This window comes from Lysinibacillus sp. CTST325, from assembly GCF_054665055.1.
Genome location: NZ_BAAFHO010000014.1, coordinates 1 through 115,343, shown reverse-complemented (window position 1 = coordinate 115,343; position 115,343 = coordinate 1). Strand labels below are relative to the sequence as shown.

Below are 115,343 nucleotides of genomic sequence, written 5' to 3'. Positions count from 1 at the left end.
ACTTTTGTATGAAAAGCATTGAAGTCTTTACACATACTGTAGAAAGGGTCAGCCTTCACCAAACGGTTCCGGACGCAATTATGCCAAGGCATAATTGATCGTTTAGATGATTGGTCTTTCATACAGAAAAAAATACCTCTAGCTTGTAAAAAGAATCCGCTAGATTCCTACGGCTTACCCGCAGAAAGCAAGCAGATTCTTTAAAATAATTCCCTCTTAAATTAAAACCTGTTCAAGACAGCTCTTTAATCCTACTTCATATCAACCGCTTCTAAACGGTCAGAACCTGTTGGATGTGCAATATAGTTTGTAACTTTAGTGTTAGCAGCTAAAATTGGAGTAGAGTGAGCAATTGGAACCCATGGTGCATCTTTAGAGATAATCTCTTGTGCTTGCTTGTAAAGGGCATTACGCTTGTCCTCATTCATTTCAGTTTGCGCTGCAACTAATAGTTTGTGCACTTCTTGGTTGTCATAGAATGTATAGTTGTTAGAATGAATATTATCTCCGTCTAATAAAGTGTAAAGGAAGTTATCCGCATCTCCGTTATCACCTGTCCAACCAAGTAAGAACGCATCCGCTTCTCCCTTTTCCGCCTTATCTAAATACGTAGCCCATTCAAACGTTACAATCTTAGATTTCATACCAACATCTGCTAAATTTTTCTGAATGGCTTCCGCAATTTTTTGACCATCAGGCATGTACGGACGTGGCACAGGCATTGCCCATAGCTCGATTTCTTTACCATCATAGCCAGCTTCAGCTAATAATGCTTTTGCTTTTTCTGGATCATATTCATAGCCTTTAATGTCATCGTTGTAGCCTGCAACTAATGAAGGCATTGGATTTTTTGCTGGCTCGCCTAAGCCTTCATAAAATGCATCTACTAATGCTTGCTTATCGATTGCATAATTTACTGCTTGACGAACTTTTTCGTTATCGAACGGTGGACGTGTTACAGTTAATCCAAGGTAGCCAACATTCATAGATGGTCGTTCGATTAATTGTAAATCTGCATTTGATTCGATGGAAGCTTTATCAGATGGACTTAAGCCATCAACTACATCAACTTCTTTGTTAGTTAATGCATTGAATCGCGCGGAGTTATCTGGAATAGAACGGAAAATAACTTTATCTAATTTCGGCAAATCTGCAATACGGTAATCTGGGTTTTTCTCTATTGTGATGGAATCATTTCGTTTCCACTCTACAAATTTAAATGGACCAGTACCTACTGGATGATCTTTAAGTGCCTCATCATCTTTTTCAAATGCTGCTGGTGAAGCAATAGCAAATGGAGACATCGCTAAATTTTTCAAGAATGGTGCTTGTAGTTGAGAGAGTTTAAATATAACTTTATAATCACCATCAGCAGTAATTGACTCAATTACTTGCTTTCCACCTACCGTAAATTGAGAGGCATAGTACGGGAATTTTTCAGCACCACCAGCTTTCCAGCGCTCAAAATTTTTCACGACCGCTTCAGCATTAAAATCAGTACCGTCATGGAACTTAACCCCTTCTTCAAGTTGCATCGTGTACGTTAATCCATCTGCTGAAGGTTCCCAAGATTTTGCTAGCCCTGGCTGCAATGTTACATCTTGCTCTCCAAAGTTAATTAGAGTCTCATAGATGTTAACCGTAACTTTAAACGATTCACCTTCTGTTACTGTCGCTGGATCGAGAGCAGTGGAATCTGTTCCACGACCATACACTAATGTTTTTGGTCCACCGCTAGCTTTATCGCCACCACTTGAAGTATCTTTACTACCCGCATCCTTAGTATCTGAGCCACCACAAGCGGCTAAGATTGTCGAAAGAACAAGGATAAGCATTACACCCAAAGTCCAAAGCTTCTTTTTCTTCATTGAATTTCCCCCTAAGTTTTTTTATATCATTGAATGTTGGATTGCATCATATAGATGGCAAGCAACATAATGACCCGGTTTCACTTCTTGCATTTTTGGAACTACTTGAGAGCATTCTTCTTTTTTAAATGGACATCTTGTATGGAAAGTGCACCCGCTTGGCGGATTCGAAGCACTTGGAATATCTCCAGAAATAATGAGCTGTTCACGTTCAAACGTAGGATCTGGGACAGGTACCGAGGATAGCAGTGCCTGAGTATATGGGTGAAGTGGCTCAGCATATAAATCCTCACTTGCTGTCAGCTCCACTAATTTCCCCAAATACATTACGCCTACACGATTGCTAATATGGCGTACAACCCCTAAATCGTGGGAAATAAAAATATAGGTTAGCTTTAAGTCCTTTTGTAAGTTTTGCAATAAATTCAATACTTGCGCCTGTATGGACACATCAAGTGCAGAGACAGGCTCGTCCGCAATAATTAAACGTGGATTCGTCATCAGAGCACGGGCAATACCAATCCGCTGTCTTTGGCCACCACTAAATTGATGTGGATACCGTTTCACATGATATTCATTTAACCCAACAATTTCGAGAAGCTCTAATACCTTCTGTTTCCGTTCCTTTGAATTACCCATTCCATGAACAATAAGAGGCTCCTCCAATATTTTCCCAATATTATGCCTAGGATTAAGAGAAGCATAAGGATCCTGGAAAATCATTTGAATGTCTCTACGGGCTTTGCGCATTTCATTGTTCGATAATTCAGAAATCATTTTACCTGCGAATTCAATCTCGCCCTCTGTTGGCTCAAGCAATCGCATTAAAAGTCGACCAGTCGTTGATTTACCGCACCCAGACTCACCTACAATGCCTAATGTTTCTCCTTCAAAAACTTCAAAGGAAACATCATCCACTGCCTTTACGTCTCCAACCTGTGTATTCAAGGCACCCTTCCGAATGGGAAAATACTTTTTCAAACCATCAACTTTCAACAACACTTTCGACATGTTGCTCCACCTCCTGTTTCTCTAGTAAAAAACATCTCGATTTATGCTGCTCTGTTGCTTCATATAAAGGTGGTGTTTCTTGTATACAGCGGTCCATCGCAAATTCGCAACGCGCTGCAAAACGACAGCCTTCCTGAATACTTCCAGGCTTAGGTACACTACCTGGTATAGAGTAAAGATTGTCCTTTTTATAACGCATATCCGGTACTGATTTAATAAGCCCTTGTGTATAAGGATGCTTTGGATTAACGAATATCTCCTGAATAGGTGCCTCCTCTACAATTTGACCTGCATACATCACAATAACTCGCTCGCATGTTTCTGCTACAACGCCTAAATCATGTGTAATTAATAATACAGCTGTATTTAAACGTTTATTTAAATCTTTCATAAGCTGCAAGATTTGAGCTTGAATCGTAACATCTAATGCAGTAGTCGGCTCATCAGCAATCAATACCTTCGGATCACAGACAAGTGCCATCGCAATCATGACCCGTTGTCGCATCCCCCCCGATAGCTGATGTGGATAATCTTTTAATAATTCCTCAGCTCGTGGTAAACCTACTAGTTTCATAATTTCAATTGCCCTTGCATAGGCTTCTTTTTTCGACCATTTTGGATTATGAATTAAAATCGCTTCTTTTAGCTGATCCCCAATTGTAAACAAAGGATTTAAGGATGTCATAGGCTCCTGAAAAATCATCGCCACATCTTTCCCACGAATTTTCTGCATTTGTTTATCAGATAATGTTACGAGGTTTTTGCCATCTAATAGTATTTCTCCACCCGTTATTTTTCCTGGGGGCGATGGTATTAACCCCATAATGGACAGTGATGTGACACTTTTCCCACTTCCCGATTCCCCTACAATCCCTAATATTTCTCCCTCATGAACAAAAAAATCGATATCATCTACGGCAGGAATTTGTCCATCATCTGTAAAAAAGGTTGTCTTCAAACCTTTTATTTCCAGCATCTTTTTTTTCATGATCAATCGCCCCATCCTACCCATATTTTTACTTAATTACATTCGCTATCACTCAATTCCCTATTTTCAGATAATTCTAACCAAAAACTACTGCTCTTTCAATCATTATTATTCTGCAATTAACATAGATTTTCTACATCGTTCGAGTTCTATATTAACAATGTCTTATTAGTCGATAACATTTTGAAAATATAACAAAAAAATAGCCTTCCATTTATGTTAAATGGAAGGCTATTTTTAGAATATTCATCATCAAAAGTTGGGGATGACATGACTCTTTCACTTTCGCACAGAAAACATTGGTTTCCTCGTCACCCTAGAAAAGCGACAGTCAGGACGAAAAACAACATCAAGTTATTGTGAAGGTTGAATTTCCAATAATTTTTTTGGTCAATCATTAAATTTTGGGATGACATTTTGTTACAAACGTATGTCATGTGGATAAGTTGATTGGAGTGGAGACTGGGCGACTCCTTGGGGATCAGCAATAGTGGAACGAAGGCTAAAAGCATCACATCCTGTGATAACGCCTTCGTGACCAACATCGTGTTGGCCCGAGACCCTGCAGCGAAGCGGCTCATCGGACGCCCCCAGGAAGCTCTGCTCTGCGCGAAAGCGAAGCGTCAGCAACAAATGTTTTCTGTAGCGAAAGCAAAGCGACAGCTACAAAGCGCCCAGTCGGAACGGAAATCAGCCCTACACTATGATGGCGAGTCAGATTTTTTCTATTTAGGGTGTATCAATCTAAATGTTGCACCTGGAATAAATTAAAGTAAGTCCCCTCTTTTTGCATTAATTGCTCGTGCGTACCATTTTCAATTAATTGTCCATGATCTATAACAAAAATTTTATCTGCATGTGTAATTGTAGAAAGTCGGTGAGCAATTATAATGGTCGTGCGTTCATGTGCAAGTACATCCAATGATTCTTGAATAAGTGCCTCACTTTCTAAATCCAACGCAGAGGTTGCTTCATCCAGTATTAAAATAGGGGGATTTTTTAAAAATACACGAGCGATTGCTACTCGCTGCTTTTGTCCACCTGATAACTTCACACCGCGTTCCCCGACTTTTGTGTCATAGCCATTTGGCAAGCTCATAATAAAATCATGTGCATTTGCCGCTTTTGCTGCAGCAATAACCTCTTCATCAGAAGCATCTGGCTTGCCCATTAAAATATTTTCTTTTACCGAATCACTGAACAGAATATTATCCTGTAACACTATTCCAATTTGTGAGCGTAAAGAATGTAATGATACGTCACGTACATCATATCCATCAATAGTCACTGCGCCACTCGTTGTATCATAAAAGCGAGGAATTAAACTAATGATCGTTGATTTTCCTCCACCGCTCATTCCTACAAATGCAACTGTCTCTCCAGGGTTAATCGTGAAATTGATGTTGTTTAAAATTTGTGAGCCATCTTCTTCATATTGAAAGTTCACATTGTCAAAGCGAACTTCACCCTTTACTCGAGGTAGCTCTACCGCATTTGCCTTGTTTTTTATTTCATAAGGTTCGTCCATTAATTCAAACATGCGATCCATCGATGCAAATGATTGTGTTAACATCGTCGATGAACTTACAAGACGACGGAGTGGACCATATAGTCGTTCGATATAGGCGATAAAGGCTACCATTGTCCCAACTGAAAGTGGACCATTAATAACCTGATAACCTGCATAAGCAATGACTAGGAGAGGTGCTACATCCGTGATTGTATTCACCACCGCAAAGGATTTAGCATTCCATTTCGTATGGTCTAGTGCCTTTTCTAAAAATTCACCATTTGCTTCATCGAATAATTTTTGCTCATGCTTTTCTAGCGTGAAGCTTTTAATAATACTCATTCCAGCTACACGTTCATGCAAATAACTTTGCACACCCGCAAGTGCTTGTGATCGTTTACGTGTTAAAGATCGAAGTTTACCAAAGAAGTACTTCACACTAAATGCATAGAATGGGAACGCAACTAATGCTACTAGCGTAAGCTTAACATCCATAGCAAGCATAATACCGATAGCAATAACAATTGTCGCAAGGTCAAGCCAAACGTTCATCAAGCCTGTCATGATAAAGTTTTTTGTTTGTTCCACATCATTAATCACTCTTGATATAACATCGCCAGCTCTTGTATTCGCATAGTATCTTAAACTTAGTCGCTGTAAATGTGCATATATTTGTTTTCGAATATCGAAAAGCACTTTGTTGCTGACATGCTGAGCATAATATTGACGGTAATACTCGATCGGTGGTCGAATAATAAAGAATACAATGATCGTACCACCTAACCAATAAAACAGTTCTTTTGTCTTCTCTGCATCCGTTAGATGATCTGCAGCGATAATATCATCTAACACAATTTTTATGAGCAATGGGATAAATAACGGAATCGCAAACTTCACTATACCAATTAAAATCGTTAAAATAATTTCCCATGTATATGGTTTTACAAATCTCATATAACGCTTTATACTACCCAATTCATTATCACATCCTTATTTTAAAAGCCTCGCTCTTATGTAATACATAAAAAGAAACAGACATCCACAAACTGAATGCCCAAACGTATTATAGCAATATTTTGTTTTAAGTACATTTAATTTAGCTTTATCACTAACTATTTTACAATCCGATTGTTGAAGACATAAAAAAACACCCATTAGTAAAACTAATAGGTGTAACTAACAATCATCTGCTTGCATATCGAGCTGAAACTTATAACGGCTTGTCCAGGCATCGATGAAATCAGGTGCAAAGGGTCCTCTTTTTTGTTGAATCCAGCTAATTAATTTATCGACATTGCGCTTTAAAATTTTATCTATGACATCTGGATAAGACATTTCCTTACGATGTAGCTCATATTCATCCTCATCTAAGAGTGAATAAGACATATCAGGGAAAACTTTAATGTCTAAATCATAGTCAATATATTTAATGGCATTATTATCGAAAACAAATGGTGAGCTTAGATTGCAATAATAATACACACCGTCCTCACGTAGCATGCAAATGATATTAAACCAGTGCTCCGCATGGAAATAACAAATAGAAGGCTCTCTCGTTAGCCAAGTACGACCATCGGATTCTGTCACAAGTGTCCGTTCATTCGCACCGATAATGATATTTTTCGTTCCTTTTAAAACCGTTGTTTCTTGCCAAACACGGTGGATACGGCCATTGTGCTTATAACTATGTATTTGTATCGTTTCTCCTTCTACCGGTATTGCCATCTTTGAAGCCCACCTTTTCGTCTATGCTACCTAAATCTAGCAGTCTCTAGTATATTATAGCAATGTGTACGCGAAAGGTGTAGTTAGAAAACCACAAATTTCCCTGCGCTCTTTTAAATTTGTACAAAATTTCGTTAATTTGAAGCGAATTGTATCATAACAACAACCCAATTGGAATTTTTTCGCTTATATTTATCATCAGATTGGGTTTTTTCTTCTGAATCTGAGCAGTTTCCTCGGCTACCCGATCAATTTTCTCATCTTGCTATATAAAAATTAAAAAGGAGCTGCCTTTTTAATCTTTTCGATTTTAGACAGCTCCTTAGAGGTAAATGCAATTATGCAATTACAAAGTGTTATTCACCAAGATCTTGGTTAGTTTTATTGAAGTTACCTGAAGCTTGAGTTTTGTTTTGCTCTGCTTTAGCATTTTGCTTTTGCACTTCATTAACGTCTGTTTCATAACCAAATTCTTGACTTTGACGTTGCATGTTTTTATTCGGTTGTAAATTTTGGTTGTTGTTTTGCTTTTTCATTATTCATTCACCTCCACGCTCATTATTGTGTACCGAGGTGAATGCTTTTATGCTCATAAATTTTTATAAATTTTATTTTCTTGTTAATTCTTAATTTTTCGCCAAATTTTCAGCATCGGAACGGGCATTGGTAATAATTCTATTTGTTCGCGAGTCAGCCATTCGCCCTTTACTGCTGAATTGCATTTCATAACATAGCTATTTATATGCCATGTTAAATGTGAAAAAACATGTTTAAACGTTAACAATTCCTGTTGCGGTTGAACATTCATAGCGTACTCATTAATAAAAGTATCTATAGAATCTTTGCCGTGTTCAAGCATTGGAAACTGCCATAGATTAGCTAGTAAACCTTCTGCTGGTCGCTGTTCCAATAAAAACCGACCTTCGTCATCTTGGCATACAAGCACATCGTACGTGATATGCTTCATTTTTACTTTTTTAGATTTGATAGGTAATTTTTCTGGCTCACCTTCATTATAAGCGGTACAGTATTCGCGAACTGGACACAATAAACACTTTGGTGAAGTTGGCGTACAAATAAGTGCACCAAGCTCCATTAAGCCTTGATTGAAGGACGATGCATTTTTAGGATCTATCAATTCTTCAACTGCCGCTTCAAAAATCTTTTTAGTTTTTGGAACTGCTATATCATCATGAATATTAAGGACACGACTTAAAACGCGCATAACATTGCCATCCACTGCATGTTCGGGCTTATTATAGGCAATACTTAAAATAGCTCCAGCAGTATATGGGCCTACGCCTTTTAATGTTGAGATCTCGTGGCGATTATCGGGTACTATTCCACCATAGTTTTCTAATACCTCACGAACACCCGCTTGTAAGTTACGTGCGCGGGAATAATAGCCGAGGCCTTCCCAATGCTTCAATAAGTAATCTTGTGGAGCTTCCGCGAGTAATTCTAATGTTGGAAAACTTTCCATGAAGCGATTGTAATAAGGAATAACTGTGTCGACACGTGTTTGCTGTAGCATCACTTCCGATACCCAGATTTTATAAGGGTCCGTAGTATGCCTCCAAGGTAAATCACGTTTCTCAACATCAAACCATTCGACTAAAGATTGTCGAAATTCTGTTACATATGGATAATTCACAGTGACCTCCTGCGTCTTTACGATTTTATTTATGGTAAAAAGAGTATACAATTAAGAAAAGATCATTGTCAGAAACGACAAAAAACGTCATAATTTTTCCAGCTTTAAAACGACTGTCTTAATTGAGTAAATATCAGGTTTAAGGATTATTGAAATATACATGTATGCACATTGTACTCTTTTTTGATGCATACAAGGAGTGGATATTTTTGGATTCAGGCACACATTTCGTTATGGGTATAGCCCTCGGTGGTCTTGCATTAGCTGATCCCGTTGTTGCAAGTCATTCTATGACCTTTACCGCAGTAATGGCAGGTGCAATTATTGGCTCACAGGCACCTGATGTCGATACAGTTTTAAAATTGCGCAATAACGCCATTTACATTCGACATCATCGGGGAATTACACATTCACTACCAGCAGTAGCTATTTGGCCCATCTTAATTACAGCGGTTTTAGCACTTATTATTCAAGACGCAAATGTGTTTCATTTATGGCTTTGGACATTTTTAGCTGTAGCACTTCACGTCTTTGTTGATATTTTCAATGCTTATGGTACACAAGCACTTCGACCATTTTCTAGAAGATGGGTTGCGCTTGGTGTCATTAATACATTTGATCCTATTATTTTTACACTACATTGCCTTGGCATTTTACTTTGGGCATTTGGTGCAAATCCAGTTTGGACATTTAGTATTATGTATCTCATTATTATCGTTTACTATATTTTACGTTTTGCAGTCCAAAAGGCTGTAAAGAACGCTGTGCATAAAACCATACAGGATGAAGAGTATGTCATTGTAGCCCCTACAATGCGATTCTTCCACTGGCGAATTGCAGCAAAATCCAAAACGCATTATTACGTTGGGCGCGCTTATGGGCGAACTGTTAATATTTATGATAAATTTGAAATAAAACCTTTACCGAAAACGCCTCTTATCGAAATAGCTTTGAAAGATCGCAATCTCGCCGCTTTCGTGTCATTCTCACCATTGTATCGTTGGGAAATTTCAGAACTCGATAATGGCTTAACTGAAGTAAGATTAATTGATCTGCGTTACCGCAGTGATAATCGCTATCCGTTCGTTGCTGTCGCTCATTTAAACGATGACAATGAGATTATCACTTCATACACAGGCTGGATTTTTACCGAAGATAAACTCCAGAAAAAATTACAGGTTGGCGCAAGTAATTAAACATCAGCAAACCCTGACCAAATATTGGCCAGGGTTTTGTTATTGCACCATATCATCACTAGCATCAAGTAAATGTGCGTATTTGGGATTGCGTCCTGCAAATGCATGCAGTTTATCACCGTAGCTGGTGATTAATTGACGCACTAAATTTTCAGTGTAATCAGCACCACGATAGGAGTAGCCAGCTTTTGCAGAAGTCGATTCAAAATCACTCCATAAAAGCTCAATCCATACTCGTGCACGTCCTACTGACATTTGCGGGTTTTTTGCAAGTAATTCAGCAGTTAGTTTTTCAATCTTTTCATCCATTTATTTGCCCACCTTTACAGGAGATAGCATGGAAACAGGTAAAGCCTCTTGGTATTTTTCGCCCCCTAAGCGATGCCCCCAAGCAAAGCGTCCTTTTAAATAATCCACTTGGAAAAATTCATTTTCAGAGCCGTCAATACGATACATTTCTCCAGGAATTATTGTATCTAAATCAACCAAATAAGCAGCCGCCATTAAAGCCTTACGCTCATATACTGCGAATTCATTGATGATACCTAGCTGCTCCGCCTTACGTGCCTTTTCCTTTATCATAGCTATTTCCTCACGTAATTCGTGCTCTGACATTGCAGCATAATTTTTTTCGTTCATTCCTCATTCTCCTTCTCTTCTATAAAACGATCTATAACCTCTATAGGAAACCCCTTTTGATAGAGCGCCTGCTTTATTTTCATTTTCAATTCATAACCAGTATACTTCGATGAATACTTTTTCCAAACTTTTTCGCCTTGTCCATCAAGTAGCTGTTGCCATTCATCGTCATCTTGCTCAATCTCTACTTGACTGAGCACATCATCTACAACACTAAAAGAATAACCTTTTCGCATTAAAAAATCTTGAATTTTAGCTTTTATTTGTGTTGGTGTTTTCTTTTTTTCCGATCGAATGACCTTCTCAGCCAATTGTGTTGCAAGCTTTACCTGTTCCGCATGACTGTACGTAGCAAGTACCTCATCCTGTAAGCTTTTATCAATTCCTTTTTTCATAAGGTCTTGTCTAATTGCCTTAGGTCCCTTTTTCATCGTAGCTTTTTTCGTATTAAGTAATGCTTTGGAGTAAGTTTCATCATTTAAAAAGCCGTATGATTTAAGCTTTTGTATAGCCTCTAAAATAACGGCTTCCCCAAATTCTAACGTGAGAAGCTTTTTCTTTACTTCATGCTCACTGCGCATTTGATAAGATAAAAAATTTAACCCTTTATTAAAAGCTTTTCGAATCTCATCCTCATAGGCAATTTCTTGAATATCAAATTCCTCAAGCACTTTTCCCTTCGTTAATCCAAATTGAATAAGAATTGCCTCATCTACAGGAAAAGCGTATTCTTCGTTCAAATATATATTATAACGTTCTGGATTGTTTTTTTGACGTGCAATTTTCGTAATAATACGCATTCGTAACACCTCACTATTTACCATTATAACATTTTTCGCGGGCATTGCTTTTTTCCCGCGGGTATACCATGTTCGCGGGTGTTTGCACGTTTTGCGCGGGTATTCGTTTCCCTTCCGCGCGGGTATACGCTTCTCTTCCGCGGGTATTCTCCTCCCTTTCGCGGGTATTCGCTTCCCTTCCGCGGGTATTTCCCTCTCTTCCGCGGGTATTCGTTTCCCTTCCGCGCGGGTATACGCTTCTCTTCCGCGGGTATTCTCCTCTCTTCCGCGCGGGGATTCGCTTCTCTTCCGCGGGTATTCTCCTCTCTTCCGCGGGTATTCGCTTCCCTTCCGCGGGTATTCGCTTCTCTTCCGCGGGTATTCTCCTCTCTTCCGCGGGGATTCGCTCCCCTTCCGCGGGTATTTTCCTCTCTTCCGCGGGTATTCACTTCTCTTCCGCGGGTATTCTCCTCTCTTCCGCGGGTATTCGCTTCCCTTCCGCGGGTATTCTCCGCTCTTCCGCGCGGGGATTCTCCTCTCTTCCGCGCGGGGATTCGCTTCTCTTCCGCGGGTATTCTCCTCTCTTCCGCGGATATTCTCCGCTCTTCCGCGGGTATTAGCTTCCCTTCCGCGGGGATTCTCCTCTCTTCCGCGCGGGTATTCGCTTCTCTTCCGCGGGTATTCTCCTCTCTTCCGCGGGTATTCGCTTCCCTTCCGTGGGTATTCTCCTCTCTTCCGCGGGTATTCTCCTCTCTTCCGCGGGTATTCTCCTCCCTCCCGCGGGTATTCTCCTCCCTTTCGCGCGGGTATTCTCTTCTCTTCCGCGGGGATTCGCTTCCCTCCCGCGGGTATTCTCCTCCCTTTCGCGGGGATTCGCTTCCCTTCCGCGGGTATTTTCCTCTCTTCCGCGGGTATTCTCCGCTCTTTTGCGGGTATTCTCCTCTCTTCCGCGGGTATTCTCCTCTCTTCCGCGGGTATTCTCCTCTCTTCCGCGGGTATTCTCCTCTCTTCCGCGGGTATTCGCTTCCCTTCCGCGGGTATTCTCCTCCCTTTCGCGGGGATTCGCCGCTCTTCCGCGCGAGTATTCGCTTCCCTTTCGCGCGGGGATTCGCTTCCCTTCCGCGGGTATTCTCTTCTCTTCCGCGGGTATTCTCCTCCCTTTCGCGGGTATTCGCTTCCCTTCCGCGGGTATTTCCCTCTCTTCCGCGGGTATTCGTTTCCCTTCCGCGCGGGGATTCGCTTCTCTTCCGCGGGTATTCTCCTCTCTTCCGCGGGTATTCGCTTCCCTTCCGCGGGTATTCGCTTCTCTTCCGCGGGTATTCGTTTCCCTTCCGCGGGGATTCGTTTCCCTTCCGCGCGGGTATTCGCTTCTCTTCCGCGGGTATTCTCCTCTCTTCCGCGGGTATTCGCTTCTCTTCCGCGGGTATTCTCCTCTCTTCCTCGCGAGTATTCGCTACCCTTTCGCGGGTATTCTCCGCTCTTTCGCGGGTATTCTCCGCTCTTCCGCGGGTATTCTCCTCTCTTCCGCGGGTATTCGCTTCCCTTCCGCGGGTATTCTCTTCTCTTCCGCGGATATTCTCCGCTCTTCCGCGGGTATTCTCCTCTCTTCCGCGGGGATTCGCTTCTCTTCCGCGGGTACTACTTTCTGGAGACTAACATTTGTAAATAAATCGGTGGTAAACTTGCTCATATAGAATCGTTTAAAGGAGGGCTCTTATGAAAGTCGTTATTGCAGGTGGTACTGGTTTTGTAGGGAAAGCTCTAACAAAGCTTTTGCTAGAAATGGGACATGAAGTCATCATTTTAACACGGAACAAAACATGTCAAAAAAATGATATTCAATATGTACAATGGCTACAGCAAGGAGCAAGACCTGAACAGTTGTTAAATGAAGTCGATGCAATTGTTAATTTAGCTGGTATTTCTTTAAATAATGGACGTTGGACAAAAAAACAGAAAAAAGCCATTTATTCAAGTCGCATGGAAGCAACACTTGAGATAGTACACATTATGGAACACCTTAGCTCAAAGCCAAAAGTGCTTGTCAATGCGAGTGCAGTTGGGATTTATCCTACCTCTACAACGTCTATCTATACCGAAAATTCTATAGACTATGCAACTGATTTTTTAGGCACGACAGTTCATGATTGGGAACGCCATGCAATACGTGCAGAAAAATTAGGAGTTCGAGTTACTCTTGCTCGTTTTGGTGTTATTTTAGGACGTGAAAATGGAGCTCTTCCCTCCATGTTACTACCATATAAATTGCATATCGGGGGCACAATAGGTTCAGGTAAACAATGGCTTTCATGGGTCCATGTAGAGGACGTAGCAAGAGCTATATATTTCACAATTATGAACGATGATATCAAAGGCCCTTTTAATGTCACTGCTCCTAATGCGACACGTATGAAGAATTTAGGAAAAACAATTGCAAATATAATGGAAAGACGTCATTGGATGCCTGTACCAAGCGTTGTCATGCGTTTAGCGCTAGGTGAACAAAGCATGCTTGTATTAGAAGGTCAGCATGTATTACCTACTGTTTTAGAAAAACATCATTTTACATTTAAATTCCCTCATTTAAAAGAAGCACTTCAAGATTTAATGTATTGAATCGAATAGGATAATTTTTTTAAAAATACGCATTCTAATGAAAAAGAAAGGATGCGTTTTTATGTGGAAACAGCATATAGTAGGAGCGGTCATCGCTACTTTTATTATTGCCGCGGCAATTAGCTTTAATCCATTTTCGGCTTCTGGATCTGAAGAATACAACTGGGGCTTTAAACGAGCGAAAAATGGTGAACAAGCGGAAGCTGGGGCACAGCTTGATCAAGTCGTTGAGAAATATGGTGCAATTTATAAAGGAAAGCCAGATAAAAAAGTTGCTTATTTAACCTTTGATAACGGATATGAAAATGGGTTTACAGAAAGTATTTTAGATACTTTGAAGAAGGAAAATGCACCAGCTACCTTCTTTTTAACTGGTCATTATTTAGAAAGTGCCCCTGATTTAGTAAAACGTATGGTTAAAGATGGACATACTATTGGCAACCATTCATGGGGGCACCCAAATATGGCGAGGCTTACGCCAGATGGTATGCGTAGTGAATGGAAGAAACTCGATGAAAAGTTACGTGAATTGACCGGCATTGAACGTACAACATACGCTCGTCCACCTGAAGGTACATTTAACGCAAAATTATTAGAGGTAGGAAATGCTGAAGGCTATCGTCATATTTTCTGGTCTGTTGCCTTTAAGGATTGGGAAAGGGATGTACGTCGTGGCGCAGATTATGCGTATAATGCATTAATGGAACAGCTTCACCCTGGCGCTGTTATTTTAATGCATACTGTTGCGCAGGATAACGCTGAAGCTCTTCCAAGGTTTATTGCGGAAGCGAAAAAACAAGGCTATACATTTTTATCCCTTGACGATTTAGTTTTAGAACATGAAGATCTTCCTGTCGCTTTGCAATCGTCTACTCCTTAGTTATAATGGGGAGATGATATTAAAAGAACAGGGACGTGGAACGCTTGACGCAACAAACAACAATGGAAGTTGGACAAAAATTTCCTCTAACAATAAAAAGACTTGGTATTAATGGCGAAGGAGTAGGCTTTTATAAGCGTAATGTTGTATTCGTAAAAGGCGCTATTCCCGGTGAAGAAATTACAGCACAAGTGACTAAAACACAGCGAAACTTTGCCGAAGCAGAAATATTAGCTATTCGCAAAGCTTCAAAATATCGTCAGGAAGCACCATGCCCAGTTTACAATGAATGTGGCGGCTGTCAGCTTCAACATATGACATATGACAAACAGCTAATCGAAAAGCGCGATATCGTAATTCAAGCATTAGAACGTTATGCTAAGCCTTTAGCTAATACAGTTGAAGTTCGCAAAACTCTAGGGATGGATAATCCATGGAATTATCGTAACAAAAGTCAATATCAAGTACGTAAAGAAGGTAAGCGTGTCTATGCAGGGCTATTTGCAGAAGGTAGTAACAAGTTACTAAACATCAATGATTGCCTTGTTCAACATCCGGTTACATCAAAAATCACAGTGGCAACACGTAAAATTTTACAAAAACTGAATATTACTATTTACGATGGTCGTACACTTGATGGCTTAGTGCGTACAATTGTTGTACGTACAGGGATTCGTACTGGTGAAACACAAGTAGTGCTCGTTACAACACGTAAGGAAATTCCACATTTAGCGGAACTCATTGCACGTATAAAGAAAATCGACCCAAGTATCGTATCGATCGCACAAAATATTAATCGCGAGAAAACATCGTTAATCTTTGGCGATGAAACGATTGTCCTTGATGGTAAGGAAACGATTCATGAGGAGCTTGGAGAATTAGCCTTTGATTTATCAGCTCGCGCCTTTTTCCAACTGAATCCAACACAAACGGTTCATCTTTATGATGAAATAAAAAAAGCAGCAGCATTAACAGGCAAAGAAACAGTTGTTGATGCTTACTGCGGTGTTGGAACAATCGGCTTATGGCTAGCTGACAAAGCTAAAGAAGTCCGTGGAATGGACGTTATTCCAGAAAGTATTCAGGATGCACGTAAAAATGCCCGAAACCATGGCTTCAAACATACAAAATACGCAGTCGGCACAGCCGAAAGTGTTTTAGCAAAATGGCGCAAGGAAGGATTTACACCTGATGTTATTACAGTTGACCCACCACGCACAGGTCTAGCACCAGAATTCATCCGCACGGTGTTGAAGCTAAAACCGAAGCGCTTTGTCTATACGTCTTGTAATCCTTCAACTTTAGCGAAGGATTTAAACGAATTATCGAAGTTTTATGATGTAGAGTATATTCAGCCGGTGGATATGTTTGCACAAACAGCGCAGGTGGAGTGTATTTGCTCCATGGTTTTAAAACCTGAATTCCAAAAGTAATAAGTAGTTTGGCGACGTTGAAGATGTAGTCTCTGTTTTAGAGGCTACATCTTTTTTATGCCTTATGTTTTATTGAACAACTGCCAATACGTTTAGCATTTTTTACGAAGCAGAACATTTGTATCGCCAACCAATTTAATAAGCTGTTTTTCACCTCTCCTCCTTAAAATATGAACGATTGTTTTTGACAAGTAATAAAACAAATATATGTATACTCCCCAACTTTTTACTATTAAAATATAGGTAAAGATGTTAATGTGTAGAAAAAAAGAAGGGGTAATTGCAAAATGGTAGATTTAAAGACTAAGAAAATTGACGATGCAGTAGTATGGTACCAAGAGGAAAGAAAAAAGTATAAAAGATTTTCATTAAAAATGGAATTATTACTTAAAGAAATACTTGATGAACAGGGTATTACTTATTATGAAGTATCCTCTAGATGTAAAGATGTGAAAAGTTTTAAAGAAAAAGTTGAGAAGAAAGGTTATGAAAATCCTAAAGATGAGATATTTGATTTCTCAGGGATAAGAGTAATCACATATGTTGAATCAGAAGTGAATAAAGTAAGTGAGGTTATAGACAATGAGTTTTATATCATAGAAGAACATTCTGTTGATAAGACAAAAGAACTTAACGACGATCAATTTGGATATCGATCAGTGCACTATGTTGCAAAATTAAATGATGAAAGGTCAGAGTTACCCGAATACAATAAATATCAAAACATCCCATTTGAAATTCAAGTGAGAACTTTACTACAACATGCATGGGCAGAAATTGAACATGATAGAAGCTATAAATTAAAAGAAAAACTACCAGAAAATTTAGAACTAAAACGCAGATTTCATTTATTAGCTGCTAATCTAGAGTTAGCAGATAGAGAGTTCGATAAAATTGTAAATGACATCGAGAATTATACACAGCAAATACATATTACAACTGGTAGTAAGACAGAAATAAATCCTGTTACATTAGAAAAGTATTTTTATTCTAAAATTAAAGGTAAATTAGATTTAATCAATGATGAGAAAAAAATAGACGAGATAATATTTGTTCTGCAGTTATTTAACATATCCAGTATCGAAGATTTTGACTTACTAATAACTCCAGAATTTATTTCAAAATATAAAGAGTATTATGAAGGTACTCCTACTTTTACTTTTTCACTGTTTGTACAAGATGTTTTAATGTTCACAAATATTGATAAATATTTATCTACAATATTTCCTTACTTAGCTCATTGGACTGCAATGGATGAAAAAGATTATAATTTTTATAAAAGTATTGGGATAGATATAGATAAAGCAATCGAAAATGGATACTTTGAAATATATAAAAGGTTCGAAAATACATCTGAAAAAGATGAATAATTTGAATAACTGCTCATCGTTGTAAGAGCCATTTCTAGCAAGAGTAAGAATCTTAAAATCAAGGTTTGTCTTTATCATCTACACAGGTTGAGTGTGTGGCGAAGCTTGTGTTGAAGAATAAGTAATGAAAATGGGCGTTCTCAAAAATGAGAGACGCCCTTTAAAATTCTAAAAGAGAATTAAACAGAAAAAAGCATCTCCTAAAATTAAGAGACACCTTCATTATTTTGTATATATTTTTATATGTACTGCACAGCTCTAGCTGCCTGGTGGATGACGAACGGTCCAGAAAAATCAACACCTTAACCAGTAGCCCAGGATTTAAAAGATTTTTAAGCTTTAAGTTTTTAGCTTTAATACGAAAGAACTTTGAAACGTAAACTTTGGACTTTTAACTTTAATCTTTGAGCTTTTATCTCCGATTATTTAAACTATCCATTGTAGTAAGACATGTTTCTGGTTTTAACTCGCACACATGTCTTGAAGCGCGAGCGACTTTTCGTTTTCTGTTTTCGCTAGGCCATGCATATTTAGTTAGGCTTGCACTTCAATAAATGTTGTTGCGTTCGATTCCGATAAAACAGCATCGACCTCTGACTCGAATTCTTCAATTCGATTATTTAACGCCTCCATTTTCTTTTTAACATTCATCGGATCAATTAACTCGTACTCGTTTCTTTTCATAAATGTATCCGTATGTAATTTTACTTCTTCTGGAGATTGTTTATCTTTATTTCCTAAAATATTAACTAAATACGTTTCTAACTTTGCTGGCAACGCATCATTTTCTTTTGCAACTGTATTTATCGCTGAACGATATTGCTGTTGCATGACTTCTAACAGGTCCTTTTCATATTGAATGGACTGTTTGCGTTCAATCGCTTCCGCTACAGTCATTTCTTCTTTTCCCACTATTACTTTTGTTTGAGCATTAGACTGTACAACTAGCGCCTTAATTCGGTTGCGATAGTCAATTAAGCTCACTACTTTATCATATGAGGCTTGCATTTGCTTTTCATATTCTTGTATCTCTGCACCATTAATTTTGCTATTGCTTTTACGATTTGCCAACACTGAACTAACTTCATTCGTTGCTGCTTCGATGCGGTGATTTAGCATCTTTAATTCTGTTAATGCACGGTGAATCGATATTTTTTTATATTTAGTCATGATTTAATCTCCTCATACTAATTAGTCATCTAAGCAAGTGTTCTTCTATTATAATAGATAGAAATTCAAAGTCCAAATATTACCTATCCTAATATTAATTGATTTTATGAATGCTTGTCTGTATAATATGATTCTAGGTGCCAAACCTATGTGACTTGGACGGAACATCCTTGTCACGCAAAGAACGCCATAACAGCACGGATTTGCTGGGCGTTTTTTGTTTTATGAGCGGGAAGATGAGCCCCGCTCTTTTATTTTGTCCAAAATTTTACGTTGCGCAAAAGTCTCCGAGCTGAGCGATTCTTTTGTTTCCCCGAACGTTTGACTCTCTTTTTTCCGCTTCAAGGATCATTCCAAAAGACAATACCCCTTACATCGACACTGGTCGCTTATTTTTATTTCGCCCAAATACTAGTAGAACAATGGCTATAGCTAACAAAAGCATCGCCACTAATAAAAGAAAGCTGTAATTTACATATTCTAAATAAACGCCTCCTAAAAATGGCCCTGTTAAGCTACCGATACTAAGAGCAATACCGCAAAGCAGATTTCCTGTTGGCATTAGTTCCTTCGGTGTTAAGTCAGCCATATAGGTAATACCTAATGAAAACATCGAGCCGACTAATGTACCTGTAAAGAAAAATGCTACGGCTACTGCCATTTGTGAATGCTCTACAAAACTAGCAATACTAAAAATAATCGCCCCACCAAATGAGCCTATCATCAAGATATTGCGTCGTCCCACTTTATCCCCTATTGCTCCGAGCGGCACTTGCGTTAATATCCCGCCAAATGTAAAGACTGATAACATAATAGGAATCAGATTCACGTCGAAGCCTTTACGTATAGCATAAACTGGGAACAAAGCATTTAAAGAAGATTCTAAAAACCCATAAACAAATGGCCCTAAAAATGCAATCCAGCCAAATGCAATAGCCATTTTATAACGATGCCAACCTCGTGCCTTTAAGTCTCCGGTTAATCGCTCTGGTTTTTCATTTTGTAAAAGGAAGACAAAAGCCCATGCAAATAAGCACATAATCGAGGACACAATAAACGGTAATGCTTCTGAAATTTGTATAAGTTTCACCATCAAAGGCCCGACTGCAAAGCCTGTACTAAAGGACAAGCCGTAAATGGCCATACCTTTTCCTAAGCTTTTATGATCTGAGGTGCTTGTAATCCACGTCTGCGTTGCAAAGTGTAATGCATGATCCCCAATTCCAATGAGTAGGCGAAGAATAAACCAAAAGGTCACACTCTTCCATAAAGGAAATGCAAGAAGTGAAGCGAAGACAAGTGCACCGCCAATTAAAATAATGGGTTTGTAGCCCCATTTTCGTAATGGCTGCTCGATAAACGGTGAGATTAATAAAGTTCCTATGTATAGACCTGTTGCGTTCAATCCATTCAACGCAGAGGATACTCCATCACGTTCGAAAATAATTGAAATTAGCGGTAAAAGCATCCCTTGCGAAAAGCCTGAAATAGATACAATTAACACTAGAATGGTAAATCTTTTTTTGCTGTAATCTGAGAAGTATGTCATCTTTTCCTCCAACATCAAGTCAATCTTCCAAATAACAGCATAACAAAAAGCCTTAGCGCTCACCACATGTGATTTTACGCTAAGGCCTAACTAACACTTATCTCCATTTAATTGTATAAACACGAATTTCGGCTTTTACATCGGCCGAGTACTTGTTTAAACTCCCTCCTTTTCGAGTTAGAGTTCTTTTGTTTTTTTAAATCAACTCCTTTACTTTTTCTTAATATTAATTTAACACACACCCTCAATGTTGTAAATATTCTGTCTATTGATTTTCGCAAAATAATCTCTAAGTCCTAGGTGTTTACCTAAACATTGAAATTTAGTCCCAAATCAGCTAAGATGAAGGGGATGAAATGAGGTGCATGTATGTCCAATCCAATCACTGATAAAAAACAGCAAATGAATTACTTAAAAGAGCGTCTTGAAATGTTTTTAGAAGTTTTAGATGCCATTGATCCAGAAACAACTGAATTAGAGGATATCGATCGTTTAATTCAAATGATGGATGATTTAGAAGATAAAATGGAGCAATTTAATGCTCGTGAACAATAATTACTAATCAATCGCCTTGGCGTAATTGCCGCTGACGCTTCGCTTTTGCGCAGATAAACAATGCGTCCGGATTTTGAATGGTGCTTGCACAATTTATTCCTATCAAAATCCGTGACATCCGCCGGAGGCTTTATCTTCATTCATCTCATCACCTTCAGAGGTAGAAGTCTTTTGTAACTGACGCTTCGCTTTCGCAAAGAAAAGATTTGCTGAATGAAGATAAAAGCAAGCGGATGCTCTATATCCACTTGCTTTTTTCTGTTCCATTTTCAGTTAATAGCAATCCCAATTATATAGAACTTTACTAAAATCCTTACGTTTCAGCTCATCTTCAGTGATGAAGAAATTACCAACCCCGTCATCCCCCCACACAATATGTTCGCCTACACTATCAATTTGAAGCAACAAAATTGTTGAATCTGTATAGTTACCAAATGCTCTTGGATCTTCCTGAGTAAAGAATGGATATCCTCCAATTTTATGACCTGCACTATTTAAGGTTTCATAAAATAAGTCTACTAAATTATCATTGTCTTCTATATTAGCAAGGATCTTCGCATATAGTTTTTCACTTCTAAAGTCATTTGCTGATAAAGGTTCGTAGCTTGTCCCAAAAGACAATGCCATTTCTTTTTCCACTGGAAAGAATAATTCTTCTTCCACTTCAACAAATGAGAAGTCTTGTACTAATTGCGACTCATCACTAACAATATGTTCGTGGAAAATGACGCGGAAGCCCTCCTGATTTTGACCATTATCAAAATCAATTCCTAATACATCATCATAACCATCAATATAAAACTGTAAAATTCCCTCTTCAGGGAATTTTGGTAAATGATTAGGTACATCTGCAAAATTAATTTGTGCTAGTAATTTTAAAGGTTGCCCTTCAGGACTTTTCGGATATTCCATTGACAACGGAAAATATGGATCACCCGCAAACTTACTTTCAAATAAAGATGTTTTTCGTTCTTCCGTTTCAATAAATACAGTAGGCTGTATCGTTTCCTCTATTACTGTCCGATATTGTTCAAACACTTCAGGTAAATTAAGTAACTTCACAATACTACCTCCTAAAGGAAATTTTAAATTCATTTTAGAACAAACGTTCCTTATCGGCAATCTTTATCGTGATTTAATCAGCTCATCTTCAAAAGTGATCTGCTTCTCGAAAAAAACGCTCCAGTAAATCCTAAAATCAATCAGGAAAACCTTAAGATATTGTTTATTACCACGCTTCCATTATCTCTCAACACCTTAACGATAGATAACATAATTTCACATTTAAATTACCTCTTTTTGAGAATAGCCCTTTAATTCCGACTACAATGAGTTGAACTCTTTTTTTCATTAGTTGAAAAGAGTATAATGTATCGTGGAAATAATCAAATTTTCTATGGGGGGCAATACTAAATGAATATCCAAACTTTGGAGAAAAGTCTTTACAATTTAATTACTGAAACATCTACTAATCTACCAAAAGACGTACGTCGTGCAATTAAGAAAGCTAAAGAAGCTGAGAATGCTGGTACTCGTGCTGCAATGAGTTTAGACACAATCTCAAATAATATTATTATGGCAGAAGATAATGTATCACCAATCTGTCAAGATACCGGTCTACCAACATTCAAAATTTATACTCCTGTTGGTGTAAACCAATTAGAAATTAAAGAAGCTATTAAAAAAGCTATTAACGATACTACTGCAGATGCAAAATTACGTCCAAATGCGGTTGATTCATTAACAGGCGCAAACAGTGGTAATAACATTGGTGACGGTCTTCCTGTTATGAAATTCGAACAATGGGAAAAAGACTATATTACAATTAAATTAATCCTTAAAGGTGGCGGCTGTGAAAACAAAAACATTCAATACAGCCTACCATGTGAGCTTGAAGGTCTTGGCCGCGCTGGTCGTGATTTAGATGGTATCCGTAAATGTATTATTCACTCAGTATACCAAGCACAAGGACAAGGCTGTTCAGCTGGCTTCATCGGTGTAGGTATCGGTGGAGATCGCTCTTCTGGTTACGACTTAGCAAAAGAACAGTTATTCCGTCATGTGGAAGATACAAATCCAAATCCTGATCTTGCTAAATTAGAAGAATATGTAGTGAAAACTGCTAACACATTTGGTATCGGTACAATGGGCTTCGGTGGTGAAGCAACATTACTTGGCTGTAAAATTGGTGTTATGCACCGTATCCCTGCATCATTCTACGTATCAGTAGCTTATAATTGCTGGGCATACCGTCGTATGGCTGTGGACATCAATCCTCAAACTGGCGAAATTATTAACTGGCATTACCAAGAAGGCGAAAAAATTACATTTAAAGAAGATGAAGTTGCAGCAACAACAGAAGATACTACTACAGATGTAGTAGAACTTACTGCACCAATTACTGAAGAACAAATTCGCTCTCTAAAAGTTGGTGACGTTGTTTCAATTACTGGTCGTATGTATACTGGCCGTGACGCAATTCACCATCACTTAATGAGCCACGATGCTCCAGTTGATCTTAATGGACAAGTTATTTATCACTGTGGCCCTGTAATGGCAAAAGACGAAGAAGGCAACTGGACAGTAAAAGCAGCTGGTCCAACTACTTCTATTCGTGAGGAGCCATATCAAGGTGACATCATGAAAAAATTCGGTATCCGCGCTGTAATCGGTAAAGGCGGTATGGGACCAAAAACACTTGCTGCATTAGAAGAGCACGGTGGCGTTTACTTAAATGCAATCGGTGGTGCTGCACAATACTACGCAGACTGCATTAAAGGTGTTGAAGGCGTTGACCTAATGGAATTCGGTATTCCAGAAGCAATGTGGCATTTAAACGTTGAGAAGTTCACAGCTGTTGTAACAATGGACTCTCACGGTAACTCACTACACGCAGATGTAGACAAATCATCCCTAGAAAAACTTGCACTTCACGCAGAACGTGTATTCTAATAAAAGCGTTACGTTGAATACAAAAAATTAGTTTTTAAGCTATGGAGTACGCATAGCGTCAGCCATACTGCAAAAACGAATTTATAACTTAATAATTTATGGCTCATCACCAAAAAATTAGGTATGACATTTATTAAAACGTATGTCAGTTGATTGAAGTGAAGACTGGACGCCATCAGGAAAGCGCCCAGCTGGAACGGAAATCTACCCCACTTTATAGTGAGAAGCCTGCACAAGTTTGAGAAGCACAGAATATTCCTATGAATAGCTGTGCTTTTCTTATGTTCAAAATTATTTCAAAAATCCTTAAATCGCCTCTATCTCAATCCAGGACTGCTTTTATCCCCACTCTTTAAAAATCCCTTCAAATTTCTTACTTTCTTTTTCCAAATACCTTTGTTATAATAATTCTAAATTAGAAAGGAGCTAATCGAAAGCGATTTTCAATTAGATATTGTTTATATACATTGATTTATATAGGTTTTGATATTGATTTTCATTATCAGGGGGGATAAGAGTGGAATACTCTAAACGAGAAAATTTTAATTTAATTGAGAAAACAAAAGAGCATGCCGAATTAATTGCTGCCCTTATAGCAGGTTTGTTTATTTTGCTTGCATGGCGTTTAGATACTAGCGGGCAAACAACGGCCTCTATTATTTTATATATCGTTGCATTTTGTGTCGGTGGATTCGCTAAAGCAAAAGAGGGTATTGAAGAAACCATTGAAAACAAAGAGCTCAATGTTGAACTATTGATGGTATTGGCTGCAATTGGTTCAGCTGCAATTGGTTATTGGACAGAAGGCGCTATTCTAATTTTCATTTTCGCTGTAAGTGGTGCTCTTGAAACATACGCAATGAATAAAAGTCATCGTGAAATTTCTGCACTCATGAACTTACAACCCGAAGAAGCTTGGCTTGTTCGGGGTAACTTTGAACCAATGAAAGTTTCTGTCTCTACATTACAAATCGGAGATCACCTGCTCGTAAAACCTGGTGAACGTGTACCAGCAGACGGTGTAATCTTTAAAGGGCAGTCTTCTATCGATGAATCCGCAATAAGCGGTGAACCGCTTCCAGTGGCAAAACGCGAAGGCGACGAAGTATTTGCTGGTACTGTGAACTTAAATGGTGCCATTACAATGGAAATGACAAAACCAAATTCTGAAACACTATTCCAAAAAATTATCCAGCTTGTACAAAGTGCTCAGAGTGAAAAATCTCCATCTCAGCAGTTTATTGAAAAATTCGAAGGTACTTATGTGAAAATTGCGCTACTTACCGTTGCTATTATGATGTTTCTACCTCACTTCGTACTCGGTTGGGACTGGACAACAACTTTCTATCGAGCAATGGTACTCCTAGTAGTTGCTTCTCCATGCGCACTTGTTGCATCCATTATGCCGGCAACACTTGCAGCTATTTCAAATGGTGCAAAACACGGTGTCCTATTCAAAGGAGGCTTACATTTAGAGCATCTAGGTGCATTACGTGCATTAGCAGTAGATAAAACTGGTACTTTAACACAAGGTAAACCAACCGTTACTGATTTTATTGTTCGAGAAGGATTAGACCGTGAAAATACAATGGCAATCCTTGCAGGTATCGAAGCACAATCGAACCATCCACTTGCTCAAGCAATTACTTTATTCGCAAGAAAAGAAGGTATCACACAGTTTGCTCAAGCCACTATAGAAGATATTCCAGGTTGGGGTATCAAAGGTTACGTTAATGAAGTGGAGTATCTTGTTGGTAAACCAGACTTTGTTGGTCTAGATGAGGCAAATGAGTTTGCAAATGGTGCAGCAGAAAACCTTGCCTCAGAAGGAAAAAGCGTTATTTTTATTCGTGACAAAGATGGCATTGCCGCATTGGCAGCCTTAAAAGATACTGTTCGTAGTGAAGCGAAAAAAGCAGTATCCTTACTAAAAGAGCTAGGTATTGATGTTATCATGCTAACAGGCGATAACGAGAAGACCGCAAAGGTAATTGCCAAGGAAGCAGGCGTGACAGAATACGTTGCAGAATGTCTCCCTGAAACAAAAGTGACTGAGATGAAACGACTTCTTTCTGAACATAAATTTGTAGGGATGGTCGGCGACGGTATTAACGATGCACCCGCATTAGCCACTGCAACTACCGGAATTGCTATGGGAGAAGGAACAGATGTTGCTTTAGAAACAGCAGATGTCGTTTTAATGAAAAATGACTTATCAAAAATTGCCTACGCAGTACGTTTATCACGTAAAATGCAACGCATCGTCAAACAAAATATCTTCTTCTCTATCGGCGTTATCGTTTTATTAATTGCCTCTAACTTCTTACAAGTCGTCGATTTACCCCTAGGTGTAATTGGACATGAAGGAAGCACTATTTTAGTTATTTTAAATGGCTTACGTATGCTTAATAAAAACGCCTAAAAAACAAACAGCCTCGTATCACAAAACGTGATAGCGAGGCTGTTCTTTTCAATTTTTCTAATGGTTTGTTAGTGTTTTCTGCTTCATAAGTTCTTTTTGCAATACTTTTTTCTGCATCGTCGCATTTAAAATGCCACCAAAAATTAAAATAATCCCCGTTAAATACAGCCAAAGCATTAAAATAATAACGCCTCCAATACTGCCATATGTAGCGGAATAATTCGCGAAATTATTAATATAAAAAGAGAAAGCATATGTTACTGCCAACCAGGCAAGAGTTGAAAATAATGCCCCTGGCCAAACCCCCATTAACTTTAAACGAGGATTTGTATTTGGAACAAATCTATATATTCCCATTAAAACTATAAAAATAAGTAGAGGCGGTATTGACCAACGCATTCTATGCCAGATTATTTCAAATTGCTCCTCAATGCCAACAATCGAAAATAAGAAATGCCCTACTTGTTGCCCAAAAACCGGTAAAAGTAGAACGACAGCAATAACAACGACGAATGCTAAGGTGAAAACAAGGGATAACCCTCGATCTAATAGATTCCCTCTAGTTTCGGTATCATAAGCCTTATTTAAGGCTCTAATCAATGCATTAATTCCTTTGGAAGCGGACCAAATTGTCCCAAGTACCCCGACGGATAATAAACTACTATTACGACTTGTTAAAATTTCATCTAAGGTATTTTCAATAAGCCTGTATACCTCGTCCGGCATTATATTCACTAGAAATGAATACACTTGCGTCGACTGTATATTCAAATACGGTAGTAATGTAACTAGAAAAATTAGTAGTGGGAAAAAAGACAGTAAAAAGAAATAAGCCAATTCCGCTGCAAGAGCTGATATTTCCACTCGCTGTATGCGTAGCATTAAATCTTGCATGAAGCCCCTTGATGTCATCACATCTACAGTGTCTTCGTCTGGTGAGACAAATGATTTCACCACACCGACAGCTGAATGTATCGATGCTTTTTTCTTCTCCATACAAATTTCCTCCTGTACGACAACTATTCTTTATCAGGCAAAGAAAAGGCTGATTTCGTGTCATTAATCATACCTTCGATTGTGGAAGGTAATTCTTTAAATTCATCAACTTTATCAATGATTGAGTTGACATTTTCTGAAACACTTTCACATAGCACTTTAGTAGCCAATACTTTTTCCTCAACCAGTACTTGTAATTCCTCTCGGTTGGTTGCATAATACGATATTGCTTCTTTCATCTTTTTCGTTGAAGCTATTGTTTTTTCACGCGTTGTACGGTCAAACATACTTAATGCAGCTCCAACTGTGGCACCAACTACGATAGATGCTAATAATTTACTTCGTCCCATAATATTAAATACCCCCTGCTTTAGTAAATGTATCTTAGAATAATTAAACTACTTACGCCCTTATTCTACCCAATAACGGTCTATTTTTAAAGCAATGCCCAAATACAGTGTTGACATTTTTTTTATTCAATGAAATGATATTTTCGAGGATTACGAAAGGTAGGTTTAAATAATGGATTTATCAGTACCGTCAAAAGAAAACGTTATTTATATGGTTGATCAAATGAAAGACAAGCTTCGTATGGTTAATGTCGATGCGATGAAATCGGAAAATTTTGATGAAGCTAATTACGAAGACCTGGTCTATTTATACGAAATGGTCATGAAGCGCAACACATTTAGTCCTAGTGAAATGCAAGCTATCGTTGCTGAATTAGGAGCTTTACGCAAATAAATAGAAGTTTGTAAACAAAAAGCTATTAGCAATAAAGGCATCAAAGCCGTTTGCTAATAGCTTTTTTCTATTTTGTACTTTTTACAGCAGAACCATCCTCAGTTACAAGTGGTTGTATTAACACTTCTACACGACGGTTTTTCGCACGCCCTTCTTTAGTATCATTTGGTGCAACGGCACGGTTCTCACCGAAACCTTGTGTACTAAAGTTCCGACCATCTAACTTCGAGTTACTATTTAATAAAATTTCTGCGAAGTTCACCGCACGTAACGCTGAGAGCTGTAAGTTAGAAGAGAAGTTTGGTCCAGCTGGAACATTATCCGTATGACCAGTAATAACAATACTACGTGGTGGATTAGATACCAATACATCTGCTAGCTCTTTTGCTATTGCCATATACTCCGGTTTAATGTCTGCTTTCCCCGAATCAAACAGGATACTATCACGAATTGTAACAAGTAACCCCTCATCAGTCATCGCTGTCGCGAATTGACCTTCCATCTCATGAACAGCAATGAAATTATCAACACTATCTTTAATTTGAGCTAACTCCTGCTGATCCTTCAAGTAAGCTGAATTTTGCTGCGTTTGTGGTGTTTGGTCACTTTCCGGATTCGGACTTTGTATCGGTGAAGGCTGCTCTAAAAAGCTTGATCCTCCATCAAATACTTGATTAAACACCGCTGACATTCTCTCTAGCTTTTCTTGGTCTACTGAACTGGATGCAAATAATATGATAAATACAGCCAATAGCAGTGTTAAAATATCTGCATATGGAACTAGCCAAGACTCATCGATATGTTCATCATGCTTTTTTTTCTTAGCTTTCTTTGCCAAGGCCGCCCGCCCCGCTTTCATCAGAAATTTGACGACGTTCTTCCATTGTTAAGTAAGAAGATAATTTTTGTTCAATAACACGTGGCGCCTCCCCTTCTAAGACAGAAAGGATGCCTTCAATCATCATTCTTTTTTGCTTAACTTCGATAGCTGATTTACGTTTTAATTTATTCGCAAACGGATGCCATAAAACATAACCTGTAAAAATACCTAGCAATGTAGCCATAAAAGCAGCTGAAATAGCATGTCCTAGCTTTTCTATGTCATTCATATCTGCTAAGGCGGCGATTAACCCTACTACCGCACCGAGTACCCCTAAAGTCGGGGCGTATGTACCAGCTTGTGTAAAGATTGCAGAACCACTAGCATGACGTTCTTCCATTGCTTCGACTTCTTCTGTTAAGACGTCACGAATATAATCCGCATTTTGACCATCAATCGCTAACGTAAGTCCATTTTTCAAAAATGGGTCTTCTATCTCTGAAGCTTTACTCTCAAGCGCTAATAGACCTTCACGGCGAGCTAAATCAGCCCATTGTGAAAACATCTTAATAATCTCAATATCATCTGCTAATTTCGTTTCTTTAAAAAGAATTTTAAATAGCTTTGGTACACGCTTTAACTCCTTCATGGGGAAGGCAATTGTTACCGCGGAAATTGTACCGAAGATGATAATTAGAATGGCAGCTGGGTTATAAAACGCACTTAAACTTACACCCTTTAGCACCATTCCTGTTAATAGCGCTACTAGCGCAAGTATTAACCCTACAATCGACGATATATCCATTCTAGAACCTCCAAATCTCCTATTAAGCTTTATTTCGTCTTTTTTTCCATAATTTTAATATAGTATAAATGTATTTCACATTTTTTTCGATGTAATAAATACTTTTTATTCACTTTTCGACCATATTTGATTATATTGAATTAAGAATAATACACTAAATTGTCTTTATTTGAAAAAAGTTAAGAATTTATTATTATTATTCGACACAAAATTACTAAAATACGCTTGATTAGTCATAAAATCAGGATTAAATATCCAAAAAGATCCACGCATTCATATAAGTACTTCGACTGATAATTAAAAACCAACTCAGATAATTACTAAAATACCGCACGAAAATGGTGTAAAACAGTTTAATGTCGATTTATCAGACAAAATACTTTTTTCGCATTCGCTATGAAAACACTCCGAAAGACTCATTTTATTTCTTCCCATATTTAATCAATTATGCCTCGGCATAATTACATCTAGATTTGGCTTTGTGCTTGCTCAAAGAACTTCTTTTACCAACTAAAGACTGAGACTTCTGTACTTGTCGCTACGCTTTCGGTATAAAAAACGTCGTAGCTATGCAAGGACAAGAAAATTTAACAACAGAAAAATGCACATGCACATTATTAATAGCGTTAGTACCACACATCACCTATGCACGGTCTGATTTAAATGTCTCTAAATATTTTGAGAGGGAGATTGCCTATAACTTTTTGTTTTGAGGACGGGAAAGAGTTGTTCATTTAAGAACTTTGGACTACGTCAAAGCTCAGTACATTACTTTATGAATATTTCTAGCCAATTGAATATAGAAAGCACCACTGCGATTAGGTAAAAATAATTAAGTCTCCGTATTATTAACTGGACAATTCAAGTAATTTATCCCTACTAATATTAGTCTGAACTAGGTATGTTGTGGATGTCATAAATTCTCCTTAGATTTTCCTAGTAACCTATTGTATAATTACTTTAGATAATATTGTAGATTATTTTAGTAGAGAGGGGCTTTTATTATGTTCATTACGACTGTACTAGGCTTTAGTGTCGTTTTATTAATCTCTTTGGCATTCTTCATCCACTACCTACAAGTTGGTTTAGATTCTAAGTCTTCAGTAACTGTAGATCCAAAACCAAACGAAAAATTTTAATTTTGTTGAAAACAGCTACTTTAAGTAGCTGTTTTTTATTTATCTTCCGGCGGATTTTACGGATATTTAATTATTTCGATTCGCTAAATAAATTACTAAACTTCTCTTTTTTTCGTAAAAAATTGCGTGAATATTGTCATTATTGTTTGCATATTTATAGTTTTGCTCTAAAATAATTCCTGTAAGGAAGGGAGCAATCTTTCATGACAATGTTACAAGATATTCTTAAGTTCAATGAAGATTTCGTTCAAGAAAAAAAATATGAGCCTTTTATTACAACAAAGTATCCCGATAAGCGCATCGTCGTGTTATCTTGTATGGATACTCGACTTGTAGAGCTGTTACCTAAAGCTATGAATTTGCGTAATGGCGACGTAAAGATCGTTAAAAGTGCTGGGGCATTAGTTAGTCACCCTTTTGGTGCAATTATGCGTAGTTTACTTGTAGCTGTTTATGAACTACAAGCAGATGAGGTGTATGTTGTTGGACATTACGACTGCGGTATGAGTGCAGTTGACCCAGAAGCAATGCTAAAGAAAATGGTTGCTAGAGGGATTACCCCTGAAACTATCGACACGATAGAATATTCAGGTTTTGATTTAAAAGAGTTTTTACGTGGCTTTGGTGACGTAGCAACAAGTGTAAAGAAAAGCGTCGATACAATTCGCAATCACCCGTTAATGGTTAAAGACGTGCCTGTTCATGGATTAGTGATTGATCCAAATACAGGTCGCCTTGATTTAATCATAGACGGTAGCAAACAATAATTAAAAAAGAAGCGTCTTTTCCTTCAAACACTGAAAGATAGACGCTTCTTTTTATTGACCCTCTAAACGTGCATACATATAATGATCCACCCATTTACCATTAATGTACAGCAGCTTTCTCAAAAGACCCTCACGCTGGAATCCAGCCTTTTCTAAGACTCGGATAGAAGGATCATTTTGTGTTGAAACATAAGCCTCTACTCGATGTAAGCCTACTTGCTCGAACGCAAATTGCACGACCATATTAACTGCTTCTGTGACGATCCCTTTTCCAATATAAATTTCATCCATCGCATAACCAACAAACGCACTAGAATACGGTAATCGTTTTACTGCATAAAGAGCAATATGTCCTATTAGATTATTTGTACCCGGCTCAAAAATACCAAAAGTAAATTCCCTCTTTGAGTCCATTAAGTATAAGCTTTCTTGAATTTTTTTATATTGAGCATTAATTGTATAATATTCAGGTCGTTGTAACGGTTCATGTGTAGACCAAAAGTATTTATTGCGACTTACGAGATCGGTTAAACTTTGTGCATCTTTTTCATAAAATGTGCGAATGTAGCATTTCCCCCCTTGAATTGATACCACATTTTCACCCTTTTTCCTTAATAATCTCCAAATTTTTAGCACCATTTTTCCACACTAACCTTCCGATAATTGTCAATACGTTTTTAACTTCTTTCAGCAAATGTTTTCGTAGCGAAAGCGAAGCGTCAGCCACAGAAGTCTTCCACCTCTATAGGTGGTGAGATGAATGCGGGCTTATGTTACTTTTTAGCGGGTGTACAAAAATCCGCTGAAATAAAGGACCTCAGTCTAAGAACGCCACGTCCTGTGGCAACGATTGAGTGACCAACATCGTGTTGGCCTAAAGCTTCCGGCGAATGTCACGGAAATCGGAAAGGAGTTCATATAGATGTTAGCCTAAAATCATCGCATCCATGCGATAACTGCTAACTGACCTGCATCACGCTGGCCTAAGCACGAAGCCGATTCTGGACGCATTGTTTATCTGCGCGAAAGCAAAGCGTCAGCTACAAATGTTTTCTGTAGCGAAAGCAAAGCGTCAGCTACAATTATGCCGAGGCATAATTGATTGCCTGGGTTCTTTTTATCAATGGATGAAACACCCACTAATTGAAGTTTTACTTTATCCCGCTTTAACAGTCAGAAAAAATGCCCATCAAGCTGAAAAATGAGAAGAGCCGATCAACTAAACTAAGCTAACAATTTGTGGGAAAACTCCCACTGAATTGCAGTTTTACTTTATTGTATGTAAAAAAAGATGCTGCTACAACTAAAACATCTCGTCTTGTTGTTACAGCATCTACAACATTATTTTACTTTTTGTTTTTGTTTTTTAGGCTTCTCCTCTAGCAATTCAATGCTAGATGATTCAGCATCTTCTAAATGCGCTGTGTCTAAAACATTCGTTAAATGTAGGCCACGTTTTTTTGCCTCACTTTCGATATGTGCTAGTGTTTCTTGCAACACCTGTACACGAGCATATTTTTTATCATCTCCCGGTATTAGAACCCACGGAGCACTTTTCTTATCGGTCTTCTCAAACATTTCATTTGCAGCTTCTATATACTGAGGTGTTTTTTCACGATTTCGCCAGTCTTCATCTGTTAGCTTCCAAGACTTATATGGATCCTCTTCTCGTTCTTTAAAACGGTTAAGCTGCTCCTCATCAGATACTTGAAGCCAAAACTTAATAACAATATAATCTCCTGCTGTCAAAATCTTTTCAAAATTATTAATTTCTTCATATGCACGAGACCACTCTTCATTTGTTGCAAATCCTTCAATACGCTCAACTAATACACGACCATACCATGAGCGATCAAAAATAGCGATTTGTCCATGCTGTGGTAGCTTTCGCCAAAAACGTTGTAAATAATTATAGCGTAGTTCATGAGGCTGAGGTGCTGCAATTGGGTGTACGACATAGCCACGTGGATCAGCACGTTCAATTAGACGCTTAATAGCGCCACCCTTGCCAGCAGCATCCATACCTTCAAATACTAGAATTAACCCAATTTTATTTTTTAATAAAAACTGTTGAGCATTTAACATTTCATATTGGAGTACTTTTAATTTCTTTTTATACATTTTCTTATCCAGTTTAACTGATAAATCTAGATCATTTAAAATTTGAGTCATTAAAACTTCACTCCTTACATTCGAATATTTTCATTGTACTAAAGAAATATATGAATAACTATCCAAATGGTAAATTGTAGATATTTTTAACGAAACAACACGATACATTGTTGGAAATTTCCGTTATAATGAAAATATAATGTACAGTCCTATACTTATTTGTCTTTTCCTTATACAATTTAACACGAAGGGAGAGAAAACATGCCTCGATTTTTTTTGATGACAATAACTTTTATTGTCTCACTCATCCTAACCTTTTCATCCTATTTCATGAAAATAAACGATCATTCTTTTTTAGAGATCTTAAATCGTTTTCCAGTAATATTTGCACCGTTTAATGTTAGTTATATGATTTGGATTGTGGTTTACATATTACTTGGTTATTGGTTAGTCATGAACCTAAAAAAGACATCTATTAAACAGACTGTTCTCTTTAGTAGCATATGTATCATGCAGGCGTTAGCAATTGTTGTTTGGCATCACGAACTATTTATCATGTCAATTATCAGTACGTTTGCTTTAGTACTGTATTTATTTAAGTTGTACAAAACGTACCCTCTCAGCAATCATTCACTCACAGGTCGTATACCCTTCTCGGTTTATCTAGCATGGGTTACATTTAGCCTAATGACAAATGTAAGCTTTACGCTAACATCTTATCAATGGAATGGTCTTGGCCTTAGTGATCCACTTTGGGCTGTTATTTTACTAACAATTGGAGCAGCAATAGCGCTCCATATTCGATTCCATTATTTTGATATTATCTATCCAAGTGTATTTATCTGGTCCTATATTGGGGTCGCATTACATAATGGTTTTGATGAGCTACTTGTGTCAACTGCAGCCTTGTTTTTATGCGGAGTGCTACTTGTCGGTATATTATTTATTAAAAAAAATCCTGCCCACCAAAAATAAATTGGTTAGCAGGATTTTTAGCTTTTTTATTGTTCATCTAGAGAAGTTAAAATAATTGGTTTGTCTTTAGTAACGATAATTGAATGCTCGATTTGAGCAACTAATGATTTGTCTGGCGTAACGAATGTCCAACCATCACCAGACTCTACAATATGCTCCGCTTTCGCTGAGATAAATGGCTCGACTGCAAGCACCATGCCTTCTTTCATAATTGTAGAATCCCAAGCATCATAGTAGTTTAAAATATGATTTGGCTCATCGTGTAAAGAACGACCTAAACCATGACCTGTTAGGTTCATAATCACTGTTAAATCATTGGCATATGCCTCACGCTCAACAGCTTTACCGATTTGGTTTAATTTTGATCCAGCTTTTACTTTTGTCATCGCACGGTCGAAAGCACTTTTAGCTACGCTACATAGCTTTTCTTTATCCTCATAGCCTTCACCAACTACAAATGAAATGCCCGTATCAGCAAAGTAGCCATTTAGTGACCCAGATACGTCTATATTTACGATATCTCCCTCGTTAATCACACGTTTACCTGGAATACCATGTGCGACTTCCTCATTCACACTAATACATGTGTATCCTGGGAAATCATACTCCCCTTTAGGTCCAGAAATTGCTCCTGCTTCAGCAAACATACGACCTGCAATTTCATCTAATTCAAGTGTTGTTACACCTGGTTTTGTAGCAGCCTTCATTGCCTCACGAATTTCAGCACAAATACGGCCGATTTTTTTAAATGCTTCAATCTCTTCTTGCGTTTTTACAATCATTTTTAACGTCCCTTTCATCTAATGTCTACTACTTAATATAACATAACTTTCTATGCTTAAAACGCTAAACGCTTTAAATATTATATGCCATCATAAATTGTAAAGTGCTGAAAAACAGGCTCCTCATCAAAAGGTTGGGAATAACATTCCTTAAAACGTATGTATATAAGTTGATTGGAGTGGAGGCTGGGCGACACCTTGGGGATTAGCGTCACAGATGAGACCCTGGAGCGAGCAAATAGGGGAACGAAGGCTAAGAGCATCACATCCTGTGATAACGCCTTCGTGACCAACATCGTGTTGGCCCAAGCGGCTCATCGGACGCCCCCAGGAAGCTTTGCTCTGTGCGAAAGCGAAGCGTCAGCAACAATTGTTTTATCTGCGCGAAAGCGAAGCGGCAGCGGCAATTGTTTTATCTGCGCGAAAGCGAAGCGGCAGCGGCAATTGTTTTATCTGCGCGAAAGCGAAGCGGCAGCGGCAAAGCGCCCAGCCGGAACGGAAATCAACCTCACGTTATGGTGAGGATTTAAGAAACAAAAACCCTCCACTCATGTGAAGGGCATAATCGTTATGATTTTCGTTGCATTAATTGAGGTGCTGCCGTAAATAGCAGAACACCGACAATTGCTGTTAAAATCGTTGCTGGTAGCATATATGTTCCATTATAGATGATTGAATAAATCCACGCATTTTGATCGCCAGCATACTCTGAGAAAAATACAGCGCCCGCAATGGTATGTGCTGCATAACGTAAAAAGCCTGCTAAAACCGTTCCTACAATAATATAAAGCGCCATTTTCTTTTTGTTTAAATCTTTGGCAGCATCGAGCACTGGTCGGCGAACAACGGCCGCCAAGCCTACTACTGTAAAGGCAACGCCATAATCAAGTAATCCTTGTAGCCAATGTATAATATAGGCACCAAACATTGTTTGCATAACACCAATAAGTAATCCCGTTGTCAGACCAGGAATAAGGCCCCAGCGGAATGCTATTAAAATTATTGGCACCATCACTAGACTAACAGAGCCACCTTGTGCCCATACTTTAAAGGAAACCTGATCTAACACAAGGCCAATCGCTGCGAATATCGCAATTTCCACAAGCATTAAAAGTTTTTTATTGTCCATAAATATTCTCTCCTTTGTTCCGATGTAGGATACAAGAGCAGGAATAGAAATCAGTTGGCAAATATGTCCCTATCTGGCATCAATAAAGATAAAAAACGATGCCAGGACAGAGCCTCACATCGTAAAAGTGTCGGTTTCTATCCACAATCCCTACGCAAGTGTTAACTTACAGGTTCGAAGAGTCAAGGCATTACGTGCCCAGTCTCAGCTGACATCATCAGCTCCCCTTGTGGTCGTTACATCTTAATTTAATTGAACAACCTCATTGTACGCAAACACTGTTACGATTACAACCTCTTCCACATTATTTTTTTTGAAACTTTACTGCTTTTCATGCGTAAATATTAAAAAAGGAGGTACAACTATGGAGAACCAAAAAATTTTATCTGCCTTTAGTTATCTCAGTGTTTTTTTCGCACCCTTTATTGTGCCATTAGTCGTTTACTTCGTTTCTAAAGATAGTGCGGTAAAGAGTCACTCTATTCGAGCACTTATTTCACATTTAATTCCAGTCGTATTCGGAATAGTATTATTTGCAGTCTTTATTTTCTCAACTTTATCATTCAACACCAATTTTGATCCAAATTCAGATAGTAATAATTTTCTTATCATTTGGTTTGTTTCATTCGCAATTTACATTCTCGCTTCATTAGGAGTCGTTATTTGGAATATTATTCAAGCTGTTCGCGTCATCCGATAAGTTTCATTTCAACCTTGAACAGACAGTACTTAAGGAGCTGTTATTTTGTGAAAGTATCTAAAGTTGTTAAAACCGCTGTAAAATTAGCACCTATCGTTATCCCGATTGTCAAAAAAGTAATCGCTGCAAAAAAAGGAACAAATCCTAACGTAACTAAAAAATAACAAAAGGCGTATTTCCATATAACGGAGATACGCCTCTTTGTTATTTCACTTCAAAATATGTTTGACTATGACCGTTCATTGCTTTTTCGACATGCAACACAGCAGGCATTGTAGCTTTTAACTCTGCAACGTGTGAAATGACTCCAATCATGCGTCCGGAATCTTGTAAATCAATAAGCGTATCAATCGCCTTATTTAATGCTTCTTCATCGAGAGAACCGAAGCCCTCATCAATAAACATCGTTTCAATGCGGATATTACCTTGAAAGCTTTGAATGACATCTGCCATCCCAAGGGCAAGACTTAAAGACGCATTAAACTTTTCTCCCCCTGATAATGTTTTCACATCTCGTAATTGATCTGTATAAGCATCATACACATCTAGTCCAAGCCCACTTTGCTTGGCATGCTTTTCTAAACGATCTGAACGTCGTAGCTCAAATTGACCGTTGGATAAATGATAAAGCCGGATATTCGCTGCCTCTGTAATTTTATCTAAATAATTGATTTGAATATAACGCTCAAAAGACAGCTTTTTCACATTCTGTCCATTTAACATTGCATAGAGCTCTTTCACTCGTCCCGCCTCTTTTTCAAGTAAACGAATCTCCTGTTCGGTCTCCTCAACTTTTTTGATAAAATCTGCACAAGCCTTCGCAAATCCTTCCATCTGTTGCAATACTTTGAAGGCTTTCTCATATGTGACACGAAGCATTTCTAACTTTTCTTCCATTACCGTTAAATCTTGCTTCTCTTGTCCTTGAAGATGCTTCGCTCCCTCAGTAATTTGTACCTGTAATGTGTGGATTTGCAATGCATAATCATTGCAAGCCTTCCGTAAAGCTTCTATTTGCAACACACTACGCTTCCCAGTAGCAAATTCATCATAGCTTTCAAAGCCTGCTTCCGTCATACTTACTGAAAATTGCTCACGCTTTTCATCCATTTTCAGCTTTAATTCCTCAAAAGCCTGTTTCGCTATTTCTACGTTCATTCTAGCATTATTTGCTGCTTCCTTGGCGAACTGCAGGTTTTGTTGACTAAGATTCCATGCAGTTTGTAATGCAACCTTTTGTGAACTTTTATCAGCAATCGCCTGCTTCAACGCTTGTAGTGTCGTAAGATTTTCTGGAATATGCTTTTGCTGCTCTTCCACAATTGCTTGTTGTTTAGTTAATTCCTTCGTCTTTTCAACTAAATATTGTTCTAGTTTTATTTGCTTTTCTTGTAGCTGCTCCAGTCGTGCACGATGATCCTTTTGTTGCATGCGTACATCAGATAATTGATTGCTCACTACTTTTAAGATTGTTATTTGTTGCTCTACGTTTTGCAAGGAAGCTACAATTTGTGCTTGATTCGATGGATCAATCTCATTTGTCTCTAACTGTTCTAGCGCCTCTTGTAGAAGATGCTTTGTAGAGTTCAATAAAGCTTCTTTCTCTAAAAACTTGCGCTCATCAGTACTAGCCTTTCCTCGTAAGGCCTCCACCTCTGCTAATTCGATCATCTCAAATTGCTCACGATGTGTTTCGAGATGTGTTGTACTACCGCACACTGGACAAGGCTCTCCGTCCTTAAGTTGCTGTGCTAAAATACTTGCCTGACTCGCAATCCATTGTTGCTCTAGCTTTTGAAGAGCCTGCTTACTTTCTTGATAATGGACATTAGTAGTGGCTACATCCTGCTCAGCAGTTGCAACTGCTCTCGTGTATTTTTCAACTTGCGCTAGTAATGATACTTGCTCTTTTAGCTTCGGTAGCTGTTCTAAATAACTTTCATATGGCTCAAGTTGTTTTTCATATTGTTCAATTGTTTTTGCTAATTGCTGAACTTGCATTTGTCCTGTTTCTACGATTTTACTATTATCGTCTACTGCTAGCTTTGCTGTTGCAACATATTGTTCAGTTATTTGCATTTGCTGCAGATTATTCTCATACGTCTCGAATGTCGGTAATAATGCTTGCAGCTGTAATTCCTGTTGTAGAACGAGTTGACGCTCAGGTTCTTTCGCCTCTTCAACGTTAAACTTTTCCTGCGCTATTTTTAACTGAGCTTCTGTGTTTTTCTGCTCTGTCATTGCTTGCCGAGAGGATTGTTCTTTACGATTTTGCTCAGCACGTAAATCGATACATTGTTGCTCAAGTATAACAAGACGCTCTGCTTTCTCTGCTAATGCAATTTCGCGTTCTTTTGCGCTATATATATCTTCTTCTTTTAGCAATGCTTGTAGGCGATTCTGACGATTAGTTTGCTCATCAAATTGTTCATTCAGTGTTTTTGCTCTACTATAAAAATCTTGCTCTTTTTGATGATGCGCATAAGCCTCTTTATAGCGTCGCTGTTCCAATTGTATACATTCCATATAATAGGTTTGCTCCTCTTCCAGAGCATTCTTCAGCTGATGCATATTTTCAGTATTATTAGTAATGCAAGTAAATAAAGATGACGAACGCTGTGGTAAAGCGCCTGCAATTTGGCCAAGAAGATGTTCCTTTAATTGTTGAGCACGCAGTAAATCACTTTCCGCTTCTTTTCGTTTCGCATCAAGTCTTTTTGTCATCGCTCCGAAGCGATCTGTTTTAAAAATTTTGCGTAAAATAACTTCTTTATTCGTAGAATCTGAGGTTAACAGCTTGCGAAATTCACCTTGTGGCAGCATAACAATTTGACTAAACTGATCCTTTGTGAGGCCGATTATATCCTGTAGCTTTTTATCTACCTCAAGCGTTTGCTGCTTTTCTACAATACTATAATCAAGCGTGTCTCCTTTGATTTCAGCCAGTTCAATTTTCTTACCCGTAACACTTTTGTTTGTTGCTTTAATATGACCTGGTTGACGTAAAATTTGATAGACTCTATCATGCATTTCAAAAACGAGCTCCACAGCAGTATACACATCATCATCTGCAAACCCACTTCGAAGCATAGCAGTATCCTGACGATCTTCACCGCTACCCGATCCGTAAAGTGCATAGCAAATCGCATCAAAAATGGTCGTTTTCCCTGCACCTGTTTTTCCGGAAATCGCAAATAGGCGATGTTCGCCAAGCTGTTGAAAATCAATAACCTCTGTATTTTTATATGGACCAAATGCAGTAATCGTTAACTTTAAAGGCTTCATTTTACTGTCTCTCGCTCCTCATCTAATAATTCTTGTAGCATCTCTGTAAATAGACGTTCTGTATCTTGATCTGGCTGTATGCCAATTATATCTGTAAAAAATGATCGGAATAAATCGATGTCTTCTATTTTCTCTGTCTCAACCGTCTGAATTTCATGTGATACCTCCTGGCGTACTACTTTTCGCTCAACATGCATCGCATGAGGAAACACCGTACGAATACGTTCCATCGGCGAAGTTACTGACGTAGCATCTGTTAAACGTACAAATACATAATCATCACTAGGTGGTAATTGCAATAAATCATCCATTAAGCTCTCTACTACACGTAAATCCCGTCTCGCTATCAGCTTACGTTTTGTGACATTGATTTCTCCTTGTGCATCTAGTTCCACTATTAAAAAGCCCTTCTCATGTAAGTGCTCAGATAATGAATACTTCAAAGGAGAACCGGCATATCGAATCGTTTCATTCAACACAAAATGTGCTTTATGCAAATGTCCAAGTGCTGTGTAATGAAAAGGCTTAAACAACGCTGCATTTATACAATCCGAGCCTCCTATTGATAAAGGTCGCTCAGAATCACTCGTGTTCGCTTCCTCTTCCCCATACTTCGTCACAAAGGCATGTCCTACAAAAACATTACGTTTTGTTGGATCTAAACTATGCCCAATATGATCGATAATTTTTTCCATCGCCTCTTGATGAGATCGAATAGAATCATCCTCTAAAATAGTCCGTACTGAAGCTGGCTCTGCATAAGGTACAAGATGAAAATGTACCTCACCATACTCGTCATGGAGAACTATCGGCGCATGATCTTTCGTAAATTGGCCTTTAATATGTAATCCACTATCACTCATTAAACTACTGCCAAAATTCAATCGACCTGCGCTATCGTGGTTCCCCGCAACTGCTAACACAGGTATTTTTTTATCTAGCACAATTTCCGCCAAAATATCATTTAGTAAATTCACTGCCTCAATAGGGGGCATCGAACGGTCATATAAATCACCTGCTATAACGATAACATCCGGTTTTTCCTCATCAATGGCTTGCATAAATTGCTGTAAAATATTATGTTGATCCTCCGTCATATAGACGCCTTGTACAAGCTTCCCTAAATGCCAATCTGCTGTATGAAATATTTTCATTCTTTGCGCCTCCTGTCTATTTTTATTTTATCACGGCTGATGGATTGATTGATTTTCCTTTTATTAGTTTGATAAAGGTTCCTCATCATAACGTTGGAACTGAGGGGGCGGGGTATCCGTCGTTCTGGGGGGTTCTTTCCGTCACTCTGAGGATTCCTTCCGTCGCTTCGGGGGTTCTTTCCGTCACTTCGGCGATTCTATCCGTCGCTCCGGGGGTTCTTTCCGTCGCTTCAGTTCTTTCCGTCGCTCTGAGGGTTCCTTCCGTCACTTCGGCGATTCTTTCCGTCGCTCCGGGGTTCTTTCTGCCGCTCCGACAATTCTATCCGTCGCTTCAGTTCTTTCCGTCGCTTCGGCAATTCTATCCGTCGTTCCGGAGGTTCTTTCCGTCACTCCGACAATTCCTTCCGTCGCTTCAGTTCTTTCCGTCGCTCCGAGGGTTCTTTCCGTCGCTTCGGCAATTCTATCCGTCGCTCCGGGGGGTCTTTCCGTCGCTCCGATAATTCTTTCCGTCGCTCTGAGGGTTCCTTCCGTCACTTCGGCGATTCTATCCGTCGCTCCGGGGGTTCTTTCTGCCGCTCCGACAATTCTATCCGTCGCTTCAGTTCTTTCCGTCGCTTCGGGGGTTCTTTCCGTCGCTTCGGGGGTTCTTTCCGTCACTTCGGCGATTCTATCCGTCGTTCCGGGGATTCTTTCCGTCACTCCGACAATTCCTTCCGTCGCTTCAGTTCTTTCCGTCGCTTCGGCAATTCTATCCGTCGTTCCGGGGATTCTTTCCGTCGTTCCGGGGATTCTTTCCGTCGCTTCGACGATTCTATCCGTCGCTTCAGTTCTTTCCGTCGCTCTGAGGATTCCTTCCGTCGCTTCGGCGATTCTATCCGTCGCTCCGGGGGGTTCTTTCCGTCACTCCGACAATTCCTTCCGTCGCTTCAGTTCTTCCCGTCGCTCTGAGGGTTCTTTCTGTCACTTCGGCGATTCTATCCGTCGCTCCGGGGACCATTTCCGTCACTCCGACAATTCCTTCCGTCGCTTCAGTTCTTTCCGTCGCTCCGAGGGTTCTTTCCGTCGCTTCGGCAATTCTATCCGTCGCTCCGGGGGGTCTTTCCGTCGCTCCGACAATTCTTTCCGTCGCTTCGACGATTCTATCCGTCACTCCGACAATTCCTTCCGTCGCTTCAGTTCTTTCCGTCGCTCTGAGGATTCCTTCCGTCGCTTCGGCGATTCTATCCGTCGCTCCGGGGGTTCTTTCCGTCACTCCGACAATTCCTTCCGTCGCTTCAGTTCTTTCCGTCACTCCAGGGACCCTTTCCGTCACTCCGACAATTCTATCCGTCGTTTCAGTTCTTTCCGTCGCTCTGAGGATTCCTTCCGTCGCTTCGGCGATTCTATCCGTCGCTCCGGGGGTTCTTTCCGTCACTCCGACAATTCCTTCCGTCGCTTCAGTTCTTTCCGTCGCTTCGGCAATTCTATCCGTCGCTCCAGGGGTTCTTTCCGTCGCTTCAGCGATTCTATCCGTCGCTCCGGGGACCCTTTCCGTCACTCCGACGATTCTATCCGTCGCTCTGAGGATTCCTTCCGTCGCTTCGGCAATTCTATCCGTCGCTCCGGGGGTTCTTTCCGTCACTCCGACAATTCCTTCCGTCGCTCAGAGGATTCCATCCTTCGCCCCGACGATTTCATTCGTCGCTTATATTATGATAGATATTCAACATAAAAAAGAGCATCTTTGTCGATGCCCTGTTACAAATAGTTATGATTAAAACGTATTGCTCTTACCTTCTCCATAAAAGCAGCGTATCCTGTAAAACCTTGAATGGCACGCGCAGTTGGTTTTGGCTTTTCTTTTTCTTCTTGTTTCTGCTCTGCCTTCGCTAGTTGTTCTAACATTTGCTCAAATGGAATAGGGTTGGGCTTTGGCAGTTCGTTTGTAGAAATGGCTAGTGCTTTACTTCCGCTATATTCATGCAAAAATGCATTTGCCATTTGGCGATAGCCTTCAAAATTTGGGTGTACATCTGAGATATTGGGTAAAAGGTTTGTAGCGTTTAACCCAAAAGCATCATATACGTCTACATAAATTGCTCCGGCTTGCTCTGCCTGTTGCTGTATAATCGTATTTAACTTTACAAGCTGTGCATTTGTGCCTTCTTTTTGCGTAGCGTGAGCGTCTGGATAAGCAAAATAATAGCCCATTACATAGATCTTAGCTTTAGGTGCTCGCACTTTCAACTCATCCAAAATCTCCGCCATATTTTTTCTGGCAATGTTTAATGCATAATCTGTTTGTAGCTGCGCAAAGGCTAATGTACCGGCATTTGGATTAACCTGCACGAGACGCAGTAAATCGTTGGCACCTGCCGAAACAGTAATAAGTGTTGCATTCGCTAATAAGACACTTGCTTCCTCTGATTTTACTCGTTTCAAGACATCAGCTGTTGTATAGCCTGGGAAAGCGAGCTCCTTTGTATAGAAACTCAATTGCCCAGTCATTCCTAATTTCATGGCGATTAAATCACTGTAGCCAGTATCAATCTGTTGATAAGGTGTTTGACCAGCCGCCAAGGAATCTCCAACTGAAAGGTAGTTTTCAGTCTGAGCAAAAGCAGATGAAACACCATATGCCATCATGAGTATAGCTGCACCAATTAAACTTAGTAATCGTTTCATCTGCCCAACCCCTTTCTCGTGACATCCGCTGGAGGCTTTGGCCAAAGTGATGTTGGTCACCCAGTCGTGTGTTGTTGCTGTCGCTTCGCTTTCGCACAGATAAAACCGTGTTGCTGTCGCTTCGCTTTCACACAGATAAATTGCCACAGGACGTGGCGTTCTTAGACTGAGTTCCTCTATTCAGCGGGTGATTGGAAACCCGCTGAAACAAGTTATATCAAGAGCTTAAAATGCCCAGCTACCTTTGCGGAAAATTGGCTCTACAGTTCCATCTGGTAAAATACCGTCAATGTCCATCTCACCGCTGCCTATCATAAAGTCCTCATGTGTTACTGAAATATTTGCACCTAACGCTTCAAGCTGTCCGTTTTCTAAATCTCTTCCACCTTCTAAGCAAGTTGGATAAGCTTCGCCAATCGCTAAATGGTTCGATGCATTTTCGTCAAACAATGTATTAAAATATAAAATCTCCGATGCTGAAATTGGTGATTCGTGCGGTACAAGTGCGACCTCACCTAAATAGCAAGAGCCTTCATCTACATTAATAAGCTCCTGTAATAAATCATGGCCTACCTGTGCGTCAGCCTTAACAATTTTTCCTTCTTCAAACGTTAGTTTAAAGCCATCGATAATATTTCCTTGATAAACTAATGGTTTTGTATTGCTTACATAGCCATTTACACCTTGTTTCATCGGTAACGTATAAACTTCTTCTGTCGGCATATTAGCAATAAAGGTAGTGTCATCTGGTGTTTTACTACCTCCAGTAAGCCATTTATGCTGTGGCGCTAAGGCAATTGTTAAGTCAGTACCTGGTGCTGTATAGTGAAGCTTCGCATATTTTTTATTGTTTAGCAGGTCCGCGCGAGATTCTAAATTTACTACGTGCTCATGCCAGTTTTCAACAGCATTGCCTTCACCGATACGAACGGTTTTAAAAATGGCTTCCCATAAAGCTGGTACTTGTTCCTCAGCTGCTAAGTTTGGGAATACCTTCAATGCCCACTTTGGTGAAGGGACAGCAACGATCGACCAAGCTATTAAATCCTTCATTACGGCGTTACGATAGTTTTTCAGAGCAGCTCCCGATACTTTTTGATGAGTAGCTAGACGATCTGCTGAAATACCTGCTAATTTATCAGGGTCTGCAGCATCAATCCATAATAGTGCTCCTTTACGCTCGATCACTTCATCACGCATTTTAACTACCCATTCTGGGAAACGATTAAATTCTTCATCTGAAGCATGCTCAAAGTAAGCACGATCCATTTCATCATCTGAAAAATTAACATGAACACGCCCTGCACCAGCCTTATAAGCCTCTTTCACGACTAAACGGGCGAAATCTAATGCTTCCACTGAAGTATTAACTAATAAGTATTGCCCTGGTTGAATATTAACACCGACTTTTACCGCAAGTTCTGCATATGCTTGTAATTTTTCATCAAACGTCATATTATTTACCTCGCTTTTGTCCAATTGTTTTTGAATTACCCTCCACTAACTTGCCATCATGCCATACTTTCTGTACAGGTTTCGCAGAAATTTCTCGTGTCCATTTTTTATACGTTTTCTCATCACGATAAGATAATAACGTTAATACTTCACCATCTGCTCCAGCACGACCTGTACGACCAGAACGATGCAAATACTGCTCAATTGTTCTTGGTACATCGACATGAATAACATGTGTTAAACCTTCAATATCTAAACCACGTGCTGCAATATCTGTAGCGATTAAAATACGCGCATCCCCTTTACGGAATGCATCTAACGCCTTTTTACGTTCTTCCTTCTTCATGTCAGAATGTAATGTCACAATCGGTGCCGTACGATATTGCAATTTCGTTTCCTTCATCAGCAATTGATCGATATTGTTGACGAAAGCCAATCCACGTAATCCTTCTGTATGTGATAGTCGGCGTAGGAAATCAGTTTTATCTCGCTCCTCAACTTTCACGAAAGAATGTACAACTTTCCCCACCTTTAACATATCCTCAGGTTTAATTTTGAAGCGTACTGGCTCGAACATCATACGACTAGCCACTAATTCAATTTCCTCCGTAATTGTTGCTGATACAACAACTACTTGTCGCCCATATGCTGAACCTTCGATAAAGGATTTTACGACAACACGATATTCACGACTAAGTAACTGATCACACTCGTCTAAAATAACTGTTTCAATTTCTTTTAGTTTTAATTTTCCAGCACGCGCTAATTCATTTAATCGGCCAGGTGTACCTACAACTATCGTCGGTTTTTTCTTTAACTTTTCAATTTGACGTGCAGAGTTCGCGCCACCAATTAGTTGTTGAACCGTAATATCAGAACCTGCTGTCCATTCACGGATAACCTCTACAATTTGCATTGCTAGCTCCTGTGATGGGGCTACGATAAGTCCTTGTGTTTGTTTTTTTGAACCGTTTACTTTTTTTAACAAAGGAAGTACATACGCTAAAGTCTTCCCCGACCCTGTCGGCGATTCGGCTACAATATCTTTGCCCTCAAGCATTGCTGGAATCATTTCTTCTTGAATTTTCATCGGCTCTTCAAATTTCCATTTTGCTTGTAAATCTTCATTTAATAAATTTATTACTGACATGTAATTTCCCACCTTCTATCTGCTTGACACTAGTTTAACACACTAATCATTTTCCTACTTCATATGTACGTAAACCTTTGTATAATCGTTTCAAAAATGGGGCTTTCTTAATCTCCCCAAATGAATTTTGAGTATACAGATAAAAAATCTGCACGACTCATCACGGGATTTGTCAGCCTTCAAGCCCTTATAGATACTTGAGATTCTTTGAAGGTTTACAACTTACCTGCGAAAAGCGAGCAGATTTTATTTGGTTAATACGATTGTTAATCTACAATTTCATAGCCGCATGCTAATATAGCACGTTCTGCTAACACGATTAATGAGTCGATATATTTGTCACTTAGTTTTAAATCTCGATTGACGATTGATAATTCTGTGCATCCTAATACGATACGATCACAATTAAGTGCAAGCATTGCTTCTTCTATCGGCTGCCAATCCTCCTGAGAGACATCTTTTCCAGCCTTTACATAATCGTAAATAATAGACATGACTTTCTCTTTCATCACATCGTCTGGAACAACAGGTGTTATACCAAATTCCTCTAACGCATCTTGATACATGTGTGAGGTTAATGTACCCGTTGTCGCTAAAATCCCTACACGCTCTGCCCCTAAGTCAGAAGCGCGCTTTGCTGTTTCCCTTATCATATGTAAGACAGGAACTGGAGAACCTTCAACAATCTCATCATAAAAGGTATGTGCCGTATTACATGGAATAGCAATCATATTTGCTCCAACAGAAGCAAGCTTTTTAGCATCTGCGACTATCACTGGTACAGGATTTTCCTTTGTGCTATCTAAAATAAAGGCAGTACGATCAGGGATATTCGTATCATTATCAATGATTGTATGTAAATGCTCCTGATCCTTCGTTGCCTTCGTACGTCTTACAATCATTTCTCCGATAAACATCGTTGCCAGTGGACCAACGCCACCAATTATACCTAAAGTTTGTTTTTTCATTAGTTTGACAGACCTTTGTTGTTAAAATATTTCTTATATTGGCGATAAAAGCTTAAATTATCTAGCGTTATATTTAACCACCGCTTCGCATTCATATCCTTATAATTAAAGATGGAATCCGTAGCCATTCCTTGGCGAATAAGACTTTTCGCTTCAATCACAAGCTGTTCATTTTGTACATATTTAAAGAGGACACCATTTGGCACAATTGTCCAGAGATGCTTGTTCTGAACATATGTTAGCTGTTTCTTACTTCCGCGGATAAAATCATCCGCAACATATTGCATTAAATTATAGCCACTTGCTGTCACATAATAATTTGAAAGTTCATTATGTAATTCAATACTTAATAACTTATATTGACCGTCACGTTCATCGTACTTCATATCAAACGTGGCAAAGCCTTGGAATCTTATTTCCTCTAGAAATAATTTCACGCGGTCCATTAAGTCTTTATCGTATGCTGTCATGATGGCTACATAGCGACCAATCCCCTCTGGAGAATGCTCCTCTAAAATTGGGTTACCTACAGATAATAGTTTTACCTTACTATCTTGCCCAACATAAGCATTTACGACGTACATATGAGCATCTTCGCCAGGAATATATTGCTGTACCATTAAGTCATCTCGGTATGCTGATTCCTTATAAATAGCATGGAAAATAGCATCCTTTTCATCTTTATCTTTTGCAATATACACTTTTTTCTTACCTGGAAAAATACATGTAGCATACTTTGTCATATTCAAAGGTTTAATGACAACTGGGTATTCAAAAGGAATGTCAAATTCCTCGTAATCATTGACGGTGCAAACATGCATTGCCGGATAGTGAAAGCCGAACTTCGCACAAAGTTCATACATGCTCTCACGCGTTAATAGCTCGTTAGCAAGTTTTGCATCCACATAAGGAATTACAAAATACTCTACTAGCTCTTCTTTATGTTGCACAATTTTTTTCACGTAAAATTCATCGCAGGCTAATAACAGCAATTTTTTATCTGCAAATTCCTCTGCAATTGCCTTTAACGCAACGACAAAACGTTCTTCAATATGGAGTCGTGGAAGTTCACGAAATATTAATAAATCACTCTGTTGTATTTTCTCCATATTCGTATGATTTAATGCAAGTGGTTTAACGCCATAGGACTCGTAAAATGCTCTTGCCATGCCGTAAGCATTCATTTCATCTCCTAATAAAATCGGTAAAAAAGCGTGCTCAATGGCCATTCTACTCAACTCACTTTAGCTTTTATTAGGCTCTCACATAACGTGAGGTTCATCCCCAGTGACGAGCCTTTTTTACAAGTGTAACATACTTTCCTTGTACTCCTTATAACTCTTCTTTGAATCATTTATGAACGGCTACAGCTTGTTCACCTAATTCTCTATAGCTTTGAAAAAACTGATCCACATTATAAGTGACAAAGCCTTTTAATGGGTCCATGACAACTACTTTATCGCCTAAATGCCCGGTTAAAACAACAGCATGCAAGTTCATATACGCGGCATGCGGCTCTTTTTCACCTTCATAGATCCAACCCCTAGCTGATTTTGTTTTTGGCTCTGATAAATCTAATGTAACCCATGTCACAACAGGAACTCCCTCTCGAACGAGCTGTAAAATTTCGTCCTGCGTGGCACCACTCTTATTTGTCACTTGTAAGTTTGCCTGTTTATCTGCTATTACTGCCTCTGCTGCTTTGACAATTGGAGCCGCAAAGACATACATACCACTTGATTTCTCACGAGGATTACCTGCAAAAGCCTGTGCTGGATTTGGACCAAATCGTTGTCCGTCAACAGTACTAATCTTTTGCTTTGGTAAATAGTTATCAGCCATTTCCAGCTTCGTAACGTCTAGCCCATAATAATTTAATACAGCCGTTAATGATGTTATTTCACAGCCATGTGGTAGTTCAGGTTTTTGCATAACAACTGGTACATCCAGCTCTTGCTCGTCCCTTGAAAAATGTGTTTCCAATCGATAATACGGCTTTGTCGCATCATATGTAAAATTTTCGATTGTCGTATAACCATCGTTTTTCGTACTATTTTCAAGCGTAGTTGCCGCCATAGCATATTTCTGTCCCGCTATAAGCTTCGAAAATATTGCTTCGCCCTCTTCAGAGCCAACCGCATCCTCCACTACCTCACCCGTCTCTACATCTGTAGCAGTTATATAAAGGTTAGGTATGGGTGCACCACTATTAAACTCTACTGTTAACACAGTTAATCCTTTGTTCTTCGTTTCCTGCTGCGAAAACGGATTGCAACTCGAAAGTAGCATGATTATCATAATACCTATTAGTAAAAGGCGTTTATCCCCCGTCCACAAGACAAATTCCGCTCCTATCTTGTTTGAAGACAATAACTTCAATTCTATTATATTATTTCAATTTGTCGCAGACTCTATTATACGCTAATTTCATAGACGTTCCTATTTTTTAACTTCTGTCAGCGGTTGTCCAAACACCCGCTAACAGAAGTTAAAGCCTCCGGCGGATGTCACGGAATCGGAAAGGAGTTCTTTGTGCAAGCACAAAGCCGATTCCGGACGCAATTATGCCGAGGCATAATTGATTTTCTGTCAGCGGTTGTCCAAACATCCGGTGAAATAGAGAAACTCAGTCTAAGAACGCCATGACCTGTGGCAATTTATCTGTGCGAAAGCGGAGCGTCAGTAACAACACACAACTGAGTGACCAACTTCATGTTGCTGACGCTGCGTTAGCACTACGCTTTCACGCAATAAACATCTGTTGGCCTAAAGCCTCGGACGCAATTGCGCAGAGGCCTAGTGTGCGCCCGATTAAAGTATTACTATGTTTGCTATTTTCGAGTTTCATCAAACCGTTTTACACGTTAGGCGCGCTTACTCTCGGTCGTAATGTATGCTTCAAAACTTTCCCAGAAGCATTACGTGGCAATTCAGTTAAAAATTCAATTTCATATGGCACTTTATATTTTGCTAGCTGAGTCCGACAATAAGCCAAAATCGCCTCATCATCGGAAGACTTCCCTTCCTTCAATACGACAAATGCTTTCGGGACTTCGCCATATACTTCATGTGGTAAACCTACAACGGCAGCCTCTAAAATTTCTGGCAGTTGATATAAAACCTCTTCGATCTCGATAGGATAAATATTTTCGCCACCTCGAATGATCATATCCTTTTTACGATCTACAATATAAAGATAACCTTCTTCATCAAAGCGCCCTAAATCTCCTGAATAGAGCCAGCCATCTTTAATTGCTCTAGCTGTTTCTTCAGGGTTACGTAAATAACCTTTCATGACTTGTGGTCCTTTGATACAAATTTCTCCTACCTCACCCGCTGGCACCGTTTCACCAAAGCTATCAACAACACGGACGTCAGTTTGAGCCAATGGTTTTCCTACTGATCCAACCTTTGTCAATGCATCTGCATCTAAAAGAGAAGTGGTGGCAGGAGAATTTTCAGTCTGTCCATACAGGTTCTGTACTTTCACTTTAGGAAATGCCTCCTTCACTTGCTTTACAAGCTCATAAGGCATCGGTGCTGCTCCGTAACATAATAAACGTAAATTTTTAAATGTATGTTCCTTAAAGTTAGGTGTATTTAAAATAATTGTATACATTGACGGAACACCAAAGAAAATTGTTGAATCTGTAGCGACAAACTGTTCTAATGTGTTTGTCGAAGAAAAAGCCTCTTCTATAACCATCGTACCGCCTTTATAAAACATCGGCATCGCAAATACATGAAGACCTGCACAATGAAATAAAGGCGTACAAATAAACATTCTATCTTCATTGGTCATATCCATTGAGGACGACCATATATCCGCAGTTGATACAATATTTTGGTGAGTTAGCATTACGCCTTTCGGTTTACCCGTCGTCCCAGAAGTATACATAACAACAGCAGTATCATGAGGCTCCAATTTGACAGCTTTTCTTTGACCTGGATAGTTTTTAATAACTTCTTTCATTTCTTTGAGCCCTATAATAGGTGGAAATGGATAGGCAATAGTTGCGAGTACATCCTCTAACCTTTCATCATAAATAAGTCCTTTAGCTTCTGAATGGTTAAAAATAAATTCGACCTCTGGAGCTGCTAATTTTGTGTTAATGGGCATGACAACATAGCCTGCTAACTGAACACCGATATAAGCAATTAAAAATAAATCTGAATTGAGCGTATATAATGCAATTACATCATCTTTTTCAAAGCCTTGCTCTTGTAAGTATGCTGCGAATGTTTCTGCACTTTTATAAAATTCACTATAGGATAGCTGAGTCCCATCGTACACCGTTGCAATCCCATTTGGTTGCTGCATAGCATAGTTTTGTAGAATATCTGTCATTAACATCGTCATCATTAGCCCCCCAAACCCTTCATATTCATTACCCTCACATCATAAAAATTCAGAAAATTACAATTATATTTTATCAATCTATGAAAAGGTTGGCAATTTTTCTACACATTAAAATATAAGACTCATTATCGAAAGTTAGAGATGACATTTTATTAAAGCATACGTCAAGCGGAAAATTTGATTGGAGGGAGACTGGTGACTCTTTGGGGATTAACAATAGAGGAACGAAGGCTGAATACATCACGTCCTATGATAACAGCTTCGTGACCAACATCCTGTCGCTGCCACTACGTTAACACTACGCTTTCGCATGTTAAAACAACTGTTAGCCCGACGCCCTCAGGAAAGCCCAGTCGGAACGGAAATCAACTCGAAGTTATGGTGATGAACCAACATATAATCTATATGTAACTAAATATATTTATACATTTTACTTTTCTATCAATTTCTGTTAGGTGTATGATATTTGTAAAATGATTAACTTCTTTGAGCAAATACTTTCTGTAGCGAAAGTGAGGCGACAAGTACAGGTGTTTGGACACTTGCTGAAAGAAGTTAAAGCCTCTGGCGGATGTCACGGAATTATGCCGAGGCATAATTGATGAAAGGCCTGATTAAAATGTTGTACGCACTTTTAGGAGATTTACATTCTAATATAGAAGATACTAAGGCAGTTCTAGCCCATATTCAGCAATCTGCGAAAGATGCAAAGGTATTGGGATTAGGTGATTTATACGAATGTACTGTAAGTAAGAAAAAGGCTCAAACAATGTCGGGTATACCGCTACAAAAAGCTGCGATAGTAGAAAATGATTTTGAAAATTTACTAACATTCCCCTCTATTCGTGGCAATCAGGAAGAGCGTATTACACGTGTAACTGGCATCGAACGTTTTACAGAGCTACCTGAAACAATGGAGATTGATGGTGCAACACTTATGCATGGACATCAATTTAAATGGAGTGTGTCGTGGCAACCTACATTTCCGCCATTTAAAAAATCACTTCTTTTCTTCGGACATAGTCATGAGTCAGGTCTTTATCATCGGAATAAAAAGTTACCAATTCGTATTCGCTATGGCCAACCAATCGCATTACAAGAAAAACAATACGGTATCAATGTTGGATCGGTTGTTGATCACCGTGAGTGGTGTCTTTACGATAGTAATAAACGAACAATAACATTTATGTGCGCTCCTTCTGTTGAGAATGCTTGATTATTTTTCATCAAGAGTTGAGTTTCGCTTATATACATCGTAGTCACAAAAAAACGCTAAAATCGACTTCGACTCTAGCGTTTTTTCACTTTATAAATATTCCGTTCAAACTAGCAATTCTCGCAATCCTTTAAAGCATCTAGTAATTTTTCCATTTCGCAAATACGATCGCACATAGTTTGAATCATATTTCGAAGGATTGGTATTAATTCTTGGCAAATACAGAACCTTAAAACGTTTTGCGCTAGTCGAACGCCTGCCTGATGATGAACAATCATTGTTCGAAGAAAGTTTATATTAATATTATTGGAAACTGGCGGTAAGCTCATTGCTTGGAACATAGCCCCGGTAATTTCTTTATACGCACACATATATTCGTACAACTCACATTCCGAATTTTGTACGATACAGCATCTATTTTGTATCGCTTCGAGGCATTCAACAGTCTCCGTACTTGTTGTTATTATTTCTAATGCGAGATTTTGTACAAATATATTAGTGGTGTATCGCAAAACATTTTCCGACAATTTAATAGCAGCTACTTGATGCGGTAATATTTGCTTAATAAAATTATCTGAAATACTACATGTAATTGTCACATAGGTCATGCCCTGCATCATTTTATCGAGGATCCTTTGGTTTTCCTCTAAATAAGCCTTTGTTACATTACTGAGTACAACTGTTTTAGTCATTAGACACACTCCTTTCAGAGTAATATATGTCCGATAGGTTGTTGTGCGGTAGACAATTGTACCAACTAATCTCTATTCTTTCGTAATAGCAATTGAAGTATTTTCAACTTCTTTCAGCGAGTGTTTTCTGTAGCGAAAGCGAAGCGTCAGCTCCTATTATATCGAGGCATAATTGATTGCAAAACGTCTAATCTTTTTTGTATGTATCCAAGCACTTTTGACAAATACATTGCTCTTTAGGTATTGCTTCAAGAATTTTTTCAGGGAAACTTTTTGTCATACACCAGCAATCTTTTTGCCCATTTACTACCCCACAATGATTTTCTTGTCCACATAACGGACAACGTTTTTCCTCCATTCGTACACCTCCTTACATTTACTTTTCATTGTAAAATAAAGTGAGTTCACAAGCGCACTTTTACAAAATTAAAATAGAGGAGTACTTAATTTCATACTCCTCCACAATTAGCTTATTGCTTTTTCCCATGAATCTGTTGCTTTACTTCTTCGACATCTATATCACTATATATTTCTGTTCCAGCTCCACCTCTTTGGGCTAGCAGCTTTTTTACTTCATTGTAAGATAAACCACCATCTGCATTTTTTCTTTTTATTTCATTAATATTTGTTCCAGCAGAAGTAAATTGAGTTTCATTAAGGTCAGTCATACAAATCCCTACCTTCTATAATTCATCAGGCTGCAATTCGATCAATTCATCGCCTTCTCGTTCTACTTTTTTATTGAGTTCCTTAATCGGTATAGCATCAACTGTTTGCATATCTTCGTGTAAGTCGAAAAGACTTATTGTATCTGATTCAACCATGTCTGGCTTGTTCTTACTTGCTAAGTTCATAAATATTTTTTTCTCATGCGGTATGTTTTCTATGTCCATCATTGCTCACTCCTTTACCTATAACTTGTGCAATGTTGGACAAATCATGTACCTTTCGTTTTCGCACTTTTATCGATGCGATGATATTCAGATATTTGAATGACCCGAACATTTCTTGTATGCAGCTCATGATACATCCCTCTACTATCTGTAAAAGATATATATTGATCTCGTTCACTACGAACTAATGCCTCTGCTTTTTCCTGTGATTCGATATGGATAAATCTCCGTACATAATGCATTTCATCAAAAAAATAAGTAATTTTAAATTCTTTCATAAATAACTCCTCGATTACTGGATATGGTTTGTCACTGCTTATCATATCCAACTAACTGCAGTTGCTATCCTCATGAAAAATCAATTATGCCTCGGCATAATAGCACCTATAGAGGTGGGAGACATCTGTAGCTGACGCTTCGCTTTCGCTACAAAAGTAATTGCTGAATGAAGTTACAGGTATTTTCTATATCTACAGCATAACCTGTATTAATGTAATTATTTTAGGCACATCACCATAGCGTGGATTGATTTTCGTTCTGACTTGACGCTTTCGACACGACATTCGTTTTAACAAATATCATCCCCAACTTTTGGAGATGAGCCTTAATTTATTGGAGGTGATAAATTTGATTCATACAGTTAAAGCAGGCGAAACTTTGGCTCAAATAGCTAGAAATTATCGCACACCGATATCGTCCATAATGGCTGCTAATCCTGGGTTAGATCCGAATGTACTTTATTTAGGACAACAAATTGTTATACCTGGATTTCCTAATCCAAATACTATTCCTTATAGAATAGATATTTCTACTGAAAATCGATGGCTACGGTTATATAAAGATAATATTCTTCAAAAGCAATACCCAATTGCGGTTGGAAGGATGCTACATGGTACACCTACTGGCGATTTTATAATCATTAATAAGGCGCCAAATCCTGGTGGTCCGTTTGGGACAATGTGGATGAGTTTATCGAAAGAGCACTATGGTATTCATGGAACGAATGATCCTAGCTCTATCGGTCATGCCGTTTCAAGGGGCTGTATTCGTATGCATAATAAGGATGTTGAAGAGCTTGCAAGCATTGTCCCAATCGGTACTGGCGTTTTTATTCATCCTTAAAAAACTTTCATTTAAGTTAGGCGCTTGCAATCATCATTATAATTCAGACTAAAAACATTCCTAAGATTTTATCGGAATGTTTTTTAGTTTTATCGGAACATTATGTGGATTTATCGGAATGTTTTCCAATTTTATCAGTACATTATGCTGATTTATCGGAATAAAAAAGGCAACCTGAAAACCTCAGATTGCCCTCACTTATGCCTAGGGTGACGTGCCAGAACTATGTGAAGTGGTTGATTGGAGTGAAGGCTGGGCGACTCCTTGGAGATCAGCAATATAAGGCTAAAACCATCACGTCCTGTGATAACGCCTTCGTGAACAAAAAACTCTCACTTTGCTAAAGAGACCTCTTTAGTGAAATTAACCTTCACCTCTAGATTGTGCAAGCTTCGATAAATAGTATTGCTCCTCCCTTAGCATATGATCCGCCATTAGAGCTGTAAATGTTCCTAATACTTCTGCACTTAACTCCATCTCCTCTAACTCCCGTAAAAAAGTTTTGAATAATTCCATTTCTATATCCACATCATGATTAAAGCGAGTTAATGCGGGGAATGAGTCTATATTTGAACGCAAATATCCTGTAAGCTCTACTGCTTTTAAATAAAATTCTTCAAAATGTTGAGCAAAGGTAGTACTTTTTTGCCTCAATCTTCTTTCTACACCATCCAAATCGTCATGAATGATACCTGCATGTCCTGACGCATCTAAAAGCCAAACTAAGTGATGATGTAGCTCATGAAAGATTGGTGGAGCTTCCCCCTTCTTTAGATAGCTAAGTACATTTTGATATTCCTCTAGTTCATTCACCATGTGATTAAAAAAGGTAGGTGGTAGATGAATATTAATATTTCCCGTTAATTGCTTTCTAAGCAAATAAAATTTGAATTGCTTTAATTGTTCTACAGCTTCATCGACTGTAAGTGAGAAAGAAACCGCATTATTGGCATCTACCGAATTAACATAGGCTAGCAGCTGAGAAAATTGAAGAATAAATGAACTCGCTCTTTTTATATCCTCTGTTTCCGATGGATACAAGGAATCATGAATAAATTGAGAATGATCTTTCAGTATCCTTAACCAAAACTTATGTTCAAACATCGCATGCTGTAAGTAATTCGACAACCAGTCACATCCCCTTTATTCTATACGTTCCTCTATTCTATTCTTCATGAAAATCTAATATTAATGCTTAATCTCAAATTGTCTTTTCGTATAGGATGAAACGCTTAAAGCTATACTACTAATGCTGAATTTTCATTAAAGGAACATAAAGAAAAATTAGGAGGGGATATGCTTGTCCACAAAAGACAATACATTATCGATTTTCGCCTTAGGTGGCATTAATGAGATTGGCAAAAATATGTATGTAGTACAGTATGGGAATGATATTTTAATTATCGACTGCGGCGCTAAATTTCCAGACGAAAGCCTACTAGGTATTGATTTAATAATTCCTGATATTACGTACCTACTGGAAAATAAAGAGAAAATAAAAGCATTAATTGTGACACATGGACATGAGGATCATATCGGCGGTATCCCTTATCTGTTAAAAAAAATAAATGTCCCTATTTATGCAACACGTTTTACTCTTGGTTTAATCGAGCTAAAGCTGAAAGAACATAAGCTTTTAAGAGAGACAGAATTAATAGAAATTCGTTCCGATTCATCATTAAATTTCGGACAAGTTGATGTTAGTTTCTTTAGAACAAACCATAGTATACCTGATTGCTTAGGAATCGTTATGAATACACCTGAAGGAAATGTAGTACACACAGGCGACTTTAAATTTGATTTAACGCCTGTCAATAATCAATTTGCAGATATTCATAAAATGTCTGAGATAGGATCAGAAGGTGTACTAGTACTTATCTCTGAAAGTACGAATGCAGAACGACCTGGTTTAACTCCTTCAGAGAAGCTTGTCGGTGGTCATATTGAAGATGCATTTTTACATGCCGAGCGTAAAATTGTTATCTCTACTTTCGCTTCTAATGTTAATCGCATACAGCAAATTGTAGATGCAACGATTACTACAAATAGAAAGCTTGCATTACTTGGGCGGAGTATGGTGAATGTTGTAGATGTTGCGCTTGAGCGAGGCTATTTAACCATTCCAGAGGATATGTTAATAGATGCACGTGAGGTGAAATACCTCCCACCCGAAGAAGTTGTTGTATTATGTACGGGTAGTCAGGGTGAGCCATTAGCTGCACTCTCTCGCTTAGCAAATGGAAATCATCGTGAAGTGAAAATTTTACCTGATGACACAGTTATTTTAGCTTCATCCCCTATTCCAGGGAATGAAAAGGGTGTTTCACGGATCGTCGATAATTTGTTCCAGCTAGGTGCGAAAGTTATTTATGGTTCGTCTAGTCATACAGGTATGCACGTTTCAGGTCATGGCTACCAGGAAGATTTAAAACTAATGCTGACGCTAATGAAGCCCAAATTTTTCATTCCGATTCATGGTGAATTCCGCATGTTACATCAGCACCGTTTGTTAGCTGAGTCCGTTGGTGTCAAAAGAGGGCATACGTTTATTATGAAAAATGGGGATGTTGTTGATATTGAAAATGCAATGGCTAGGCAAACACGTAAAATCCCTTCAGGTGATACGTATGTCGACGGCATCGGTATCGGCGAAGTCGAAGGAATTGTTTTACGAGATCGCAAACAGCTGTCAGAAGACGGTATGCTTGTTATCGTTATAACACTTAATAAAATAGATGGTGGCTTTATTTCAGAACCAGATACAATTTCGCGAGGCTTTGTTTATGCCAAAGACTTTGAGGAGCTTTTAACGAAAGTAAATATTCTCGTTAAAGAAACGGTAAATGAGCTTCAAGAAGAAAATAAGCAGCCAATCCATGTCATAAAAAGAGAAATCAAAAGAGCTGTCGGTCAATATCTATTTACACAAACAAAAAGAAAACCAATGATTTTACCTATAATTATCGAAATTTAACTCAGAAAATGTCTTTTGTAGCGAAAGCGTAGTGACAGGTTCAGATGTCTTTTGTAGCAAAAGCAAAGCGGCAGCTACAGATGTCTTTTGTACCGAAAGCGTAGCGACAGGTACAATTATGCAGAGGCATAATTGATAAAAGTCGGTGTGAAAGTTTTTTGCCTTTACACCGACTAATTTCATTTTATCCCATAAAGACAGTAATCTTAGTTAATCACCCTTGAAAATTTTATGTAGCATATCATCGTATAGATACTGCGCTTGATTAAACCCTTGATGTAGACTTTTCGAGTGATTTTCTATTTGCGTCGAATAATTATGCTGGTGTAGCCCATCTACTGCTGTCATTAAAGACTCTTTATTCTTTAACAAAAGCTGAATCTTATTTAAAATTTGCACCATTTTCTGTTGGATAGCTAACATTGGGATATCTATAGATATATGGTACAAATGATGCCATTCTTTATTAATTTGATACCATCTGAGAAAGTGTAATAAATAATCACTTAAAATAATTGTTTCATTTGGAATAATAGCGACGAGATCATTTGCAATACATATTTCAGTTTCGCATTGATAAATATATTTATTTGTTTCCTTCAAATTAGCTTTAGTAAGAATGATGGTTTTAGCTGGTACTGGTGCACACTTAAAATGTTTTTTAAATGTAATATTAACTTTTGGTAATCGTTCAATATCACCATGTAGCATTAACTTTTTTAAATTTTCTGCTGTAATTAGGGGTACTCCGACGTTTGAAAAAAACTTTTTCTTCGGTACTATTTTCCCCTCTTCTATTTTAGCAACTTCATCTAATCGATAACGCTTTACCATGCCTAAATCCTCCAATCCTTAACTTAATTAGTTATATCCTAAAACAAGCTACTGAAGAATCATCAACACCGTTTTACATAAGGCTTTTCTCTCAATAAAAACTTACTATCAACCATTGTACCATTTTAATGTAACATTATCTCTATTATACCACTATAATGGTATAGGCATTTTTAATGTTTTTCACTAGCTTTTTACATAGAGGTGAATCATATGTCAGACTTTTTAAAGCTAGTAGGCGAACAACTCCGTATTATTAGGGTATCAAAGGGGCTTAGTCAGGAAGAAGTAGCAGAAAAAACGGGGAAACTCGGTTTTAGTAAAGGACGAATCTCAAACATTGAACACGGACAGTCTAATATCACATTAAGTACTTTAGAAACGTTGATGAAAGCATTAGATATTGCCCCTGAGGAGCTTTTTAATTTTCAAAAATTATCTGGTGTTACTGATATTGAAGAAAAGAACCTTGTGCTTGACATACATCGATCAGTATTAAGGGAGCGCAATTTAGACGAAGTGAAATACGTAGTACGCATTACGAAGGATTTTTTAGATACTATTGATTCACAATCAAAGAAAAACAGCTCCAATAGTCAATGACGTTGGAGCTGTTTGACGGCTAGCCGCAAATTATTTTTAACTTTGGTGAGAAGCCTGTTCTATCATGATGGCATGCCATTAACCATATAAAAAATCCATTTAGTCTACAACCAAATGGATCTTTCTATTACATTCCAAACTTTTGACGATAGCCACATTTTCTGCATAGCTCTTCTACTGCTTCTCTACGTGAAAATCCGTCGACAATATTATTTGCACGTTCCCCTTGAACGATGTCTGTGAAGGATTTCTCATTCACATTCCCCAAATTAATAACGCCCTCACCATCAAGACAGCAAGGCACTACTGTACCATCCACTAAAATAGCGGCTTGGCTTCGCAGTGCATGGCAAAAACCTTTACCTTCATCCTCCGGCTCTAGTAAGCTTGGCCACTTGAATTCATGATCCTGATTTAAATAAATATTATTAGCAATCTTTACACCTTTACCAGGCTGCACTTTTTCTTCGATGCGATAATCAAGATTATATTCATTTTCTAGAATTTCGAGCGTTTCACGATTTCTCCGTGCCGCTATATCTGTTACACTATCTTTTTGTAAATTCCATAAACGATATGAAATAATCGTCTTATAGTCTCTCGAAGCACGCACAAAATCTAATATATCCCCTAAATATTTCTCACGATTTTCCGATCCCTCATGACCGTCGAAACTATGCAAAGAAAAATTGATTTGGCGTAAGGCTGGTTTCCCTAGTATCTTTTCCCAATTCTTTTTAATCAGTGTACCGTTCGTTGTAATGTTAACTTTAAAACCTTTCTCATGTGCTGCGTCAAGTAGCTGATCAATACGTGGGTGTAATAGCGGCTCCCCTTTTACATGCAAATAAATATATTTCGTATGAGGACGTATTTCATCCAATATTTTATTAAATTGCTCTACTTTAATAAGTCCCTTTGCACGAGCAGTTGGAGGACAAAAGCTACATGCTAAATTACAGACACTCGTTATTTCTATATAAACTTTTTTAAATGTTCTCAACGTTGATTCACCGTTCCAGTTCTTCTTATATTCAAATCCTATTCATTTTATCAAATTTTACGGTAAGGAACAGTTTTTCAGTCTCCATCCCCTCACATTATTTATACATATTAGGGCTACATGAACAAGTAAGATAGAGAAAAATTAATATCTTAATAGTAATGCTAAAATGAAGGAGGTGAAAATTATGCCTGATAATGAACATTCAAAGGATCCATCCAAAAAACATATTACTATCCATCTTACTATTAATATTGGCAATAAAGAAATCCATTTTGAACAAAGGGCTGAAGGTGGAGGACAAATCAATAAGGATGTAGGTACTAATGCCAACCAAGGCGGTCAAAATGCCATAAACGGTAGTACTAGAAATATAAACTCCCAATTCGCTGATGGAAACGGCAGAAGCGGTATTGCTGGTGACGATAATGATGAAGCTGGCGGACAACAAGGAATAAAAGTAAGAGATAGCAGAGTTATCGACAGCGATATCCATTCATCTTCGAATCATAGTGAAAGTAGTGAAGATGAAAATGAGTCCTCTCCATCGTTAGATGAAAATAACAACGACTAAAGTTTATTGGGATTATTGAACATCCCCAGGAAGCTTTGCTCTGTGCAAAAGCGAAGCGTCAGCAAATGTTTTCTGTAGCGACAGCAACAACAAAGCGCCCAGTTGGAACGGAAATCAACCCAAAATTATGGCGATGCACCGTCATTCCGAACTGTAAAAAACTTCTATCTATAGGAATATTTCATACCGACAGATAGAAGTTTTTTGTTTTATTATCCACAAAGGATTTTCGCCTCACACATTGCGTTTATAATTTTTTGTACCATCATATGAATAAAGCATTGGCTTTCCATCCACATATGTTTCTAGATGAACAGGACGACCCCATAGCTGATAAATATAAGGCAAAACGTTTTCTAAGTAGCGTGGATCAAGCTCCATTCCCTCATAGCCATGCACTAAATAGAGCTCTCCATTACGAAGGTAATCTCCATTTTTAACGACGATATATGGGAATCCTCCGTTTACACGCATCGATACGAGCTGATCTCGTACCATTTCATGCTCCTTATCAGTAATACGGTATTCATTGCCCTTTTTCTGGAACAAATAAAGATCTTCTCGTTTTGCTAAATCCTTTGTCAAATAGTTACGGATAAAGGATATATCCGATTCTATCTCTCTAACCTCAAACATTTTCTCTCGACCTGAGTTTGGCTGAACACCTAGCTTTCTCATCTCTTCCGTTGGATGATTATAGCGCTCTTCAATATCCTCAAATATTTTCACACCAAGGTAATAAGGATTAATGGTTGTTTTTGAAGGCTGCACAACACCTGCATTTAATTTCGCATACTCAATCGTTTCCGCTGTCGTTAGCTTAAGCTCACGCATGATGCGTTGATGCCAAAAGGAAGCCCAGCCCTCATTCATTATTTTCGTCTCTAATTGTGGCCAAAAATAAAGCATTTCCTCACGCATCATCGTTAATATATCTCGCTGCCAGTCCTCGAGCTCTCGACTATGCTCCTCTAAAAATAGCAATAAATCTTTTTCTGGCTTTGGCGGGAAGTGCTTTATTTTTCGCCTTACCGATTTATACTCTTTTTCCTTATCGTCTATACGCCATAGATCATCATACGGTGATTTTGCTTGAGACATTTCCTCTTCAAATTCATCCTCCGTATTCCAAGACAATTTTGGTCGTAACAGGGAAGGATCGATATGCTCCTGAATCGCTAAAACTGCATCTAAAAATTGCTCGACCTCTTCCTTTCCATATTCTCTTTCATAGCCAGCTATCCGTTCGGCTGTTGCAGTCATACTCTCCACCATATCTCTTCTAGTATTGGAGAAGCGTACATTATTTTTAAAGAAATCGCAGTGCGCCAATACATGCGCAATGATCAATTTATTTTGTGTTAACGTATTTGTATCAAGTAAAAATGCATAACATGGGTTAGAGTTAATCACTAGCTCATAGATTTGACTTAGCCCTAAATCATATTGAAGCTTCATTTTGTGGAATTGTTTACCGAAGCTCCAATGTGAAAATCGAGTAGGCATACCATATGCGCCAAATGTATAAATAATATCTGCCGGACAAATTTCATAGCGCATTGGAAAGAAATCTAAGCCAAAGCTTGAGGCAATTTCTGTAATTTCATCAATTGCTCGTTCAAGCTCGTTCATCTCCACTTTTCCGCCCCCTCCTTTGAACATGATTTAAGATTCATTTTTTTTGAAAAAGCTCTTTAAGGCATCGTACACATCGCCTTTTTTTCTCAAAATATGATATCTAAATTTAGGGTCATCTATTTTTTTATACGTGTACATTAGTGTAGAGAAACGGTTATGCTGATTGACTTCACCATATCCAAACATGCTCGATACATCCATTAACTCTCCCACTAGCTTCAAGCACTTTTCATTATCCATTGATATATTTTCACCATCTGAAAAATGTACTGGATAAATATTATAGCGAGCAGGATTATACTTTTCCCGAATTAGTTCCAATGCCTTTATATAGGCAGATGAACAAATCGTTCCACCGCTTTCTCCCTTTGTGAAAAACTCCTCTTCTGTTACTACTTTCGCCTCGGTATGATGCGCAATAAATTCTATTTCCACTGTTTCATACTTAGAGCGCAAAAATTTTGTCATCCAAAAGAAGAAGCTCCTTGCGCAATATTTTTCGAAGGAACCCATCGAGCCACTTGTATCCATCATGGCAAGGACCACTGCCTTCGATTCAGGTTTTTCCACTTCATCCCACGTTTTAAAACGCAGATCATCATTATGAATCGGCGTAATTTCTGGTTTTCCTTGCATAGCATTACGCTTTAGCGCATTAAGGATTGTACGCTTTTTATCGACATTTCCCATTAAACCTTTTTTCCGAATATCATTAAACTCAATGTTTTCCGTCTTAATATCCGCTTTTTCTTTCTGCTGTAGGTTTGGTAGCTCAAGCTCGTGAAATAACACATTTTGAATCTCTTCAATGCTTACTTCAGCTTCATAATAATCCTGGCCCGGCTTGTCACCAGCTTCTTTTCCTTTACCATTAGCCTGATTGCCTCTGCCGGGATCACGCGCAATTACATCACCTACATTACTGTCTCCTTGACCTTGCCCAACATGCTTGGAGTTATCATAGTTATATCGAATTTTATATTCATCAAGTGACCGTATAGGTATTTTAATGACCTCGCGACCATTGGACATGACAATACTTTCTTCACTAACTAAATCGGGTAAATTATTCTTAATAGCATCTTTTACTTTTTCCATATGCCGTTGCTGGTCCTGGTGCCCTTTACGATGGAGGGACCAATTTTCCTGAGAAATGGCAAAACGTTTATTTTCGTTTTCAGTCATTTTTATCCTCACCCATCTATCAAATTCGCTTTTTCTATACTATGCTAGTCATTCGCTTTCTTGAACTTAAATGAAGATAAAAGGAGTGCCCTAAAATGGGACACTCCTATTCATTCCTATCAATAGTCTTATAGTTTCCACTGAATAGGTCAAACCACTAACGATTTAACAGACTACCTACATACTGCAATAATTCATTAGCAGATGTTGTATTATAGCCATGCTCATCAACAAGTCTTGCCACAACCTCATTAATCTTCTTCAGCTGTGATTCATCCGGCATTTTTGAAGATGTTGTAATTTTCACAACATCCTTAAGATCCGCAAATAGTTTCTTCTGTATTGCTTCTCGTAATCTTTCATGAGAATTATAGTCAAAACGCTTTCCTTTTCGAGCATAAGCAGAAATACGAATTAATATCTCCTCACGGAAAGCTTTTTTCGCATTTTCTGAAATGCCTATTTGCTCTTCAATAGAGCGCATTAATTTTTCATCAGGATTCATTTCCTCACCAGTCAATGGATCGAAAATTTTATTTTTATTACAAAACGCCTCTACATTATCGAGGTAATTATTCATCAATGTTTTTGCAGACTCTTCATACGAATAAACGAATGCTTTTTGCACTTCATTCTTGGCAATTTCATCATACTCTCTTCGAGCAACTGCAATATAGTTCATATATTTTTCTCGATCTTCCTGAGAAATGGAAGCGTGCTGGTCAAGCCCATCCTTTAGTGCACGCAGAACATCTAACGCATTAATAGATGGTATCTCCTTTCGGATAATAGCAGAAGAAATACGATTAATAATATATCGTGGATCAATACCGTTCATGCCTTCGTTCGGAAACTCTTTTTTAAGCTCCTCTAAGTCAACGGAATTAAATCCCTCCACATTTTCTCCGTCGTACAGTCGCATTTTTTTAATAAGATCCACACCTTGTTTTTTCGGTACTTCCAGTCTTGTTAGAACCGAAAAGATTGCTGCGGCCTTCAATGCATGCGGCGCAATATGAACATGTGACATATCGCTTTCTTTAATCATTTTTTGGTAAATCAATTCTTCCTGACTAACTTTTAAGTTATACGGAATCGGCATGACAATAATACGTGAATGTAACGCCTCATTCTTTTTATTTGAAATAAATGAACGATACTCCGTTTCGTTTGTATGCGCAACAATTAACTCATCTGCACTAATTAATGCAAATCGACCCGCCTTAAAATTACCTTCCTGTGTTAAAGATAATAAATTCCACAAGAATTTTTCATCGAGCTTTAACATTTCTTGGAACTCCATCATACCTCTATTTGCCTTATTTAACTCACCGTCAAAGCGATAAGCACGAGGGTCAGATTCTGAACCAAATTCTCCGATTGTTGAGAAATCAATACTACCTGTTAAATCTGCAATATCCTGTGATTTTGGATCTGATGGCGTAAATGTTCCTATGCCCACACGTTTGTCTTCAGAAAAAGTAATACGTTCAATCATCACATTTTCAATACGTCCATCGTACTCTTTTTCAAGACGCATCGTATTTAAAGGCGATAAGCTTCCTTCAATTCGTATACCATACTCCTCATAAAAATCATTACGCAAATGATGTGGAATTAAATGTAGAGGATCCTCATGCATTGGACATCCCTTAATTGCGAAAACTGCACCTTCATCTGTTCTCGAAAAATGCTCGAGTCCACGTTTCAACAAGGTCACTATTGTTGATTTACCACCACTTACTGGTCCCATTAATAACAAAATACGTTTTCTAACATCCAATCTTCGCGCTGCTGGATGGAAATATTCCTCCACCAGTCTTTCAATTGCTGTTTCAAGCCCAAAAATTTCTTGCCCAAAAAATTCATACATTTTTTGCCCATCGCGTTCCTCTACACCAGCATTTTTTATCATATTGTAGACGCGTGAATGGGCTGTTTGAGCAACTTCAGGTCTTTCCTTGATGATGTTTAAGTAATCTGCAAATGTACCTTCCCACTTTAGCCGATTTTCTTCTTCGCGATAGCTTTTCACTTTATCTAAAATGTTGATAGCCTTCCCTCCATTCAGGGCTTGATTTATAACATAGTATGAAGGAAATCGCATTATGATACCCAATACTTTTTCTTTGTTAAAGTTTCTTCTTATTGCCTATAATTTTTTCCTCTGAATAACAGGAATTTATACGCCAAATAAAATGATTTATGGCTCTTCCCCATAACGTAGGGTTGATTTCCGTTCCGGCTGGGCGCTTTGTTGTTGCTGTCGCTTCGCTTTCGCACAGTTAAAACATTTGTTGCTGTCGCTTCGCTTTCGCACAGTTAAAACATTTGTTGCTGTCGCTTCGCTTTCGCACAGAGCAAAGCTTCCTGGGGCGTCCGATGAGCCGCTTGGGGCAACAGGATGTTGGTCACGAAGGCGTTATCACAGGACGTGATGGTTTTAGCCTTCGTTCCTCTATTGCTAATTCCCAAGGAGTCGACCAGCCTCTACTCCTATCAACTTATTTTTCAAAAATGTTACTTCCAAATTTCAGTGATAAATCGAAACATTAATTGTTATACCTGATGTTTTTTTTACAAAAATTGCTCATTTCTACCGCTTTGTTTTCCCACAAAAAGTGCTGAATGAAGATAAAAAATTCGGTTATTCTAACGTTAGAAAGGAGGTCCATTATTGAATCGCCATTTTATATTCCTTTTATCATGGATGGTTTTATGGAGCTTTACTCTCCCCTCTGTTGCTTTAGCAAAAGAAGAACCCACCCAAGAAGAAATTGTGCAACAACGTATGGCCTATTACGTACAATTTGATGAATTACTTATCCCATGGCATTTCTTAGCAGCCATCGACCAATATGAACGAAATTTACAATCCGTTCGTAAAGATATTCCGAAACGGGATGGTATCATTGCCATTCAATTTTCTGATGAATATTGGTCAGGTGCTTTAAATCCTGTTCGAGATGATACTCGCCCAGATACAATTAGTTACTTTGGCGGGATGGGACTAGATGGCAACAGTGACGGAGTTGCCAGCCCAAAGGATGATGTCGATATCATATTCTCCATGGCTACATTTTTAAGCAAATTTGGAACAACTGATGAGGATTTTAAATTAGCTCTATGGGAGTATTACGGAAGTGAACAGGCCGTAAATCAAATCTTCGCCATTTCCAAAATGTATAGTCATTTCAAAACAACTGAGCTTGATGCCCACACATTCCCAATACCTACTAATTACGATTACAGCTATAAGAGTACATGGGGCGCCAATAGGGGCTGGGGTGGACGCCGTATTCATGAAGGAACAGATATTTTCGCTAGCTATGGTACTCCCGTACTTTCTACCTCTTATGGAGTAGTGGAAATAAAGGGCTGGAACCAATTTGGTGGTTGGCGTATAGGAATTCGAGATAATCATAACTCCTATCATTATTATGCCCATCTCGGTAGTTATAATAAGAAGATTAAAGTAGGCGACTTTGTCGAGCCTGGAACTGTTCTCGGTTATGTTGGTAGTTCTGGCTACGGTAAAGAAGGAACGTCCGGAAAATTCCCGCCTCATCTTCACTATGGCATATATAAGTTCAATGGACGTACAGAATGGGCATTTGATCCATATCCATCATTACTACAATGGGAACGACTAGCTAAAAAAGCAAAACAACAATAATCAATTACGACTTGGCTAAAAGAAGATGCGTTTTCTTTTCAGTGGGTGTCCAAACACCAACTGAATGAAGATATATTTAGAGCGCTTGGTGCACTTGTGCAGCAAGTGCTTTTTCTTAAGTAGGAAAAAATACATAAAAATATAAAAAAAACTTCACAATTGCACATAAGACAATATATTTTTAACTACTTACCCCATTAACACCAAATAATTATTGTACTAAAAAACTATTTTTCACTTTTCCATTAAAAGGGCTTATTTATATAAAGATTTAGTTATAAAATAATATTTGTACTATAACAATTATATTTTAGAGACCATTTAGCAAAGGGTGGGAAAAGATGAAAGGTATTTTTCAGTTTAAAACACTTAAAGCTCGAATATTAAGTGCATTTCTTCTTTTATTAGTATTAGTTGTTTGTTTTACAGCCTATTCTTATATTTCTAATAATAAGATGGAAAAACAAGCAGAAAGTCTAGTAAAAGAAGATTTACAAGTCTTAACGGCAAGTAAAAATTTAGCAATGTCTATGAGTGTTCGTCTCTCTGCAGCTTTAAGTTATGTTGTATCTGGTGATGAAAAATACATAGAAACTTTTAATGAATATCGTAAAATCGCAGAGGAAAATAACGGTATTGTAGAGAAATACGAAAATACATCTGAGCGTGATGCGCTAGTAGAAATGGCACGTACATGGAGCAATCGCGTTAACACCGAAGTATTCGATGTTTATAAAAAAGGTGATAGAGAATTAGCCTTAAAAAATTTAACAGCTATGAATAATCTTGTAATCGAAGTTCGTGTTGGTTATGAAGAATTAGCCAATAAACGCTCGGATGCCATTACTAAGGTAGGCGATGACGTAGTATCAACAAGTTTAAACAATAAAACAGTTGGACTGATTGTTAGCATTGTATTAACAATTGCAGGTATCCTAATCGCCATTGTCACTGCTGGCAATATTTCTAAGCCTATTAAGATTGTCTCAAAGCGCATGAGCGAATTAGCAGATGGCAATTTGCAACATGAGCCACTTCCAATAACTCATCGTGATGAGATTGGCCAATTAATGCTTTCCGCCAATGAAATGAATGAAAAATTAAAACAAACGATTAGCTCAATCTATACCGTTTCTGAAACAGTAGCAGCTAGTAGCGAAGAGCTGGCCCAATCTTCGAATGAAGTACAATCAGGTACAGAACAAATTACCGTGACTATGCAGGAGCTAGCCTCTGGCACAGAAACACAAGCATCTACAGCAGGTGATTTAGCCGGAACAATGTCTTCTTTCCAGCGCAGTATTCATGAAACAACACAAGAAGGCATTAAATTAAAAGAACATTCAAGTCATGTACAAGAACTAACAACAACTGGTAAAGATTTAATGAAACAATCAACACAACAAATGGCAGCTATTAATGAGATTGTGTTAAATTCAGTGAAAAAAGTTGAAGGCTTAAATGTGCAGTCTGCTGAAATTTCCAAGCTTGTTTCTGTCATTGATGATATTTCAAATCAAACAAATTTACTTGCCTTAAACGCTGCCATCGAAGCAGCTCGTGCAGGAGAGCATGGTAAAGGTTTTGCAGTTGTAGCCGATGAAGTTCGTAAGCTTGCAGAACAAGTACAATTCTCTGTCACTGATATTTCAACAATCGTCAACCGTATTCAAGGAGAAACTGGCAATGTAACAACCGCTCTGCAATCCGGCTATGAGGAAGTAAAAAGAGGAAACGCCCAACTAAATCAAACAAATGAAACATTTGACCAAATTTCGGAAGCCGTTGAAGAAATGATTCTTAACATAAATACCATTTCAGGCAATTTAAATAAAGTTGCTCAAAATTCCGAGTCTATCAATGTCTCTGTTGATGAAATGGCTTCTATTTCTCAAGAGTCTGCAGCTGGTGTAGAACAAACAACAGCAACTGTAGAGGAAACTGCCGCTACTATGGAGGAAATTTCAAGGAGTGCAAATCAACTCGCTGGTATGGCCGAAGAGCTAAATATTCAATTACAGCAATTTAAAATTTAAAGTACGGATTCTTAATTTGGAGAACGTGAACGTTTTGGGTTTCTAACGGAGATTTCTTTAGTACACCGAGCAGTTTGGGGGGATAACGGATCACTTCTCTGGCTCACTCGAGCACTTCGAGAAGATACCGGTTCACTTCGGTTCACTACCTGAGCGTTTAAAATATCATTCTAAAAAAGCTATCTCGCCATTACGCTCGAGATAGCTTTCTTTACTACATATTAGTTTATTGCCACTGTCTAATTGGTACCCTTTCAAGCTCATAACGTTTGATAATAACACTGATCTTCTGAAACCATTCCTCACATAACTCTAACGCTTCTTGATACTCATCCTCTTCTCTTGATATAGGCTCACCGTTATCTAGAAAAACATATTCTAGAATGGGATTAGATAAGTTATCAGCTACAATTTTTAACGTCAATTGAGATACAGTGTTATCCTCAGGGTCCTCATCATCGGATTCCTCTTCTTCTATATCCAGATCTTCACCAAGTAATGAACCACTTATTAAACTATTGCTAGTCCTAGCAATATACATTTCGTCCTCTACTATAGCAACTTCATATATTTTATTGAATGAGATTTCTTTTTTAATCAAATCATCTTCTAAATCTTCTCTACTTACGAGAAAAAGTGTATTTGTAGGTTCATTTAGTAATAAAGCATTTAAACAATCATTGGACATGATGCAATGCGTATGAGGGATAGCCATAAGCTCCTCCTCACTTGCCTCTTTCATTTCATTTAATCTATTGTTATAGATATATCGTTCTTTAACATATCGAATAATTCCTGCTATTAATACTCCTAAACCAATAAAAAAATAGACGTTGCTAAAGATAGCCGCTTCGACTAACTTTGCTAGTAATAAATAGGTCATTCCTAGAAATACAAGAAAAAAGGTTTTCATCCATATCCCACCTTCAAAAAGATAATCGATAGGTTTATTTCATCCATGTTAATAGAAATTTTATTCTAACGATTATCTTTTCATTCATAATTTCTGTGGGAAATATCTGTGTTTTTAGCGTCTACATCAAACTTTGAAACGGATTTTTCCAGTTCTTCTACCATTTTGTTCAGTTTTAAAATAGAATGAAGGATATCTTGATTGTAGCTTTCTTGCTCCATCGTACGCTCTACAACACTTTCTGTTGACTTTGCAGCCTTATTAGCAAGCATCGTTGTTTCCATAAAGCCTACTGTAATCTCCTCAGAAAATGCGGACATTTCTTCTGAGGTTACAGAAACTTATTTGGTATGAGATACTACGCCCTGAATAGATTGGAGAATACTTTCAAATGATTTTCCAGCTTCTTCAACAGCTTGTAAACCATCTCCTACATTTCCTGTTACAACATTCATCGTTTGCGCCGTTAAGCTCGTATCCTCATTTATTTTGGAAATCCAATATACTATTCGCTGATTTTTCTGATTGCTCCGCGAGCTTTCTAACTTCTTCAGCTACTACGGCAAAACCCTTTCCAGATTCACCAGCTCTAGCCGCTTCAATCGCAGCATTTAATACAAGTAGATTAGTTTGTGAAGCAATATCACGAATCATATTGATAATAAGTGATACTTCATTTGATTGATTCTCTAGTTTAATTGCATTTGCGGATAATTGAACGGATTCATTAATAATATTCATTTGTTGAATTACTTTTTCAATGTTTCCATTTCCAAGCTCCACATTTTGTAAGCTAATAGATGATAATTGAGATACATTTGAAGAAGCCTCGGCAATTTGTTGAATGCCTTCTGACATTTGCTCTAATGTAGCTGAGCTTTTATACTGTGCATGTGCTCCAGCCGACACTTCCAACTCCAATTTCATCTTTTCGCTCTGTTTCTATTTTATATTTACTATTTTACTATTACAGTAAAATAGTAAATATTACATAATTTTCTCGGCTCATCCACAATTCTCTTCAGAGAAATGAAAAACAGCTACAATGCAATATTGTAGCTGCTACTATAATTTTAAATAATCAATTACCCCTAAATGATTATTCAAATTAAAAATATTTTCTATTTTAGTGTCATGTATAAGACTGACGGTATAAATGATAAAGCAAACATGCAGGAATACCACATAGATGTACGGCGTAATGAAAAACGAACTTGTTTCTTTTCTGCATAAAAAATGTCTAACATCACTGAAGCAACAACAAGTGGGATCGTAACACATGCGATAGCAACTAATAAAATGTTTAAACCAAACATAAAAGCACCCCTCTGTTCGTGAACATTTATTTTTCCTCTTTGTGACAACTTTATGTCATTTATAGTGTACACAATTTCGTCACAAAATGTCAACTAGATTCAACTAAGAAAAATGTGATTTTTGCAGAATATTTTTATCTAAAAAGAGAAATTCACGCATAAAATTCCCGAAAAAAGCAGCTACAAAATAGCAGCTGCTTTTTCACCATTCATTTATTGGCTCTTCACTAACATTTTAACTTGACATTTCAAGAGAGATGTCTATTGACGGCATCTCAGACCTAATCAGGTGTCCATTTTAATCTCTATATTTATCTGTCAGCCCTCTTAAAAAATTTCTCACAAAGCGGTCGCCACATTCTTTATAGTTACGATGACTTGGATTTCTTAAAATGGCACCTAATTCGCCTTTCGAAACGCTAACGCCTCCATCATATAAAATATCAAGCATCTCCTCACTCGTTAAGGCTAACGCAATCTTCACTTTCTTTAATAGCATATTATTAGGGCTCTCTTTTCCTGAAACAGGTAGTGGTCCTTCTGGTTGGCCAGACTTAGACTTTTGCGGACCTCGTTTAAATGTAATAAATCCATTTAGAAAAGCCTCTACCATTTTATTATTACACTTGATGTATTCTTCTGGTGCTTCTTCCTCATCATTAACTTTAATAAGCATGTTCAATACTTCTTCCTTCGTAAAGTCCATGCCGCCTAACTTAAAAATTTCTACCATGTCTTTATTTTTGATATCTAATGCATATCTTAAACGAATTAAAATATCATTGTTCGTCATTAAAAAAACCTCCATTTTGACTGTAAAAGCGCTTCTAATAATCATAACCTCGAAATTGAAGCATTCCTTTATTATAGCAGAGACATTCACAATTTTAGTTAGCTTTCCAAAAGTTACTTTACTATAGTATTTAGAATGTGCATTTTATTTTTTAACATGTATGATTAGCTAACTCTCGACCATTCTAATCACAAGGAGGTGAGATAAATGGCTAATCGTAGTTCAAATAAGCTTCTAGTTCCCGGTGTACATGAAGCCGTTAATCAATTGAAATATGAAATCGCACAAGAATTTAATGTACAATTAGGGCCAGAAGCCTCTTCTCGTGCAAACGGTTCAGTCGGAGGAGAAATAACAAAACGCCTCGTAGAAATGGCTGAAAAACGTTCAAAAGGTTTATTATAATAATAAATTTAAAAAGAACGAATCCCTTTTTTTAAAATTGGAATTCGTTCTTTCATGTTTTAACTTCTTTCAGCGGTGGCCAAACATCTGTACCTGTCGCTTCTCTTTCGGTACAAAAAACATCCGCTGAGCATAATTGATTTATTTAATTTCAACTGGTTGTAAAGCCTCGCTTGTCCCTTTTTTTAGAGTTAACATCACGATAAAGGAAATGCAATATAAGGCTGCTAAATAGATCATTACGACCGTCATATCATAACTTTGAAGAATATAGCCGACAAAGATCGGTGAAAATCCTCCAATTGCTCTACCGAAGTTAAAAATCGTGTTTGTTGCTGTACTTCGAATTTGCACCGGATAGAAGCTGCTAATTAAAGCTCCATACCCTGCAAACATGCCATTTGAGAAGAAGCCGACAATTGCACCACCTAATAAAATTGCGACACTTCCTGTAGCATAGGAGTATAAAAACACTGCACATGCAGAGGCAAGTAAAAAGATTCCGAATGCACGCTTTGCACCAAATCGGTCCATAAATCGTCCAAATGTTAGCATCCCAATAATCATGCCAACTGCTGTACTAATTGTCCAAAGTGCCGAGCTTGAAACGGATAGACCTTGAGATTTTTGCAACATAGATGGCAACCAAATCATTAAGCCATTGTAACCAGCAATTTGAACTGTTGCCATAACAATTAGTGATATTGTCGTCATTGATGTTCGAGGCGTTTCAAATAGCTGCACCAGCTTACCTTTTTCATGTTGCTTGTTGATTTTTTTATTTTTCTGAGCAGCCAGCCACTCTGGTGATTCCTCAAGATTTTTTCGCACAATGAATGCGAAGATGACAGGTAACACACCAACAAAGAATAAAGCTCTCCATCCTAAAGTCGGAAGAATAACGGCACTTAGTAACGCTGCTAAAATAACTCCGTATTGAGCACCTACACTAACATATGAAGAGGCTCTTCCTTGCTTATTCTTCGGCCAAGCCTCGGCAACAAGCGCCATACCAATGCCGTATTCGCCCCCAGCACCAAGACCTGCAATAAATCTATACATATAAATTTGTTCAATATTTGTTGCTAATCCAGTTAAAGCTGTACCAAGCGCAAACAACAAGACGGTGTAAGTAAACACTTTTACCCGTCCAAACTTATCAGCTAAAACTCCAAAAATAATCCCGCCTAACAGCATGCCAATATTCGTTACGGAAGAAATCAATCCACCCGTTGCAAAATCAATGTTAAATTCCGAAATAATCATTGTCATCGCAAAGGAAATAAACATAATGTCCATCCCTTCCAACGTTAAACCAGCTACTGACGCTACTACTGTTTTCTTACGATAATCCATTCTTACAATCCTCCAGTTTCTTGTTGATAAAGATCTCTTTTAGCCTATTTGAGGGAATGGATTATACAATTTTGTCCATTCTCTTTTGAAGCCTCACGGGACTCCCATTAAAAGAGGTATTAATTAGCAAAATAAAAGCCCTTCTGTCACAGAGGACAAAAAGGGCATGAGAAAACAAAGATATTGTTAGCTTAAAAATATCACGTAGCCCTTTTCAGCCTCTCTGGACCGTATTAAAGGAAATTTATTTCGTTCATTTATATCGTTCTACATTCTATAAGATTATTATTGAAAAAGCAATGTTTTATAGTAGAAAAAATTACCTCAATTCTTAGAAAGTAGAGTTAAAATGATTTTTTATACTTCATTTCCCCTGAGTTAAAAACAAGTGTATCAGCATTAATACATAGCTGACCAGCACACGTAAGATTTTGTCCATTTGCTGCATATTCTCCATAAACTCTTCTAATCGTCGCTTTCACCTTCGATTGCAGCATGTCAAACGTAAATGGTTTCGTAATATAATCATCAGCCCCAAGTTCAATAGCCATAATCTGATCGAGCTCTTGATTACGAGCAGAAATAATTAAAATTGGCACATTCGACTGCTTACGAAAAGCTCTACATAAATAATAGCCGTCATAATAAGGTAAATTAATATCCAATAAAACTAAATCAGGTTTAATTTTCGTAAACTCATCCTCTATATTCAAAAAGTCTTCAGGCTGTACAACAGTATACCCATAGCGCTCCAAGTTTTCTTGAATAAGCGCACTTAATTCAGTATCGTCCTCAATAAGCATAAGTTTGTACATAGTTAATTCTCCTTTTGGGCAATGGGTAACAACTATTTTAGAAAGAGTTATTTAAAGAATCATACTAAGGGACACTAATAACCCCGTTACATATAATACCATTTTATAATATATAATGTATAAATAGTATCGATACGGGGAACTCGCATAGTCAACCTTCTAAATTGCGAAATCCCACACTAAGAGGGGGATTATTTTGAGCCAATCATCAGCAGAGATTATCATTCGTAACTTCGAACATGGAGATATGCCTTTACTTGGCGATTTGTACCGATCAGTAGCAGCAAAAGAAAATGCAACATTTTGGTGGGTCGGGGACGAAGATAATTGGAGTAACGTTTTTGTGTATTTGAAGATGGGAAAATGGTTGCTAAGGGACAAGTTAGCATCGTAAATTAGGCAACAAAAAAGAGGGGTTCATTGCCCCTCTTTTCAGTCAGTACTGCCGTTGCTTTCCTGTATCTGTTCAGTAAGCTAACGCAAGGGTAAGTACATATGAGTTGATGTAATTCATTTTTTCTATAACGTTTGAAGAGTTACATCATCTCATTGTCCTCGTCCCATTCTTTTCCAAAGTTATCAAGCAATGCACGCACTTCATCTGTTGATTTCGTGTTCATCAATTGATTTCTTAATTCACCAGCTCCACGGAAGCCTTTGACATAAATTTTGAAAAAGCGATGAAGCCCTGTGATTGAACGTGGTAGTACTTCCGCATATTGATCTTGAAGATCAAGCTGCAGTCTTAAAAGATCAAGGTACTCTTTACTGCTATGCTCTTTTGGCTCTTTTTCAAAAGCAAAGGGATTTTTAAAAATACCTCGCCCGATCATAACGCCATCAATACCATATTGTTCAGCAAGCTGCTGCCCAGTTTGACGGTCAGGAATGTCTCCATTGATTGTTAGTAGCGTATTTGGTGCAATACGGTCACGTAATTTTTTAATTTCCGGAATTAGCTCCCAATGCGCATCTACTTGGCTCATTTCCTTTCTTGTACGCAAATGAATAGAAAGGTTCGCAATATCCTGTTTTAAAATATGCGTTAGCCAATCCTCCCACTCATTTACATCGTTAAAGCCTAGTCGTGTTTTCACGCTAACAGGCAGTCCGCCCGCTTTTGCTGCTTGAATAAGCTCTGCCGCAACGTCTGGACGCAGAATAAGGCCACTGCCTTTCCCTCTCGATGCCACATTCGGTACAGGGCAACCCATATTAATATCGATACCTTTAAAGCCTAGCTCCGCCATACCAATACTCATTTGACGGAAATATTCGGGATTATCCCCCCAAATATGTGCCACCATTGGTTGTTCATCTTCTGTGAAAATCAAACGGCCACGCACACTTTTCATGCCCTCTGGGTGACAATAGCTATCCGAGTTTGTAAACTCTGTGAAAAATACATCCGGTCGGCCGGCTTCACTTACTACGTGACGAAAAACAACATCCGTCACATCTTCCATTGGTGCAAGTACAAAAAATGGTCGTGGTAAATCACGCCAAAAATTATCTATCATTTCAAACTCAAATCCTCTCACTATGGATACAACTTCTAACTCTCGATTTCAAAAATATGAAGCAAATGTCCCGCTTCTTTTACACTTATATCATGCTAAATAACTGATTATCAAATACAAGTACATTTTGGCATTTATAATTTGTGAAAATCGGTAATGTTTATTTTAACGAAAATCGGTCCTGAATGGTATGTTTATAAACAAAAAGAAGCAGATGGCATAGATTTTTGAACTGAACCCCGAATAGTGGACACTTTATTCCAAAAACATAAAAAAGCAATTCAAGATAACGGTTAATTTATCATAAAGCAATCGAATTATAAACCATTTGATATCAACCCCACGTTCTTGAACTGCCTATTATAATGTTCTGATACCAATTATGAGGTGTATAATTTTCATCACTTATATCAAAAGTAACCTCTTCTATTCAAGCATAAGATTCAACTAAAAACCCTTCCATGCTTACACAAAAAGGATGGAATATTTACTCCATCCTTTCAGAGTTCTATCATTTACTAATCAATCACCCGAGCAACATCCCTACCACAAGTCTTGCATTTCCCCTTCAATACAGGGGCATATTCTCCCTCTTGTATCGTGTACTTCACAATTGTCGTTACACCACAATTGCCACAAAATACGTTTTTTACGAGCATTTCTCTGATATCTTTCGGGATAGAGAGCCATTTTTTTGCTGCGTCCATTATGATCGCTCCTTTAGAGTTAGTTCCGTAACAACCTCCACATGCGTCGAATGCGGGAACATATCTACAGGTTGAATTTCCTGCGTTTGATAGCCACCATCCTCCAAAATTCGAAGGTCACGTGCTAGTGTGCCTGGATTACAGGACACATAAACAACACGCTTAGGACGCTGCTCTAAAATTGTCTTTAGTAGCGCTTCATCGCAACCTTTGCGTGGTGGGTCTACTACTAAAACATCCGCTTCTTTGCCTTCCTTATACCAGCGTGGAATTACTTCCTCTGCTGGACCTGCCTCAAAATACGTATTAGTGAAACCATTTAATTCTGCATTGCGCTTCGCATCTTCAATAGCTTGCGGTACAATTTCAACCCCCATAACAGCCTTTGCTTTTTGTGCAAGGAATAATGAAATTGTGCCTATACCACAGTAAGCGTCAATTACTCGTTCATCCCCCTGCAAGTTAGCGTAGTCTAATGCTTGCTTGTATAGAACTTCCGTTTGCTGAGGATTTACTTGATAAAATGAACGAGCTGAAATTTCAAAGCGAACATCGCCAATTGTATCAATAATAACGTCCTTACCCCATAGGTTTACGGTTTCATCACCGAAAATAACGTTCGTTTTGTCGCTGTTAACGTTTTGCATAATTGATGTTACGTTCAGAACAAGGTTCTGGATTGTCGCAACAGCAGCTTCTTTTTGCGGGAATTTTTTCTTTTTAGTTACAAGAACAACCATAACTTCACCAGTTGCTCGTGCTTTACGAATGACTACATGGCGTAGCATTCCCTCATGTGTTTCCTCGTTATATGGTCGAATACCAATTGCCGCTAATTCCTTTTTCAAACCTGCAAGAATAGCGTCCGCTTCCCCTGTCTGAATTAAGCAACGCTCCATATCCACAATGCTATGAGACTTCGTTTTATAGAAGCCAGCAATAGCTTGTCCTGCTTCATTTGAGGAGAAAGGTATTTGTGCTTTATTACGATAATGCCAAGGCTCTTCCATGCCTTTCACAGGTAAAACAGGCGCATCAATTTTACCAATGCGCTGCATGACATTACGCACCATGTTTTCTTTCCATTTTAGCTGCCCTTCATAAGACAGGTGCTGTAATTGGCAGCCGCCACATTGCTTGAAATATTCACAAGGCGCATCTACACGATCTGGCGATGGCTTGAGAATTTCTGCAACCTTTGCAAAGCCGTAATTTTTTAACGTTTTTAAAACATGCACTTCCGCCGTTTCATTAGGAAGTGCACCTTGGATAAATAATGGATAGCCATCGACCTTTGCGACGCCATTGCCATCATGTGTTAAATCTTCTATATAAACTGTTAGTCGGTCATTCTTTTTCACGGGTGCTGACATTCGTACATCCTCCATTTCAATCTCTTTATTGTAGCATGTTGTGGCGGATGAAAAAAGAACAAGGCTTAATATTAACTGCTCGGGTATGTTGAGGAAGTGATCGGGTATGAGCTCGAACTGCTTGGGTAGGGTCAAGAATGTGATTGGCTTTACTCCAAACTGCTCAGGTAAACAAAAAGTAATCTGTTCTGTCTACCCGAGTACCCGAACAAATACATCCTACTCTTTACACGAGTAGAAAAAAGAGCCGCTATTCGCGACTCTTTCCCTCTTTCTTCATTGTGTGATAATCTCTAGGTGCCCACCAAAAAGCAGCAACTACTCCGAGGATGACAACTATAAATGGCGCATAAAAAATTAAAAAACTAGCCATAGTTTTATCCCTCCTATACGTGATTGTCTTCTTTTCCGGTCACATAATTTTTGTTGAAGAGGAATAATTTCAACAACAAGAACAGTGATGGAATAAGCAGACACAGTCCTAAAATAAACGCAATGACGAGTGCAATCGCCATTTGTGTACTTGTAAAACTATCGTAAATTGTTAAATACGGATACAGTAAATATGGATATTGTGCGATACCATATGCGAAGAACGCCACTGCAAATTGGGCAATCAATAATCCAACCGCAAGTCCGTAATTTTTTCGCATCCATATTAACACTACAGTAATAATAAATAACACGGCTGAAATGGCGAACATCCACCATAAATTAACCATATTATTGTAACTTTCAGGGTTGATGAATTTCAATTCGTACATAATGCCGAGTGCACTCACCATTAAAGGCGCCGCCCAAGCAAGTGCGTATTTTCGCATTAAATTTGTTGCATTTTTATCTTTTGCTTTGTGAGCGTACCAAGTTAAAAACACGGCTGAAATATAAAGTACAGCTGCAATGCTCAACACGACAATACTCCAAGCAAATGGGCTCGTATACAATGTCCAGTAATTCAAGACTGGTTGCCCGTCAACAATATCAACATAGCCTCCAGCAGCAATCGCGAATACAACAGAGAGTGAGGCTGGAATGAGCAAGCCTGCTACCCCATACGTCAGTGTGTAACCGATATGCCCACGTGCACCATATGATTCAAATGCATAGTAGGAGCCTCGTATTGCAAGAAGCACTAGCGAAATACTAACAGGGACAAGTAATATCGTTCCATAATAGAAAGCTGTTTGTGGGAAAAATCCAACAATCCCAACAAAGAAGAATACTAAAAAGACATTGGTTACTTCCCAAACAGGTGATAAATAACGCTTAATAATATTCGTTAAAATATGATTTTTCCCAATGAGCAGGCTATAGGCATTAAAAAAGCCTGCTCCAAAATCGATTGAAGCTACAATGACATAGCCGAATAGGAAAATCCATAAAACTGAAATACCTAAAACCTCTAATGTCATAAGATGTCACCGCCTTTTTCAGCATGGCGATCTTCTATTTCTCGCTCAATTGGATTCTTTTTGAACATACGAATTAAAACCACCATACTACCTACTGCTAATACGGCATACACACCTGTAAACAACAGCATCATTAAATCTACATGGTCACTCGTCGTGGCCCCTTCTGGTGTGCGCATTAATCCATACAAGATCCAAGGCTGTCGTCCAACTTCAGCGAGCCACCATCCTGCTTCAATCGCAATAATGGAAAGTGGTCCACCTGCTACAACAATCCATCTAAACCAACGTGAATGAATAAACTGCCAATCACGTGCTTTCCCGCATACATAAACCAATGAAACGAATGCCATGAACATGCCAATCATCACCATGAGATCAAAGAGGTAATGAATATATAGAGGTGGTCGATCTTCTTCAGCAAATTGATCTAAGCCAATTACCTCTGCATTTGGATTATTATGTGCTAAAACACTCAAAGCATAAGGTACTTTAATAGCATATTTTACTTCTTCCCCATCTAATACACCAAATAGTATAAGTGAAGCTTTATCTTCCGTTTCAAAATGCCACTCAGCTGCAGCAAGTTTTTCTGGCTGATATTCTGCTAAATATTTTCCTGAAAAGTCTCCAATAATCGCTGATGCAATGGAGAAAATCAGACCAATCTTCATAAGTAAGTATAAAGATTTTTTATGATATATATGCTTAGAACCTCTAAGCAGACGGTATCCTGCAATTGCTGCTAACACAAATGCGGATGTCATATAGGCTGTAACGAGAACATGCGCTACCTTTGTCGGCATTGCTGGATTAAACATTGCTAGAAATGGTTGAATATTCACTAGCTGGCCGTCCACAATATCAAATCCTTGTGGCGCATTCATAAACGCGTTGACAATTGTTATAAACACAGCTGACATCGATGCACCGACAGCAACCGGAATTAACAGTAGCATATGCTTCTTCTGACTATCGAAGCGATCCCAAGTATATAGGTAGATGCCTAGAAAGATGGCTTCAAAGAAAAATGCAAAAGTTTCCATGAAAAGTGGTAATGCTATTGTCTGACCGGCAAGTTGCATAAAATTCGGCCATAGTAAAGATAACTGTAAGCCAATTGCTGTCCCTGTGACAACTCCCACTGCAACCGTAATAACAAAACCTCGTGCCCAACGTCTTGCCATTAAAATATAGTGCTCATCATTCTTTTTATATCCAGTCCATTGTGCGATCATAATCATTAACGGGACACCAACACCAATCGTTGCATAAATAATATGAAACGATAAAGTTAGTTCCGTTAATGCTCTACTCCAAAAGACTGCTGATTCATTCACCATGTCATTGCCCCCCTAACCTCCAAATATTCTTCCAAGTATGGAAAGTAGCATAATAATTGCAACACCAAAGCTTAGCCAAATGAGCTTTCTTTCCTGTGACTTATACAAAGGCAACACTTCCTTTCCCTTATCTCTACCCCATTTTCCACTATTGCAACGAAAAAAACCTTTATAATGGACCGGAATTTCGGCCTATTATAAAGGTTTCAAATTTTGTTCAAGTAATATACGCACATTTGCCAAACATTTTTCTTATTTCATTCACAATACCAATTATAGGAGAAAATTATTCCTATATATAGTTTTTTTACCGATTCCACCCATAAAACAAGGCTCCCTCCTAAATGGAGAGCGCCCTGTTCTAATGTTTCATTAAATACGGTCATCCTCACGAATATCTGCTAGTGGAACAAAAATTTCAATATGGCGCTTTAAGTTTTCAAATGTAGCAGGCGCATCCCCACCATACTCACCATCTAAGTTTAAATGTATTTCATCTTCAGTAGATACTTTTACGACACTGGCCTTTTTATAAATGACACGATCATCATTCAAATGCTCGCCTCTTAATGCCATAGCGGCAAGCTGAATAAATTCAGGCAGGCTTACTTTTTTCAATACTAATAAAGTAAAGTAGCCATCATTAATACTTGCGTCAGGTGCAAGCTTTTCAAAGCCCCCCACTGAATTTGTTAAGCCGCATAAAAACATCATGGCATCCCCATCAAACACTTCGCCATCATATTCGATACGCATATGGGAAGCTTTGATTGATGGGATCATTTCAACTGCTTTTACGTAATAAGCTAGCTGTCCTAGCATTGTTTTCATTTTACTTGGCACTTCATAAGTTAACTCTGTAATACGTCCGCCAGCGGCAATATTGATGAAATAGCGTTCCCCATTTAATAAACCAACATCAACCGGCAACGTTTCGCCTTTAATAATGATGTCAACTGCAGCTTCAATATTTCGCGGAATATGCACGGCACGGGCAAAGTCATTCGTAGTGCCCATCGGAATTAAACCTACTTTCGGGCGGTTCTCAAATGAACTCACACCTGAAACAACTTCATTTAATGTGCCGTCTCCACCAACTGCAATGATTATATCAAAGCCACGTTCAACTGCATTTTTTGCTGCAATAGTTGCATCGCCTTCACACGTTGTTGCGTGACAAGATGTCTCATAGCCTGCTACCTCTAATTTTGCCAATACTTCTGGTAGATGCTTTTTAAACACTTCACGCCCAGATGTAGGATTATAAATGATTCTTGCTCGTTTCATAACATACCTTCCTGCTTCATAAGATTCTAATTCTTCCAACGAATTATTCGTTTAAATGTTGCATTAACCTTCCAATAGTCAACGAAAGCAAGGCATGTCCTCATTCTCTGACATGCAGCCTTACGATTATTGTAATGCAGCTGTTACTTGCTTTTTAAAATCCTCATAAACAAATGTCCAATATGATGTATTCGTAATATTCTCTTCACGAATTTCAGCATATAGCGCTTTTTGTGCATCTTCAAATGTAGGATCTTCTTTATCAGGTAATGTAGCTCGTTTACTCACTACTAGTTCCTGTAATTCTGATGCACGTGGACCCCATTTTCCAACAACCTGACCGGCATCATCTAATAAAATATAAACTGGAATTGCACGGCCTCCGTTTGTTAAATAGCGATCAATTAAATCTGTATCAGCATCACGTAGTACTGCGCGCATTTCTAACCCTGCTGCCTCTGTTACTCGACGAATAACTGGATTGTTTAACATTGCGTCTCCACACCAATCCTCAGTAATCGTTAAAATTTTTGGTTGCTTGTCCTTCAGTAGTTCGATAAAGCCATCGTTTAGTGGAACTTCGAAACCATCATAAATACGGAAGCTTTCATCTTTTAATGTCGTCATATTATCCATATATTGTTGAATCGAAATCGCATCATTGAAATATTGTTGTTCATTTTTCATTGATTGACCTCCTAAAGTGTTATATGTTCTATTCTATATTTTGCTATGAATACTCTTTGAAGACAACTATTAAGTGTTAATTTGGCATTTTTTAGTCTTAATACGATAAAATTCACCATAACGTGTGGTTGATTTCCGTTCCAGCTGAGCACTTTGTTGTTGCTGTCGCTTCGCTTTCGCACAGAGCAAAGCTTCCTGGGGGCGTCCGATGAGCCGCTTGGGGCAACAGGATGTTGGTCACGAAGGCGTTATCACAGGACGTGATGGTTTTAGCCTTCGTTCCTCTATTCGCTAATCCCCAAGGAGTCGCCCAGCCTCCACTCCAATCAACTTATTTACATAGTAGAAGTTTTAACAAAAGTCATCCACAACTTTTGCTGATGAACCATAAAATTAAGTTCAATGAGCTGTTTTTCAATATAACTCCGCTTCAGAAAGGTCAATATGTAACCTTTCTAAACTACTACCTGTTGATACTTTATGGTAATGGGGGCATTTTATCTTGTTATAGATACCCCAAGGATTCTTTAGTATGTATTAATTTTTAAATTTAAAAGGCCAAGAAAACAAATTTGCTCTCTTGGCCTTCTATTGTAATTGCAATTAACGTTTTGCAATTTCTTGTTGTAATAATTTATTGACCATTGGTGGGTTCGCTTGACCTTTAGTAGCTTTCATAATTTGACCAACTAAGAAGCCGATAGCGCGATCCTTACCGTTTTTGAAGTCTTCGATTGATTGTGCATTGTTGTCTAGAACTTCTGTTACGATAGCAAGTAATGCACCTTCATCAGAAATTTGAACTAAACCTTTGGCTTTAACGATTTCTGCTGCGGAACCGCCATTTTCTACTAATTCAGCAAATACTTTTTTACCGATTTTAGAAGAAATTGTACCATCAGTGATTAATTTCACCATTTCCGCAAGGTTTTCTGGCGTTAATGCAGTATCTTTAAGGTCTTTTTGTTCTGCATTTAAGTATGCAGAAACATCACCCATAAGCCAGTTTGCTGAAAGCTTTGCATCTGCACCTTTAACTACCATAGCCTCGAAGAAGTCCGAGATTTCTTTTGAAATAACAAGAACTCCTGCATCATATGGTGTTAAGCCTAATTCATCAGCATAGCGTTTTTTACGAGCATCTGGAAGCTCAGGAATTTCTGATTTTACTCGCTCTAACCATTCATCAGAGATCGATAGACGAACTAAGTCTGGCTCTGGGAAGTAACGGTAATCGTCTGTTCCTTCTTTCACACGCATAAGAATTGTTTTACCTGTTTTTTCATCGAAACGACGAGTTTCTTGGTCAATTACCCCACCTGAAAGAAGGACATCTGCTTGGCGTAATTCCTCGTGCTCAATACCACGGCGAACATAGTTGAAAGAGTTAAGGTTTTTAAGCTCTGTCTTTGTACCAAATTCTTCTTGACCATATGGACGAATTGAAATGTTGGCGTCGCAACGTAGTGAACCTTCTTCCATTTTACAGTCAGATACATCTGTATATTGGATAATTGATTTTAATTTTTCTAGGTAAGCATACGCTTCGTTTGCTGTACGAATATCTGGCTCAGAAACGATTTCTACAAGTGGTGTACCTTGGCGGTTAAAGTCAACTAAAGAGTGGTCACCAGAGTGAGAAAGCTTCCCTGCATCTTCTTCCATATGAAGACGCGTAATACCGATACGTTTTGTATAGCCGTCAACCTCGATATCAATCCAGCCGTTTTTACCGATTGGCTTATCGAATTGAGAAATTTGATAAGCTTTCGGATTATCTGGATAGAAGTAGTTTTTACGGTCAAATTTTGTTTCTTGTTCGATTTCCATGTTAAGTGCAAGTGCTGCACGCATTGCGAAATCAACAACATTTTTATTTAGTACTGGTAGAACACCAGGATAACCTAAATCGATTACTGTAGTATTTGTATTTGGTTCAGCACCGAAATGAGCTGGTGCTGGTGAGAAGATTTTTGAGTTCGTTTTTAACTCAACGTGTACTTCTAAACCAATGACTGTTTCAAAGTTCATGTTATTTTCCCTCCCAAATTTGAGGAACTTGTTTATGGAACTCCGTTGCTTGTTCAAAAGCATGAGCTACACGGTAAATTGTTGCTTCATCGAAGTATTTACCGATAATTTGTAAGCCTAATGGCAGTTCATTTTCAAAGCCACATGGAATTGAAATGGCTGGCACACCAGCTAAGTTCATAGGAATCGTTAAAATATCATTTGCATACATCGTCATTGGATCATTAACGTTTTCACCAATTTTAAATGCTGGTGTTGGAGAAGTTGGTCCAATGATTACGTCAAAGTCTTCAAATACTTTGTCATAGTCTGCTTTGATAAGTGTACGTGCTTGTTGAGCTTTTTTATAGTAAGCATCATACGTACCTGCGCTTAGTGAGTAAGTACCAAGCATGATACGACGTTTTACTTCATCGCCAAAGCCTTGTGCACGTGTTTCTTTATAAAGGTCCATCAAATTATTAACATTTTCTGCACGGAAACCATAACGGATACCGTCAAAACGAGAAAGGTTAGAAGACGCTTCAGAAGAAGAAAGAATATAGTATGCTGCAAGTGCGTATTTCGAATGAGGAAGGGATACTTCTTCTACTGTAGCACCTAAGCCTTTTAATACTTCTAATGCTTCAAGCACTGATTGACGTGCTGCTTCGCCAACACCTTCACCAAGGAATTCTTTTGGCACAGCGATACGTAAGCCTTTTACGTCACCTGTAAGTGCTGCTGCATAGTTTGGAACTTCTACGTTTGCAGAAGTTGAATCGTTTGGATCTAGTCCTGCAATTGCTTCAAGTAAAAGAGCGTTGTCTTCAACATTACGAGTAATTGGCCCGATTTGATCTAAAGAAGATGCAAATGCAACTAAACCAAAGCGAGATACACGACCATATGTAGGTTTCATCCCTACAACACCGCAATATGCTGCTGGTTGACGGATTGAACCACCTGTATCAGAACCAAGTGAGAATGGTACTTCACCTGCTGCTACTGCTGCTGCAGATGCACCTGAAGATCCACCTGGTACGTGGTTTAAGTTCCATGGATTTTTTGTTGTTTTATAGTATGAGTTTTCATTTGAAGAACCCATTGCAAACTCGTCCATGTTTAATTTACCGATAGTGACCATACCAGCTTCACGTAGCTTTTTAACTACTGTTGCATCGTAAATTGGCATAAAGCCTTCTAGAATTTTAGAAGCACATGTTGTTTCTAAACCTTCTGTCACGATGTTGTCTTTAACACCGATAGGAAGACCGAAAAGTGGTCCACGCTCTTCAAATGGCACTTTGTCCATTTCAGCTGCTTGTGCAGTTGCTTTTTCTTCGTTTGAAGCAAGGAAAGCTTGTACATCGCCGTCAAGCTTTGCCACACGTTCGTATGCTTCTTTTGTTAAATCAGCGATTGTTAGGTTACCCGCTTTAATGTCAGCTTGTAGCTCCTTTGCTGAACGTTCAAATAACGTCATGAGGAATCCTCCTATGTTTTAGTATTACATGATAGCTGGTACTTTTACTTGACCATCTTCTTGTTCTTTTACGTTTAACATCATTACTTCACGGTCTAAGCCTTTTGTTGCCACGTCTTCACGCATTACGTTTACTAATGGTAAAACATGAGTTGTTGGTTCAACATTCGTTGTATCTAACTCGTTTAGTTGCTCTGCGAAGTCTGTAATTTTACCAAGCTGTTCAGCAAATTTCTCTGCTTCCTCTTCAGTAATTGCAAGACGTGCTAAATTTGCAACGTGTTTAACTTCTTCTTTTGTTAATTTTGCCATTTTTCACACCTCCGAATACTCTCTCAATTCATTGTTTTTGTCGATAACAATAGGGTTGAATAAAGTTAACCATGCAAGTAATCATAACATTTTTCATATTAAAAATCACAACTTTCACCAAAAATAAAGAAACTTTCACTACTATGACGAAGTGTTGTCTTTAGGGACTGCCTTTGAGTCCTTCATATAGACTTCTCTTTTCGGAAGTAGGGCACGGATTGTGTACTTGTGCTCTCGAGTCAGGGCGGCTATCCGTCGCTTCGAAGACTTTATCCGTCGTTCCGGGGAATCTTTCCGTCGCTTTTGCTTTTCTATCCGTCACTTCGGCAGGGCTTTCCGTCGCTCTTTTTTCTTTCCGTCGCTTCGAAGACTTTATCCGTCGTTCCGGAGAACCTTTCCGTCGCTTTTGCTTTTCTTTCCGTCACTTTGGCGAGGCTTTCCGTCGCTCTTTTTTCTTTCCGTCGCTTCGAAGACTTTATCCGTCGTTCCAAGGAATCTTTCCGTCGCTTTTGCTTTTCTATCCGTCACTTTGGCGGGGCTTTCCGTCGCCTTTCTTCTTTCCGTCGCTTCGAAGATTTTATCCGTCGTTCCGGGGAATCTTTTCGTCGCTTTTGCTTTTCTATCCGGCACTCTAAAGAGTCTATCCATCATTTTGATTAATTCTTCCACCAAAAAAATATAGTCAGCACGAGGCTGACTATAAATTAATAGATATGGACGTATGGTTCCTTTTCGCTGGCATTCTTTACGATCAATGCCTCTGGACCGTTTATTGAGGTAATATTCACTTCAACATTGATGTTATCAAATTGATTGATCAGAACACCTGTTAAATATTGAGTAAAGCCTATGATTTCAGACTTGCCGTAGAATTGGATTGGCACTTCAATCGTTAGCTTTTGAATTTTTTTATCTTGATAGAAGCCTGTTCCTATTACACTAGTATAATTAGAAAAGTATTTATCTACATCTTGTTTAAAATTCTTAAAGTTATTGCTAACATCTCTGTATACATCCTGTGATTCACTCGTTGGGAATAGTACATATTCTTCGTCAAGATTTTTCCAATCAGCTACGTCGTTTTGTCCTGCTTTTGCTACGCCATAGCTAAAATACGTTCCTGGAATAATGTCATTGCGAGCTTTTTGTTTAAACAAGCCTACTACAATCGGTATATCTTTCAATTCATCACGAGTTCTTAGGCGGGACACAATTTCAGCGGCCATTTTCTTTCCTTGCTCAACGAGTTTTGCCTCCGGAATTGGTTCCTCATAGTACTCTCCATATTTTTCTTTTTGATAGTAATAAATAGAGTTTAAGGAGAGTCCTATCGAAATACCGCCTAATTTTACTTTATTATCACTAGTTTTTGTTAAATAATTTTGCTCAACAATATGCGATAAATAGATTGGGGCTTTAGTTGCACGTTCTTCTGCCGGCATTGAGTCCGTCGTTGGAGGATTTAACCCCTCCTTCGTTTGTGAACTACGTGCAAGCCAATCTGTCACTGTACTTTCCGCTAAATATTGCCCCTCTTGGAAGAAGTAGTTTTCTGTGTCAAACTCATTTTGAGAAAGGCGCATTAAACCTGTTTCTACTTCCTTCATATCATATTTCGTAAAGATATTTGAAACTACTAATCCTCTGCTAGCACTTTGTTTATAAGGCGTTAGCGTTCTATAATATGATTCATCAATCTGTATGCTTGGAATAATCGTTGTTTCCGCTTTTTCCTGTTGCGTCTCCTGTGTAAGCTCTGTTTCCTTCTTATTAGAAGGCACACAGCCGACTAGCATTGCAGCAGCGACAATTGCTGGAATGAGTCGAAATGACTTCATTATTTTTATACTCCTTTACTGTAAATCAAATTCTGCTCGACGAATTGTTCATACCCTACCTATGGGCAGAAAGAGACATATATAAAATGCCTCTATTCTCCACCAAATGGGTATGACAATTCATCATACTTTACTATAATATTTGGCTCATCACCATAACGTGTGGTTGATTTCCGTTCCGACTGGTCGCTTTCCTGGGGGCATCCGATGAGCCGCTTCGTTGCTGACGCTTCACTTTCGCACAGAAAACATCCGCTGCGCTGCAGGGTCTCGTGCCAACACGATGTTGGTCACGAAGGCGTTATCACAGGACGTGATGGTTTTAGCCTTCGTTCCTCTAATCGCTGATCCCCAAGGAGTCGCCCAGTCTCCACTCCAATCAACTTATATAAAGTATACATTTTAACAAATGTCATCCACAACTTTTGGTGACGAGTCTGATATTCCCCATTATTTTACGAGGTTAAGTTGTTCGATCAGGCTGTCTTCATTCCAAACTTCAATACCTAATTGCTCGGCTTTTGCTAGTTTAGAACCCGCTTCTGCTCCTGCAATGACAAGGTCAGTTTTTTTGCTGACACTACCTGTAACAATACCACCTAACTCTTCTATTTTCGCCTTTGCTTCGTTACGTGTCAATTGCTCAAGTTTACCAGTTAATACGATTGTTTTACCCGCAAAAGGATTATCCCCTACAGCTACTTCTATCTTTTTACCTTTATACGTCATATTAACGCCTACTTCAGCAAGGCGCCCAATGACTGCACGAGCATCCTCATTTGAAAAATACTCGACAAGTGATGATGCCATTTTATCGCCGATTTCATGAATTGCCACTAGTTGCTCCTCTGTTGCTGCCATCACCGCTTCCATCGTTCCAAACTCCTCTGAAACGATTTTTGCTGCTTTTTCACCAACATGTCGTATCCCTAATCCAATTAGTAAACGCTCCATCGAATTTTCTTTGGAAGCCTGAATAGCACTGACTAAATTCGCCGCTGATTTTTCTCCCATACGCTCAAGCTCGACAAGCTGTTCTATAGTTAAGTGATACAAATCAGAGATATCATGAATTAAATCTGCACGTAATAATTGCTCAACGACTTTATCACCAAGACCGTCAATATTCATAGCATTACGCGATACGAAATATTTAATGCTCTCCGCAATTTGTGCAAAACATGCTGGATTTACACAACGTAATGCCACTTCTCCTTCAATACGAATAAGCTCGCTATCACAAACTGGACAATTTTCAGGCATTACATATGGCACTGAGTCCTCAGGGCGCTGCTCCAGTATTACACCTACAACTTGAGGAATAATATCTCCGGCTTTTCGGATAATGACAGTATCTCCTAGTCGAATATCTTTCTCTCGAATTAAATCCTCATTGTGTAATGATGCACGTTGAACTGTCGTACCTGCCACTTGAACAGGCGTTAAAATAGCAGTTGGAGTAACAACACCTGTACGCCCAACCGTTAAATCAATATCAAGTAATGTTGTCACTACTTCCTCAGCAGGGAATTTATAGGCAATTGCCCAACGTGGACTCTTTGCTGTATAACCAAGCTCATCCTGTTGCGCATAGCGATCCACCTTAATAACAATACCGTCAATTTCATAGGCCAAATTCGGACGATTTTCAGTCCATTTTTCGATAAAGGCTAGTACCTCTTCAATCGTTGAGCAGCGTTGACGCTCTTTGTTTGATGGGAAGCCTAGTCCCTCTAAATAATCGAGCATCTCTGCATGACCGTCAATACCGTATGCCTCGCCATCTCCCCCAATTGCATAAATAAAGGTTGATAGCTGACGACTCGCTGCTATTTTAGGGTCTAGCTGGCGTAAAGAACCAGCTGCCGCATTTCTCGGATTAGCAAATAATTCTTCTCCATTTTCAGTACGAAGGGTATTCAATTTTTCAAATGATTTTTTAGGCATATACGCCTCGCCACGTACTTCAATTGTAAGTGGTTCTTTCAATCGAAGAGGTATTGCTCGAATCGTTTTTAAATTTGCTGTAATATCTTCTCCTACAACACCGTCTCCTCGCGTTGCTCCTTGTACAAAAACACCATTTTCGTATTTTAATGAAATGGCAAGACCATCAATTTTCAGCTCGCAAACATAGGAAAAGTTATCACCGATTGCTTGACGCACTTTACGGTCAAACTCACGTAAGTCTTCTTCATTAAAAGCGTTTGATAGACTTAGCATCGGGTAATCATGAGTCACCTTTTTAAAGCCTTCTACCACTGCTCCGCCCACACGCTGCGTAGGTGAATCTGGGTAAATAAGTGACGGATTCGCTTCCTCTAATGCAATAAGCTCATGTAATAATTGGTCATAAACACTATCTGCTACGACAGGTTTATCCAACACGTAATAGGCATGACCATATTCGTGTAATAATTTATTTAACTCCACAACGCGCTGTTCAATTTCGTTCATTTAAGTTCCTCCGCTTACCCTTTTTCAATAGGTGCAAATTGTGCTAGTAATCGCTTAATACCAATAGGTTGTGGGAAAGCAATATCTAGCTCTGTATTATCACCCTCACCTTTTACACTAACAACCATACCTGTTCCCCATTTTTTATGGATCGCTTTGTCCCCAGCCTTCCAGCCAAATTGGTCTCCACCAGTTGTTTGTAAACGAGCTGTTGCAGGCTGTGTTTTCTGAACCGCTCCAAGTGTACGTTTTTGATAGCCGCCTGCAGAACGATTACTAGAGGCAAACGGAACATCAGGCTGCGAACCACCTTTAGATATTGATTCTGTAATATCTTCCGAAATTTCACCTAAGAAACGTGACACATTGTTGTAGCTAGAACGACCAAAAATCGTACGACTTTGTGCACTCGTTAAATATAAACGTTCCTCTGCGCGCGTTATGCCCACATATGCTAAACGACGTTCTTCTTCCATTTCATCCATATCATCAAGTGAACGAGAATGCGGGAAGATATTTTCCTCCATACCAATAATAAAGACGACAGGGAATTCTAAGCCTTTTGCTGCATGCATCGTCATCAAAATAATGTTGCCCTTCGATGTGTCATCTTTATCAAGTGCATCAATATCTGCAATTAGCGCTAAATCTGTTAAAAAGGCAATTAAGCTTTTATCATCACTGCGCTCTTCAAAAGCCTTTGTTACCGATAAAAACTCTTCAATATTTTCTAAGCGGCTTTCCGCTTCAATCGTCTTTTCGTTTTGTAGCATTGCACGATAACCAGATTTGTCAATGATCTGCTCTACAATTTCTGTTACCGATAAATATTCTTGCATCTCTGTAAAGCCTTTAATCATTGCATAAAATTGCTCAGCTGAATTAGCAGCCTTCCCTGAAAGACCCATGAATACAAGATCATTCATAGCATCAAAAATAGAGCGCTCCTGTTCAATCGCATAGCGCGCCATTTTTTCAAAGGAAGTTGCACCGATACTACGCTTTGGCTCATTAATAATACGTGCGAGTGATAAATCATCATCATTATTGGCAATAAGGCGCAAGTAGGCAAGTAAATCCTTAATCTCTTTACGATCATAGAACTTAGTACCACCAACTATTTGATAAGACATATTGGACTTAACAAGTACTTCCTCCATCACACGGGACTGAGCATTTGTACGATATAGTATCGCAAAGTCATCAAATGAACGATTATCTTTTTGAATAAGCTGTTGGATTGTTTGTACAACGAATTGCGCTTCCTCTTGCTCGTTATACGCTTTGTACAACACGATTTTTTCACCTTCTGCATTTTCTGTACGCAGTTCTTTTGGATAACGTGTTGTATTATTTTGAATGACGTCGTTTGCCGCTTGTAGGATGCGTTTTGTTGAACGATAATTTTGCTCAAGCATAATGGCCTTAGCATTTGGATAGTCCTTTTCGAATGAAAGAATATTGCCAATATCTGCACCACGCCAACGATAAATCGATTGGTCTGAATCACCTACAACACAAATATTTTTGAATTTCTTGGCAAGCAACTGAACGAGTAAATATTGGGATTTATTCGTATCTTGATATTCGTCTACATGAATATATTGGAATTTGTTTTGATAGTATTCAAGCACTTCTGGTACACGATTGAATAATGTAATAGTTGTCATAATTAAATCATCAAAATCGAGTGACTGATTGCGACGTAGTCTTTTTTCATAACCTTTATAAACACGGGCAATCGTTTTTTCGTAAGGATTATTTTCATTGATTTGACCTGCATAATCGTCCGCAGTTTTACATTCGTTTTTTGCTGAACTAATCGCATTTAAAATCGCACGAGGTTCAAAACGCTTAGTATCAATATTTTCTTCCTTCATAACATTTTTAATAACTGATAGTTGATCAGTAGAGTCTAAAATTGAAAAGTTACGTGATATTCCAAGCTGATCAATATTACGTCGTAAAATACGCACACACATTGAGTGGAATGTCGATACCCACATACTATCGCCAGTTCCGTTACCTAGTATGCCATCTATACGTTCACGCATTTCACGTGCAGCCTTATTTGTAAATGTAATGGCTAAAATCTTTGATGGGTATACTTCTTTTTCAATTACTAAGTATGCTATACGATGTGTCAATACACGTGTCTTTCCTGATCCAGCACCCGCCATAATTAGAAGCGGTCCCTCTGTTGTTTTAACCGCATTTTCCTGCTCAGGGTTCATACCTGCTAATAAGTTTTTCGTTAACTGCTCCATTTCGCACCGCCTCGCAAACGTTTGTTCTTATATTATATATTATTTTTTACAGCCTTAACAGTCGCAAGTGCAGCTTTTAAATCTTCGTAAATAATATTACCAACTACTACTGTATCTGCATATTTTGCCATTTCTGCTGCTTGCTGAGCAGATGTAATGCCGCCACCGTAAAACAGTCGTGTATTTTTCAGTTCATTTTTCACAGCACTTACAACCTCAATATCGCCATAAGTACCGCTATACTCTACATAAAATACAGGTAGTCTAAAGAAATTTTCAGCCATACGTGCGTAGGCAACAACATCATCAATGGATAAATCCGTTTTCGCATTCGTTACTTCCGCTACTTTACAATTCGGGTTTAAAATACAATAACCTTCAGCAACTAATTCATCCCATACCATAATATCTCCATATTCTTTTATTGCTTCATGATGTAAATTTTTAATCCACTTTGGATCATCACTATTCAACACGGTTGGAATGAAATAATAGTCATAACCTGGTGTTACTGAATCAATCGCAGAAATTTCAAGCGCTATTGGCACTTCAAAGCGTCTTACACGAACAAGTAAATCTAATACACCATCCAAAGTTACACCGTCTGTTCCGCCAACTATAATAACATCTGTACCTGATTCACAAATTTTTTCTAATGCCTCATCAGAAATATCTTTAGCTGGGTCTAGCTTGAACACATGTCTCCATTCTAAATAATCCATCTATTTTACCACCTATCATTTTCTATCTATTCGTTTACAAGTATAGCTTATGACTGTCTACAAAAAAATGAAAAAGACTGGGTAAAAACTCTACCCAGCCCCCTTACCTGCTATTCTTTTGGTGCTTGAAACGGCTTTTCATCTGGATACAAACGACCTAACATTTCATCATATGTATCATTCCCATAATCAAAGCAACGACGTACACGTGAAATAGTTGCTGTACTTGCACCTGTTTCCTTCTTAATGGATTCGTAGGTTTTCTTTAAACGTAGTAAATGCGCAACCTCAAAGCGTTGTGCCAGCGATTGAATTTCACTAATCGTACATAAATCATCAAAAAACTTATAGCATTCTTCGATGTCTTTCAGCTCTAACACCGCTTTAAATAATTGATCTGTTTGATGCCCTCGAATTTTTTCGATTTGCATGCAATCTTCCTCCCTTTAAGGCTGTGTTTTCACCATTGCTTGTAACCCTGGTGAAGTTGGTACGAAATTTACCCAAGACTTCCCTGGCACTAGCTTAACAAGCTCACCAGACTCTTCTACAGCCATTGGTATTCCATCAATATTAGCCCATTTGACTTCTCTCATATAGCCATTTTGACATACATACGCTTTTCCACCAGAAGTTAAATCAATTTCTTGGCGCCCCTCATTATCAATCGTTCGATGTTTCATTTCAAAAAAAAGAACATTTGAAATTGATAATGTGTCGCCTGTTAACATATCCTTTGTGTCAACGCCAGCCGATTGTCGTCCATAACGATTACTTTGCTTATCATACAAATACGAATTATGGAAATACTCACTATTTCCGTAGTAAATGTCCACTCGACTTGTTTCATTGCCTATTTTACCACGTTCATCGGGTTCATAAAAAGCCTCTTCTACTTTTTCATGGTAACTCATTGAAGCGCCCACTTTTTTCGCTCCATTTAATATATTTTCAGACGTAATATACGAATTGTGTGGAGCAACACGATCTTTTGAACGTTTAAAAAGTGTGCCATCATAATCCATACCATTTATATTGTCGACTACATTATTAGTAAGCATCGATTTTGCCTCTGGGCTATAGCCATGAGCTACGTAAAATGCATCATAGCCTTTCGCAAGATCAACAAAATAAGATCGAGCACTACGAACAGGTCCTACAGTTTCTGGCAGTTCACTTTGATAAACTGCTAATAAACGGGTAACATTACCTTCTGCCAGCATTTCATAAATGATATCTGCCGCTTCTATTCCTGATTGTGGACGTGCTTTCGGGTGATTATTAACAGTAACAATAATTGGACGTTGCGTAATTTCTTCTTTCACAGCTTCACCTGTTAACGGCGCAACAAACGCTCCTTTTTGAACGGGCTCTTCAATAGCTGTTCCATCGTCAACCTTGTTCGAATCATCTTCCTTCACTTCCGACGAATCTTTTGAACATCCTCCTATCAATAAGGTGCTAAAAGCCATTGCGATAAATAGTTTCTTCGATTTGAACACAAGCATTACTCTCCTTTTATCAATTCCATCTACCATAGGGAAACTTCAATTAACGCATCACTGCTGGTAATAATAACTTATTCTTCATTACATCAAAAATCCCTTTTGGCGTTATACGAATATATGGTAAATGTGTCGATTGTAAGAAAAGTAAAGAATAAATTGCGTCTCCTAAGTGGTAACCACGTTCCGCTAATGCTTGTTTTAAGAACTTCTCTTTTTCTGCTAGCTCCTTCACATCTCCATCATATAAAAGACCGCCAATTGTTAAAGGAACGGTAGCAATTACTTCGCCTTTTTCAACAAGGACAATACCTCCACGCATTGCCTTCATTTCCTCAAAGGCTTTAATCATATCGTCTTTATTTTTTCCAATCAGTAAAATATCACCTGTATTCGAATAAGATGAGGCAAAACCTTGAACACTAGTAGCAAAACCTTTAATCATCGTGTTAACATGCCATTTGCCATCTCTATTCATAAGCATTAAATAACATTCATCATGATCTGCAAGCTGCCCTTCTCTAGTAATTAATGAGTTATATGGTTTCGTAATAACATCATTGACCAACTCAATCCCAAAAGGCATCGAGAATTGAAAATCATGAGATGTTAATGAAAAATCTAAGTCAAATGTAGGTAACGCTGAATAATCAATTGTAGCAAGTTTTTGCACTTGCTCTCCATCGCGTTTTAGCCAAACACCCTTCGATAGTACGCTCTCAGGAACTGGATGCCATTCATCTTGCAAAATATTAAGAGAGGCAAATCGACCCGTTGCGATAAAACCATGTAAGTTGGACATATTATAATAACGTGCCACATTATAGGAAGCCATTTGATAAGCGTCTATTGGTGCTACACCTGCATCTAAGGCTACTTGAATACATTTATCCATCACACCATCCTCATGAAAAGAAGGTGGTGAGCCATCTGTTGTCATCATTAAATGATCAAAAATAGGTAGCTCTTTTTCGACTATTCCCTTTAATAAATCTGGTAAGTCTGGACGTATTGAAGAATGACGCAGTGTTACAGCATATCCTTGCATAATACGTCTTTCTACTTCTTCCACTGTCATAGCTTCATGATCACCATCTGCACCGAGTAGCTTCATACGTGCTAAAGTTCTTTCTGATGCACCAGGGAAGTGCCCTTCTATTTTTTTCCCGTAGCCCTTAGCCATTTGCATTCGATAGAGCATTTGGTCATCTCCATGTAACAACCTTGGCCAGCCCGTTAATTCGCCTCCAAGTAAAACATCATCTCGTTCCAACCATTCTAAAATGGACGTATTAGAAAAAATCTCTTCCTCCTGTTCCATTTCAGTTTGCGAATCAAAACGAGTCCACCAATAAAATGAAAACGGGAGCTTTTTCAAATCATCTAGTATTGAAAACGCTTTCTTATTTTCTAAAGATAAAACGAAGCTTAAATTGTCTGAAATAAAAGTTGTAGTTCCTAGCTGTCCACAAAAATCAGCAAAAGATTGCGGATGGTATAACTGGAACGGATGAACATGTGGCTCAATATATCCTGGTACAATTGTTTTATTCGTACAATCGACCACCTCTGTCCCTTCTAATAACGGAGGCATTCTATCACCAGCATAGACAATACGATCTCCTAAAATCCAAATATTCCCTACTACCCACTGTTTGAGCATGCTATGTAAATAACGTGCATTTTTTAATACAATATCCGGTGCATTTTTACCATCTATTACAGCTAATTGCTGACGTAATTCTGTAATTTTCCATACTGGATCCATTCTATTCGCCCCTTCCTAAATTACGTAAAATTTCATTGTGTAAATCCTACGTGAAATCACATACTACTACTGCATAAACGCTTTTTTTCATAAAATTAATGCTTTATGCAATCATCTTGTTTCAATCGTAACACAGCACTTTCATAAAACAAAGTGCACCCCGCTTTATTTTTTCCACAATGACTAAAGGAGGAAATATTATGATGCAAGAATCGAATTTAAGCGAAAAAAATGCCTTTTGTCGCTTTGCTATGGGTGTAAGTTTAACGGCATTCGGTATCGCTAAGGTCTCAAGAAATCCTGAATGTACGAAAGGTCGATTGATGATTGCATTTGGTGCCTTTAAAATGGCTGAGGGTATCTTTAAGTATTGCCCTACTAAAGCTTTACTGTGCTCTAGTATGGAGAATACTATGAGCAACAGCAACAACAATAGCACCGGCAACTCTTCTATGCAAAGTATGTTCAGCGGACAAAATTCTATGTCATCTGAACAAATCGATAAACTCATGAAGGATTTCTCCTCTGCTATATCTGGAAATACGTCAGGATCGAGCGCAAATGCATCGAAGCAATCTGACTCCAGCACTTCAAATCCAAATTCCTCAGAAAGTAAAAGTTCTACAAATAAAGCACAAAATCCTTCTTAGTCAAAGGAGCCGTCTCAACTGTACAGTTGAGACGGCTTTCACCCTTTTTAATCCTACGTTTGAAAACAATAAGAAGTTTCATTGCATGATTAAAATATTTAATTTTACCATAGTGTGGGTTGATTTCCGTTCCGACTGGGCGCTTTCCTGGGGGCATCCGATGAGCCGCTTCACTCGCTTTGCTCGCTCCAGGGTCTCATCTGTGACGCTAATCCCCAAGGAGTCGCCCAGTCTCCACTCCAATCAACTAAATACATAACATGTGTTCTAATAAATGCCATTCTAAATTTCTAACATTAAGTATTTTTTCCATAAAACATATACTACGAGCAGGGGCTCTTCTGCCTCTCTTTTCTCGTGGAAATACTATTTAAACGTACGCCAGCCGATATCTTTGCGGTAGAAGAAATTGTTCCATTTTTCAGTTGCAATACCTGCGTATACTTTTTCTTGTGCTTCTTTTAAAGTAGATGCCTTTGCTCCAACTAATAAAACTCGGCCACCATTACCAACAAAGTTCTCATCTACAAGCTTTGTACCTGCGTGGAATACTGCGTGTGAAGCTGATAGTGAATCTAGGTTAGGTAATGTATTTCCTTTTTCAACGTCCCCTGGATAGCCTTCAGCGGCAATAACTACACCTAGCATTGCTTCTTCAGACCATTGCAAATCAAATGGCTTTTCATCCATCAATGCAGTCATAAATGCGCCAAAATCGGATGCCATACGTGGTAAAACTACTTGTGTTTCCGGATCTCCAAAGCGTGCATTAAACTCAATCACTTTTGGACCATTTTTCGTTAAAATCAAACCTGCATATAAAATCCCTGTAAACGATACACCATCTGCCTCCATACCTTTCACGGTCGGTTCAACAATCGTCTTAAATGCATCATCCACTACTTCTTGTGAGATTTGAGGTACTGGCGAATAAGCTCCCATACCCCCTGTATTTGGTCCTTTATCGCCATCATAAGCACGTTTATGGTCTTGAGCAATCACCATTGGATAAATCTGACCTTTATGGACAAATGACATAAAGGAGAATTCTTCCCCGTCTAGGAATTCTTCAATGACAACTCGAGAAGAGGATTCACCAAAACGTTGGTTCCCAATCATATCCTCTACAGCTTCAATTGCTTCATCTTCAGTCATTGCTACAACTACACCTTTACCAGCTGCCAAGCCGTCTGCTTTGATAACGATTGGTGCACCTTGCTCTTTAATATAGGCTATAGCCTTTGTAGCTTCAGTAAACGTTTCATGTGCTGCTGTTGGGATATTATATTTATTCATAATTTCTTTCGCGTATGATTTACTGCTTTCGATTTGTGCGGCTGCCTTTGTTGGACCAAATACTCGTAAACCACGAGCAGTAAAGAAATCTACGATGCCTTCAGCAAGTGGTTGTTCAGGTCCTACAAAGGTTAAATCTACTGCATTTTCTTTTGCAAATTGTGCAAGACCTGCAAAATCCATAGTATCAATAGCAACGATTTCTGCATCGCTTTTCATGCCATCATTACCAGGTGCTACAAATACTTTATTAACAGATGGTGAAATACTAAATTGTTTGGCGATAGCATGTTCTCGACCGCCACTTCCAATGACTAATACTTTCATTTTAGGGAATCCTCCTATTTGTAAGTAAGACCGAGATGAACCAACATCTCGGTCTAGTTTTTAACGTGTTCTGGTTAGTGTTTGAAATGACGTATGCCAGTAAATACCATCGCAATGCCGTATTCATTCGCTTTATCGATTGAATCCTGATCTTTGATAGAGCCACCTGGTTGAATAATGGCTGTAATGCCAGCTGCTGCAGCTGCTTCTACAGTATCGCTCATTGGGAAGAATGCATCTGATGCTAGTGCTGCACCTTTTGCTTTTTCGCCAGCTTGCTCAAATGCGATTTTAGCTGCGCCAACACGGTTCATTTGTCCAGCACCAACACCAAGTGTCATTTGAGAATCTGTCACAACGATAGCGTTAGATTTAACGTGCTTCACAACTGCCCAACCAAGTTGTAAAGCTTTCCATTCTTGTACTGTTGGTTCACGGTCTGTAACAACTTTAATATCTGCATTAGAAAAACCGTAGCGATCTGGTTCTTGTACAAGAAGACCACCTTCAACTGATACAACATTGAATTTGTCTTGTTTTGCTTGCTCGAAAGGAATTGTTAATAAGCGAATATTTTTCTTCTTCGTTAAAATATCAAGTGCTTCTTGAGAGAAAGCTGGTGCAATGATAATTTCTAAAAAGATATGGCTTAATTTTTCAGCAGTTGCTGCATCTACTTCCATATTTAAAGCAATAATACCACCGAAAATAGATGTTGGATCTGCTTCATACGCTTTATCAAACGCTTCTTCTAATGTTGCGCCCGTTCCAACACCACAAGGGTTCATGTGCTTTACAGCTACTGCTGCAGGCATTTCAAACTCTTTGACAATTTGCAATGCGGCATTCCCGTCCTGAATATTGTTGTACGATAATTCTTTACCATGCAATTGCGTAGCATAAGCTAATGAAAAATCAGAACCTAGACGTTTTTGATAGAACGCCGCTTTTTGATGAGGGTTTTCACCATAGCGTAAGTTTTGTTTTAATTCATATGTCATTGTTAAGCTCTCTGGGAACTCTTCTTCTGTTAAGTAGTTTGATATATATGAATCATAAGCGGCTGTGTGACGGAAAACTTTTGCAGCTAACTTACGACGTGTTTCAATTGTCGTAGCACCATTAGCTTTAAGTTCCTCTAATACGTTCGCATAGTCATTGCTATCCACAATTACTGATACATATTGATGGTTTTTTGCTGCAGAACGTAACATTGTTGGACCACCGATATCAATATTTTCGATAGCGTCATCCCATGTTACATTAGGCTTTGAAATTGTTTCAACAAACGGATAAAGATTGACACAAACAATCTCAATTGGTTCAATTCCATGCTCGTTCATTTGTGCTTGATGAGAAGCATCGTCAAACTTTCCTAATAGTCCACCGTGAATCATTGGATTTAAAGTTTTTACACGACCATCTAAAATTTCAGGGAATTTAGTTACTTCATCTACTGCTGTTACGGCAACATTATTGTCTTGTAACATTTTTTTCGTACCACCAGTTGATAAAATTTCATAACCTAATGCTACTAGTTCTTTTGCAAATTCTAAAATACCATCTTTATTGGAAACACTGATTAATGCACGTTTTGTCACAACAATATCCTCCTAATTTTTAGGATCATCACCAGAACGTCTGGTTGATTTCCGTTCCGGCTGGGCGCTTTGTTGCTGCCGCTACGTTAGCACTACGCTTTCGCACAGAGCAAAGCTTTCTGGGGGCGTCCGATGAGCCGCTTGGGGCAACAGGATGTTGGTCACGAAGGCGTTATCACAGGACGTGATGGTTTTAGCCTTCGTTCCTCTATTCGCTAATCCCCAAGGAGTCGCCCAGCCTCCACTCCAATCAACTTATTTTCATAGTAGACTTTTTAACAAAAGTCATCCACAACTTTTGGTGATGAACCAATTTTCATCGTGTTTGCCACGAATATATCTTGCTATTATTGATAGAGTTAGGCTGTATTGTTCCAGAAGACCTAACTCCTCACCACTGAATTACTTTAATAATTGCTGTAAAGCTTTTGTATATAGTCCATGCTCTTCCTTATGAACGGCCTTTTCTGTTGCTTCACGGTCACCTTCAACAACTTGAACTGCCGATTGGGCAATAATAGGTCCTGTGTCCATACCTTCATCTACAAAATGGACGGTTACACCTGTTATTTTGACTCCGTGTTCCATTGCTTGACCAATGGCGTCCTTACCAGGGAAAGCCGGTAATAGTGAAGGGTGAATATTCACGATGCGCTGTGGGTATGCAGTTAGTAATACTTCACTAATTAAGCGCATATAACCTGCAAGCACGATCCATTCTACATGACATTTATGGAGAGCCTCGATAATAGCAGTCTCGTAATCTGCTTTTGAAGAAAACTCTTTCGGACTTAAAGCTAGCACTGGAATACTATAGTTCTCAGCACGTGTCACTACAAATGCACTAGGCTTGTCTGTGACAACAAGTTCGATTTTTGCATGAAGTTCGCCACGTTCAACGGCCTCTTGAATAGCTTGAAAGTTACTGCCGCTACCTGAAGCAAAAACGGCAATTTTAATTGGTGCCGTCATTACACTAAACTCCCATCATGTGAGCCATTGAATACAACACCCTCGCCTTTCACAACGCGACCGATTTTGTATGCTTTTTCACCATTTGCTTCTACTGTAGCAAGTACTTTATCTACTTCATCTGCAGGTACAGCTAACACGAAGCCAATACCCATGTTAAAGACATTATATAAATCCTTGTCCTCTAACTGGCCTTTTTCTTTTAAAAACTCGAAAATACGTAAAACAGGCCAAGAACCTAAGTCAATTTCAGTTGCTAAACCTGCTGGCATCATACGTGGTAGGTTTTCATAAAAACCACCGCCAGTTACATGTGCACAGCCATGAACGTCTGCTGCTTTTAAAGCTGCAAGTACAGGTTTCGCATATAATTTTGTTGGCACTAACAAAGCTTCCCCGATAGGACCAAGATCCTCGTAGCCTTCCACAATCGAATCAACTGCGTAATGATTATCTGCAAAGACAATTTTTCGCACTAATGAGTAACCGTTTGAATGCACTCCACTTGAAGCAATACCAACAAGCACGTCACCCTCTACGATTTTCTCGCCTGTTACGATGGCTGATTTTTCACAAGCTCCTACTGCAAAACCAGCTAAATCATACTCATCTTCTTCATAAAGACCAGGCATCTCTGCAGTTTCTCCACCGATTAATGCCGCACCAGATTGCACACAGCCATCTGCAACACCCTTTACAATTTGCTCAATTTTCGCTGGCTCTGCCTTGCCAAGTGCTACATAATCTAAAAAGTACAATGGTTCAGCACCTTGCGCTACGATATCATTGACACACATCGCTACACAGTCCACACCAATCGTGTCGTGCTTGTCCACCATAAACGCTAGCTTTAGCTTTGTCCCAACACCATCTGTACCTGAAATAAGAACAGGTTCCTTAAGATTTAGTTCTGACAAGTCAAACATACCGCCAAAACCACCAAACGTGCCCATCACACCTAGACGGTTTGTTCGTTCAACGTGAGACTTCATTCGTTTTACGGCTTCGTAGCCTGCTTCAATATTTACACCTGCTTGTTCATATGCTTTTGACACGCAGAGTTCCTCCTTATCATCCAAATCGCCTTGGCACATCTGAATCTAGATTTGTCATCATCGCTAGACGTGTTTAGATGTTTTTCTTAACGTAATAGTTCTTTTTCGTGCGGTAAGATTGTATCTGGGAAAATTTCTGTTGGATATTTACCTGTAAAGCACGCTAGGCATAATCCTCGGTTTTCATCTTCATATGGTCTTGCAATCGTCTCCACCATACCTTCAACAGAAAGGAATGTTAGTGAATCGGCTCCTATAACATCACGTATTTCATCTACATTGTGGCTAGATGCAATCAATTCTTCATGTGTTGAAGTATCAATACCGTAATAGCAAGGATCCGTCATCGGTGGTGAAGAAATGACAACATGTACTTCTGCCGCCCCTGCATCTTTTAACATTTTTACAATACGTCGTGAAGTTGTACCACGAACGATTGAATCGTCCACCATCACTACACGTTTACCTTTTACGACTTGAACAACTGGGGAAAGCTTCATTTTCACACCGCGTTCACGTAATTCCTGTGTCGGCTGGATAAATGTACGACCTACATAACGATTTTTAATAAGACCTAATTCATACGGAATGCCACTTTCTTCTGCAAAGCCGATTGCTGCTGAAATACTTGAATCAGGGACCCCTGTTACAACATCAGCTTCAATATGTGCACATTCACGAGCAAGCTGTTTGCCCATACGTTTACGTGCCATGTGGACGTTAATACCATCAATATCAGAATCAGGACGTGCTAAATAAACGTACTCCATCGCGCACATTGCACGTTTATCCATATCTACAAAACGATCAGATTTTACACCCTCATCGTTAATAATTAATAACTCACCAGGTTCAACAGATCGAACAAATTCTGCACCTATTAAATCAAATGCACAAGTTTCAGAGGCTACAACCCAGCCATCTCCTAGCTTCCCAAGAGATAATGGACGTAAACCATGTGGATCACGTGCAACAAGCATTTCATCTTTAGTCATAATTAAGAACGAATACGCACCCTTTAATAAAGATAGGGCATTTTTCACTTTCGCACGGAATGGTGAATGCGAGCTTTTCTTAATAAGATGCGCTAACACTTCAGTATCGGAGCTAGAATGGAAAATACTACCTTGACGCTCTAAGTACTGTTTTAAGTGCGTTGCATTGACTAAATTACCGTTATGAGCAATTGAAAGGCTACCAGTTGAGGAGTGGAATAATAATGGCTGTACATTTTCAATTCCGCCTCCTCCAGCAGTCGTATAACGGACATGAGCAATCGCTGCTTTTCCGTCCACTGCCTTTAATTTCTCTTCGTTGAAAACATCATTAACTAGTCCTTCGCCTTTCACCGCGCGAAGATGCTGACCGTCAGAAACGACGATCCCAGCGCCTTCTTGGCCACGGTGTTGAAGAGCATGAAGCCCGTAATAACTAAGGTGTGCTGGATTTGAGTTGCCCCAAATACCAAACACCCCACATTCTTCGTTTAAGCCTCTGAGTTCAGCAAGCATGGGATTGCTCCTTTCCAATTAGAACGGAATTCCTCCACTGTACCTTCTACAAGCACACCGTTGTCACCGTTGATTTTAACAAGCGCATCGTTTGTTACGACACCGATTTTCATTGCGTCTTTTACAATTTCTACAAATGCAGCTACATTTTCTTCTTTCACTGTTACAACAAAACGAGATTGTGTTTCACTGAATAATGCTGTTGTAGCAGAGCCTGTTAATGTCACATCAAGACCTAAACCATTTGCGTCAAATGTTGTTTCAGCAAGCGCAACTGCAAGGCCACCTTCTGCTACATCATGTGCAGATTGTACGATTCCTGCTTTAATCGCTTTAAGCAATGCTTCTTGACGTGCAGCTTCAATCTGTAAATCAATAGCTGGTGCTTTGCCTGAAATAACCCCATTATTTAATAATTTTTGAAGCTCCGAACCACCGAACTCAGTTTTTGTATCGCCGATCACAAATACTACATCACTAGCAGCTTTTACTTCTTGAGTTGTTACATGTGCTAAATCTTCAATTAGTCCAACCATACCGATTGTTGGTGTTGGATAAACCGCTTCGCCAGAACGTTCGTTATAAAGAGATACGTTACCACCGATTACTGGTGAATTTAGTGCTGTACAAGCAGCTGATATACCATCAGCTGATTTTTCAATTTGCCAGAAGATTTCTGGTTTCTCAGGATTACCGAAGTTTAAGCAGTCTGTAATCGCTAATGGTGTACCACCAGTTGCTACGATATTACGAGCAGCCTCAGCTACAGCAATGGCACCGCCTACCTCTGGATCTAGGAAAATATAACGAGAGTTACAGTCAGTAGTCATCGCTAATCCTTTGTTCGTACCGCGAACACGGATAACGGCTGCATCAGAACCTGGTGCAACGACTGTTGATGTACGAACTTGATAATCATATTGATCGTAAACCCACTCTTTTGAAGCAACTGTTGGTGCTTTTAAAAGTGCATTTAATGTTTCTTTGTAATCTGTTACTACTGGTTCTGTGTTTTCCATCGCTTGGAACTCAGCATAGTAAGCAGGCTCTGCAGATGGTTTATGATAAACTGGTGCATCTTCTGCAAGGGCATCAGCAGGTACTTCAGCTACAACTTCGCCATTGTGTAATAGGCGCAGCATTTTATCATCCGTCACGTGACCAATTGCCACAGCATCTAAATCATATTTATCGAAAATCGCTTTAATTTCATCTTCGCGACCTTTTTTCACAACAAGTAGCATACGCTCCTGAGATTCTGATAGCATCATTTCATATGCTGTCATGCCTGTCTCACGTTGAGGTACTAAGTCTAAGTTCATTTCTACACCAGAACCAGCTTTAGAAGCCATTTCTGCTGATGAAGAAGTAAGACCAGCGGCACCCATATCTTGAATACCTACTAACGCGTCCGATTTTACAACTTCTAAACATGCTTCAAGTAAAAGTTTCTCCATAAATGGATCTCCTACTTGCACTGCTGGACGTTGGTTCTCAGATTCTTCTGTTAACTCTTCAGATGCAAATGTTGCACCATGGATACCGTCACGACCTGTTTTAGCACCCACATACATCACTGTATTCCCTACACCAGCTGCGATTCCACGTTGAATATCTTTGTGATCAATTAAACCTACACACATTGCATTCACTAGTGGGTTGCCTTCATAGCAAGGGTCGAATTGAATCTCGCCACCTACTGTAGGAATCCCGATACAGTTACCGTAACCTGCGATACCAGCAACTACTTCTTCAAATAAATATTTACCACGTGCTGATTTTAATTCACCAAAGCGTAGTGAGTTTAGCATCGCAATTGGACGTGCACCCATTGAGAAAACGTCACGGATAATACCACCAACACCTGTAGCAGCACCTTGATAAGGCTCAATTGCTGATGGATGGTTATGTGATTCCATTTTAAATACAACTGCTTGTTCGTCACCAATATCTACGATACCAGCACCTTCACCTGGACCTTGTAAAACTTGTGGACCCTTTGTAGGGAATTTACGTAATACTGGTTTAGAATTTTTGTATGAGCAGTGCTCAGACCACATTACTGAGAAAAGACCTGTCTCTGTCCAGTTTGGTAGACGTCCTAAAATACCTTCTACCATTGCAAATTCTTCGTCTGACATCCCCATACCAGCGTATAGCTTTTGCTCTTTAATTTGCTGTGCTGTTGGCTCAAACTTAGTTGTTGACATGATTTTCCCTCCACTGCTTCACAATTGATTTAAATACTGCTAGACCGTCTGCTCCGCCCACCAGTGCATCAACAGCTCGCTCTGGGTGAGGCATCATACCTAGTACATTGCCGCGCTCGTTTGTAATCCCTGCGATATCTTCTAAAGAACCGTTTGGATTTTCGCCTGAGTATGTAAACGCGATTTGATTGTTATCTTTTAATTGTTGTAAAGTTTCCTCGTCACAGTAATAGTTACCTTCACCATGGGCGATTGGAATATTGATTATTTGACCTTGCTCATATTGGTTTGTGAATAATGTATTATTATTTTCAACTTTAAGCTGGATTGTACGGCACATGAATTTTAAATTTTTGTTACGAAGTAATGCACCTGGTAATAAACCCGCTTCAGTTAAGATTTGGAAGCCATTACATACTCCTAATACTGGCTTACCAGCATCTGCTGCCTTCTTAACCTCAGCCATAATATTAGATTGGTTGGCCATCGCACCACAGCGAAGATAATCCCCATATGAGAAGCCTCCTGGTACTAAAATGCCATCAAAGCCACTTAAATCTGTTGCTGTATGCCATACATATTCTACTTCTTCACCTAGCTCGTCTTTAATCGCATGATACATATCGATATCACAGTTTGACCCAGGGAAAACGAGTACTGCGAATTTCATGATTAGTTAGCCTCCTCGACTTCGTAGCGGTAGTCTTCGATTACAACGTTAGTTAAAACCTTTTCACACATTTCTTTTACTAGAGTATCAATATCACGTTCTGTATCTTTAATTACTAGTTCAAGATATTTACCGATACGTAAATCTTCTACTTCAGCGTAACCCATTTTCACTAAAGAACCTTGTACAGCTGAACCTTGTGGATCAAGAATGCTCTCACGTAATGTCACGTAAATTTTAACTTTTTTCATTGTTATTTGCCTCCGAGTCTAGAAAGTATAATAGTATAAACTTCAGTTAAATTACCAAGGTCTCTACGAAAGACATCTTTGTCTAACTTTTGCTTTGTAGTTGCATCCCAAAGCCTGCATGTATCTGGTGATATTTCATCTGCCAGTAGTACATTTCCGTCATTGTCACGTCCGAACTCTAATTTAAAGTCAATTAGTGTAACGTTGACATCTGCAAATAATGGCTGCAAAACTTTGTTCACTACAAGTGCACCATCATAAATGGCTGTCACTTCCTCAGGTGTTGCAAGATCAAGTACGTCAATATGCTCCGTTGTAATGAGCGGATCGCCTAGTTCATCGTCTTTATAATAAAACTCAACGATTGGGCGTTTTAATGGTGTACCTTCCTCAAAGCCAAGACGTTTCGCTAAACTACCTGCCGCTATATTACGAACTACGACCTCAATTGGAATAATATCTACCTTTTTTACAAGCTGCTGCGTATCAGATAATTGTTTTACGAAATGTGACGCAATTCCGTTTGCTTGTAATTTTTCGAAAATTAAAGAGGTAATGCGATTATTTAATACGCCTTTGCCTTCAATTTCTTCTTTTTTCCCACCATTAAACGCTGTTGCACTATCCTTGTATTCAACGAGTAACACATTTGGCTCCTCTGTTGTATACAATTTTTTTGCTTTACCTTCATACAAAAGTTGACCTTTAATCATTTCGTTACTCCCCCTGATATTATGAAATACACGCGTATTGTTCAGAATTGAATCATACGTATACGATTCAATTCTGTAACATCCGCTAGTGACTCTACTTAGTTAAGTCCAAGACGCTCAAAAATCATATCTACATGCTGTAAATGGTAGTTGTAGTCAAAGCACTCATCTAGCTCTTCTTTCGTTAAATACGATGTAATTTTTTCACTTCCATCGACTAACGTACGGAACTGAACTTGCTCGTCCCACGCCTGCATCGCTAAAGGTTGTACTGTATCATACGCTTCCTCACGCACTAACCCTTTATCGATAAGTGCTAATAAAATACGTTGAGAGTAAATTAGACCAAAAGTGCGACCCATATTACGTTTCATGTTTTCAGGGAATACTGTTAAGTTTTTCACAATGTTACCGAAACGATTTAACATATAGTTAAGTGTAATCGTTGCATCCGGTAAAATTACGCGCTCTGCAGATGAATGTGAAATATCACGCTCATGCCATAATGCTACGTTTTCATAAGCCGTTACCATATAGCCACGCATTAAACGTGACATACCAACCATGTTTTCAGACCCGATTGGATTACGTTTATGAGGCATTGCTGACGAGCCTTTTTGACCTTTCGCAAATGCTTCCTCAACTTCACGCGTTTCAGATTTTTGCAAGCCACGAATCTCTGTTGCAAATTTCTCTATTGATGTAGCGATTAATGCCAACGCACCTAAATATTGAGCATGGCGATCACGTTGTAATGTTTGTGTTGAAATAGGTGATGCTGTAAGTCCTAATTTATCGCATACATATTGCTCAACTTTAGGATCGATATTGGCATATGTTCCAACTGCTCCAGACATTTTTCCTGTTTCAATTACTTTTGCCGCAGCATCAAAGCGTTCTAGGTTACGCTTCATTTCTTCATACCATAAACCTAGTTTTAAGCCGAAAGTTGTTGGCTCAGCATGAACACCATGTGTACGTCCCATCATTACCGTATGCTTATGCTCTTTCGCTTTTGCTGCAATAATATCAATGAAATTCACGATGTCTTTGCGTAAAATATCATTCGCTTGTTTAATTATATAAGAAAGGGCTGTATCAACTACGTCCGTAGAAGTTAAACCATAGTGCACCCATTTTCGCTCTTCACCAAGTGTCTCAGAAACGGCACGAGTAAATGCTACAACATCATGACGTGTTTCTTTCTCGATCTCTAAAATGCGATTAACATCAAATGAAGCATTTTCACGAATTTTAGCTACATCCTCTTTTGGGATGTCTCCAATTTCTGCCCAAGCCTCACATGCTAAAATTTCAACTTCTAACCAAGCTTGATATTTATTTTGTTCTGTCCAAATTGCGCCCATTTCGGGTCTTGTGTAACGTTCGATCATTGCGTTTCTCCTTCTATTCTGACCAAATGCCAGAACTCTCGATTTGTTGTAGTGTTTCTTCTAAGTTTTTTGTCATAATCGTTACGTGGCCCATCTTACGGTTCACCTTAGCTTCAGCTTTCCCATAAAGATGTATAGACCATTCAGGATATTTAGCAATTGAGTTACTAAGTGGCATGACATGCTGCCCTAAAACATTTACCATAATAGATGGTGCCCAAAGTTGTGGTTTACATAATGGCCAACCACAAACTGCACGTATATGCTGGTGGAACTGTGAAACGTTACATGCTTCTATAGAATAGTGACCTGAATTATGAGGTCTTGGTGCTAATTCATTAATAACAATTCCACCATCTTCTAATACAAACATTTCTACAGCTAATGTCCCTACTAAATTTAGATAATCAGCAATTTTAAAGGCTTCTCTCTCTGCAGCCAGTGATGTTTCCTCTTTTATACGAGCTGGTACAATCGTTTCATGTAAAATATGATGAACATGAATATTTTCTCCAACTGGCTGACAATATGATTCACCATTACCGTTTCTTTGAACAATGACAGATACCTCTTTAACGAAAGGTACAAATCCCTCAACAATACATTGTGAATGAGAGAAAAGCCTTTTTGCTAACGGTAGGTCTTCTGCAGATTTTAAAAGCTGCTGCCCCTTGCCATCATAGCCACCTCTTGCTGTTTTGACTATACAAGGATAACTAATCCTATCGATATTGGCTAGTAAATCTTCATATGTATTTACAACCAAATAAGGGGCTACTGGACAACCTGCGTTCACAATCGCTTCTTTCTCAGTCACACGATCTTGTGTGATGCGTACTAGCTCTGCCCCTTGTGGGACGTAAGCCATTTGTGTTAAACGTTTTAAGCCTTCATAATCGATATTTTCAAATTCATACGTTATAACGTCACTAACCTCGGCAAGTTCTTCTAAAGCTGCCTCATCATCATATGGGGCTACAATACGTACATCTGCAACCTGTCCACCTGGTGAATCCATTGATGGTTCAAGAACGGCGATTTTAAAGCCTGCTTCTTTAGCAGCAAGTGCCATCATCCGTCCAAGCTGCCCTCCTCCGATAATACCTATCGTCTGCCCGGGGTAAATTATCTTTGTCACACTAAGTCACCTGTGCTTTCCAGTACTTGTTGCTTCGTGGCTTCACGTCTAGCATCTAGTTTATTAGCAAGCTCTACATCTGTTGTCGATAAAATTTGCGCTGCTAGCAAGCCTGCATTCGTCGCTCCCGCTTTGCCAATCGCCACTGTTGCTACAGGTACACCTCCAGGCATTTGAACGATTGATAATAAAGAATCCAGACCGTTAAGAGCACGGGATTGAACTGGTACACCGATTACCGGTAACGTTGTTTTAGCTGCTACCATTCCAGGTAAATGCGCAGCTCCACCTGCACCAGCAATAATTACTTGAATACCTCGCTCACGTGCTGATTCTGCATACTCAAACATTAAATCAGGAGTACGATGTGCAGATACAACCTTTTTCTCGTACTGTACCTGTAATTCATCTAAAATATCACATGCATGTTTCATTGTTTCCCAGTCACTTGAACTCCCCATAATGACACCGATTTTCGGATTCATGATTGTCGCTCCTTTTTAACGTTAGAAAAATGATCAAATATTTTATAGCTACATTCTTTACTTTATCAATTATGCCTCGGCATAATTGCGTCCGGAATCGGCTTTGTGCTTGCACAAAGAACTCCTTTCCGATTTCCGTGACATCCGCCGGAGGCTTTAACTTATTTCAGCGGATGTTTGGACACCCGCTGAAATAAGTTAAACAAAGAAAATCCTCAAATAAACTACTCCCTAGCATACACGTGAAAGCAGTTTACTTGAGGACTTATTATGAAAAGAATATGAAATGTACATTTCTGCACATAAACCTTCCCGTAACATGCCAAAAGCGCTTTCCCGCATAGTCCAGCATTTACGGTGCCGGGTAGAGACACTAGAGCCAATCCTCTAGCATATATGTGGGATTTATTTGTTTTTCCTTCTCATATTTTAACAAGCCATTCCACTATCGTCAATGCAAAAATGCGAACAATTTATTTTAGCTATATATAAACGTTCGGATTTTAGTCAAATTCACTCGGAATCTTGCCATAACATCGCTTTAAATTGTATTTTTTGACGTAAATACGTTGGTTCTCCATTGACTAAATGAAAAATCGGTTCTTCTTTTCTTCCCACTGCCATATAACCATCTCGCCGCATTCTTGCCAAACAATCTTCGATTGACTCGTTTTCTTCTACTTCATACCAAATTTGTTTTTTTCCCAAATCTTTCTTCCTTTCAATCTTGTTTCCAATTATTTTCCCTTGTATGAATCCCATTATACCTTTAGTTTGTTCCTTTAGTATGTATGATTCATTAATAAAATGCTTTTCAGCATAGCGTGAGGTTGATTTTCGTTCCGACCGAGGGCGTCCGATGAGCGGACTGGACAAACAGCGAAAGCGTAGCGGCAGCGACACGATGTTGGTCACGAAGGCGTTATTACAGGACGTGATGGTTTTAGCCTTTGTTCCTATAGTGCTAATCCCCAAGGAGTCGACCACCCTCTACTCCAATCAACTTTATACATAGCAAACGTTTTAATAAATATCATTCTCAACTTTTGGTGGCCAGCTATTAAAAAGGAATTATATTTTTATTGTTACTAATCGAAGACAAATTAAAAGAACTGCAGAAAAATAAACTGCAGTTCTTTATTAAGGATTTTGAAATCCATAGATTCCAATTAAATATGCACACAGGAACAGGAACATTAAAAAAGTATTGAGTACAATCAAAACCATACGGCTATCGCCATTAATACCCAAAACTGCGCTAATTATTCCTAGTCCTCCTAATATAAATGGCATAAATATACTTAGATCGTAACGGGAATTAAAAAAACTACCATACCATTTTGATGAATCATAGCCAAACATAAAGAATATAATCGTTAAGGAAAATATAGATATAGCAGAAAAAATGTTACGCCTCATTTTTTAATTCCCTCAGTAAAACATTTGTAACTGACGTTTCACTTACGTTACATAAAACATTTGCTGAAAGAAGTTAAAATTCGCTAATAAAGCTCGTCCTACTTTATTTTGAGGCAATATCCGATGTGAGGCTTCCGCCCGAAACGTTCTGGTGACTGCCTCTTCTTCTTTAATTTTTTGGGCATTCCAACAAGTTGTAAGAATCTCTCTTGATGCGTTCTATCCGTCTGTTCGTTGATTCTATCAGTCGTTTTTGTTTCTACGAGCACAAATGTGTTGCTTCCCCCGAAACATTCTACAGACAGTCTGTTTTGCTTTATTTTTTCGGCAGGTTGGGTTGGTTGGTTGGTTCGTTCATACAACTGAATTTATTATGTAAATTTTAACATTTAAATAAGTATATCATTTTATTATTAATTTATAAAACAAAAAAGCCGAGGAATAAATCCTCGACTTTTCCAGGTGCCTAGCGACGTCCTACTCTCACAGGGGGAAGCCCCCAACTACCATCGGCGCTAAAGAGCTTAACTTCCGTGTTCGGTATGGGAACGGGTGTGACCTCTTTGCCATCATCACTAGACTATTGTCGGC

Annotated in this window: 111 protein-coding genes, 1 rRNA gene, 1 pseudogene and 2 riboswitches; of the genes and pseudogenes, 28 read left to right on the top strand and 85 right to left on the bottom strand. The window is 38.7% G+C overall.

The features are described from left to right. Positions 1 to 251 precede the first annotated feature (251 nt). The 8 genes from ACYQ73_RS23110 to mutY form a co-directional block, all read right to left on the bottom strand. Entirely contained in the window at positions 252 to 1,868 is a 1,617-nt protein-coding gene (locus ACYQ73_RS23110; RefSeq protein WP_460014583.1) for an ABC transporter substrate-binding protein, read from the bottom strand. Positions 1,869 to 1,889: 21 nt separating this feature from the next. Next, positions 1,890 to 2,879: an ABC transporter ATP-binding protein gene (locus tag ACYQ73_RS23105; RefSeq protein WP_370079347.1), complete on the bottom strand. Its 990-nt coding sequence runs from the start codon at positions 2,877 to 2,879 to the stop codon at positions 1,890 to 1,892. Continuing rightward, entirely contained in the window at positions 2,854 to 3,867 is a 1,014-nt protein-coding gene (locus ACYQ73_RS23100) for an ABC transporter ATP-binding protein (protein ID WP_460014582.1), read from the bottom strand. The genes ACYQ73_RS23105 and ACYQ73_RS23100 overlap by 26 nt, the downstream gene beginning before the upstream one ends. 420 nt (positions 3,868 to 4,287) lie before the next feature. Beyond that, a complete protein-coding gene (locus ACYQ73_RS23095; RefSeq protein ID WP_460014581.1) occupies positions 4,288 to 4,500 on the bottom strand; it encodes a hypothetical protein in 213 nt (70 codons plus the stop codon). A 106-nt stretch (positions 4,501 to 4,606) separates the two neighbouring features. Next, positions 4,607 to 6,331: an ABC transporter ATP-binding protein gene (locus ACYQ73_RS23090; protein ID WP_460014580.1), complete on the bottom strand. Its 1,725-nt coding sequence runs from the start codon at positions 6,329 to 6,331 to the stop codon at positions 4,607 to 4,609. Between the two features lie 222 nt (positions 6,332 to 6,553). After that, on the bottom strand, positions 6,554 to 7,102 hold the full coding sequence (gene ntdP / locus ACYQ73_RS23085) for a nucleoside tri-diphosphate phosphatase (protein WP_460014579.1): 549 nt from the start codon (positions 7,100 to 7,102) through the stop codon (positions 6,554 to 6,556). Between the two features lie 356 nt (positions 7,103 to 7,458). Continuing rightward, positions 7,459 to 7,638: a gamma-type small acid-soluble spore protein gene (locus ACYQ73_RS23080; RefSeq protein ID WP_402871440.1), complete on the bottom strand. Its 180-nt coding sequence runs from the start codon at positions 7,636 to 7,638 to the stop codon at positions 7,459 to 7,461. An 83-nt stretch (positions 7,639 to 7,721) separates the two neighbouring features. Further along, positions 7,722 to 8,756, bottom strand: coding sequence for an A/G-specific adenine glycosylase (mutY, locus tag ACYQ73_RS23075; RefSeq protein WP_460014578.1), 1,035 nt, complete (start codon positions 8,754 to 8,756; stop codon positions 7,722 to 7,724). 209 nt (positions 8,757 to 8,965) lie between these two features. Here mutY and ACYQ73_RS23070 point away from each other — a divergent pair, with 209 nt between their 5' ends. Next, complete coding sequence (locus ACYQ73_RS23070) at positions 8,966 to 9,952, top strand: metal-dependent hydrolase (RefSeq protein ID WP_460014577.1); 987 nt, start codon at positions 8,966 to 8,968, stop codon at positions 9,950 to 9,952. 39 nt (positions 9,953 to 9,991) lie between these two features. Here the strand turns inward: ACYQ73_RS23070 and ACYQ73_RS23065 are convergent, their stop codons facing one another. The 4 genes from ACYQ73_RS23065 to ACYQ73_RS23050 are packed head-to-tail and all read right to left on the bottom strand — an operon-like array spanning position 9,992 to position 11,819. Then, the gene (locus ACYQ73_RS23065) at positions 9,992 to 10,261 is read right to left on the bottom strand and encodes a YfhJ family protein (protein ID WP_402871437.1); all 270 of its coding nucleotides are present in this window, start codon (positions 10,259 to 10,261) and stop codon (positions 9,992 to 9,994) included. Further along, positions 10,262 to 10,591 (bottom strand): YfhH family protein, encoded by a 330-nt coding sequence (locus tag ACYQ73_RS23060; RefSeq protein ID WP_053483069.1) that lies wholly within the window; start codon positions 10,589 to 10,591, stop codon positions 10,262 to 10,264. Then, positions 10,588 to 11,391 carry a recombination regulator RecX gene (gene recX / locus ACYQ73_RS23055; protein ID WP_460014576.1) on the bottom strand — a complete coding sequence of 268 codons (804 nt, stop codon included), beginning with the start codon at positions 11,389 to 11,391 and terminating at the stop codon, positions 10,588 to 10,590. The genes ACYQ73_RS23060 and recX overlap by 4 nt, the downstream gene beginning before the upstream one ends. Positions 11,392 to 11,414: 23 nt before the next feature. After that, positions 11,415 to 11,819: a hypothetical protein gene (locus tag ACYQ73_RS23050; protein WP_460014575.1), complete on the bottom strand. Its 405-nt coding sequence runs from the start codon at positions 11,817 to 11,819 to the stop codon at positions 11,415 to 11,417. A 1,267-nt stretch (positions 11,820 to 13,086) separates the two neighbouring features. On the opposite strand from ACYQ73_RS23050, the gene ACYQ73_RS23045 reads away from it, so the two are divergent. The 4 genes from ACYQ73_RS23045 (at position 13,087) to ACYQ73_RS23030 (ending at position 17,669) form a co-directional block, all read left to right on the top strand. Continuing rightward, entirely contained in the window at positions 13,087 to 13,986 is a 900-nt protein-coding gene (locus ACYQ73_RS23045) for a TIGR01777 family oxidoreductase (protein ID WP_460014574.1), read from the top strand. 61 nt (positions 13,987 to 14,047) lie between these two features. After that, entirely contained in the window at positions 14,048 to 14,866 is an 819-nt protein-coding gene (locus ACYQ73_RS23040; RefSeq protein WP_460014573.1) for a delta-lactam-biosynthetic de-N-acetylase, read from the top strand. 44 nt (positions 14,867 to 14,910) lie between these two features. Continuing rightward, positions 14,911 to 16,299, top strand: a complete 1,389-nt coding sequence (rlmD, locus tag ACYQ73_RS23035; protein ID WP_460014595.1) for a 23S rRNA (uracil(1939)-C(5))-methyltransferase RlmD — start codon at positions 14,911 to 14,913, stop codon at positions 16,297 to 16,299. Between the two features lie 287 nt (positions 16,300 to 16,586). After that, on the top strand, positions 16,587 to 17,669 hold the full coding sequence (locus ACYQ73_RS23030) for a GTP pyrophosphokinase (RefSeq protein WP_460014572.1): 1,083 nt from the start codon (positions 16,587 to 16,589) through the stop codon (positions 17,667 to 17,669). A 534-nt stretch (positions 17,670 to 18,203) separates the two neighbouring features. On the opposite strand, the gene ACYQ73_RS23025 is transcribed toward ACYQ73_RS23030, so the two are convergent. Beyond that, positions 18,204 to 18,839, bottom strand: a complete 636-nt coding sequence (locus tag ACYQ73_RS23025; protein ID WP_460014571.1) for a hypothetical protein — start codon at positions 18,837 to 18,839, stop codon at positions 18,204 to 18,206. 370 nt (positions 18,840 to 19,209) lie between these two features. After that, entirely contained in the window at positions 19,210 to 20,388 is a 1,179-nt protein-coding gene (locus ACYQ73_RS23020; protein WP_460014570.1) for an MFS transporter, read from the bottom strand. A 369-nt stretch (positions 20,389 to 20,757) separates the two neighbouring features. Here ACYQ73_RS23020 and ACYQ73_RS23015 point away from each other — a divergent pair, with 369 nt between their 5' ends. Then, positions 20,758 to 20,943 carry an SE1561 family protein gene (locus ACYQ73_RS23015; RefSeq protein ID WP_049668848.1) on the top strand — a complete coding sequence of 62 codons (186 nt, stop codon included), beginning with the start codon at positions 20,758 to 20,760 and terminating at the stop codon, positions 20,941 to 20,943. Positions 20,944 to 21,045: 102 nt separating this feature from the next. Here the strand turns inward: ACYQ73_RS23015 and ACYQ73_RS23010 are convergent, their stop codons facing one another. Continuing rightward, a complete protein-coding gene (locus ACYQ73_RS23010) occupies positions 21,046 to 21,210 on the bottom strand; it encodes a hypothetical protein (RefSeq protein ID WP_460014569.1) in 165 nt (54 codons plus the stop codon). Positions 21,211 to 21,216: 6 nt separating this feature from the next. Then, positions 21,217 to 22,005 carry a YwqG family protein gene (locus tag ACYQ73_RS23005; protein WP_460014568.1) on the bottom strand — a complete coding sequence of 263 codons (789 nt, stop codon included), beginning with the start codon at positions 22,003 to 22,005 and terminating at the stop codon, positions 21,217 to 21,219. Between the two features lie 351 nt (positions 22,006 to 22,356). On the opposite strand from ACYQ73_RS23005, the gene ACYQ73_RS23000 reads away from it, so the two are divergent. Together ACYQ73_RS23000 and ACYQ73_RS22995 are read left to right on the top strand one after the other, a co-directional pair. Beyond that, a complete protein-coding gene (locus tag ACYQ73_RS23000) occupies positions 22,357 to 23,895 on the top strand; it encodes a fumarate hydratase (RefSeq protein ID WP_460014567.1) in 1,539 nt (512 codons plus the stop codon). Positions 23,896 to 24,412: 517 nt separating this feature from the next. Beyond that, on the top strand, positions 24,413 to 26,317 hold the full coding sequence (locus ACYQ73_RS22995) for a heavy metal translocating P-type ATPase (RefSeq protein ID WP_460014566.1): 1,905 nt from the start codon (positions 24,413 to 24,415) through the stop codon (positions 26,315 to 26,317). 57 nt (positions 26,318 to 26,374) lie between these two features. On the opposite strand, the gene ACYQ73_RS22990 is transcribed toward ACYQ73_RS22995, so the two are convergent. Together ACYQ73_RS22990 and ACYQ73_RS22985 are read right to left on the bottom strand one after the other, a co-directional pair. Beyond that, positions 26,375 to 27,313: a YihY/virulence factor BrkB family protein gene (locus tag ACYQ73_RS22990; protein ID WP_460014565.1), complete on the bottom strand. Its 939-nt coding sequence runs from the start codon at positions 27,311 to 27,313 to the stop codon at positions 26,375 to 26,377. A 23-nt stretch (positions 27,314 to 27,336) separates the two neighbouring features. Further along, positions 27,337 to 27,663 (bottom strand): YtxH domain-containing protein, encoded by a 327-nt coding sequence (locus ACYQ73_RS22985; protein WP_460014564.1) that lies wholly within the window; start codon positions 27,661 to 27,663, stop codon positions 27,337 to 27,339. Positions 27,664 to 27,835: 172 nt separating this feature from the next. On the opposite strand from ACYQ73_RS22985, the gene ACYQ73_RS22980 reads away from it, so the two are divergent. After that, positions 27,836 to 28,057 (top strand): DUF1128 domain-containing protein, encoded by a 222-nt coding sequence (locus ACYQ73_RS22980; protein ID WP_053483058.1) that lies wholly within the window; start codon positions 27,836 to 27,838, stop codon positions 28,055 to 28,057. 67 nt (positions 28,058 to 28,124) lie between these two features. On the opposite strand, the gene motB is transcribed toward ACYQ73_RS22980, so the two are convergent. Continuing rightward, complete coding sequence (gene motB / locus ACYQ73_RS22975) at positions 28,125 to 28,895, bottom strand: flagellar motor protein MotB (protein WP_460014563.1); 771 nt, start codon at positions 28,893 to 28,895, stop codon at positions 28,125 to 28,127. Then, entirely contained in the window at positions 28,879 to 29,682 is an 804-nt protein-coding gene (gene motA, locus ACYQ73_RS22970) for a flagellar motor stator protein MotA (protein WP_079562711.1), read from the bottom strand. Before motA ends, motB begins: the two co-directional genes overlap by 17 nt. A 1,004-nt stretch (positions 29,683 to 30,686) precedes the next feature. Here motA and ACYQ73_RS22965 point away from each other — a divergent pair. Both ACYQ73_RS22965 and ACYQ73_RS22960 read left to right on the top strand, forming a co-directional pair. Then, positions 30,687 to 30,821 (top strand): hypothetical protein, encoded by a 135-nt coding sequence (locus ACYQ73_RS22965; RefSeq protein WP_323655628.1) that lies wholly within the window; start codon positions 30,687 to 30,689, stop codon positions 30,819 to 30,821. A 203-nt stretch (positions 30,822 to 31,024) separates the two neighbouring features. Continuing rightward, positions 31,025 to 31,588 (top strand): beta-class carbonic anhydrase, encoded by a 564-nt coding sequence (locus ACYQ73_RS22960; RefSeq protein WP_460014562.1) that lies wholly within the window; start codon positions 31,025 to 31,027, stop codon positions 31,586 to 31,588. A gap of 51 nt (positions 31,589 to 31,639) precedes the next feature. Here the strand turns inward: ACYQ73_RS22960 and ACYQ73_RS22955 are convergent, their stop codons facing one another. The 3 genes from ACYQ73_RS22955 to ACYQ73_RS22945 form a co-directional block, all read right to left on the bottom strand. Next, on the bottom strand, positions 31,640 to 32,227 hold the full coding sequence (locus ACYQ73_RS22955; RefSeq protein ID WP_460014561.1) for a GNAT family N-acetyltransferase: 588 nt from the start codon (positions 32,225 to 32,227) through the stop codon (positions 31,640 to 31,642). Beyond that, positions 32,187 to 32,315, bottom strand: a complete 129-nt coding sequence (locus tag ACYQ73_RS22950; protein WP_460014596.1) for a hypothetical protein — start codon at positions 32,313 to 32,315, stop codon at positions 32,187 to 32,189. The genes ACYQ73_RS22955 and ACYQ73_RS22950 overlap by 41 nt, the downstream gene beginning before the upstream one ends. Before the next feature lie 614 nt (positions 32,316 to 32,929). Then, positions 32,930 to 33,760, bottom strand: coding sequence for a polyphosphate kinase 2 family protein (locus tag ACYQ73_RS22945; protein ID WP_460014560.1), 831 nt, complete (start codon positions 33,758 to 33,760; stop codon positions 32,930 to 32,932). Positions 33,761 to 33,961: 201 nt separating this feature from the next. Between ACYQ73_RS22945 and ACYQ73_RS22940 the strand changes: the two genes are divergently transcribed. After that, on the top strand, positions 33,962 to 34,675 hold the full coding sequence (locus tag ACYQ73_RS22940) for a hypothetical protein (RefSeq protein ID WP_460014559.1): 714 nt from the start codon (positions 33,962 to 33,964) through the stop codon (positions 34,673 to 34,675). A gap of 26 nt (positions 34,676 to 34,701) precedes the next feature. On the opposite strand, the gene map is transcribed toward ACYQ73_RS22940, so the two are convergent. Together map and ACYQ73_RS22930 are read right to left on the bottom strand one after the other, a co-directional pair. After that, positions 34,702 to 35,457, bottom strand: coding sequence for a type I methionyl aminopeptidase (gene map, locus ACYQ73_RS22935; RefSeq protein ID WP_460014594.1), 756 nt, complete (start codon positions 35,455 to 35,457; stop codon positions 34,702 to 34,704). Between the two features lie 150 nt (positions 35,458 to 35,607). Continuing rightward, a complete protein-coding gene (locus tag ACYQ73_RS22930; RefSeq protein WP_460014558.1) occupies positions 35,608 to 35,775 on the bottom strand; it encodes a hypothetical protein in 168 nt (55 codons plus the stop codon). Positions 35,776 to 35,827: 52 nt separating this feature from the next. On the opposite strand from ACYQ73_RS22930, the gene ACYQ73_RS22925 reads away from it, so the two are divergent. Next, positions 35,828 to 36,013: a hypothetical protein gene (locus tag ACYQ73_RS22925; protein WP_460014557.1), complete on the top strand. Its 186-nt coding sequence runs from the start codon at positions 35,828 to 35,830 to the stop codon at positions 36,011 to 36,013. 12 nt (positions 36,014 to 36,025) lie between these two features. Here the strand turns inward: ACYQ73_RS22925 and thiT are convergent, their stop codons facing one another. Beyond that, positions 36,026 to 36,586, bottom strand: coding sequence for an energy-coupled thiamine transporter ThiT (gene thiT / locus ACYQ73_RS22920; protein WP_370079292.1), 561 nt, complete (start codon positions 36,584 to 36,586; stop codon positions 36,026 to 36,028). A 129-nt stretch (positions 36,587 to 36,715) separates the two neighbouring features. Continuing rightward, a riboswitch (TPP riboswitch) is annotated at positions 36,716 to 36,824 on the bottom strand. A gap of 126 nt (positions 36,825 to 36,950) precedes the next feature. On the opposite strand from thiT, the gene ACYQ73_RS22915 reads away from it, so the two are divergent. Next, a complete protein-coding gene (locus ACYQ73_RS22915) occupies positions 36,951 to 37,286 on the top strand; it encodes a DUF4870 domain-containing protein (protein ID WP_460014556.1) in 336 nt (111 codons plus the stop codon). A 204-nt stretch (positions 37,287 to 37,490) separates the two neighbouring features. On the opposite strand, the gene ACYQ73_RS22910 is transcribed toward ACYQ73_RS22915, so the two are convergent. Next, positions 37,491 to 40,571 (bottom strand): AAA family ATPase, encoded by a 3,081-nt coding sequence (locus ACYQ73_RS22910; RefSeq protein ID WP_460014555.1) that lies wholly within the window; start codon positions 40,569 to 40,571, stop codon positions 37,491 to 37,493. After that, the gene (locus tag ACYQ73_RS22905) at positions 40,568 to 41,725 is read right to left on the bottom strand and encodes an exonuclease SbcCD subunit D (RefSeq protein WP_460014554.1); all 1,158 of its coding nucleotides are present in this window, start codon (positions 41,723 to 41,725) and stop codon (positions 40,568 to 40,570) included. Before ACYQ73_RS22905 ends, ACYQ73_RS22910 begins: the two co-directional genes overlap by 4 nt. Before the next feature lie 68 nt (positions 41,726 to 41,793). On the opposite strand from ACYQ73_RS22905, the gene ACYQ73_RS22900 reads away from it, so the two are divergent. Next, a complete protein-coding gene (locus ACYQ73_RS22900) occupies positions 41,794 to 42,225 on the top strand; it encodes a hypothetical protein (protein WP_460014553.1) in 432 nt (143 codons plus the stop codon). A 1,237-nt stretch (positions 42,226 to 43,462) separates the two neighbouring features. Here the strand turns inward: ACYQ73_RS22900 and ACYQ73_RS22895 are convergent. From ACYQ73_RS22895 to ACYQ73_RS22865, 7 genes are all read right to left on the bottom strand, one after another. Then, a complete protein-coding gene (locus ACYQ73_RS22895; RefSeq protein WP_460014552.1) occupies positions 43,463 to 44,389 on the bottom strand; it encodes an SGNH/GDSL hydrolase family protein in 927 nt (308 codons plus the stop codon). A gap of 225 nt (positions 44,390 to 44,614) precedes the next feature. Continuing rightward, positions 44,615 to 45,844, bottom strand: a complete 1,230-nt coding sequence (locus ACYQ73_RS22890; protein ID WP_460014551.1) for an aminopeptidase — start codon at positions 45,842 to 45,844, stop codon at positions 44,615 to 44,617. A gap of 1 nt (position 45,845) precedes the next feature. Then, on the bottom strand, positions 45,846 to 46,994 hold the full coding sequence (locus tag ACYQ73_RS22885) for a DEAD/DEAH box helicase (RefSeq protein ID WP_460014550.1): 1,149 nt from the start codon (positions 46,992 to 46,994) through the stop codon (positions 45,846 to 45,848). Positions 46,995 to 47,260: 266 nt separating this feature from the next. Beyond that, positions 47,261 to 47,962: a cysteate racemase gene (gene cuyB, locus ACYQ73_RS22880; RefSeq protein ID WP_460014549.1), complete on the bottom strand. Its 702-nt coding sequence runs from the start codon at positions 47,960 to 47,962 to the stop codon at positions 47,261 to 47,263. Next, positions 47,962 to 49,191, bottom strand: a complete 1,230-nt coding sequence (locus tag ACYQ73_RS22875) for a carboxylate--amine ligase (protein ID WP_460014548.1) — start codon at positions 49,189 to 49,191, stop codon at positions 47,962 to 47,964. Before ACYQ73_RS22875 ends, cuyB begins: the two co-directional genes overlap by 1 nt. 121 nt (positions 49,192 to 49,312) lie before the next feature. After that, complete coding sequence (locus tag ACYQ73_RS22870) at positions 49,313 to 50,251, bottom strand: C39 family peptidase (RefSeq protein ID WP_460014547.1); 939 nt, start codon at positions 50,249 to 50,251, stop codon at positions 49,313 to 49,315. Positions 50,252 to 50,819: 568 nt separating this feature from the next. Continuing rightward, positions 50,820 to 52,322 (bottom strand): class I adenylate-forming enzyme family protein, encoded by a 1,503-nt coding sequence (locus tag ACYQ73_RS22865; RefSeq protein ID WP_460014546.1) that lies wholly within the window; start codon positions 52,320 to 52,322, stop codon positions 50,820 to 50,822. Positions 52,323 to 52,941: 619 nt separating this feature from the next. Between ACYQ73_RS22865 and ACYQ73_RS22860 the strand changes: the two genes are divergently transcribed. Continuing rightward, positions 52,942 to 53,538 carry a metallophosphoesterase family protein gene (locus ACYQ73_RS22860; RefSeq protein ID WP_460014593.1) on the top strand — a complete coding sequence of 199 codons (597 nt, stop codon included), beginning with the start codon at positions 52,942 to 52,944 and terminating at the stop codon, positions 53,536 to 53,538. Between the two features lie 110 nt (positions 53,539 to 53,648). Here ACYQ73_RS22860 and ACYQ73_RS22855 read toward each other — a convergent pair whose 3' ends face one another. The 5 genes from ACYQ73_RS22855 to ACYQ73_RS22835 form a co-directional block, all read right to left on the bottom strand. Beyond that, the gene (locus ACYQ73_RS22855; protein WP_460014545.1) at positions 53,649 to 54,230 is read right to left on the bottom strand and encodes a DUF305 domain-containing protein; all 582 of its coding nucleotides are present in this window, start codon (positions 54,228 to 54,230) and stop codon (positions 53,649 to 53,651) included. Positions 54,231 to 54,417: 187 nt separating this feature from the next. Then, positions 54,418 to 54,588: a cysteine-rich CWC family protein gene (locus ACYQ73_RS22850; RefSeq protein WP_460014544.1), complete on the bottom strand. Its 171-nt coding sequence runs from the start codon at positions 54,586 to 54,588 to the stop codon at positions 54,418 to 54,420. A gap of 112 nt (positions 54,589 to 54,700) precedes the next feature. Beyond that, a complete protein-coding gene (locus ACYQ73_RS22845; RefSeq protein ID WP_460014543.1) occupies positions 54,701 to 54,898 on the bottom strand; it encodes a gamma-type small acid-soluble spore protein in 198 nt (65 codons plus the stop codon). A 15-nt stretch (positions 54,899 to 54,913) separates the two neighbouring features. After that, the gene (locus ACYQ73_RS22840) at positions 54,914 to 55,123 is read right to left on the bottom strand and encodes a hypothetical protein (RefSeq protein ID WP_370079262.1); all 210 of its coding nucleotides are present in this window, start codon (positions 55,121 to 55,123) and stop codon (positions 54,914 to 54,916) included. Positions 55,124 to 55,167: 44 nt separating this feature from the next. Beyond that, a complete protein-coding gene (locus ACYQ73_RS22835) occupies positions 55,168 to 55,401 on the bottom strand; it encodes a hypothetical protein (protein ID WP_370079260.1) in 234 nt (77 codons plus the stop codon). Between the two features lie 349 nt (positions 55,402 to 55,750). Here ACYQ73_RS22835 and ACYQ73_RS22830 point away from each other — a divergent pair, with 349 nt between their 5' ends. Further along, positions 55,751 to 56,245: a L,D-transpeptidase family protein gene (locus ACYQ73_RS22830; RefSeq protein WP_460014542.1), complete on the top strand. Its 495-nt coding sequence runs from the start codon at positions 55,751 to 55,753 to the stop codon at positions 56,243 to 56,245. A gap of 363 nt (positions 56,246 to 56,608) precedes the next feature. Here the strand turns inward: ACYQ73_RS22830 and ACYQ73_RS22825 are convergent, their stop codons facing one another. Next, positions 56,609 to 57,373 carry a DUF2935 domain-containing protein gene (locus ACYQ73_RS22825; RefSeq protein ID WP_460014541.1) on the bottom strand — a complete coding sequence of 255 codons (765 nt, stop codon included), beginning with the start codon at positions 57,371 to 57,373 and terminating at the stop codon, positions 56,609 to 56,611. A 172-nt stretch (positions 57,374 to 57,545) separates the two neighbouring features. Here ACYQ73_RS22825 and ACYQ73_RS22820 point away from each other — a divergent pair, with 172 nt between their 5' ends. Next, the gene (locus ACYQ73_RS22820; RefSeq protein WP_460014540.1) at positions 57,546 to 59,219 is read left to right on the top strand and encodes a ribonuclease J; all 1,674 of its coding nucleotides are present in this window, start codon (positions 57,546 to 57,548) and stop codon (positions 59,217 to 59,219) included. Between the two features lie 210 nt (positions 59,220 to 59,429). On the opposite strand, the gene ACYQ73_RS22815 is transcribed toward ACYQ73_RS22820, so the two are convergent. Further along, a complete protein-coding gene (locus ACYQ73_RS22815; RefSeq protein WP_460014539.1) occupies positions 59,430 to 60,053 on the bottom strand; it encodes a restriction endonuclease subunit S in 624 nt (207 codons plus the stop codon). Positions 60,054 to 60,266: 213 nt separating this feature from the next. Here ACYQ73_RS22815 and ACYQ73_RS22810 point away from each other — a divergent pair, with 213 nt between their 5' ends. Further along, positions 60,267 to 60,656, top strand: a complete 390-nt coding sequence (locus ACYQ73_RS22810) for a helix-turn-helix domain-containing protein (protein ID WP_142510121.1) — start codon at positions 60,267 to 60,269, stop codon at positions 60,654 to 60,656. Between the two features lie 127 nt (positions 60,657 to 60,783). Here the strand turns inward: ACYQ73_RS22810 and ACYQ73_RS22805 are convergent, their stop codons facing one another. Then, a complete protein-coding gene (locus ACYQ73_RS22805; RefSeq protein ID WP_460014538.1) occupies positions 60,784 to 61,659 on the bottom strand; it encodes a radical SAM/SPASM domain-containing protein in 876 nt (291 codons plus the stop codon). A 187-nt stretch (positions 61,660 to 61,846) separates the two neighbouring features. On the opposite strand from ACYQ73_RS22805, the gene ACYQ73_RS22800 reads away from it, so the two are divergent. Next, the gene (locus ACYQ73_RS22800) at positions 61,847 to 62,233 is read left to right on the top strand and encodes a hypothetical protein (protein WP_460014537.1); all 387 of its coding nucleotides are present in this window, start codon (positions 61,847 to 61,849) and stop codon (positions 62,231 to 62,233) included. A 234-nt stretch (positions 62,234 to 62,467) separates the two neighbouring features. Here ACYQ73_RS22800 and ACYQ73_RS22795 read toward each other — a convergent pair whose 3' ends face one another. The 3 genes from ACYQ73_RS22795 to ACYQ73_RS22785 form a co-directional block, all read right to left on the bottom strand. Then, positions 62,468 to 63,865 (bottom strand): SpoVR family protein, encoded by a 1,398-nt coding sequence (locus ACYQ73_RS22795; RefSeq protein WP_460014592.1) that lies wholly within the window; start codon positions 63,863 to 63,865, stop codon positions 62,468 to 62,470. A 33-nt stretch (positions 63,866 to 63,898) separates the two neighbouring features. Then, a complete protein-coding gene (yhbH, locus tag ACYQ73_RS22790; protein ID WP_460014536.1) occupies positions 63,899 to 65,056 on the bottom strand; it encodes a sporulation protein YhbH in 1,158 nt (385 codons plus the stop codon). Between the two features lie 157 nt (positions 65,057 to 65,213). Beyond that, positions 65,214 to 67,109, bottom strand: coding sequence for a PrkA family serine protein kinase (locus ACYQ73_RS22785; RefSeq protein ID WP_460014591.1), 1,896 nt, complete (start codon positions 67,107 to 67,109; stop codon positions 65,214 to 65,216). A 329-nt stretch (positions 67,110 to 67,438) separates the two neighbouring features. Here ACYQ73_RS22785 and ACYQ73_RS22780 point away from each other — a divergent pair, with 329 nt between their 5' ends. The 3 genes from ACYQ73_RS22780 to ACYQ73_RS22770 all read left to right on the top strand — a co-directional run bounded on the left by ACYQ73_RS22780 (position 67,439) and on the right by ACYQ73_RS22770 (position 70,768). Continuing rightward, entirely contained in the window at positions 67,439 to 67,612 is a 174-nt protein-coding gene (locus ACYQ73_RS22780; RefSeq protein ID WP_460014535.1) for a hypothetical protein, read from the top strand. A 121-nt stretch (positions 67,613 to 67,733) separates the two neighbouring features. After that, the gene (locus ACYQ73_RS22775) at positions 67,734 to 68,732 is read left to right on the top strand and encodes a M23 family metallopeptidase (RefSeq protein WP_460014534.1); all 999 of its coding nucleotides are present in this window, start codon (positions 67,734 to 67,736) and stop codon (positions 68,730 to 68,732) included. Positions 68,733 to 69,073: 341 nt separating this feature from the next. Continuing rightward, complete coding sequence (locus ACYQ73_RS22770) at positions 69,074 to 70,768, top strand: methyl-accepting chemotaxis protein (RefSeq protein WP_460014533.1); 1,695 nt, start codon at positions 69,074 to 69,076, stop codon at positions 70,766 to 70,768. Positions 70,769 to 70,994: 226 nt separating this feature from the next. Here ACYQ73_RS22770 and ACYQ73_RS22765 read toward each other — a convergent pair whose 3' ends face one another. The 5 genes from ACYQ73_RS22765 to ACYQ73_RS22745 form a co-directional block, all read right to left on the bottom strand. Next, positions 70,995 to 71,681 (bottom strand): hypothetical protein, encoded by a 687-nt coding sequence (locus ACYQ73_RS22765; RefSeq protein WP_460014532.1) that lies wholly within the window; start codon positions 71,679 to 71,681, stop codon positions 70,995 to 70,997. Positions 71,682 to 71,761: 80 nt separating this feature from the next. Next, positions 71,762 to 72,001 carry a hypothetical protein gene (locus tag ACYQ73_RS22760; RefSeq protein ID WP_460014531.1) on the bottom strand — a complete coding sequence of 80 codons (240 nt, stop codon included), beginning with the start codon at positions 71,999 to 72,001 and terminating at the stop codon, positions 71,762 to 71,764. 160 nt (positions 72,002 to 72,161) lie between these two features. After that, positions 72,162 to 72,608: a methyl-accepting chemotaxis protein gene (locus tag ACYQ73_RS22755; protein WP_460014530.1), complete on the bottom strand. Its 447-nt coding sequence runs from the start codon at positions 72,606 to 72,608 to the stop codon at positions 72,162 to 72,164. Positions 72,609 to 72,802: 194 nt separating this feature from the next. Then, positions 72,803 to 72,997 carry a hypothetical protein gene (locus ACYQ73_RS22750; protein WP_460014529.1) on the bottom strand — a complete coding sequence of 65 codons (195 nt, stop codon included), beginning with the start codon at positions 72,995 to 72,997 and terminating at the stop codon, positions 72,803 to 72,805. A gap of 298 nt (positions 72,998 to 73,295) precedes the next feature. Continuing rightward, complete coding sequence (locus ACYQ73_RS22745) at positions 73,296 to 73,790, bottom strand: YehS family protein (RefSeq protein ID WP_460014528.1); 495 nt, start codon at positions 73,788 to 73,790, stop codon at positions 73,296 to 73,298. Positions 73,791 to 73,997: 207 nt separating this feature from the next. On the opposite strand from ACYQ73_RS22745, the gene ACYQ73_RS22740 reads away from it, so the two are divergent. Beyond that, the gene (locus ACYQ73_RS22740) at positions 73,998 to 74,195 is read left to right on the top strand and encodes an alpha/beta-type small acid-soluble spore protein (protein WP_053483023.1); all 198 of its coding nucleotides are present in this window, start codon (positions 73,998 to 74,000) and stop codon (positions 74,193 to 74,195) included. A gap of 141 nt (positions 74,196 to 74,336) precedes the next feature. Here the strand turns inward: ACYQ73_RS22740 and ACYQ73_RS22735 are convergent, their stop codons facing one another. Continuing rightward, positions 74,337 to 75,551, bottom strand: a complete 1,215-nt coding sequence (locus ACYQ73_RS22735) for an MFS transporter (protein ID WP_460014527.1) — start codon at positions 75,549 to 75,551, stop codon at positions 74,337 to 74,339. A 344-nt stretch (positions 75,552 to 75,895) separates the two neighbouring features. Further along, positions 75,896 to 76,366, bottom strand: coding sequence for a response regulator (locus ACYQ73_RS22730; RefSeq protein WP_460014526.1), 471 nt, complete (start codon positions 76,364 to 76,366; stop codon positions 75,896 to 75,898). A 247-nt stretch (positions 76,367 to 76,613) separates the two neighbouring features. On the opposite strand from ACYQ73_RS22730, the pseudogene ACYQ73_RS22725 reads away from it, so the two are divergent. Next, positions 76,614 to 76,762 (top strand): annotated as a pseudogene (locus ACYQ73_RS22725) (GNAT family N-acetyltransferase); the annotation flags it as partial. Positions 76,763 to 76,902: 140 nt separating this feature from the next. Here the strand turns inward: ACYQ73_RS22725 and ACYQ73_RS22720 are convergent. The 11 genes from ACYQ73_RS22720 to gatC all read right to left on the bottom strand — a co-directional run bounded on the left by ACYQ73_RS22720 (position 76,903) and on the right by gatC (position 88,503). Beyond that, positions 76,903 to 77,886: a tRNA dihydrouridine synthase gene (locus ACYQ73_RS22720; RefSeq protein WP_460014525.1), complete on the bottom strand. Its 984-nt coding sequence runs from the start codon at positions 77,884 to 77,886 to the stop codon at positions 76,903 to 76,905. A gap of 518 nt (positions 77,887 to 78,404) precedes the next feature. Beyond that, positions 78,405 to 78,593, bottom strand: coding sequence for a hypothetical protein (locus tag ACYQ73_RS22715; RefSeq protein ID WP_132363450.1), 189 nt, complete (start codon positions 78,591 to 78,593; stop codon positions 78,405 to 78,407). Next, positions 78,593 to 79,966 carry a 23S rRNA (uracil(1939)-C(5))-methyltransferase RlmD gene (gene rlmD / locus ACYQ73_RS22710; protein ID WP_460014524.1) on the bottom strand — a complete coding sequence of 458 codons (1,374 nt, stop codon included), beginning with the start codon at positions 79,964 to 79,966 and terminating at the stop codon, positions 78,593 to 78,595. The genes ACYQ73_RS22715 and rlmD (ACYQ73_RS22710) overlap by 1 nt, the downstream gene beginning before the upstream one ends. A 250-nt stretch (positions 79,967 to 80,216) precedes the next feature. Next, on the bottom strand, positions 80,217 to 80,339 hold the full coding sequence (cydS, locus tag ACYQ73_RS22705; protein WP_460014523.1) for a cytochrome bd oxidase small subunit CydS: 123 nt from the start codon (positions 80,337 to 80,339) through the stop codon (positions 80,217 to 80,219). Between the two features lie 13 nt (positions 80,340 to 80,352). Beyond that, positions 80,353 to 81,378 (bottom strand): cytochrome d ubiquinol oxidase subunit II, encoded by a 1,026-nt coding sequence (locus ACYQ73_RS22700; protein WP_460014522.1) that lies wholly within the window; start codon positions 81,376 to 81,378, stop codon positions 80,353 to 80,355. After that, positions 81,375 to 82,721 (bottom strand): cytochrome ubiquinol oxidase subunit I, encoded by a 1,347-nt coding sequence (locus ACYQ73_RS22695; protein ID WP_460014521.1) that lies wholly within the window; start codon positions 82,719 to 82,721, stop codon positions 81,375 to 81,377. The genes ACYQ73_RS22700 and ACYQ73_RS22695 overlap by 4 nt, the downstream gene beginning before the upstream one ends. A gap of 372 nt (positions 82,722 to 83,093) precedes the next feature. Then, entirely contained in the window at positions 83,094 to 84,008 is a 915-nt protein-coding gene (locus ACYQ73_RS22690) for a diacylglycerol kinase (protein WP_460014520.1), read from the bottom strand. A gap of 126 nt (positions 84,009 to 84,134) precedes the next feature. Beyond that, the gene (locus ACYQ73_RS22685) at positions 84,135 to 84,695 is read right to left on the bottom strand and encodes a thioredoxin family protein (protein WP_460014519.1); all 561 of its coding nucleotides are present in this window, start codon (positions 84,693 to 84,695) and stop codon (positions 84,135 to 84,137) included. A 603-nt stretch (positions 84,696 to 85,298) separates the two neighbouring features. Continuing rightward, positions 85,299 to 86,726, bottom strand: a complete 1,428-nt coding sequence (gatB, locus tag ACYQ73_RS22680; protein ID WP_427505498.1) for an Asp-tRNA(Asn)/Glu-tRNA(Gln) amidotransferase subunit GatB — start codon at positions 86,724 to 86,726, stop codon at positions 85,299 to 85,301. A 1-nt stretch (position 86,727) separates the two neighbouring features. After that, positions 86,728 to 88,191 (bottom strand): Asp-tRNA(Asn)/Glu-tRNA(Gln) amidotransferase subunit GatA, encoded by a 1,464-nt coding sequence (gene gatA, locus ACYQ73_RS22675; RefSeq protein WP_460014518.1) that lies wholly within the window; start codon positions 88,189 to 88,191, stop codon positions 86,728 to 86,730. Between the two features lie 24 nt (positions 88,192 to 88,215). Further along, the gene (gatC, locus tag ACYQ73_RS22670; protein WP_010857153.1) at positions 88,216 to 88,503 is read right to left on the bottom strand and encodes an Asp-tRNA(Asn)/Glu-tRNA(Gln) amidotransferase subunit GatC; all 288 of its coding nucleotides are present in this window, start codon (positions 88,501 to 88,503) and stop codon (positions 88,216 to 88,218) included. 228 nt (positions 88,504 to 88,731) lie between these two features. On the opposite strand from gatC, the gene ACYQ73_RS22665 reads away from it, so the two are divergent. Then, positions 88,732 to 89,163 carry a hypothetical protein gene (locus ACYQ73_RS22665; RefSeq protein ID WP_460014517.1) on the top strand — a complete coding sequence of 144 codons (432 nt, stop codon included), beginning with the start codon at positions 88,732 to 88,734 and terminating at the stop codon, positions 89,161 to 89,163. Positions 89,164 to 89,207: 44 nt separating this feature from the next. Here the strand turns inward: ACYQ73_RS22665 and ACYQ73_RS22660 are convergent, their stop codons facing one another. After that, entirely contained in the window at positions 89,208 to 90,341 is a 1,134-nt protein-coding gene (locus ACYQ73_RS22660; RefSeq protein WP_460014516.1) for a CamS family sex pheromone protein, read from the bottom strand. A gap of 207 nt (positions 90,342 to 90,548) precedes the next feature. On the opposite strand from ACYQ73_RS22660, the gene ACYQ73_RS22655 reads away from it, so the two are divergent. Further along, positions 90,549 to 90,689: a hypothetical protein gene (locus tag ACYQ73_RS22655; protein ID WP_460014515.1), complete on the top strand. Its 141-nt coding sequence runs from the start codon at positions 90,549 to 90,551 to the stop codon at positions 90,687 to 90,689. Between the two features lie 102 nt (positions 90,690 to 90,791). Here ACYQ73_RS22655 and ligA read toward each other — a convergent pair whose 3' ends face one another. The 6 genes from ligA to ACYQ73_RS22625 all read right to left on the bottom strand — a co-directional run bounded on the left by ligA (position 90,792) and on the right by ACYQ73_RS22625 (position 99,060). Beyond that, positions 90,792 to 92,798, bottom strand: coding sequence for an NAD-dependent DNA ligase LigA (gene ligA, locus ACYQ73_RS22650; protein WP_460014514.1), 2,007 nt, complete (start codon positions 92,796 to 92,798; stop codon positions 90,792 to 90,794). A gap of 14 nt (positions 92,799 to 92,812) precedes the next feature. Next, positions 92,813 to 95,065, bottom strand: a complete 2,253-nt coding sequence (pcrA, locus tag ACYQ73_RS22645) for a DNA helicase PcrA (RefSeq protein ID WP_460014513.1) — start codon at positions 95,063 to 95,065, stop codon at positions 92,813 to 92,815. A 32-nt stretch (positions 95,066 to 95,097) separates the two neighbouring features. After that, positions 95,098 to 95,787, bottom strand: coding sequence for a heptaprenylglyceryl phosphate synthase (gene pcrB / locus ACYQ73_RS22640; RefSeq protein ID WP_387085082.1), 690 nt, complete (start codon positions 95,785 to 95,787; stop codon positions 95,098 to 95,100). A 110-nt stretch (positions 95,788 to 95,897) separates the two neighbouring features. Then, positions 95,898 to 96,218, bottom strand: a complete 321-nt coding sequence (locus ACYQ73_RS22635) for a YerC/YecD family TrpR-related protein (protein WP_004225717.1) — start codon at positions 96,216 to 96,218, stop codon at positions 95,898 to 95,900. 15 nt (positions 96,219 to 96,233) lie between these two features. Beyond that, positions 96,234 to 97,289, bottom strand: coding sequence for a DUF3048 domain-containing protein (locus ACYQ73_RS22630; RefSeq protein WP_460014512.1), 1,056 nt, complete (start codon positions 97,287 to 97,289; stop codon positions 96,234 to 96,236). A 49-nt stretch (positions 97,290 to 97,338) separates the two neighbouring features. Beyond that, complete coding sequence (locus tag ACYQ73_RS22625) at positions 97,339 to 99,060, bottom strand: adenine deaminase C-terminal domain-containing protein (RefSeq protein ID WP_460014511.1); 1,722 nt, start codon at positions 99,058 to 99,060, stop codon at positions 97,339 to 97,341. A 200-nt stretch (positions 99,061 to 99,260) separates the two neighbouring features. On the opposite strand from ACYQ73_RS22625, the gene ACYQ73_RS22620 reads away from it, so the two are divergent. After that, positions 99,261 to 99,710: a hypothetical protein gene (locus tag ACYQ73_RS22620; RefSeq protein WP_460014510.1), complete on the top strand. Its 450-nt coding sequence runs from the start codon at positions 99,261 to 99,263 to the stop codon at positions 99,708 to 99,710. 366 nt (positions 99,711 to 100,076) lie between these two features. Here ACYQ73_RS22620 and purD read toward each other — a convergent pair whose 3' ends face one another. From purD to rrf, 14 genes are all read right to left on the bottom strand, one after another. Next, positions 100,077 to 101,333: a phosphoribosylamine--glycine ligase gene (purD, locus tag ACYQ73_RS22615; protein WP_460014509.1), complete on the bottom strand. Its 1,257-nt coding sequence runs from the start codon at positions 101,331 to 101,333 to the stop codon at positions 100,077 to 100,079. 74 nt (positions 101,334 to 101,407) lie between these two features. Next, entirely contained in the window at positions 101,408 to 102,934 is a 1,527-nt protein-coding gene (purH, locus tag ACYQ73_RS22610; RefSeq protein ID WP_460014508.1) for a bifunctional phosphoribosylaminoimidazolecarboxamide formyltransferase/IMP cyclohydrolase, read from the bottom strand. A 402-nt stretch (positions 102,935 to 103,336) separates the two neighbouring features. Next, on the bottom strand, positions 103,337 to 103,906 hold the full coding sequence (gene purN, locus ACYQ73_RS22605) for a phosphoribosylglycinamide formyltransferase (RefSeq protein ID WP_460014507.1): 570 nt from the start codon (positions 103,904 to 103,906) through the stop codon (positions 103,337 to 103,339). Beyond that, positions 103,906 to 104,961 carry a phosphoribosylformylglycinamidine cyclo-ligase gene (gene purM / locus ACYQ73_RS22600; RefSeq protein ID WP_460014506.1) on the bottom strand — a complete coding sequence of 352 codons (1,056 nt, stop codon included), beginning with the start codon at positions 104,959 to 104,961 and terminating at the stop codon, positions 103,906 to 103,908. Before purM ends, purN begins: the two co-directional genes overlap by 1 nt. Positions 104,962 to 105,047: 86 nt before the next feature. Further along, a complete protein-coding gene (purF, locus tag ACYQ73_RS22595) occupies positions 105,048 to 106,472 on the bottom strand; it encodes an amidophosphoribosyltransferase (protein WP_370079167.1) in 1,425 nt (474 codons plus the stop codon). Further along, complete coding sequence (gene purL / locus ACYQ73_RS22590; protein ID WP_460014505.1) at positions 106,448 to 108,682, bottom strand: phosphoribosylformylglycinamidine synthase subunit PurL; 2,235 nt, start codon at positions 108,680 to 108,682, stop codon at positions 106,448 to 106,450. The genes purF and purL overlap by 25 nt, the downstream gene beginning before the upstream one ends. Then, a complete protein-coding gene (gene purQ / locus ACYQ73_RS22585; protein WP_460014504.1) occupies positions 108,669 to 109,352 on the bottom strand; it encodes a phosphoribosylformylglycinamidine synthase subunit PurQ in 684 nt (227 codons plus the stop codon). The genes purL and purQ overlap by 14 nt, the downstream gene beginning before the upstream one ends. Before the next feature lie 2 nt (positions 109,353 to 109,354). After that, positions 109,355 to 109,603 carry a phosphoribosylformylglycinamidine synthase subunit PurS gene (gene purS, locus ACYQ73_RS22580; RefSeq protein WP_049668772.1) on the bottom strand — a complete coding sequence of 83 codons (249 nt, stop codon included), beginning with the start codon at positions 109,601 to 109,603 and terminating at the stop codon, positions 109,355 to 109,357. 2 nt (positions 109,604 to 109,605) lie between these two features. Beyond that, entirely contained in the window at positions 109,606 to 110,316 is a 711-nt protein-coding gene (gene purC, locus ACYQ73_RS22575) for a phosphoribosylaminoimidazolesuccinocarboxamide synthase (RefSeq protein ID WP_460014503.1), read from the bottom strand. 98 nt (positions 110,317 to 110,414) lie between these two features. Further along, entirely contained in the window at positions 110,415 to 111,710 is a 1,296-nt protein-coding gene (gene purB, locus ACYQ73_RS22570; RefSeq protein WP_460014502.1) for an adenylosuccinate lyase, read from the bottom strand. Between the two features lie 13 nt (positions 111,711 to 111,723). Continuing rightward, a complete protein-coding gene (gene purK / locus ACYQ73_RS22565; protein ID WP_460014501.1) occupies positions 111,724 to 112,848 on the bottom strand; it encodes a 5-(carboxyamino)imidazole ribonucleotide synthase in 1,125 nt (374 codons plus the stop codon). Further along, positions 112,845 to 113,333: a 5-(carboxyamino)imidazole ribonucleotide mutase gene (purE, locus tag ACYQ73_RS22560; RefSeq protein ID WP_460014500.1), complete on the bottom strand. Its 489-nt coding sequence runs from the start codon at positions 113,331 to 113,333 to the stop codon at positions 112,845 to 112,847. Before purE ends, purK begins: the two co-directional genes overlap by 4 nt. Positions 113,334 to 113,654: 321 nt before the next feature. Next, a riboswitch (purine riboswitch) is annotated at positions 113,655 to 113,753 on the bottom strand. 93 nt (positions 113,754 to 113,846) lie between these two features. Further along, the gene (locus ACYQ73_RS22555; protein ID WP_323655716.1) at positions 113,847 to 114,041 is read right to left on the bottom strand and encodes an NETI motif-containing protein; all 195 of its coding nucleotides are present in this window, start codon (positions 114,039 to 114,041) and stop codon (positions 113,847 to 113,849) included. Positions 114,042 to 115,216: 1,175 nt separating this feature from the next. Further along, positions 115,217 to 115,332, bottom strand: a 5S ribosomal RNA gene (gene rrf / locus ACYQ73_RS22550). Positions 115,333 to 115,343: the final 11 nt, after the last annotated feature.

What these genes read in the sequence shown, in the direction of transcription:
- ACYQ73_RS23110 (WP_460014583.1), bottom strand. Translation starts at nt 1,868, where the DNA reads ATGAAGAAAAAGAAGCTTTGGACTTTGGGTGTAATGCTTATCCTTGTT.
- ACYQ73_RS23105 (WP_370079347.1), bottom strand. Translation starts at nt 2,879, where the DNA reads ATGTCGAAAGTGTTGTTGAAAGTTGATGGTTTGAAAAAGTATTTTCCC.
- ACYQ73_RS23100 (WP_460014582.1), bottom strand. Translation starts at nt 3,867, where the DNA reads ATGAAAAAAAAGATGCTGGAAATAAAAGGTTTGAAGACAACCTTTTTT.
- ACYQ73_RS23090 (WP_460014580.1), bottom strand. Translation starts at nt 6,331, where the DNA reads ATGAGATTTGTAAAACCATATACATGGGAAATTATTTTAACGATTTTA.
- ntdP (WP_460014579.1), bottom strand. Translation starts at nt 7,102, where the DNA reads ATGGCAATACCGGTAGAAGGAGAAACGATACAAATACATAGTTATAAG.
- ACYQ73_RS23080 (WP_402871440.1), bottom strand. Translation starts at nt 7,638, where the DNA reads ATGAAAAAGCAAAACAACAACCAAAATTTACAACCGAATAAAAACATG.
- ACYQ73_RS23065 (WP_402871437.1), bottom strand. Translation starts at nt 10,261, where the DNA reads ATGGATGAAAAGATTGAAAAACTAACTGCTGAATTACTTGCAAAAAAC.
- ACYQ73_RS23060 (WP_053483069.1), bottom strand. Translation starts at nt 10,591, where the DNA reads ATGAACGAAAAAAATTATGCTGCAATGTCAGAGCACGAATTACGTGAG.
- recX (WP_460014576.1), bottom strand. Translation starts at nt 11,391, where the DNA reads ATGCGTATTATTACGAAAATTGCACGTCAAAAAAACAATCCAGAACGT.
- ACYQ73_RS23045 (WP_460014574.1), top strand. Translation starts at nt 13,087, where the DNA reads ATGAAAGTCGTTATTGCAGGTGGTACTGGTTTTGTAGGGAAAGCTCTA.
- ACYQ73_RS23040 (WP_460014573.1), top strand. Translation starts at nt 14,048, where the DNA reads ATGTGGAAACAGCATATAGTAGGAGCGGTCATCGCTACTTTTATTATT.
- ACYQ73_RS23030 (WP_460014572.1), top strand. Translation starts at nt 16,587, where the DNA reads ATGGTAGATTTAAAGACTAAGAAAATTGACGATGCAGTAGTATGGTAC.
- ACYQ73_RS23025 (WP_460014571.1), bottom strand. Translation starts at nt 18,839, where the DNA reads ATGACTAAATATAAAAAAATATCGATTCACCGTGCATTAACAGAATTA.
- ACYQ73_RS23020 (WP_460014570.1), bottom strand. Translation starts at nt 20,388, where the DNA reads ATGACATACTTCTCAGATTACAGCAAAAAAAGATTTACCATTCTAGTG.
- ACYQ73_RS23015 (WP_049668848.1), top strand. Translation starts at nt 20,758, where the DNA reads ATGTCCAATCCAATCACTGATAAAAAACAGCAAATGAATTACTTAAAA.
- ACYQ73_RS23010 (WP_460014569.1), bottom strand. Translation starts at nt 21,210, where the DNA reads ATGGAACAGAAAAAAGCAAGTGGATATAGAGCATCCGCTTGCTTTTAT.
- ACYQ73_RS23000 (WP_460014567.1), top strand. Translation starts at nt 22,357, where the DNA reads ATGAATATCCAAACTTTGGAGAAAAGTCTTTACAATTTAATTACTGAA.
- ACYQ73_RS22990 (WP_460014565.1), bottom strand. Translation starts at nt 27,313, where the DNA reads ATGGAGAAGAAAAAAGCATCGATACATTCAGCTGTCGGTGTGGTGAAA.
- ACYQ73_RS22985 (WP_460014564.1), bottom strand. Translation starts at nt 27,663, where the DNA reads ATGGGACGAAGTAAATTATTAGCATCTATCGTAGTTGGTGCCACAGTT.
- ACYQ73_RS22980 (WP_053483058.1), top strand. Translation starts at nt 27,836, where the DNA reads ATGGATTTATCAGTACCGTCAAAAGAAAACGTTATTTATATGGTTGAT.
- motA (WP_079562711.1), bottom strand. Translation starts at nt 29,682, where the DNA reads ATGGATATATCGTCGATTGTAGGGTTAATACTTGCGCTAGTAGCGCTA.
- ACYQ73_RS22965 (WP_323655628.1), top strand. Translation starts at nt 30,687, where the DNA reads ATGTTCATTACGACTGTACTAGGCTTTAGTGTCGTTTTATTAATCTCT.
- ACYQ73_RS22960 (WP_460014562.1), top strand. Translation starts at nt 31,025, where the DNA reads ATGACAATGTTACAAGATATTCTTAAGTTCAATGAAGATTTCGTTCAA.
- ACYQ73_RS22955 (WP_460014561.1), bottom strand. Translation starts at nt 32,227, where the DNA reads ATGGTGCTAAAAATTTGGAGATTATTAAGGAAAAAGGGTGAAAATGTG.
- ACYQ73_RS22945 (WP_460014560.1), bottom strand. Translation starts at nt 33,760, where the DNA reads ATGACTCAAATTTTAAATGATCTAGATTTATCAGTTAAACTGGATAAG.
- ACYQ73_RS22940 (WP_460014559.1), top strand. Translation starts at nt 33,962, where the DNA reads ATGCCTCGATTTTTTTTGATGACAATAACTTTTATTGTCTCACTCATC.
- map (WP_460014594.1), bottom strand. Translation starts at nt 35,457, where the DNA reads ATGATTGTAAAAACGCAAGAAGAGATTGAAGCATTTAAAAAAATCGGC.
- ACYQ73_RS22930 (WP_460014558.1), bottom strand. Translation starts at nt 35,775, where the DNA reads ATGAGCCGCTTGGGCCAACACGATGTTGGTCACGAAGGCGTTATCACA.
- thiT (WP_370079292.1), bottom strand. Translation starts at nt 36,586, where the DNA reads ATGGACAATAAAAAACTTTTAATGCTTGTGGAAATTGCGATATTCGCA.
- ACYQ73_RS22915 (WP_460014556.1), top strand. Translation starts at nt 36,951, where the DNA reads ATGGAGAACCAAAAAATTTTATCTGCCTTTAGTTATCTCAGTGTTTTT.
- ACYQ73_RS22910 (WP_460014555.1), bottom strand. Translation starts at nt 40,571, where the DNA reads ATGAAGCCTTTAAAGTTAACGATTACTGCATTTGGTCCATATAAAAAT.
- ACYQ73_RS22905 (WP_460014554.1), bottom strand. Translation starts at nt 41,725, where the DNA reads ATGAAAATATTTCATACAGCAGATTGGCATTTAGGGAAGCTTGTACAA.
- ACYQ73_RS22895 (WP_460014552.1), bottom strand. Translation starts at nt 44,389, where the DNA reads ATGAAACGATTACTAAGTTTAATTGGTGCAGCTATACTCATGATGGCA.
- ACYQ73_RS22890 (WP_460014551.1), bottom strand. Translation starts at nt 45,844, where the DNA reads ATGACGTTTGATGAAAAATTACAAGCATATGCAGAACTTGCGGTAAAA.
- ACYQ73_RS22885 (WP_460014550.1), bottom strand. Translation starts at nt 46,994, where the DNA reads ATGTCAGTAATAAATTTATTAAATGAAGATTTACAAGCAAAATGGAAA.
- cuyB (WP_460014549.1), bottom strand. Translation starts at nt 47,962, where the DNA reads ATGAAAAAACAAACTTTAGGTATAATTGGTGGCGTTGGTCCACTGGCA.
- ACYQ73_RS22875 (WP_460014548.1), bottom strand. Translation starts at nt 49,191, where the DNA reads ATGGCCATTGAGCACGCTTTTTTACCGATTTTATTAGGAGATGAAATG.
- ACYQ73_RS22870 (WP_460014547.1), bottom strand. Translation starts at nt 50,251, where the DNA reads ATGCTACTTTCGAGTTGCAATCCGTTTTCGCAGCAGGAAACGAAGAAC.
- ACYQ73_RS22865 (WP_460014546.1), bottom strand. Translation starts at nt 52,322, where the DNA reads ATGACGATGTTAATGACAGATATTCTACAAAACTATGCTATGCAGCAA.
- ACYQ73_RS22860 (WP_460014593.1), top strand. Translation starts at nt 52,942, where the DNA reads ATGTTGTACGCACTTTTAGGAGATTTACATTCTAATATAGAAGATACT.
- ACYQ73_RS22855 (WP_460014545.1), bottom strand. Translation starts at nt 54,230, where the DNA reads ATGACTAAAACAGTTGTACTCAGTAATGTAACAAAGGCTTATTTAGAG.
- ACYQ73_RS22850 (WP_460014544.1), bottom strand. Translation starts at nt 54,588, where the DNA reads ATGGAGGAAAAACGTTGTCCGTTATGTGGACAAGAAAATCATTGTGGG.
- ACYQ73_RS22845 (WP_460014543.1), bottom strand. Translation starts at nt 54,898, where the DNA reads ATGACTGACCTTAATGAAACTCAATTTACTTCTGCTGGAACAAATATT.
- ACYQ73_RS22840 (WP_370079262.1), bottom strand. Translation starts at nt 55,123, where the DNA reads ATGGACATAGAAAACATACCGCATGAGAAAAAAATATTTATGAACTTA.
- ACYQ73_RS22835 (WP_370079260.1), bottom strand. Translation starts at nt 55,401, where the DNA reads ATGAAAGAATTTAAAATTACTTATTTTTTTGATGAAATGCATTATGTA.
- ACYQ73_RS22815 (WP_460014539.1), bottom strand. Translation starts at nt 60,053, where the DNA reads ATGGTAAAGCGTTATCGATTAGATGAAGTTGCTAAAATAGAAGAGGGG.
- ACYQ73_RS22810 (WP_142510121.1), top strand. Translation starts at nt 60,267, where the DNA reads ATGTCAGACTTTTTAAAGCTAGTAGGCGAACAACTCCGTATTATTAGG.
- ACYQ73_RS22800 (WP_460014537.1), top strand. Translation starts at nt 61,847, where the DNA reads ATGCCTGATAATGAACATTCAAAGGATCCATCCAAAAAACATATTACT.
- ACYQ73_RS22795 (WP_460014592.1), bottom strand. Translation starts at nt 63,865, where the DNA reads ATGAACGAGCTTGAACGAGCAATTGATGAAATTACAGAAATTGCCTCA.
- yhbH (WP_460014536.1), bottom strand. Translation starts at nt 65,056, where the DNA reads ATGACTGAAAACGAAAATAAACGTTTTGCCATTTCTCAGGAAAATTGG.
- ACYQ73_RS22780 (WP_460014535.1), top strand. Translation starts at nt 67,439, where the DNA reads ATGAGCCGCTTGGGGCAACAGGATGTTGGTCACGAAGGCGTTATCACA.
- ACYQ73_RS22770 (WP_460014533.1), top strand. Translation starts at nt 69,074, where the DNA reads ATGAAAGGTATTTTTCAGTTTAAAACACTTAAAGCTCGAATATTAAGT.
- ACYQ73_RS22765 (WP_460014532.1), bottom strand. Translation starts at nt 71,681, where the DNA reads ATGAAAACCTTTTTTCTTGTATTTCTAGGAATGACCTATTTATTACTA.
- ACYQ73_RS22760 (WP_460014531.1), bottom strand. Translation starts at nt 72,001, where the DNA reads ATGTCCGCATTTTCTGAGGAGATTACAGTAGGCTTTATGGAAACAACG.
- ACYQ73_RS22755 (WP_460014530.1), bottom strand. Translation starts at nt 72,608, where the DNA reads ATGAAATTGGAGTTGGAAGTGTCGGCTGGAGCACATGCACAGTATAAA.
- ACYQ73_RS22750 (WP_460014529.1), bottom strand. Translation starts at nt 72,997, where the DNA reads ATGTTTGGTTTAAACATTTTATTAGTTGCTATCGCATGTGTTACGATC.
- ACYQ73_RS22745 (WP_460014528.1), bottom strand. Translation starts at nt 73,790, where the DNA reads ATGACGAACAATGATATTTTAATTCGTTTAAGATATGCATTAGATATC.
- ACYQ73_RS22740 (WP_053483023.1), top strand. Translation starts at nt 73,998, where the DNA reads ATGGCTAATCGTAGTTCAAATAAGCTTCTAGTTCCCGGTGTACATGAA.
- ACYQ73_RS22735 (WP_460014527.1), bottom strand. Translation starts at nt 75,551, where the DNA reads ATGGATTATCGTAAGAAAACAGTAGTAGCGTCAGTAGCTGGTTTAACG.
- ACYQ73_RS22730 (WP_460014526.1), bottom strand. Translation starts at nt 76,366, where the DNA reads ATGTACAAACTTATGCTTATTGAGGACGATACTGAATTAAGTGCGCTT.
- ACYQ73_RS22720 (WP_460014525.1), bottom strand. Translation starts at nt 77,886, where the DNA reads ATGATAGATAATTTTTGGCGTGATTTACCACGACCATTTTTTGTACTT.
- ACYQ73_RS22715 (WP_132363450.1), bottom strand. Translation starts at nt 78,593, where the DNA reads ATGGACGCAGCAAAAAAATGGCTCTCTATCCCGAAAGATATCAGAGAA.
- rlmD (WP_460014524.1), bottom strand. Translation starts at nt 79,966, where the DNA reads ATGTCAGCACCCGTGAAAAAGAATGACCGACTAACAGTTTATATAGAA.
- cydS (WP_460014523.1), bottom strand. Translation starts at nt 80,339, where the DNA reads ATGGCTAGTTTTTTAATTTTTTATGCGCCATTTATAGTTGTCATCCTC.
- ACYQ73_RS22700 (WP_460014522.1), bottom strand. Translation starts at nt 81,378, where the DNA reads ATGACATTAGAGGTTTTAGGTATTTCAGTTTTATGGATTTTCCTATTC.
- ACYQ73_RS22695 (WP_460014521.1), bottom strand. Translation starts at nt 82,721, where the DNA reads ATGGTGAATGAATCAGCAGTCTTTTGGAGTAGAGCATTAACGGAACTA.
- ACYQ73_RS22690 (WP_460014520.1), bottom strand. Translation starts at nt 84,008, where the DNA reads ATGAAACGAGCAAGAATCATTTATAATCCTACATCTGGGCGTGAAGTG.
- ACYQ73_RS22685 (WP_460014519.1), bottom strand. Translation starts at nt 84,695, where the DNA reads ATGAAAAATGAACAACAATATTTCAATGATGCGATTTCGATTCAACAA.
- gatB (WP_427505498.1), bottom strand. Translation starts at nt 86,726, where the DNA reads ATGAACTTTGAAACAGTCATTGGTTTAGAAGTACACGTTGAGTTAAAA.
- gatA (WP_460014518.1), bottom strand. Translation starts at nt 88,191, where the DNA reads ATGACGTTATTTGAACGTTCAGCAAAGGAGCTACAAGCTGACATTAAA.
- gatC (WP_010857153.1), bottom strand. Translation starts at nt 88,503, where the DNA reads ATGGCAAAATTAACAAAAGAAGAAGTTAAACACGTTGCAAATTTAGCA.
- ACYQ73_RS22660 (WP_460014516.1), bottom strand. Translation starts at nt 90,341, where the DNA reads ATGAAGTCATTTCGACTCATTCCAGCAATTGTCGCTGCTGCAATGCTA.
- ACYQ73_RS22655 (WP_460014515.1), top strand. Translation starts at nt 90,549, where the DNA reads ATGAGCCGCTTCGTTGCTGACGCTTCACTTTCGCACAGAAAACATCCG.
- ligA (WP_460014514.1), bottom strand. Translation starts at nt 92,798, where the DNA reads ATGAACGAAATTGAACAGCGCGTTGTGGAGTTAAATAAATTATTACAC.
- pcrA (WP_460014513.1), bottom strand. Translation starts at nt 95,065, where the DNA reads ATGGAGCAGTTAACGAAAAACTTATTAGCAGGTATGAACCCTGAGCAG.
- pcrB (WP_387085082.1), bottom strand. Translation starts at nt 95,787, where the DNA reads ATGGATTATTTAGAATGGAGACATGTGTTCAAGCTAGACCCAGCTAAA.
- ACYQ73_RS22635 (WP_004225717.1), bottom strand. Translation starts at nt 96,218, where the DNA reads ATGCAAATCGAAAAAATTCGAGGGCATCAAACAGATCAATTATTTAAA.
- ACYQ73_RS22625 (WP_460014511.1), bottom strand. Translation starts at nt 99,060, where the DNA reads ATGGATCCAGTATGGAAAATTACAGAATTACGTCAGCAATTAGCTGTA.
- ACYQ73_RS22620 (WP_460014510.1), top strand. Translation starts at nt 99,261, where the DNA reads ATGATGCAAGAATCGAATTTAAGCGAAAAAAATGCCTTTTGTCGCTTT.
- purD (WP_460014509.1), bottom strand. Translation starts at nt 101,333, where the DNA reads ATGAAAGTATTAGTCATTGGAAGTGGCGGTCGAGAACATGCTATCGCC.
- purN (WP_460014507.1), bottom strand. Translation starts at nt 103,906, where the DNA reads ATGACGGCACCAATTAAAATTGCCGTTTTTGCTTCAGGTAGCGGCAGT.
- purF (WP_370079167.1), bottom strand. Translation starts at nt 106,472, where the DNA reads ATGCTTGCTGAACTCAGAGGCTTAAACGAAGAATGTGGGGTGTTTGGT.
- purL (WP_460014505.1), bottom strand. Translation starts at nt 108,682, where the DNA reads ATGTCAACAACTAAGTTTGAGCCAACAGCACAGCAAATTAAAGAGCAA.
- purQ (WP_460014504.1), bottom strand. Translation starts at nt 109,352, where the DNA reads ATGAAATTCGCAGTACTCGTTTTCCCTGGGTCAAACTGTGATATCGAT.
- purS (WP_049668772.1), bottom strand. Translation starts at nt 109,603, where the DNA reads ATGAAAAAAGTTAAAATTTACGTGACATTACGTGAGAGCATTCTTGAT.
- purC (WP_460014503.1), bottom strand. Translation starts at nt 110,316, where the DNA reads ATGATTAAAGGTCAACTTTTGTATGAAGGTAAAGCAAAAAAATTGTAT.
- purB (WP_460014502.1), bottom strand. Translation starts at nt 111,710, where the DNA reads ATGATCGAACGTTACACAAGACCCGAAATGGGCGCAATTTGGACAGAA.
- purE (WP_460014500.1), bottom strand. Translation starts at nt 113,333, where the DNA reads ATGAATCCGAAAATCGGTGTCATTATGGGGAGTTCAAGTGACTGGGAA.